Source organism: Elstera cyanobacteriorum, assembly GCF_002251735.1.
Classification (GTDB): domain Bacteria; phylum Pseudomonadota; class Alphaproteobacteria; order Elsterales; family Elsteraceae; genus Elstera; species Elstera cyanobacteriorum.
In genome coordinates, this window is record NZ_NOXS01000021.1 from 1 (window position 1) to 97,719 (window position 97,719).

Below are 97,719 nucleotides of genomic sequence, written 5' to 3' on the forward strand. Positions count from 1 at the left end.
AAACCACCGACCTGCTGATTTACGCTTATACCAACGAGACCAAAATGGACCTCGCGGAAATGAAGCGCCTTGAGCGGGAGTTCTATCGGATCTCCCGCTGGTTTTCCGCCCAAATCCCCTATGAACGTTACGAACGGCGCACGGGCAGCTTCTGCCAAGGGGCTGCGACTTTTGCCTGGGACTATTGGAAGGACACAACTGATTATAAAGAGTTCAACGGGACGGAAACACAACAAATCATTGGCATGCCCCGGAATTATCAAGAACTGAAAGACAGGCAAAAGGAATCACTTGAAGGCCATTTTATTGTTTTTAATCGGTGCGATCGGCATCTAGATCAAATTCCAACTGAGCTAGAAGACCATAGAAGCGCCAGAAATTTAACTCTATCCGATATGGATAAAATCCGACCAGAATCCACCGACCTCTTTACGAAGATAATAAAACAAAAGCAACCTTACGATGAAAACAATCTGAAATATCTTAAAAAAGCAGCAAATGATATATATAAAAATTATTATGGATTATACAATCTTATTTACGAGAAGAACTTAGGCGGACTTTCCTGTTTATTTTACGTAAATTTACCAAAATATTTTATTTCCGACTATCTTTTAACTTATGGAAACACAAAAAGCTCAAAAAGACTCCCAGATGGGCTGTTCGAGATCGGCTACAAAACACTGACGAATCTCTATCGTGAAGAGACCAAATTCTGCGATATGCAAATCGAAAAATATAGGAAAGAAAACCCCCAGTGATGCTGGGGGTTCACCCTCAACAGCAATTATAAGTTATAAACACCATAGCCGCTATAAACCTTGGTCATGAATTTCTCGCTGTCGCTCATCACGGTCGCCGACATGCCCGGCTGAAGGCCGGTTAGATGGATGGTGAGTTCGGTCTTGACCGGTGTGGGCGGCGATAGGTTTTGCTCCCGCCCATAGCGGAAACCCGCTTCTTGCAGCGTCGGCTCATTGCTGGTCGGCGCGCGAAACCGTTCAACGGGGTAGGCCATCGGGGTCATCAAATGCCAAGGAATAGTCTGCCCTTCCAATGGCATCCGCGATTTTCCTAAGGACTCGAAAAACTTATCCAGGATATCCGGTGTTTCCCGAGCTCCCTCGCCGATCGCTCCCTGCACGCTTCCCAATCCCCCCATCGCCTTTCGGCCAATGTCCATTTGACCGGCTTCGAGAGCAACTTTTCCGGCGGTATAGGTGCCGAGGGCACTGGTTTGGCGGGCTTTGAAGGCCTCGAGATAGGAGTGCGCGTCGGTTTGATTGGTTTTCTCTTGGCTATCGTCCCTAAATTTCTTCGTATCCTTCACAAGGTCCGCCAGCAGCACGGCCGACTGTTTTTCCTTCAGGACAGATTTTAACTCAAAATCCAGATCATTTTTATTGAATCGACGATTATCCTCAATCGCCTCCGCAATCACCAGTACTGGATCCTTGCCCGCCTGCGTCGCTTTCTGCCGCAGCCCGGCGATATCGATGCCCTTCGCCTGGAACCGCGCCCGCACGTCGGCATCGTTCAGTTGGGCGAACAATTCTTCCGTCGCTTTTACCGCCTGGGCGGGGTCGTTGGCGCGTTTCTTGGCGAAATCCAGCAGGGTTGCCGCGCTGCCGATGGCTTGGGCTTCCGACGCGCCGAACTCCTGCACCCGGTTGACCAGCGGGGCGAAGCTGGTCTTCATCATCGCATCGGGCAGCGGGGCATCGGCATAGACCGCGTACAATTGGGCGAGACGGCGGTTGACCGCGCGCATATTATTCTGCACCGGGGTGAGCAGCGGCGTGACCACTTCCGCCAGATCACCTGCGGGCAGATTGCGGACGGTCGCAATCTGGGCAACGGCGGTGCTGACCTTTGCCGCATTGGGGCGCTCGGACAGGGCGCCTTTCTTAACATCCTCGCCCTGCTTGTCCTTATCGAGGTCTAAGGTGCCGATCTTGCTAAACACCTCCGCATAGGCGGATGGCGTTTGTTGCAGGTCCTTGGCGTTTTTAATCGCCGCGTCGCGGAATTTCTCGATCTCCGCCCCAGAGGCCCCGAACTGATTCCGCAGCCGCTCCAGCACGGTCTCGAAATTCGCCGACGTCTGCGCAACGGAGCCGACAACCCCGACGGTCTTTTGCAGATAGCCGACGATCTGACTCAAGACCCCCAGAAACTCTAGCACCGGCAAAGCAGCGGCAATCAATGGGGCAGCCACCGGCGTCACCCCCGCCCCATAGGGCGCCGATTGGCCCGCCCGTAGCCCAGGGCCGGTGGAGCGGAAAACGGCAGGCTGAAACCCCTCCGCCCCGCTCTCCTCGGTCGACTGGCCCCAGAGGCCGCCGGTTAGAACGGCCGACCGGCTTAACGCTTCCTCGACAATCAATAGGGTGCCGGTGGTCCGGCGCAGGGCGTCGCCAAATGCCTCGAAATCCGACAGATCAATCGCCATTCTCGCCTCCGGCCTTATCAATAAAAACCCCCGGCCCGATTTGGACCGAGGGTGAATCCGATTACGCGATAATTTCTTCGCACTTGGTGGCGGTGAACTTCAGTTCGACCTGGCCGCCGTCCTTGCCGGTGATTTTCGGGCGGGAATTCTGCCGCGCTTCCGACAGAATATAGCGCTGGCCAGTATCGAATTCCGCCACCACCGTGGCCCCGCACAGACCAACGAAGCGCTGCACGCTGTCGCCCGGCTTCACCATGATTTTGCAGGTCAGTTCGGCGGCCTTGAACTCGGCGGTAAAGCCGGTTTCGTAATCACCCTCCACTTCCTTGATTTCATCCCCCGCAAGGGTAAGGGCGACGCTTTTTTCGGTGCGCAGCACCTCGCCATCGACCGTCACGCGCGCTTTGCCAAGAACGCGGTCGCCGCAAACAGTGGCCATCAATAGCCTCCTTTAGATAATGAACTGCAACTGCCCCGCGAAGACGCGGAACTGGTTGACGAGGTTGGTCGGGATCAGGGCGTTAACGCGGTTGCGGTCGGCGGCATCACGCTCCACCACCACCTCACGCTTGAAGGTGTCGATGCCCTCGATCAGCCCCAGGCCCTCCCACAGCAGGGCGCGGGCGATCAGTTCGTCCTTCAGCAGATCCGGCGTCACAATCGGCTGCCCCGCCAGAATGCGCGTGCCATTATCGGCCAGCTTATGGCGCGGGAATTTGGTTTCGATCAGGAAGCGGATGTCTTTGCGCAGGAACGACAGGGTGGCCGGGGTTTGCACATCCAGCCACGCCGCATCCGGCTGGCCCCAGGCGTTCTTCTGGTAGGTAGTGATTTCGCGCTGAATCTGCACGCGCCCATCGGCGCTGACCATGAAGGTGGCGATACCGTCATAGAGAAGAATATTCTGCTCGTCCTGCCGGAAACGGTCGCCGGAGGGTGGCGGCAGCACGCCTTTCAAGGCCAGCGTATGGATCGGGCGGGCCGGGTCGATCGGCAGATGGAAGGCCGCCACCGCGCCATAGGCCGCCGCCCATTCATAGGCCGGGGTCGGCGATTTCTGGAAGCCCATGCAGCTTACGAACTGATTATTCCGCGCACTGCCCCAGGTCGACAACTGGGCCAGCGAGCCGCGCCGGGCGGTAAAGGCGATGGCCTCGCGCATCACCGTCGGGCCAGATGCCGCCAGCAGCCAATCGTCCAGCACCGTCATATTGGCGCTATCGGTCCAAGGGGTGATCAGAAACTCGTAATGCTCGCCCCCCAGCGCCGCCAGAACATTCGACAGGTCCGGGTTGCCCGCGCCCACAACCGTCTGGGTGATCGTTACGACGACGCCGCCCGGCAGCCGTTCACCGGGATAAAAAACCGTGCGCAGGTCGATTTCGTTGCCGCCCTCCCCGGCATTGCGGGCGGTCAGGGTCAGCACCGCCCCCGAACGGGTGGCGGTCACCGGCAGATCGGCATCGAGTGCCAGCGCCGCCAGCAGGTTCGTTGCCACCGTATCTGCCGTCTCGCCCGGTTTGACGCGCGACTGAATGCGCCGCCCGCCGATGTAAAGCGCCAGCAGCCCGGTTTCGGTCGGCACCGTGCCCGTCAGATCGACCGTCCAGGTGGCCGCAACCCCCGCCGCGAGGTCATCGACGCCGATGGCATAGGTTTCGGTGTAGGCGTTATTCTCGCGCACCCGCTGGATCATATGGTGCAGTTGCGAGCCGGTGCCGAAGCCGAGGCGCGCCTGGTCGGAACTGGTAATGAGTTGCGGCACCAGCGCCGGATAGGTGCCGGTCGCCAGGCGCTGGCCGATCACCAACAGCTTGGTCGGAAACTGCGGCAGCCCGCCCCCGGCCTTGCTGGCGTCGAACTCGATATAGGTAAAAGGCGTGCGGATCGACGTCGGAATATCGTTGAAAACGATCATAGAGGCTTACTCCTGGGCCGCTTTGCGGGAACGTACCGGCAGCGGGACGATGACATCGCCATCGGCAAGACGGCGCAGCCAATAGGGGGTGGCGGGCACCTCGGCCCCGGTATCCGGCAGCGGCAGGCCGGTATCGGGATCGAGGACGCGCAAGACGGAACCGGGCAGGCCAGCGCCTGTCGGGGCGGGAAGAACGAACATCGGTTGCTCCTAGTGGTCAAAAATGGCCGGGGCCGAAGGGCGGCACCGGCGGGGTGAGCGGGGGCAGCGGAATATTGCCCGGCAGCACGGGCAGAACCGTGGTCGGCAGGGCAAGTTCCGGGGCGAACAGGGTGAAGGGCGGCAGGTCGTCGGTCGCCGACAGGGTTTCCGACAGAAGCCGTGGCGCGTCGAACTCGAACAGCACCCACAGGCGGGCCGCGTCGAGCCGCAGGACGCGCGCGCCGCGATAGGCCAGCGGTTCCGAACAGCCATCGGGCGTCCAGGCGAGCAGCGCATACCAGAGGGCCTGCCGCACGGCGGTCCAAGCCGCTTCGACCGCCGCCTGACCACGCGGGTCGGCAGAGGCATCGAGCACAACCACAACGCCGATTTTCTGATGCAAAAGCTGCAACAGATTTTCATCGGCGCGGTTCGGCTCCGCCTTGTCTTCCAACGGTACGACAAAGGCCGCCGGAAACTCGGTCAGCGTCTGGGTGACCGCCGCCTCTACCGTCGCCGCCCCGGCCACGCGCGTGTCAAAAACATCCGCCAGCACTCTTAATCGCTGGATGATTTCGGTGAGCATGAGGGGGTCCTTGGCTTAGGGCACCGAGGGCGCGACCCGTTCCAACAGGGTGCAATCGAGGGCGAGGAAGCGGCCCCGGTGCGCAAGGTCGGCAACGCGGTGGATGCGCCAGCGTTCGCGCCGTCGCCGCCAATAGAGGATCGTATCGATCCGGTCGGCTTCGGCGAGAAACAGGGAGTAGCGGGTGAGCAGCCGCAGTTGCGGGGCTTCCGCCCCGGTCGCGGCGGCGACATCGCGCCCGGCGAGGATGAGGTGACCATCGAGCGGTTCGACCGACGCCCAGATAAGGGCGAGGGTTTGATAGCTGCGGGTCAAGCCGCCGTCTGGGCCGGGATCATCCTTGGCGCGCTGAACGAAGAATTTTTCGCGCAACGCGCCGATGGGCGGGGCGGTGACGACGGCAGACGGCAGGTCGGCCCGCGTTAACCCCGGTGGGGCCATGCCGCTCATAGGCGGAACATCCGGTAGGGATGCCAGAGAGCGGCAACGCCGAAGGGTAGCGGCTGCACCGTCTCATCCGGCACGGCTTCGCGCCGCTCGTACCAATGGGCGATGAGCATCAGCATCCCCTGCTTCAGCGCCGCAGGCACATCGGCGGGCGTGTCGGCAATGCCGGTTTCATAGATAACGCGGAAGGCGCCGATGGGGATCAGCGGCGCGGGCCAACGGTTGATCGCGGCAATGCGGGTGCCGGAGACGATATAGCGGCTCGTCGGAATCAGCGTGATCCCGCCGCTGGCGTCGCGCTGCTCCACGGCCAGCACGGCGCGGATCGGGCCGCAGGGCAGCCGCTGCACGTCGAGCAATTCATCGACGGTCAGGCCGAGCGTCTGCGGCAGCAAGCGGCGGCGGATCGCCTGTTCGCAGACTTGCCGGGCGGAGGTGATGAGCGCCGCCAGCAGTGGCGCATCCTCCGGCTCCGTCGCAGGTGGTTCGGCCACTGGCAGACGCAGGAAATCGGCAACCTCGGCGACCGTCAACGGCTCCTCGGTCGGGGGGATTAGGGTTGTCAGCATAGTCCCTCCTACGGCGTCCAGGTAACGCCAGTGAGCACTGCGACCGCCGCTTCGTGGCGCAGGGCGAGGTCATGGGCGGTGACGCAGCGGATAACGGTCTGATCGAGGCCAAAGGCGGGAATAACGCTGCCGCCCGACGGATAGGCCGCCTCGCCCGAGGCGTCGATCAGCAGGCCCGTGGCCTCGCCGATCAGCACGTCGGCCATATCGACCAGCAGGATTTCCGAACTCGGCGCGACCGGCACATGCAGGGAGGTCGCGACCGGATAGCCGTTCAGCGTGCCGTTCTGCAATTCCGGGCGGAAGACGAAATGGCCGGACCCATCGCGCACCGCCATCAACGCCTGCAAGGTGCGCGGCGCCATGATCCAGGCCGGGCGCAGCATGCGGGCTTTACCTTCCTGCAAGGCGAGCACCAGCTTAGCGAGGTCGGCGACCATCGCGTCAACGGTTGCGCCGCTCGACGCGATTTCCTGGGCCGGAAGCACCCAATGGCGGATGCCCTTGGGATCGTTACCGGTGCCGGTCGGATTGCCATAGAGGAAGGCGAGGTCTTCGCGTTCGGCCAGCGCCGTCACCAGATCGTCGCGCACCACCTGATCGGCTGCCGGGGCGGAATAGCGGATGAGATCGTTGGAGATCGGCACCAGCGCCGCCAATTTCCGCGCCGTCAGGCGGATCTGCCCAAAGCTGGGCAGCGACGGGGTGATGGCGGTATTTTCCCCCAGGTAGTCGGCCTGCGCCCCACCGGTGAGCTTTGCCATGAGGAGGGTGCCGTGCGGCATCGGCACCACGGTCGGACCGAGGCGGCGGACGGCGGAGGCTTTGCGCAGCAGTTCCACCACTTCCAGCGCCTGCACCTCCGGCACCAGATACCCACCCGCCGAGCCGACCCCGGCGGCCAGCGCCTTCGCCGTATAGCCGTCGTTCCAGGTCTTCGCCGCGAAATCCGCCGCCCGCGCCGGATCGCCCCGCCCGCCCGCCAGCGCACGCAACAGGCGGCCAATGCCGTGGGCCGGGGCGTCGCCTCCCTGCGGCTGCACGGCGGCACGGCGGACGGCGGTATCGAGCGCGTCGGTGCGTTGCTTCAGCGTCGCCAAATCGGCAGTCAGTGACGCCAGCGCGGTTTCGGTCTGTTCGGTCATGATTTGTTCCTTATAAGAGGGAAGCGTTTTCACGGTCAGCACCCGGGCTTCCGGGTGGCAGGGGAAGGTAACGGGGCTGCATTCCAGCAAATCGGCTTCTAAAATCCGCCGTTGCCCCGGCCCGGCCGATTCGGCGCGGCGGATCAGGAAGCCGAGCGACAGGCCGTCGAGCGCCCCTTGCTTGAGCAGGGCGTAAGCCTCCCGCCCTGCTTGGGTCTCGAGGGCGAGCTGCCCGGTTAGCCGCAGGCCGCGCGCATCTTCGCGCACTTCCACCCAGCGCCCGATCGGCTGAGTGGGGTCGTGCTGCCATAGCAGGCGCGGCGCGGTACCCGCCTGACGGTGACGATCCAGGCTGGCGGCGAAGGCGCCGGGGGTGATGATGTCGCCTTCAAGGTCGGGAACCTCGAAAACGGTGCCATAGCCCTCGACACGCCCCTCCGCCGCCAGCGCTGCAAAGGCGGCGGGCGCTTGTTTTTGAAGCATGAGATTCCTCAGGAGTTGGGTCAGACCGGCCCGTAGCCGACCGCCGCGCGCTTTTCCGCCTCGGTCAGAAAATCGGCCCGGCTAAGTTTTTCGTAGGTGGCGAGGCGTTGCGCGGCCAGAGCAGGAATCGCGTCCTCGTCCAGCGCAAGCGATAGACCCGGTCCGAAGGCGGGCAGCAGATGCTGCGTCAGCCCGTCGGCGATCAAGCGACCGAGGGGCAGAACCGTATCTTCCCAGAAACTCAGGCGCGCTTGCTCCATATTGGCATAGGTCTGGGCATCGGGAATGCCGACCAATTGCGCCGGAACACCGAAGGCCGTGGCAATATCGAGCGCCGCCTGCCGCCGCCCGGCGAGCCAATCCATATCTTTTGGCGAGAGGGACAGTTCCTTCGCCGTCAGCCCACCGTCCAGCAGCATAATCGACCCGGCCTTCGCCGCGCCGGAATGCAGCGTGTGGAGTTCGGTCTTCAGGCGCTGAAATTGCTCTTCCGACAGGCTGGCCGGGCTGCCGTCTTTGGGTTCGTAGATCAGGGCAAGGCTGGGGCGCGCGCCGTTCTCCAGCAGGGCAGAATTCCACTGCCCGGCGAGATCGTGGGCGGCGATGGCGGCCAAAGCCGCCTCGCCCTCCCCTTGCCCGCGCCCCACCCCGCCCGCGCCGACCGCCCCAATGCCGCCGCGCCGCAGATGGATCAGCGGTAGGCGGGCATCGAGCGGATCGGGGGCTATGTCCTCAGTCTGCGCGCCACGCGACACGCGATAGAGCGGCAACCCGTGGCTTCCGGCCCGGATCGAGACGCGATCGGGGCGTAAGAGGTGCAATTCCTGCGGCGGCGCCCCCAGCGGGCCGAGCGGTTCGATGAAGCCGTTACCATCCAGCGTCAGATGGATAGCTAACGTCTCGAAAAACGCCTGCGCGCTGACCAAGGGCGAGGGCCGCGCCAGCAGGGTAAGCGCCGGATGATCGGTAATTTCCGTGCCCGACGCGCTTTGCAGATAAAGCGGCACACTCGCCACCGCCCGGGCGATCATGGTGACGCAGCGAAAGGCCACGGGATTATGGCGCAGGCAGCGTTCGGCCAGCAGCGGATAACCCGCGCCGCTACCCAGCGCGGCAGAAGCATCAAGAGGACTGGCCATCGCCGAGGCAAAGGCCAAAAGTTCCCGCCGCGGCGCAGCTTTCGCCGCCCGCCGGAAAAAGGGGATCTGCATGGGGAACTCCGTGGAGAGGGCAACAAAAAAGCCGCCCGGTTGGGGGCGGCATGCATCGTCAAAGCGTCTTACGGACGGATAACCTCGGGAGGTCCCTCCCCCTCTACCCGCCGATCATAGGGCATAGCCTAACCTCAGCGATTCGCTGCGTCAAGAACATTTAGCGAACATATGTCCCTCCCCTTGCCGCCTGCCGTTCGCCCTTCTATGCTCGCGCGCGCTTTTCGCGGATTGAGAGGGCCTAGGCTTATGTCGCAGAAAATCAACAAGATCGTTCTCGCCTATTCCGGCGGGCTGGATACGTCCGTCATCCTGCGGTGGTTGCAGGAAACTTATCAGTGCGAAGTGGTGACCTTCACCGCCGATATCGGCCAGGGCGAAGAGCTGGCTCCCGCCCGCGCCAAGGCCGAAATGCTGGGCGTGAAGCAGATTTATATGGATGATCTGCGCGAAGAATTCGTCCGCGACTTCGTCTTCCCGATGTTCCGCGCGAATGCGGTCTATGAAGGCGTCTATCTGCTTGGTACCTCCATCGCGCGCCCGCTGATCGCGAAACGCTTGATCGAAATCGCCAATGAAACCGGGGCCGATGCCGTCTCCCACGGCGCGACCGGCAAGGGTAATGATCAAGTGCGGTTCGAGCTAAGCTGCTACGCGCTGAAGCCGGAAATTAAGGTCATCGCCCCCTGGCGTACCTGGGATCTCAACAGCCGGACCAAGCTGCTGGAATATGCCGAAGCGCATCAGATTCCCATCGCCCGCGACAAGCGCGGCGAAGCGCCCTATTCGACCGACGCCAACCTGCTGCACATCTCCTACGAAGGTAAGGCGCTGGAAGATCCGTGGGTCGAAGCCGACGAAGATATGTACACCCGTTCCGTCGATCCGCGCAAAGCGCCGGACGAGCCGGAATATGTGGAAATTGAGTTTGAAAAGGGCGATCCCATCGCCGTCAACGGTGTGGCGCTGTCGCCCGCCAATCTGCTGGCCAAGCTCAACGAACTCGGCGGCAAGCATGGTATCGGCCGCCTCGATCTCGTGGAAAACCGCTTCGTCGGCATGAAGTCGCGCGGGATTTACGAAACCCCCGGCGGCACCCTGCTGCTGGCGGCCCATCGTGGCATCGAAAGCATCACGCTGGATCGCGGCGCGGCCCATCTGAAAGACGAATTGATGGCCCGCTATGCGGAACTCATCTATTTCGGCTTCTGGTACTCGCCGGAACGCGAAATGCTGCAAGCGCTGATCGACAAGAGCCAGGAATTCGTCGGCGGCACCGTGCGGCTGAAGCTGTTCAAAGGCACCGCGTCGGTCGTTGGCCGCAAGTCGCCGCGCAGCCTATACCGCCAGGATTATGTGACCTTCGAGGCCGATCAGGTCTATAATCAGCAGGATGCCGAAGGCTTCATTAAGCTCAACGCCCTGCGCCTGCGCCTCGCGGCCCTGGGCCGCAAGTAAGCGAGCCGAGGACGTAAACTATCGGGAGCGGCCATCAGGCCGCTCCTGTCTTTTGGGGGGATCGCGATGCTGCTATCGGCGGAAAATTCTCTTCTCCTGCTGATCGACTATCAGACAAAGCTGATGCCCGCCATTGCCGAGGGGGCGCGGGTTCTGAACCGCGCCCGCCTGCTGACCGACGCCGCGCAAGCCTGCGGCGTGCCGATCTGGGCCACGGAACAATATCCACACGGCTTGGGTGAAACCGTGCCCGATCTTATACCGCTGATTACCCGGCGGCTGACGAAAACTCATTTCAATGCGGCGACGGAAGCGCACGTGCAGGATGCGCTCGCCCTTTGGCAGGGCCGCCGGATCGTACTGGCGGGGTGCGAGGCGCATGTATGCCTGCTGCAAACGGCGCTTGGGCTGAAGAGCCAAGGATGGGCCGTTAGCGTGGCCCTCGACGCCTGCGGCTCCCGCCATCTCGACGATAAGGCGCTGGCGCGGGACCGGCTGATTCACGCGGGTCTACCGCTGATTTCGGTGGAAATGGCGGCCTTCGAATGGGCGGAGCATAAAGACTCCGCCGCCTTCAAAGCCGTTTTAGGCGCCGTCAAGCACGCCGATTAGTCAACCGACGCGCGGAAAGCCGCGTAGCGCCCGTTATTCTTGGCTGCGGCAAAGGCCGCTTGCAGCTTTTCCAGTGTTTCCTTCGGCAACCCCTTCGCGCCGACAATCCACTGCGGCACCGGCACTACTTTCGGGCCGATGGTCACGGCATCCTGGGCGATTTGTTCCTGCTTCAGCACATAACGGCCTTGGGTGCTGGAGGTGAACCAGGCATCGATCCGGCTCGACACTAGCTTCTTAGCATTGAGTTCGTCCGACGACACCGGATCAACATTGGTCACGCCGTTCTGCGTCAGTTGTGCCGCAAGCGCGCTGGTGGCAAGCACACCGACGGACTTCAGCGTCTTGGCCTGATCAAAACTGGTCACGGCGGGGGAGCCTGCCCGCGAGACGAAGACAAAACCATCATCCTCAATCAGCCCGGCGATCCAAGTGAACTGCTGCTCGCGCGCCGGGGTGCGGGTTAGGAAAACCGCCACGGCATTATCGCCGTTCAACTCTTCGATCACCCGGCCAAAGGGCAGGCCTTCCGCTACAAAGGCGATCCCTGCGGCCTTAAAGAGATCGGCGACGAACTCATACCCCGGCCCCGAGAGTTTCTTACCTTCGCCAACCGCCGAAAACGGCATGGACTGAAACCCGAGCAGCTTCACCGGATCGGCTGCAAACCCGGCGGGGGCCGCCAAAATCCCTGCCGCAATAAGGGCCGCCGACAGATGAGACGATAGACGCATAACCAACCTCCTGGCACGACAACGAAGCTAGTCGCCACCATACCGCTCAAAAAAAGAACAGCACTATAGGCTTTGCCCGTTTAAGAGGCATGCCTAAACCTTCGCCTCGCCCGATAGAACCGGACGCCGCCGTCAGTCGATCTGCGCCCGGAAGGCAGCATAACGGCCATTGCTTTTAGCCGTCGCGAAAGCCTGCTGAAGCTTAGCAACCACTTCCGGCGCCAGGTTTTTCGAGCCAACAATCCAAAGGGGCCACGGCATAACCTTCGGCCCCGTGGAAACGGATTTTGCTTGCTCTGGATCAGCCTTGAGGATGTGGCGGGTAATAATCGCCGACGTGAACCACGCATCGACCCGCCCGGCGGCAAGTTTTTTAAGGTTTTGGCTCTCGTTCGCGGTCTCGTCGAGTCCCGTCACGCCATTACCGCGCAGAATCTGCGCAGGCGCGCCGCCCGCCAGAACGGCCACGGTCTTCAAACCCTTCGCTTGATCGACACTGGTAATCGGTGCGTCACCGACGCGCGTCGTGAAGGCAAGGCCATCGTCCGGGACGATGTCGCCGAGCCAAACGTATTTATCCTCCCGCGCCGGGGTGCGCGCCAAAAAGACCATCACGGCATTCCCCTCGTCGAGGATGGAAACCGCCCGGATAATCGGCAGACCTTCGGACACAAACGGAACCTCCGCCGCCTTGAAGAGATCGGCAACGAAATCAAAGCCGGGGCCTGACAGTTTCTTACCGTCGGTCACGACGGACATCGGCGGTGTATCGAACCCCAGCAGCCTAACCGGCTCGGCTGCCGCCGAGGCAGCGGCAAACCCCAACAATCCGGCGAGAATATTCGAAAGAACGATAGAGGCTTTCATCGCGATCTTTGGAATAGCCATTACCCCACACCACCCTATTTCAGATTGCAGAATGTTCGGAGATAGTACCCTAAAATCGCACGACCGGCCTTATGCTTTTCCCCCGGTTCCAGGGTTTTGTCAGCCCCCTTTGCCGTAGGGGCCTCAGTTGATCTGCGCCCGGAACGCGGCATAACGGCCATCCGCCTTGGCCGCCGCCAGCGCGGTCTGCAGCTTCGTAACGGTTTCCGCCGGAAGCGATTTGGACGCCGTAATCCACCCCGCCGCCGGGACAAGGGTTTTGCCCACGGTAATCGTGTTTGCCTCGGCCCCTTCTTGCTTGATCCAATAGCGCGCGACATTGATGGTCGAAAACCAAGCGTCGAACCGCCCGGCAAGCAGTTTTTTGGCGTTCTGGACGGACGAGGGTGACGGATCGAGGGCGGTAATACCTTGGCCAATCAGTATATTTTTTACGGCATCGCTACTAATTACGCCTATGGACTTCAACGATTTTGCCTGATCGAAACTATCGATCTTCGGATTGCGCGATAGGGTGATAAAGGCAAAACCATCATCTTCGATCAGCCCGCCGATCCAGGTAAAACGGGTCTCGCGGTCGGGCGTGCGGATGAAATAAACCGCTACCGTATTCCCGGCATCGAGCGATTCGGCAATCCGCAACGGCGATTGACCTTCGGCGACAAACGGCACACCAGCAGATTTGAAGAGATCGGCGACGAATTCATACCCCGGGCCGGCGAGCTTATTCCCATCGACGATGGCCGACATCGGTAGAGAATCGAACCCAACCAGCCGAACCGGATCGGCGGCCTGGGTCGATAAGGTCCCAAGCGTGACCGCGCTAAGGGAGAGCGCGGCTAAAGCCCCTCGGATCATTTTAGACATCTGCATCATCGCCTCACTTCATACTGTCTCCGAACGGTGCCTGATATACGCTGATACCGAGACCGTAAAATTATGATTACCAATCTCAGCGATTTTTGAAATATTATTCTATTATATCGTGTCACGAGATCAGCCGGACCCGGGGGGCTGATGCCGCCTCCGGCAGGGGTGCAAACGCCAAGGCCAGAGCATCCGCCCGGTCGGGGCTGGGGACGCCGCGTTTTTTCATTTCGTCCTTACTCTCCAGCTTCAGCCGCCCCCGACTGTCGTAGCGGTAGCGCAGTTCGCCGAGTTGGCGCAGCAACAGATCATCTTGCGGCAGAACCAATCGCCCCGCCGCCGCGCGTTCCCGTAAGCCCCAATAGAGTTCGGCGCGTAGATTGAGGAAGCGTTCCCCCTCCCGTGCCGGGCGTCCAACCAGAATGGGCACAACGGGCGCCCCTTGTTCGCGCAGCCGGTCGGTCACGCCGCCGCCCACGCCGGCGTCATCGACCTGGACGGCAACAGCGCCAGTGGTGTGCCACGCTTCGATGATCCGCCCAACGGTCGCCATCGTATCTTGCTTTCGGAAGGTCGCATAAATTTCTGCCTGGTCACCGCGCCGGAGGATGAGCACGGTTTCATCGCGCCCGAAGCGGGCGATATCCACACCGAGGACCACGGGATTGTCCGCGCTGCCCGCAGCCGTCACCGCCGACTGCAAGAGAGCGGGCGACAGCAAGCGGTCGTCGGCGATATCGGGGAAGCGCCCGCGCACTTTCGCCTGCCAGAGCGGCGACTCCTCCCCCCAGCGCACGCGCATCTCTTCGACCCACAAGGGGCTGACCAGCAGCGGGCGCAAGCCCTCGGGAATGGTTTCCCCGGTAAGGTTCGGCGTTTTGAAAGCATCGATGGGCAGGGTCAAAAACCCGCCGCCGGGGGCACACGCGCGGGCGAAGGGGCCTGCGGGATCGTCCGGGTTCCCAATGGCCAAAAGGCGCGATGCTTCATTGGTGATCAGCGTCTCGGCGGCATCCCACAGCGCCTGGGGCACCCCCGACGCCTCGTCGAAAATCACCAGAACGCGCGCGGCGTGAATGCCTTGAAAGCCAGTCATGTCCCAATCGTTCGGCTTGCGGCCATAGCCGACCAACTCGCCATCGATCAGCCATTCGCTGCGGTTGACCGTTCCGGGAAGCTGGCCCAAGCGGTGCGCCCGTTTGATTTCCCGCCACAGGATCGCCTTAACCTGGGCGTTGGTCGGGGCGGAGGTGACGACAAAACTCTCCCCCGCGTCCCCGGTTGCGATCCACCACGCGGCAAGGCGGCTCGCCAGAAAGCTCTTGCCCGCATCGTGGCAGGAGGGAACGGCAACCCGGCGATGATCGCGCAGCGCCTCGGCAATTTCTCGCTGCCGGGACCAGAGGCTTTCCCCCAAGACGCCAGTGACGAAACCGACCGGATCGGCGCGAAACTCGGTCAGCGAAAGGGGCCGCTCGGCCCCCGTGGCACGGCGGCCCATCGGCGCCTCCCTATCGGCTATGAACAAGAAAACCCCCGCCGGGAGGCACCGACGGGGGGAGGGAATTCGATCATCGACTATCGAGCGGGCTGGCTCAGTGTCGGGGATCACTATCCCTTAGCAGACTTCAGAAGTCAAGAACAAATAGTGAACTTTAATTCTTTTATCCTTTGCCCTTGTCTCGCCATAGGCGGCTGGCACAGTGATGGAAACAACGCAGGGGGGAGGGCGCATGACCGGCAGTTTTCTCGGCGAGCTGATACAGACTATCGCCGACCGGGGGCGCGCTTGGATCGCCCCGGAGCGGGAAACACCCCCCTCCCCCACCCACCTACTGCGCTTATGCGAAGCTTTGCTGTCAAACCGGGGGGAAGCGTCGGGCGTTCGGTTGGCGCAGGAGATTTTAATCGGCTGGCAAGGGCTGACGGCGGGCGATCAGCGGGCCTTCCTCCACGGGTTGGCGGCCCAATTTGGCCCCGATGCCGACGCGCTGGCAAAAGCCATCGCGGCCTATCAGGCGGCGCCCACCCCCGCCGGGGCGACGCGCTTGCACATTGCGGCAGAAGCCCGGCGACAGGAACTTCTGCGCCGCCTCAACCTCGCCCCCGGCGGCACGCTGGCCCTCGTGCGACTGCGGGAAAAGCTGCTCGATCAGCCCGACGGCAGTGGCGACTACGCGGCGCTGGATGCCGATCTAACGCATTTATTCACCTCTTGGTTCAATCGGGGGTTTCTCGTGCTGCGCACCATCGACTGGAAGACCCCGGCGAATATTCTGGAGAAAATCATCCGCTATGAGGCGGTGCATCGCATCCATGATTGGAACGACCTGCGCCGCCGCCTAGAGCCGGAGGACCGGCGCTGCTTCGGCTTTTTTCACCCGCAGTTGAACGACGAGCCGCTGATCTTTGTTGAAGTCGCCCTGACCCGCGCGATCCCCGACGCCATCGCGCCACTGCTGGCCGAAGACCGGGCGCCAATCCCGGCGCGGGAGGCAACGACGGCGGTTTTCTACTCGATTTCCAACTGTCAAACGGGCTTACGCGGCATCAGCTTCGGCAACTTCCTGATCAAACACGTGGTGGAAACCCTAAGCCGGGAGTTTCCGCGCCTCAGTAACTTCGTTACCCTTTCCCCCGTCCCCGGCTTTGCCGGTTGGCTCGCCCGCGCCCGCCAGGAAAATAGCGACCTGCTGACCGCTGAGGATCACGCTGCGCTAACGCTGCTGGAAACCCCCGACTGGGAAAGCCAAGCAGAGAGCCGCAAGGCGCTTGAACCGGTCCTGTTGCGCGCCGCCGCCGCCTATTTCCTCGACGCCAAAGACAAGCGCGGCCGCCCGGTCGATCCGGTGGCGCGCTTTCACCTTGGCAATGGCGCCCGGCTGGAGCGGCTGAACCCATTCGGGGATCTGTCGGCCAAGGGCTTGAGGCAAGCGCATGGGCTGATGGTCAATTACCTCTATCGGCCCGAGGAGATCGAGCGCAATCACGAAGCCTTCGCCACGCTGGGCGAGGTTGTGGCGGCTCCGGCGGTCAGCAAATGGCGGCAAGCGCCGCGCCGCTCGCTGGGGGATCGGCTGCGCGACCTTGCCCCTTCCTAATCGTCCGGTTGAAACAATCGGCGGTGGTGGTGAAACAACGCAACAAGCCGATCGACAACCGCAGCAACACGAGGCGCCTCACGCCGATCTTCGTGAACGACGAGCCAAAGACCGCCGCCGTCCACCGCTAAACTGGGGGAGAAGCGCTGCAAAACTGGGTCGGCGTCGCCGACGAAACGCGGCAGCACTGCGATTCCTACCCCGGCGCGCACGGCATCGTGAATATTCACGCCTTGGGTGCAACGGAGGAGCGGTTGAAGATCCGGCACTTCGCGCAGCAGCCATCGCCCGGACTGAAACCCCATCTGGGCCGCATCAAAGGTAACCCAGGGCGCCCGTTGCCACGCGCCAGGGCGGGCAATATCGGCGAATTGCGGTCGCCCATAGACCGCGAACGCTAAATCTGGCAGTGCCCGGAGAACCACATATCCCCGTTCGGGTCGCCGATGCCGGATGGCGATATCCGCCTCGGCTGTGGCTAAATCGACAAAACTATAGGAATTAACGATTTCGAGCGGCGGCCCATCGTCGAGCAAAACCGCCATATTCTGCGCCAAAAACCGCGATATCCAGCCGCCCGCTGTGATACGGATCGGCGTTTGGTTGCTGGCGACCGCCTCGGCCACCTGCGCCTCGATCCGTTCGGCGCGGTCGCGAAGCGCCTCCCCCTCCGGGGTCAGCGTAAAGCCAGACCGGCTGCGCAACAGCAGATTATGCCCGAGCGACCGTTCCAGCGCCGATAGGGCACGGCTGACCGTTGGGTGGCTCAACCCGAGTTGAGGAGCGGCGCGGGCCACACTGCCGCAGCGCGCCACGGCCAGGAACAGGCGCAGATCATCCCAATTTACCGGGCGGGCAGGTGGGGGTGGCAAGGGCATTTCTTTGCGATCAGATCGAAACACTTTGGCATCGCGGCTTAGCGAAGAAGCGCGCAGCATTCTCGCATGATCCTGATCCGACACAACCTGAAACGCTTTTGCCTGAGCTGGCCCCGCTGGTTCAAGCGCCCCCCGCCCCGGCTGCGGACGGCAGACCTGCCGTCGTATCTCCGCCGGGACTTGAACCTGCCGCCGGAGACGACCGACCCGGGGTGGGTCGGCCTACCCAGGATCAGCGGCGATAGGTTTCCATGATTTTCTCGAGCGTCCCATCGGCGGCCATCGCCTTCAGGGCGCTATTCACCTTCTCCAGCACTGGGGCCGCTGCTTGGGCTTGGCTGCGGGCGACGACGATGTAATTCGGCTCTACCGCCACCCGCTTCGGCAGTACGCTGACCTTATCCAGCGGCTCCTCCAGCGCTTTCATATGGTAGGCCAGGGCGGCCTCCCCCGGATTGATCATCGCGGCATCCAGCCGCCCGGCCATCAATTTCTGCAGGCGTTGGCGCGGGTTGGAATCTGGGTCACCTTGGAAGTGCTTCTGCGCTTCGACAAAGAAGCTGCCGTAGCTGGCGCCGTCCTGATAGCCGATGCGTTTGCCTTTCAAATCCTCGGGCTTATCGAAGGCGAACTCTTTGCCACGCAGCGTAACCAGAATCACTTCGTCGGACCCAACCGGCTCGCTAAACAGAAAAACCTTTTCCCGGTCGGGGGTTTTGAAAATTCCCGTCAACCAACCTTCGCCCGCTTCGCCCTGGGCATAGGCGCGTTTGAAGGGCGCGGCTTCCAACGATAATTCCACTCCGGCGCGGCGAAAGGCTTCCCGCGTTGCATCCACCACATAGCCTTTGGTCTGCGTCCCGTCACGCCACGCTTTTGGCGGCACCGCATCATTGGCGAATAGCTTCACCGGGTCTGCCGCCTGCGCGTGAGCCGCAACCAATAGACCTGCGGCGGCCATTAAAACTGATTTCATCCTATCCCCGCTCCTCTGCCGGTCGATCCGGCCTTTTCTTTGTTATCGGTCATCGGTGGGCAATCCCCAATGGTCCGCACAAGCATCTAATGCAATTCTTAATATTTCGATACCGCTAGCCGGATGCCGTTGGCTGCGGGCTGCCCAGTCGCGGGCGCTGATCCCCTCGCAAAAGACCGCCGTAACCAGACCGCTTAGGATCGGCCCCATCCGCCGACAGAGCAGCCGCCAGACATCGCCCGCACGGTGAACCCCTTCGCCGGGACCGTCAGGAATTTTCTGGGTGCGGGAGGAGGCCGTGGCTAAGCGGTCGCCATAGGCACCGATCAAACGCGGCTCCCGCGTCAAACGCTCCAGCACGCCGCGCAGGCGCATCGCCGCCTCTGCTGTCCGTCCCGATAGGTCACCGCGCGCGAGGTAACGATCAACAACATCCTGCGTCAGCCGGACCGGGGCTGGATTCCCCGCAACAAAATCGGGTGGCAAGGGCATCGGCTCGGCCTGTCGCCGCCGCTCCGGCGTCGGGCGAAGGGCGACAGGGGTCGTTTTTTTCGGCATGGGCGGTCTCCCGGAAAGCAGCAGTCACCCTAAGGCGCGGAGTCGCAGGCCCATAAAAAAGGCCGGGGGAATCGCCCCCCCGGCCTCACCCCATAATATTCATGTTTTGTTCTAATTCTGTCAAGACCCGTCAGACCTACCGGGGGATGAATCGCGACAAGCCTGCCCATAATAGCCAGGATCAGCCAAGGGAGACCCCGATGCGCCCCCATCTTCGCCGCCTGTTGCTGTCGCTGGGGCTGCTCGCCCTCTGCCCCCCGCCCGCTGCGGCCCTGACACCGGAGGAAACCCGGCACCTGCTCGACCGTGCCGGGTTCGGGGCCGCGCCCGACGATTTCGCCGTCTATCGCCCCCTGACCCGTACAGCCGCCGTTGATCGGCTTTTGGGCGATCTCGACGCGCCGACGCTGACGCCTGACCCGGCATTCCTGGCCGAACCGCGCCCGGACGCCGTAACCTATCGCGCTATCAGCGATAAACCCCCTGAGGAACGCCGCGCCTTTACCCTCGCCCGCCGGGGGGAAGCATTGGCGATCCGGGGCTGGTGGCTGCAAGAAATGATCGGGGGCCGCGCCCCCTTGCGCGAGCGGCTGGCGCTGATCTGGCACGGCCATTTCACCTCGGCCTTCGATAAGGTGCGCGTGCCCGACCTGATGTGGCGACAAGTCGCCTTGTTCCGCACGGAGGGCACGCGCAATTTTGCCGATCTGCTGCGCAGCATCGGCAAGGATGGGGCGATGTTCCGCTATCTCGACGTTCCCGCCAGCCGCAAGGGCAAGCCGAACGAAAATTTCGCCCGCGAGCTGCTGGAACTTTATACCCTGGGTGCGGGGAATTATACGGAGCAGGATATTAAGGAAGCGGCTAAAGCGATGGTCGGCTGGCGGCTGAACGCGGGCGACTTGACGCCCGTTTTCATGCCCGCCGCCGCCGTTCCTGGGCCGAAGCAGGTACTGGGCGCGACCGTCGAGACGACGGGCGATGTCATCGACCTGCTGCTCAAACAGCGCGCCACCGCCCGCTTCATCACCGAAAAACTCTGGCTGGCTTTCATCTCGCCAGACCCGGATAAGGCCGAGGTTGATCGGCTCGCCGCGCGCTTCTTCGACAGCGGTTACCAGCTTCGCCCCCTTGTGCGCGATCTTTTGCTCAGCCCGGCCTTCTGGTCGCCGGACGCACAGGGGCGGCTGGTGAAATCCCCGGTCGATCTGGTCGTTGGGGCCGTCCGGCAGTTTGATATGCCGGTCAAAGACCCGCGCCGCCTCGCTATCGAAACCCGCCTGCTCGGGCAAGACTTGCTCGATCCCCCCAATGTGCGCGGCTGGCCGGGCGGGATGGAGTGGATCACCACCGATACGCTGCTGAAACGCCGCGCGGTGCTGACCCGCCTTGCCTATGGCGAACCGCCCGAACCCGCCCGCCGCCAACCGGATGGGATCGCCGCCGAATATGCCCGGCTCGTCGGTCTCGACCAGGCGGCCCCCACCCCCGGGATGCAGGGCCGGGCAGTGGTACTCAGCGATTTCTTCGCCAAACATCCGCTGTTCTTGGGCGATGAGGGCCTGTTACAGAAATCTGTGCTGGCCGAACCGCCGGTGCAGCCGCCCACCCGCTCCACCCCGCCCGACCGGCTGCTGGAACTGCTGCTCGACCCCGCTTACGAGGTAAAATGATGCTGAACCGTCGCCATTTCCTCCGGCTCTCGGCCTTTGCGGGCGGGGCCTTGCTCTTGCCTAGCGGGTGCGCCGTCGTACCGACCGGCCCACAGACAAAAGCTGCTGCCGGGAAGCCCGAAACACTGGTGCTCGTCGAATTCCAGGGCGGTAACGATGGGCTGAATACCGTCGCACCGATCAAAGACCCGCTCTATCGCAGCCTCCGCCCCACCCTGGCCCTTTCAGAGGCCGACGCCCTGCCGGTGGGCCGCGATTTGGCCCTGCATCCCGCGCTAAAACCGACGATGGCCCTCTGGGATGCGGGCGACCTCGCCGTTGTGCTGGGGGTCGGCTATCCCAACCCCGACCGCTCGCATTTCCGGTCGATTGATATTTGGGATACCGCGTCGGACGCCGACCGGGTGCTAAGCACCGGCTGGATCACCCGCGCCCTGCAAACCCAGCCGCGCCCGCGCGCTGCCGATGCTTTCGTTCTGGGCCGCCCGCACCTGGGGCCGGTGACGGGAAGCGGGATCAAGGCCGTCTCGCTCAGCAATCCGGGCACTTTTGCTAAAGCCGCTACCGCCGTCTCGATCCCCGAGATGCAGCGCCGCAACCCGATCCTCGACCAAATCAGCACCGTTCAAGGCACCTTGCGGGTCGCGGGGGATGATATTCAGAACCGCCTCAAGGCCGTTCCCGCCAGCCTGACCGCCGATTTCCCGAAAACCAATATTGGCGGTCAGTTTGCCGATGCGATGCGGCTACTGGCGGCGGGAGTCGAGGCGCCGGTGATCAAACTATCGCTCGGCAGTTTCGATACCCATATCGACCAAGCCCCGCAGCATGCTCGCCTGCTCGGCGATTTCGCTGCGGGCCTCGCCGCCTTCCGCAAAGCCGCCCAAGCGAGCGGCCACTGGGACCGGGTGATCCTTCTCACCTATTCCGAATTCGGACGCCGCCCTGCCGAAAACGCCAGCAAGGGCACCGACCACGGCACGGCCGCCCCGCAGTTCCTGGCCGGGGGCGCCGTGCGCGGCGGGCTGATCGGCACGCAACCCGCCCTTGATCGGCTGCAAAACGACGATCTCGTCCACACGATGGATTTTCGGCAGGTCTATGCGGGCCTGCTGCAAGGGATATGGGGGATTGCACCAGAGAAGGTGTTTGGGAAGCCGGTGGATGCCACGGCAGGGCTGATCGCCTAAGGCTTAGGCTTGCTGGTGGGCCCGGCCGGATTCGAACCGACGACAACACCGTTATGAGCGGCGCGTTCTAACCGCTGAACTACAGGCCCCCGCAGCGATCCCGGCGCAAGGCCGGGTAAGGTTTATGAAAGCAAAAGGGGCGTTCCGTCAAGAACGCCCCTTTGGTTTTGAGCCGATATTTTTACGCTTAAATGCTTAGGTATCCAGGAAGCTGCGCAATTTACGGCTGCGGCTGGGATGCTTCAGCTTGCGCAGCGCCTTGGCTTCGATCTGGCGGATACGCTCGCGGGTGACCGAAAACTGCTGGCCGACTTCTTCCAGCGTGTGGTCGGTGTTCATGCCAATGCCGAAGCGCATGCGCAGCACCCGTTCTTCACGCGGGGTGAGAGTCGCGAGAATGCGCGTGGTGGTTTCGCGCAGATTGGCCTGAATGGCGGCATCGAGCGGCAGAACGGCGTTCTTATCCTCGATGAAATCGCCAAGATGGCTATCTTCCTCGTCACCAATCGGCGTTTCGAGCGAGATTGGCTCTTTGGCGATCTTCAGAACCTTGCGCACCTTTTCCAGTGGCATCATCAGCTTTTCGGCCAATTCTTCCGGCGTCGGTTCGCGGCCGATTTCGTGCAGCATTTGGCGCGAGGTGCGCACCAGCTTATTGATCGTTTCGATCATATGCACGGGAATGCGGATGGTGCGGGCCTGATCGGCAATCGAGCGGGTGATTGCCTGCCGGATCCACCAAGTCGCATAGGTCGAGAACTTATAGCCGCGCCGATACTCGAACTTATCGACGGCCTTCATCAGACCGATATTGCCTTCCTGGATCAAATCGAGGAACTGCAAACCACGGTTCGTATACTTCTTGGCGATGGAGATGACGAGGCGCAGGTTGGCCTCCACCATTTCCTTTTTCGCCCGGCTTGCTTCGCGTTCGCCCTTCTGGATTTTCTGCACCATCGAGCGGAATTCGCCGATGGGCAGCGTCACTTCTTCAGCAAAAGCAGCGATATCATCCCGGATCTTCTGGGCTTCATCGGCATGCTTATCGTAGAAGCGCGTCCACTTCGTGCTGCGGCCTTTGACCGTTTCCAGCCAGTTCGGCACCAGCTCGTTGCCCATATAGGCTTCGAGGAAGTCCGCGCGCGGCACTTTGGTCGACTCGGCCATGCGCAGCATCTTACCGTCGAGCTGCAACAGCTTACGCGCCAGCAGATTATGCTGTTCGACCAATTGTTCGATGCGCTGCGGGTTAAGGCGGACGGTCTTGGTGATTTCCACCAGATCGCTACGCGCCTTTTCGTATTTCTTCTCGTTCGCGGGCGCCAGCGGTTCGCCCTTCAGCACCGTTGCAACACGCTTTTCCTGGAGCTTGGCGAGCTTCACCTGGGCTTCGGCGATCTCGGCGAACCGCTCCATATACTGCGGCAGCAGTTCGGCTTCCATCGCCGATAGGGACACGCCCGGCTCGTCGCTTTCGGCCTCGCCCTCAGCACCCGGGACGGCGGCTTCTTCTTCCTCGCTCTCTTCGGCTTCCTCGCTATCGGCGACGGCACCCGCCGCCAATAGTTCGGGCGGAATATCCTCGTCTTCCGCCGGGGCACCGCTGCCGTAGGAGGCTTCGAGATCGATGATGTCGCGCAGCAGCATGCCTTCGACGGCCAGCGCCTGCGCCCAGGCCACGATGGCGCGCTGGGTCAGCGGGCTTTCGCACAGGCCGGAGATCATCGCCTCGCGGCCGGCCTCGATGCGCTTGGCGATGGCAATTTCGCCTTCGCGGGACAAAAGCTCGACCGAACCCATTTCGCGCAGATACATGCGCACGGGATCGTCGGTCCGGCCGACTTCATCCTCGTCCACATTGCCGCGCGCATCGCCTTCGCCCTCGGCTTCCTCGCTCTCGGCTTCGGCCTCGTCGCCTTCGACGATGTTGATGCCCAGCTCAGACAGCATCGCCAGCGTATCTTCGATCTGCTCCGAAGAAACCTGATCCTGGGGAAGTGCCGAATTCAGCTCGTCATAGGTCACATAGCCGCGCTCTTTGCCCTTGGCCGTCAGTTTTTTGACGGCGGCAGCGACGGTATCGACCAATGGACTTTCGAGAGCTTCTTCCTGCGGGGTTTGTTCTTCTGCGGTATTCGCTGCCTTCTGCGCCATTCTTGACCCTCGCCAACCAAACCTAAGCGTCGCGACCCAACCTATGCCCCTGTCATGCCAAAAGCATGCCGGGCGCCCCTTCTACCCCAAGCGCGTTACGATGGTGCGACAGCATCCATCGGCCCACCCTCCTCCTCGTCACCGCCATGCGCGCGGGCACGGTCGGCGAAAAGCGCCTTGTAGCGCGCCCATGCCTCCGCCGTCTCTTCCGATAGCGTTACCGCCATCAGCAAGCGCCGGTCTTCAGCAACGCGCCGGTCCATCAGCCTGCCGAAAATTTCGGCGACCTTTGCACGCACATCCTGGGGAAACGCTTCACGTCGCGTGAAGGGAAACGTTCCGGCGACGTCTTTCTGCATCACATGCGACAGCATAAAGGCGTGCTCGCTCTCCGCGAGATGGGACTGCAGGGCATCGGCGTCAAGGCCGGGACGGGTAGCCGTTACGTTTACGATTTCCCGCCGAAGCGAGTCAAGCCCCGCATCGGCAAACTCGATATCCGCTAGAGCTTCGTGCCAATGATCGAACAGAAAAGGATGATTGAGAAAGGCCGCCAGCAAGGCGCGGGTATGCATCCGTTCGGCGATCAACGGGGTGGAGGCGACCGTGGCATTCGGCCTGTCCTTCAAAAACGGATCGGGTTCTTGCCACCGCCCGCGCTTTCCGCTGGGCTGCCGAGCGCGCGGCACATAGGCGGGCGCGGCGACCTCGGGCACCGGCTGCGCCGGCGCAACGCCAAACAGCGCCGTTAAGCGCTGGTCGATCTCGGTCTGATAGAGCCGCCGTACATCGGCATCGGCTATCGTGGCGACCTGAGCATGCAGATCGCGCGACAGTTCGGCCTTACGCTCCGGCGTATCCAGCGCCCGGCCCGCCTGCGCACCGGTCCACAGCGCGTCGATCAACGGGCGGGCTACCGTCAGCGCCTCCCGCAGCCGGGCGGGACCGCCGGGGCGGCCCAGAAGATCATCGGGATCAAGCCCTTCCGGCAGCGTGGCAAAGCGTAAGGAGCGGCCCGCTTTCAGCAGGGGTAGCGCCCGCAAGGCCGCACGCATCATCGCTTTCTGCCCAGCGGAATCGCCGTCGAGACAGAGGATCGGTTCCGGCGCGAGGCGCCAGAGTTCTTCCATCTGCTCCTCGGTCAAGGCGGTGCCGAGCGGGGCCACCGCCGTATCGAACCCCGCGCGGTGCAGGGCGATCACATCCATATAGCCTTCGGCCAGGATGATTTCCTGCTTCTTCGCGGCGCTGGGGCGGGCGTGATGCAGGGCATAAAGGCTGCGCCCCTTGTGGAACAAAGGCGTTTCTGGGCTGTTCAGATATTTCGGCTGCCCATCGCCCAGAATGCGCCCACCGAAGGCAATCACCCGCCCGCGCCGGTCGCAGATCGGGAACATCACCCGGCCCCGGAACCTATCATAGGGATCGGGCTTTTCTTCCACTCGGATCAGCAGCCCGGCCTCGACCAGCATGGCATCATCGAAACCTTGGATTTTGAGGGCGACCTTCAACCCGTCGCGCTGATCGGGCGCCCAGCCCAGGCGGAATTTGCCGATATCGGCCTCTGGCACACCGCGCTTTTCGAGATACTCGCGCGCCGGGGCACCAGACGGGCCGCGCAAGGCTTGTTCGAAATACAGGCAGGCCGCTTCCATCGCGGCTTCTAGCGTCTGGCGTTTTTCGACCGTTTTACGGTCCTGGGGCGTATCATTGGGAACGGGAATCCCCGCTTCTGCCGCCAAGCGCTGTACGGTTTCGGCAAAGCCCAGCCCTTCGGTCTGCATAACGAAGGACACAATGTCCCCATGCGCGCCGCAGCCGAAGCAATGGTAAAAGCCCTTATCGTCATTGACGAAAAAGCTAGGCGATTTTTCGTTATGGAAGGGACAGAGGCCCGAAAACTCCCGCCCCTTGCGGGTAAGCTTCACCTTCCGCCCGACCACCGAGGAGGTGGGGACGCGCGTGCGCAGATCGTCGAGAAACTGCGGCGGGAAAGCCATGGGCGGTCTTTCGAAACGGGGAGAGTATCCCCTCCCCCCTTTTGGGGTTAGGCGGTCAGCTTAGCCTTAACCTGGGCACTCGCGGCCTGAAAATCCATGGCCCCCGCAAAGCGCGCCTTCAACTCGTTCATCACCTTGCCCATGTCTTTGATCCCGGCGGCGCCAATATCGGCGATCACCGCGGCGATGGCGGCATCGGCTTCTGCGGGCGACATGGCTTGCGGCAAAAACCGCTCGATCACCGCGATTTCCGCCGCTTCCTTTTCGGCGAGTTCCGGACGGCCGCCCTGTTCATAGAGGGTGATCGACTCGCGGCGCTGTTTGATCATGCTTTGCAGCATCGACAGGATCGCATCGTCGGGAATGGCCTCGACACCGCTGGGGCGGGCGGCGATGTCCTTATCCTTCAGGGCGGCCTGGATCATCCGCAGCGACCCTACCGCCGCCTGATCCCGCTCGCGCATCGCGGTCTTATAGGCTTCGGTGATCTGCGTGCGCAGGCTGCTCATGATGCGTACTCCTTACGGCTTTAAAACAAGGGCGGGATCATAGCCGAAGCGGCTTGACGAGGGCCAGCCTTGTAACGCTGACCTGCGTTTTGAACAAGGATAGAGGCTTGCAGGAACTCGGTTTCCCGATAATCTGTCTGATAACCAGACAAGAATAAACCCTAGGGAAGACGCACTATGCACCTCGGCACTCAAAACGCCGCCCGCGATGATACCGATTATCGCATGTTCGCCCAGCTTGGCCTGAGACATCTCTGCGCTGATCCGCCCGGTAAGCCGACCGGCTGGACGCTGGACGATCTGCTGCGCCACCGCGAAAAGGTGGAGAGCTTCGGCATGAGTCTCGACATGGTGCAGCTTCCCATGAGTTCGCGGCCCATCGAGATGCAGGACAGCCCCGATATTCTGCTGGCGGGGCCGAACCGCGACCGGCAAATCGAGGTGATCTGCCGCCTGATCGAAAACCTTAAGAAAGCTGGGATCCCGGCAGCGAAATATAACCTGAACCTGATCGGCATTCCGCGCACCGAGATGGAAATCGGGCGCGGCGGCTCGCGTCACGAAGCCTTCCGCTGGGATAAGGCCGACCAAAGCGCTGCCCCCGGCGCGGCGGGCATGGTGTCGGAAGACGAAAATTGGGAGCGGATTGATTATTTCCTCTCCCACGTCGTGCCCGTCGCCGAGGCCAACCAAATCCGCCTGGCCTGCCACCCGCATGATCCCTATACCCCGCCGGGCTATAAGGGTGTGACGCGGGTGCTGGGGACGGTGGAGGGGTTGAAGAAATTCGTGACCCTGCACGATAGCCCCTATCACGGCCTCAACTTCTGCCAGGGCACCGTCGCAGAAATGCTGGACGATCCGCGCACCGAAATCGCCGATGTCATCCGCTGGTTCGGCAGCCGGGGGAAAATCTTCAACGTCCATTTCCGCAATATCCGGGGCTGCAAACTCTCCTTCATGGAGGTTTTCCCGGATGATGGCGATATGGATATGTTCGACAGCCTAAAGGCCTATGCCGAGACCGGCTACAAATACATGCTGATGCCGGATCACGTGCCGCATATCGACGCACGCGATCCAGACGGCACCGCATTTTCCTTCTGTTTTGGCTATATTCAGGGATTGCTGGCGGGGATCAACCAACTCTATCCCGGCGCCGTGACGGCCTAGCCCCCCTCACCCTACCCTCTCCCCCCGGGGGGGAGAGGGTTTGCGTCCCTAGACATACCCGGTCGAACCGTCTGGCTTGATTGGCACCTTGCGCTGCCAATGGACGTAATCTTCGGTCCCGAGGATGTCCTCGTTGATCTCCACCCCCCAGCCGGGTCGGTCAGGGCGAAGTTCTAGATAACCGTCCTTGGGCAGATAGGGGTCTTTGACGTAGAAGGCGCCTTCCCCGGCCACGGGCGCATTGGAAACCTTGTCGCCGCCGCCATCAAAGCGATACCCCGGCCCCTGGGGCAGCCGATATTCGAGAATGCGGAAGTTCGGCTGGGCCGCGCAGAAATGCAGGTTCACGGCGGTGGCCAGCGGCCCCATTGGGTTGTGGGGCGCGACGGTGACGTAATGGGCTTCGGCCAGCGCAGCGATCTTGCGCATCTCCAACAACCCGCCGACCACGCAGATATCCGGCTGAATAATATCCGCCCCACGCGCTTCCAAAAGCCGCAGAAATTCGAACCGGCTATAGAGCGATTCGCCCGTTGCCAGCGTGCAAGTCACGCCGCGCTTCACCTCGCCCCACGCTTCGAAATTCTCTGGCCTGATCGGCTCTTCGAAGAACAAAGGATCATAGGGGGCCAAGGCATTGCCGAGCTGGATGGCCTGCTTCGGCTCGAAAATCTTGGCGTGGGCGTCGAAGGCGATGTCGTAATGCGTGGCCACCGTCTCGCGCAGGCTGCGGAAGTATTCGGCGCTGGTGCGCACCACTTCGCCCCAGCGGTTCTGGTGGATATTGAGGCGATAGGGGCTGAGCTTGAAGGCCGATAGGCCCCATTGCTCATACAGCGCATCCATCTCGTCCTTGGCTTCCAGCGGGTCGGGCGCGGTATAGATACCTGCATAGACCTTCACCCGGTCGCGGGCATTGCCGCCCAACAGCTTATAGACCGGCACGCCCAGCGCCTTGGCGGAAAGATCCCACAGGCAATGGTCGATGGCCGAAATCGCCGCCAGCCCCAGCGCCCCTGGGGGGAAACGCGCCTGCTGCATCAGCATCATGATGAGGTATTCGATGCGGCTGGGGTCGTGCCCCTTGATCATCGGGAATAGATAGTCCAGCAGCGGGAACAGCGCCTTGTCCGGCCCGTGGTTGTAGCATTCGCCCCAGCCGGTCAAACCATCGTCGGTATCGATGGCGATCAGGACGCGCGGACGGTCCTTATCGCGCGACATGAAGGCGCGCAAACGCTCGATTTTCATTCGTTCTCGTCCTTACCCAGTATAGCGCATGCGCTGATGAATGCTGCGGTTGCGCGGATCGGGGCGCGGAATCGCCGATAGCAGCGCTTTCGTGTAGGGATGCTCCGGCGCGGTGCAGACCTGCTCCGCCTCGCCCAGTTCGACCAGCTTGCCGCGATACATCACCGCCACCCGGTCGCACATGTAGCGAATGACGCCAAGATCGTGGCTGATGAAGATATAGGACAGGCCCAGCCGGTCCTGGAGTTCCATCAAGAGATCGAGCACTTGGGCGCGGATCGACACATCAAGCGCTGAGGTGGCTTCGTCGGCGACGACAATGCGCGGGTTCAGCGAAATGGCGCGGGCGATGCCGATGCGCTGGCGCTGCCCGCCGGAGAAAGCGTGTGGATAGCGTTCGCGCCAATCGGGGTTGAGGCCGACCTGCTGCATCAGTTCCGCGACGCGATCATCCAACTCCTTGCCCTTGGCGATGCCATTCACCAGCATCGGTTCGCCGATCACCTGGGCCACCGTCATGCGCGGGTTGAGGGAGCTGATAGGGTCTTGGAAAATCATGCGGATTTCGCGGCGGCAGTCTTTTAACTGCTGCGGTGTCGCCGTCACTAGATCAACAGTGCTGCCGTCCGCCCGGTGATAGATTGCCGAACCGGAGTTGGGGTTATAGACGCGCAGCAGGCAGCGCCCGACCGTCGTCTTGCCCGACCCGGATTCGCCGACAACGCCCAAGGTTTCCCCGGGCCGCAGGGTGAGCGAGACATTATCCACCGCCTTCACCGACCCGCCGAAGGTCATGCAGAGGTTCCTGACCTCCAGCACCGGCGGCAGCGCGTCGGACAGCGGTACACGCTTGGCACGCGCTTCGGCCTTTTGCTCCAGCTTCACGACCGAGCCGATGAGCATCTTGGTATACTCATCCTGCGGGGCGTGGAAAATCGTATCGACGCTGCCTTGCTCCATCACCTTGCCGTGGTACATCACCAACACGTCATCGGCGATTTCGGCAACCACACCCATATCGTGGGTGATGAACATCACCGCCATGCCATGTTCCTGCTGAAGACGGCGGATCAGGTCGATAATTTCAGCCTGAGTCGTGACATCGAGCGCGGTCGTCGGCTCGTCAGCAATGAGAAGTTCCGGGTTGCAGGCCAGCGACATGGCGATCATCACGCGCTGACGCATGCCGCCCGAAAACTCGAAGGTATAGCGGTCGATAGCCTGTTCCGGGCGGGGGATTTCCACTTGGCGCAGCAATTCGATGCAGCGCTCCCGCGCCTCCGCCTTCTTCAGCCCCAGGTGCAGTTGCAGCACTTCGATGATCTGATTGCCGACCGTATGGATCGGCGAGAGCGAAGACATCGGCTCCTGAAAGATCATCGCAATATCGCGGCCGCGAATCGCCCGGATGTCCTTGGAGCGCGGGTGCAGCTTTGCGAGATCGACGTTGGACCCATCGTTGCGGTGCCAAATCATCTCCCCGCCGACGATCTTGCCCGGCGCATCGACGATTTGCAGGATCGAGCGCGCCGTAACGCTTTTGCCCGACCCAGATTCGCCGACGATGCAGAGCGTCTTGCCGCGCTCCAGGGTGAAGGAGACGCCGTCCACCGCCTTCACCAGCCCGCCGCGGGTGGGGAAGACGGTCTGGAGGTTGCGCACCTCCAGCAGCGGGCCGGTCGTCGGTTTGGCGTGAACGAGGCGCAAGTGACGATCCTGTCTCATTTGTTGTACGGGTCGGCGGCGTCGCGCATCCCGTCTCCCAGGAAGTTGAGGGCAACCACGGCCAGAACCACGGCGACGCCGGGGGCAAACAGCCAAGGGGCGGTGGCGATGGAGCGGATGTTCTGAGCCTCGCGCAGCAACACCCCCCAGGAAATCGTCGGCGGCTGCAACCCGAGACCGAGGAAGCTGAGCGAGGTTTCGGCCAGGATCATCGCCGGGATAGCCAGGGTCATGGAGGCGATGATATGGCTCGCAAAACTCGGCAGCATATGGCGGAAGATGATGCGCGGCTCGTTCACGCCATCGAGCCGGGCCGCCGTCACGAATTCTTCCGTGCGCAAGCTAAGGAACCGACCGCGCACGACGCGGGCCAACTGCGCCCAGCCGGTCAGCGACAGAATGACCGTGATCATGAAGTAATTCAGCGTCGCCGGCCAATCCTGCGGCAGCGCGGCGGACAGCGCGAGCCAGATGGGGATGCTGGGCAGCGCCAGCACAAATTCGATGACCCGCTGGATGACGAAATCGGTTTTGCCGCCGTAATAGCCGGAAATCCCGCCAAGCAGCACGCCGAGGGTCAGCGACAGAAACACCCCGATCAGCCCGACCGAGAGGGAAATCTGCGTGCCTTCAATCATGCGGGAGAAGACACAGCGGCCCAACCGGTCGGCCCCGAGCAGATAGACCGGGCGGCGCGGATCTTCCGGCGCCAGGATATGGGTGGTGCTGCTGATCAGCCCGAGGATCTTATACTCATACCCCTGGCCGAAGAATTTCAGATAGACCTTGCGGGTCGGGTCTTCGACATAGATCGGCGCGAGCGACACCGGATCACGCTTCATCACCAATTGGTTCACATGCGGACGGAAAGACCAGCTTCCATCCGCCGCCGTATCGATGAAGTGCAACATCTGCGGCGGCTGGAACGCGGCGCGCGCGTCCTGTTTTTCCGGCTCATTGATGGCAAAAAAACCCGGCGCCACCGCGATGAGATAGAGAAAACTGGTGATTACCAGCCCCACCATCGCCATGCGGTGACGGCGGAAGGCCCACCACATCAGGCTCCATTGCGAGGCAACGACGAATTTAGAACGGTCAACCGCAAGGGCGACATCGGTCATGGCGGCTACTCCAGCCGAATGCGCGGGTCAGCCAGCGCCAGCAGAATATCGCTGAGCAGCGAGCCGATCAGCGTCAAGGCGCAGATCAGAAGAACGAAGGCCCCGGCCAGATACATGTCCTGCGCCATCAGCGATTGCAGCAGCAGCGGCCCCGCCGTCGGCAAGTTCAGAACGATGGCCACGATGATCGAGCCCGAAATCAGGTTCGGCAGCAGCCACGCCAGGGTGGAAATGAAGGGATTGAGGGCGACGCGCACGGGATATTTCAGCAGCAGCCGGAATTCCGATAGGCCCTTGGCCCGCGCGGTCGTTACATAGGGCTTGCTGAGTTCGTCCAGCATATTGGCGCGCATCACGCGGATCAGGCTGGCGGTGCCGGAAACGGCCAGGATGATGACCGGGATCCAGAGATGGTGCATCAAATCGACGACGCGGCCCCAACTCCAGGGCGCTTGCACATATTCTTCCGAAAACAGCCCGCCGACTTCCTGACCAAACTCGACCACCGCCACATACATCAGCACCAGCGCCAGCAGGAAGCTGGGCACGGCCAGCCCGACGAAGCTGAAGAAGGTCGCGATATAATCGCCGATGGAATATTTCTTCACGGCGGAGAAGACGCCGATCGGCAAGGCGATGCCCCAGGTAACGATGAGCGTGGAGAAGGTCAGGATCAGGGTCAGCGCCATGCGCTCCCAAATCAGGCCCTGCACCGGCTGTTGCCATTCGAAGCTCATGCCGAAATCGCCCGCCGTGACGATGTTCCACACCCATTTAAGGTATTGCACCAGCATGGGCTGATCGAGGCCAAAGCGCTCGCGCAAGGCCGCCGCCGCCGCTTGATCGACGACTTCGTTAGAGGACGCGAGCGTGGCGATATAGGTCGTCACAAAGTCGCCGGGGGGAAGCTGGATGAGAACGAACGCCAGAAAGCTGATGACCAGCAACGACGGGATCATCCACAGCAGCCGCGTTACGATAAAGCGCGCCATGATTTATGTCCCATAAGGGGAAAGAGGGGGCCGGTTCACCGCGAACCGGCCCGAAGGGGGAGAGGTTTTAGGCTTTGAAGAAATATTGCGCCGGCAGGGTCGGCGACGGATTGGGATAGGACCAGCTATCCGGCATCTTATCCGGCACGTTCTGCAGATTATTGCGGCAGACGCCGAAGGTATTGACGCCCAGGCAGATGCCGACCGTTTCGAACGCCTCATAGGTCAGATCGAGCATTTGCTTCACATACTCGGCCCGCTTTTGCAGATCGGTCGTGCCGCGCGCCTGATCGTACAGCGCAAAGCGCTTCTTCTGGCTTTCCGGCGGCTCCTCGCCCGATTTGCCGCCCGAGGTGAACCACAGCGCCCAAGGAATAGCGTAGCGCGACCCCTGCGGGTGATAGGCGAAATAATCGCGCGGATCGAACATCAGATCGAGACCGCCCGAGCCGGACCAAGACGCGGCGTCATGATCGTTATTATCGCCGCGCGTATAATACAGGGCGCGTTCGATGGTATTGACCTTAATTTCGATGCCGATATCGGCCCAATAGCGCTTCACCAGTTCCAGCACGTCCACCTGATCGGGGTAGAGCGTCGGGATGACGTCGATGGCAAAAAAGACCTTCGAGCCATCGGGATGCGTGCGGAAATTGCCAGCTTTCTTGTAACCGAGCTTATCGAGGATGGCATTGGCCTGGGCCGGGTCAAACTCGGTGAACTGATTGGCCAGCTTTTCATGATACCAGGGATGACCAGGGCGTGGGCTGGTCTGATACGGGACCGACTGCCCCAGATAGACCAGTTCGATGATTTCCTTGCGGTCGATCCCGAGCGACAGCGCCTTACGAAACTCCTTATTGCCGAACATCGCCCGCATTTTCGGGTCTTTGTGCAGAATATTTAGATGGATCTGCACCTGCTGCGCGTTGGCGGCAATCAGCTCGACCAAGCGATAATCGCCGCGCTTGGTGTTCTGCGACAGGGTGGGCTTATTCGACAGCGTGTTGATATGGCGATCCTGATAGTCGATCTTGCCACCAACGACATCAAGCATCAGCGACTCGACGTCCTGGGAGATCGAATAGGTCACCTGGTCGATATAGGGTAACTGATTCCCCTGCTGATCGACCTGCCAGAAGAAGGGGTTGCGCACCGCAACCACGCGGGTGGCCCCGCCGGTATAGGGTTCCTTGATGATCCAGGGGTCCATCGTCGGGCGGTCTGGGTTACCCCAGCGCGACGGAATTTCGATATCGCCGCATTTGGAGCGGAAATAGGCCGGCCAATCGGACTGCCCCGCCGCTTTCGCCTGCTCATCGACCTTCGGGTTATATTTCGGGTGGAACTGGCTGCAATAATGCTTAGCGAACAGCGTGGTGTGCTGGCCCAGCGGCGTCGCCAGATTTTCGAGGAACAGAGCATAAGGCGCCGCGAAAGTAAATTTCACCGTCGTTTCATCGACCTTTTCGCAGACCACCGGCTTGCCGCCGATCACGATCTGCGACGGGGTGGCCTTATAAAGATCGGCGTTCTTGGCGCAATCTTCGATCGAAAAGACAATATCGTCGGCGGTGAAGGGTTTACCGTCCGACCATTTCAGCCCCTTGCGCAGGTAGAAGGTGAACTGCGTTGCGTCGGCGCTCACCTCCCATTTATGGGCAAGGTTCGGCACGACGCCGGTGAATTCGACATTCCAACGCACCAGATTCTGCGGGCCGATGACCTTCAGAATGCCGTTATGATCGGCGGAGCCGCGCAAGCCGCGCCGCAGGGCGCCGCCATAGCGACCGACCTGCTTCACTTGCACGACATCGGGGCTTTCCGGCAGGCGCTGCGCCAGCGGTGGCAATTTGCCCTCGGCGACCAGTTTGGCGAGATCGGGCGCTTCCTTCGCGGCACTCTGCGCGAAGGTAAACGAGGAGGGCAGCGCCGACAGGGCGGCCACACCGGCAGCCCCCTGAATGAAGCGGCGGCGATTCAGGCTCCAGGCGGCGGGTAGATTAGGGGTACGCTTATCAGTCGGGGCCATTGCTTTCCTCCCACGGAATAAAGGCGTTCGGGCAGCGAAAGGCCGACCGGGAACGATCCCGTCGATGGAAGGTCATGCTTCCAGTTTCCTCCGCTGTGCTGTTGGCAGCATCCCGGCGGGTTTTCCCCGCTTCTCCTCGAAACTCTGTGGAAGCGAAGGTCACTTGTCAATTCACAAGTCATACTTGACTGACAAATTTTTAAACAGATTGAATAAATAATGCCGAGCACAGCCTTTTAGAGCATAGGCGAAAAAAAAGGGCTGCGATAAACGCAGCCCGAGTTTAGGGAGGAAACGTCCGCAGAGCGGACAAATCATCGATAACGATGACGCAATGCAACATAGGGGAAGTTGACCAATACGACAAGCCCAAATGCCCCCACGGATCGGCATGGGACCCATGCAAGAAATCCAGAGACGCCCTATCAGCCTTTTTGGTCACTCCGAAGGCACCGTAATATACTGAAATATATGGTAAAACTTAACAGTTTGTTAGGACTGCGCCCCTACGAAAGTGCTGTTGCTCTGATTTTGGCTAACAGCGGCGTCACGAGTTTTCTCGTCTTAAACTGCACCAGAAGATATGACCTTTTTATCGCAGCGCATCATGATTAAGCCGTCAGATGTCGGTCAGGCAGTAAGCGGCGCAGTAGCCCCTGACGCGGGCCAACCAGCAGCGACACCGCGTAGAGGGCGCCCGCCATGAGAATAATCGCCGGGCCAGACGGCAAATCGAGGTGATAGGACAGGATCAGGCCACCGAAACCGGCGATCATGCCGATCCCGGACGCCACCGCCGCAAGGCTCCAGAGTTGCTGCGCCCAAAACCGCGCCGCCGCAGCCGGCAACATCATCATCCCCACGGCCATCAATGTCCCCAGCGCCTGGAACCCAGCGACGAGGTTCAGCACGACCAGCACGATGAAACTGACGTGGTACAGCGCCCCCGGCGCCCCCAGCGCCCGAAAAAACCCAGGGTCGAGGCATTCGATCACCAGCGGTCGGTAAATCACCGCCAGGGTTAGCAGCGTGAGGCTGCTAATCCCCGCCACCAGCAGCAGCGACGCGCTATCGACGGCCAGGATCGTGCCGAACAGCACGTGGATCAGATCGACATTACTGCCGCGCGTCGAGACGATCATCACCCCCGCCGCCAGCGAGATCAGATAAAAGGCGGCGAAACTGGCATCTTCGCGCAAACTGGTCACGCGGGAAATCAGCCCGGCCAGCAGAGCCACCGTTAGCCCGGCAATAAAGCCGCCCAGCCCCATCGCCCAGAGCGACAGGCCTGCGAGCAGAAAGCCGATGGCCGCGCCCGGTAGCACCGCATGGCTCATCGCGTCGCCGACCAAGGCCATGCGGCGCAGGATCAGCAGGGTTCCCATCGGCCCGCACCCTAAAGCCAGGGCAATGCAGGCGACCAGCGCCCGACGCATAAAGGCAAAATCGGCGAAGGGGGCGATAACCGCCGCCCACAAGGTTTCAAGCATGAAGAGCCCCGAAAAAAGGGTCAGGCGACCGCCTGATGACAGTGCGGGGCGGTTTCGTCCCAGGCTTCCGACCGGCTGCGGGCTTTCGCGAGATTGGCCGCCGTCAGCACCGCCTCGGTCGCCCCCCATCCCAGACACTCCCGCGCCATCAGCAGGGTCTGCGGGAAGCATTGGCGCACTTGGTCAAAGTCATGCAGCACGGCAATCACCGTGCGCGCTTCGCCATGCCAGCGGGTCACGAGATCCAGCAGGTCCGCCGTCGTGCGGGCGTCGATGGCATTAAACGGCTCGTCGAGCAGAATAACGCGGGCATCCTGCACCATTAGCCGGGCGAACAGCACGCGCTGCATCTGTCCGGCGGAAAGTTGGTCGATCATCCGCCGCTCGAACCCCGCGAGACCAACGGCCTCAAGCGCGTGCAGCGCCGCGTGCCGATCCGCCTGCCCTGCCCCGCCGAATACGCCCAGGCGCTTCCAGCGGCCCATCAGCACCATATCGAAGACCGAGAGCGGGAAACTGCGGTCGATCTCTGCCTGCTGCGGCAGATAGGCAATATCGCCCTTCCGCAAGCCGCGGCGGTCCACTTTCCCAGAAGACGGCGGCAGCAACCCGGCAATCGCCTTCAGCAGCGTCGATTTCCCCGCGCCGTTCGGACCAACAATAGCGGTTAGGCTGCCGTCGCGAAACTCGCCTGTCAAATGATGCACCGCCGGGTGCCGGTCGTAGGTTAGGGTCAGATTATCGAGCCGGATCATGCCACGACCTCCACCAGCGCCCAGGCGACGGCACCCCACAACAGCAGCAGAACACCGGCAACGCAGGCGATCCGGGGCAGAAGACCCCAGCCAAATGGGCTGAGCGGGGGGGCGGAATGAGACATAGCGATGTTATAGTGTAACGCCAGCACTCCGGCAAGCTGGGAGCCGTGCAGGAAGCGGGCGGCAGGGTTTCAAGACAAATTGATCTTGACCTTGCCCCCGTGGGAAGCCTGCATACTGGTGCAGTCCGTGTAACCGCCTTACGAAGGAAAATCATAGTGCTGCGTCTCACCCGCCGTCAGTTTATCGCCGGAAGCGCCCTCCTCGGGGCGGCCCTTGCCACGCCCGGTGCGCAGGCGCAAACCCGGCCGCGCTTTCTGAAGATCGACACGCGGACGCTCGTGGTGAACGGCAAGGCGGCGCGCGTCTTTAGCCTGACGGAGAGCGGCCGCCACAGCGGACTAAAGTTCGATCCCGGCGAACGGTTTACCGTGGCGCTGGAAAACCGGCTGACCGAGCCCAGCATCATCCATTGGCACGGGATGACGCCCCGCCCGGAAGACGATGGCGTTTATGACACGGGCTATGGTGCCCCCCTCGCCCCGGGTGAAACGCGCAAATATGACTTTCCGGCCCGGCCTGGCACCCATTGGATGCACTCCCACCACGGGCTGCAGGAACAGGCCCTGCTGGCCGCGCCGCTGATCGTGCGCACGGCAGAGGATTTGGCCGAGGACGCACAGGAAGTTGTCGTCCTGCTGCATGATTTTACCTTCCGCGACCCAGCCGAAATTCTGGCCGGTCTAACCGGCACCCCGGCCTCCGGCGGTGGCATGAACCACGGCGCGATGAACCACGGGGCTATGTCCCACGGAACCAGCGGCGGGATGGACCTCAACGATGTCGAGTTCGACGCCTATCTTGCCAACGACCGCACGCTCGATGACCCGGAAGTTGTGCCCGTGGAGCGCAATGGGCGGGTGCGGCTGCGCATCATCAATGGTGCATCGGCGACAGCCTTCTGGATCGACCTTGGCGGCACGCTCGCCTCGGCCATCGCCGTCGATGGCAACCCGGTGACGCCGCTTGTCGGCAGCCGCTTTCCCTTAGCGCAGGGCCAACGGATTGATCTGATGTTAACGGTTCCGGCGGGCGGCATCGTGCCGGTCTTCGCCCGGCGGGAGGGCGATACCATCCGCACCGGCCTCGTGCTTGCCGCCCCCGGCGCTCTGGTTCCGAAACTGCCTGAACGGACGCCGGCGCAAGAAGCTCCGGTCGATCTATCGCTGGAAACCCAATTACGCGCGCCGACGCCCCTCCCCGCCCGCGCCGCCGATATGGTGCAGGAAGTGATGCTGATGGGGTCGATGGCCCCCTATGCCTGGACGATGGATGGCCAAACCTGGGACACCCGCAACCGCCTGACCGTCAAAGCTGGGCAGCGGGTGGAACTGACCTTCTGGAACCATTCGATGATGGCCCATCCGATGCACCTACACGGCCATCATTTCCAAGTCGTCGGCATCGGCGATGCGCGTTTTTCCGGCGCGATCCGCGATACGGTTCTGGTGCCGCCAATGGCGCGGGTAACGATTGCCTTCGATGCCGATAATCCCGGACGGTGGCTCTACCATTGCCACAATCTCTACCACATGGCCGCCGGGATGATGTCGGAGATTGTCTACGCCTAGCGCGTCCAGGCAGCGTTCTGAAGCACGATGCGATAGCCGTCGGGGTCTTCGAAGGTCACGCCCGCAGCGTCCCAGAACGGATTATAGGATTGCACCGGCGCCGCCCCGAAAGCGATCAAACGATCGCGGGCGGCGCTCCAGATCACTTGGTCGGGCAGGTAGAACACCAGCAAATTATCTTGCGTCGGCGCCCGCCCGACGCGATGGCCGGGTTGATGGGTGAATTCCAAATGCCAGGGGGCTGCGGGATGCCCGAGGATCACCCCATCGAAGCCATTATGGGCGGTAAAGCATGAAAGTTCCGAAAAGCCCAGACCGTCGCGGTAAAACGCCACGACAGTCTGAAGCTGATCGGTTGGCCGGGCGACCCGCAGCGTAATCCCGGCGGGGATCACTTCGCGAAGTAATCCTGCAAGGGCCGCACGCCCATCGTTTCCCCGCGCAGGGCTTCAATGGCGCGGACCGCCGCGCGGGCGCCCGCCACCGTGGTCATATAGGCGATCCCCGCCGTCAGCGCGGCGCGGCGGAGGGAGAAGCTATCGGCAATCGCCACCTTGCCCTCGGCGGTATTGAAGACAAGCTGGATTTCGCCGGAGCGCATCAGGTCGGTCACGTCCGGGCGGCCTTCCGTCACCTTATTGACGAACTGCACCTCGATCCCGTGGTCCTTCAAATAGGCCCCCGTGCCGCGCGTTGCGACGATACGGAAACCGAGACCGGCCAGTGAGCGGGCCAGCGGCACCATTGCGGGCTTGTCGCTTTCCTTCACCGAGATGAAGCAGGTTCCGGCGATCGGCAGATGGCTGCCTGCCGCGCTTTGAGCCTTGGCGAAGGCCCGCCCGAAATCGACATCAAGGCCCATGACCTCGCCAGTCGATTTCATTTCCGGCCCCAGGATCGTATCGACGCCGGGGAAACGGTTGAATGGGAAAACGGCTTCCTTCACGGCCACATGGGGCGCGCTGGCGGGCGGCGGCGGGAAGGCGGCAAGCGCTTCCCCGGCCATGATACGCGCCGCCATCTTGGCAATCGGGCGGCCCGTGGCCTTGGCGACGAAGGGCACCGTGCGGCTGGCGCGCGGGTTCACTTCAAGGATATAGACCGTCTGGTCCTTCACTGCGAACTGCACGTTCATCAGGCCGATTACCTTCAGCGCGCGGGCAAGCTGCACGGTTTGGGCGCGGATTTCGTCGATGATGGCGGGCGGCAGGGAGTACGGCGGCAGGGCGCAGGCGCTATCGCCGGAATGGATGCCCGCTTCCTCGATATGCTCCATGATCCCGGCGACCAAGACGTCCTTGCCGTCCGACACGGCATCGACGTCCACTTCGATGGCGTCGCGCAGGTAGCTGTCGATCAGCACCGGCGTGGTGCCCGAAACCTGCACAGCGGTAGAGACGTAACGGCGCAGACCTTCGACGTCATGGACGATTTCCATCGCCCGCCCGCCGAGCACATAGGACGGACGGATGACGACCGGATAGCCGACCTGTTCAGCGACCTTCTCCGCTTCTTCCGCCGACCGGGCCGTGCCGTTCTTCGGCTGGCGAAGCCCGAGCTGCTGCAACAGCACCTGGAAGCGTTCGCGGTCTTCAGCGAGATCGATGGCGTCCGGCGAGGTGCCGAGGATGGGAATCCCGGCGGCTTCGAGCGCAGCGGCGAGCTTTAGCGGCGTCTGCCCGCCGAACTGCACGATGGCACCCAGCAGCGTGCCCTTGCTCTGTTCGCGCCGGGCGATGGCGATCACGTCTTCGCCGGTCAGCGGTTCGAAATAGAGCCGGTCGGAGGTGTCGTAATCGGTCGAGACGGTTTCCGGGTTGCAGTTGACCATGATCGTCTCATAGCCCGCATCCTTCAGCGCATAGGCGGCATGGACGCAGCAATAGTCGAACTCGATGCCCTGGCCGATGCGGTTTGGCCCGCCGCCGAGGATCATCACCTTCTTGCGGTCGGTCGGGTCGGCTTCGCATTCGGCGGGTTCGACGCCATTGCCTTCATAGGTCGAATACATATAGGGCGTGTCGGAGGCGAATTCCGCCGCGCAGGTATCGATGCGCTTGAACACCGGCAGAATACCCAAGGCGGCGCGATGGGCGGCTACTCCCGCTTCGGTCTGCCCCGTCAGCTTGGCGAGGCGCGCGTCGGAGAAACCCAGCGCCTTCAAGCGATGCAGCCCGGAACGGTCGCGCGGCAGCCCCTTCGCCTTGATCGCGGCTTCTTCGGCAACGATGGCGTGAAGCTGGCGCAGGAACCAGGGATCGACCTTGGTGGCGGTATAGACTTCCTCGACGCTCATGCCCTCGCGGAAGGCTTGGCCGATGATGCGGATACGGTCCGGCGTTGGGGTGGACAACGCGGCGCGCAGCCCATCGACGGCGATGTCGTCGAGACCCGCCAGGCCAGTTTCGAGACCGCGCAGCGCCTTCTGGAAGCTCTCGGCGAAGGTGCGGCCGATGGCCATGACTTCCCCGACCGACTTCATCGAGGTGGTCAGCGTCGGGCTGGCGCCGGGGAATTTTTCGAAGGTAAAGCGCGGAATTTTGGTGACGATATAGTCAATCGTCGGCTCGAAGCTGGCTGGGGTGACCTTGGTAATGTCGTTCTGTAGCTCGTCCAGCGTATAGCCCACCGCCAGTTTGGCCGCGACCTTGGCAATCGGGAAGCCCGTGGCTTTTGACGCCAGCGCCGAGGAGCGGCTGACGCGCGGGTTCATTTCGATCACCACCATGCGCCCGTTTTCCGGGTTCACGGCGAACTGCACGTTCGACCCACCGGTATCGACGCCAATCTCGCGCAGCACGGCGATCGAGGCGTCACGCATGATCTGATATTCTTTATCGGTCAGCGTCAGCGCCGGGGCGACGGTAATGCTGTCGCCGGTATGCACACCCATCGGATCGATGTTTTCGATGGAGCAGATGATGATGCAATTGTCGGCGCGGTCGCGCACAACTTCCATCTCATACTCTTTCCAGCCCAGCACCGATTCTTCGACGAGGACGGAGCCGACCGGCGAGAGCTTAATCCCGCCCGCGACGATGGCCTCGAACTCTTCAACATTATAAGCAATGCCGCCGCCCTGGCCGCCCAAGGTGAACGACGGACGGATGATGGCCGGCAGCCCGACCTGGGCCAGCGCCGCGCGCCCTTCCTCCAGCGAGGTCACGAGGTGGCTTTTCGGGCTTTCAAGGCCGATCTTTTCCATCGCCTCGCGGAACAACTGCCGATCTTCCGCCTTTTCAATCGCGTCGCGCTTGGCGCCGATCAGCTCCACGCCGAATTTTTCCAGCGTGCCATTGGCATCGAGCGCCAGGGCACAGTTCAGCGCCGTTTGGCCGCCCATCGTCGGCAGCAGCGCATCGGGCCGTTCGGCTTCGATGACGCGGGCGACGAATTCCGGGGTGATCGGTTCAATATAGGTCGCATCCGCCAATTCCGGGTCGGTCATGATCGTCGCCGGGTTGGAGTTGACGAGGATGACGCGATAGCCTTCCGCCCGCAGCGCCTTGACCGCTTGGGCACCGGAGTAATCGAACTCACAGGCCTGACCAATAACAATCGGCCCCGCGCCGATGATGAGGATGGAGGAAATATCGGTACGTTTCGGCATGGGGCGGCACTCTCGTCAGTCGGCGGGCGGCGGGGCGTTTAGGCGGAAGGTCGACGGGCAGAACGTCTAGCGTTTATGCGCTTCGATCAGCTTCGCGAACCGGTCGAACAGATAATGGCTGTCCGAGGGGCCGGGGCTGGCTTCCGGGTGATATTGAACGGAGAAGACCGGGCGGCTGTTCAGGCGGAAGCCTTCGTTGCTGCCGTCGAACAGCGACACATGAGTCACGGTCGCATCGGCCGGTAGGGTTTCTTCGCGCACGACGAACCCGTGGTTCTGGCTGGTGATTTCGACCTTGCCGGTTTCGAGATCCTTAACCGGATGGTTCGCGCCGCGATGGCCGCGATCCATTTTCTTCGTCTTGGCCCCCAGCGATAGGGCGAGCAATTGATGGCCGAGGCAGATGCCGAAGATCGGCAGATCCTTCGCCAGTAGCCCTTGGATGGTCGGCACGGCATAAGCCCCGGTCGCCGCCGGGTCCCCTGGGCCATTGGACAGAAAAACGCCATCGGGCTTCAGCGCCAGGATGTCATCGGCCGTGGCGGTGGCCGGAACCACCGTCACCCGCGCGCCCGTTGCGGCTAGGCAGCGCAGAATATTCTGCTTCGCGCCATAATCGATGGCGACGACGTGATGGTCCGGGCTGTCTTGCTCCGCATAACCGGCGCCGAGGCTCCAGGTCGATTGCGTCCAGGCATAGCTCTGACGGGTTGAAACCTCGATCGCGAGGTCCATGCCTTCGAGGCCGGGCCAGGCCTTCGCTTCGGCCTTAGCGGCCTCAATATCGGCATCGGTAATGCCCGCCGGATTATGGACGATCACACCGGTCGGCGCGCCCTGGTCGCGGATCAAGCGGGTCAGGCGGCGGGTATCGATCCCAGCAAGCCCAACGAGGTTCCAAGCCTTCAGCCACGCATCGAACTTCTGCACCGATCGCCAGTTGGACGGCTCGGTCACATCGGTCTTGACGATCAGGCCGCGAGCGGCGGGCGTCTTGGTTTCGATATCTTCCGGGTTCGTGCCGGTGTTTCCGATATGCGGGAAGGTGAAGGTAATGATCTGTCCGGCATAAGACGGGTCGGTCATGATTTCCTGATAGCCGGTCAGCGACGTATTGAAGCAGACTTCCCCAACCGATCGCCCCGACGCTCCGAACCCACGCCCCCACAGTACAGTGCCATCTTGAAGAATAAGAGCGCCGGTCGGGGTGGGGGCGGCATCGGTCATGGCATTCCTCATAAAAGGCTGGCGGGCGGGCAAATTGCGGAGCCTATACGGGAGCCGCCCCCCAGGGTCAACCCCACGGGGCCTATTTTCCAAGCATAGCCGCCCCCCGCTGGCCGGATTGCGGTTTAAGGCGCGCGGGCAACCGTTGCCCCCAAAACAATCTTATGGTATTTCAGCCCTATAGCGACAGAAAAACCACTGTGTTCCTGCCGCTCCCGATTCAGCTAATTTTGGATAAAACCGGATGATTACCGAAGATACTAAAAAAAATTGGGAAGAATTCGGAAAAAATAATCCTTACTACGGCGTTAATACTGCCGAGGTCTATCGGGGCTCAGAATTAGACGAGGAACGTAAACGCCGCTTCTTCGCGCAAGGCCGCGCGCACATTGATTGCCTGATGCGCGGCCCCATCGCCGCGCGCCACAGCGGCCCGTTCGGCACCGCCGTCGATTTTGGCGTCGGCGTCGGGCGGTTGGCGATTCCACTTACGCAGTATGCCGATCAAGTTTGGGGGGTTGATATCGCCCAATCGATGCTGGATCGCGCCGCCCGCCACGCGCAGGAAGCTGGGGTTGGGCCGCTCAACCTATGCCGGTCGGTCGCCGATCTGCCCCAGGACGTCGATTTCGTCCATTCCTATATCGTTATCCAGCATATTCCCGTCCCAGTCGGCGAAGAGATTATCTTGGGGCTTTACGATAAACTGCGCCCCGGCGGCATCGGCGCGCTGCATGTGCCGATTTCGGACGCGCGGGCGCCGTTAAAGCGCTATGCCGCCCTCGCCCAGAAATACATCACGCCGCTGCGCTATCTCTTCAATCTGCTGCGCGGCGCACCACTGTCCGATCCGGTGATGCAGATGAATATCTATGACATTAACCGGATCGCGGGCCTGCTGCTGAAGCGCGGCGCGGTCAATCTCCAGCTCGCGCGCACCCCCTCGGCCTGGGAAGGCGTCTATATCATCTTCACCAAAGGCGATAGCGCGAGCGCTGGAACCTGGTGGACGCCAGAAGCCGAAGGGAAACTCTAAGCCTTCGGTTTCTTATCAGGGTCGGGCAGCGGCGAATCATCATCGAACAAAATACGGTTCGCCGCCCCGTCCATATCCTCATACTGCCCGGATTTGAGCGACCAGAGGAAAGCGGCCAGCGCCCCGCCGCCCAGCAACAGGCTGACCGGGATTAGATAGATCAGGATATCCACGGCACCCTCCGACGCGCCAAACGGAAACTATTGGCGATAACCAGCAGCGAAGACGACGACATGGCCGCTGCTGCGATCAGCGGCGTGACCAGCCCGGCAATCGCCAGCGGCACCGCCAGAAGATTATACACCAGCGCAATCAGCAGATTTTCCCGCGCCAACCGCTGCGCCGCCCGCCCGGTATCGAGCGCGAGAAGCACGGGGGCGAGTTTTTCGCCCTGGAAGACCAGATCCGCCGTCGTCTGCGCCACATCGGCGGCACTGGTGGGAGAGAGGGAAACGGTCGCCGCCGCCAGCGCCGGGGCGTCGTTCAAACCATCGCCGACCATCAATACGTTCCGCCCTTCGGCGCGCAGATTTTCCAGAAAAGCGACCTTATCCGCCGGGGTTGCCCCCCCGCGCCAGTCGGTCATCCCCAGCGTCTCGGCCACGGCTTGGGCTGCGACGGGCCGGTCGCCAGAGAGGAGCGCCAACCGATAGCCCTGCTGGCGTAGGGCATCCATCACCGCCCGTGCATCGGGGCGCAGCGGATCGGTAAAGATAAAGCGCACCGGCGCCTGACCGGGTTCGGTAAACCAAAGCTCCGGCGCGCTATCGTCCGCTGCCCCCGCCCCGCCGCAGAAACTGCGGCTGCCAAGGCGCACCTCGCCGGTCGGGGACGTCCAACGCAGCCCGAGACCTGGGATTTCCTCGACACCGTCGCGGGCGGTGCCGGGACCGGCGGCCTCCACCAGCGCCCGCGATAACGGGTGGCGGCTGGCGCGCGCCAAGGTCGCCGCGCGGTTGAGGAGATCGGCGGAATAGCCCTCCCGCGCTTGAAGAACGGGCCGACCGAGCGTTAGTGTCCCTGTCTTGTCGAAAACAATGTCGGTCACGCCGTCGAGCCGTTCCAGCGCGGTGGCGGATTTCAGCAGCACGCCGCGCTTCATCAGGCGGGCGCTCGCCAACACCTGCACCACGGGCACCGCGAGGGCCAGCGCGCAGGGGCAGGTGATGATCAGCACGGCCACCGCCGCATAGAGCGCATCCTGCCAGGGCGCCCCCATTCCGAATACCCAGCCGAGGAAGGTCGCCAGCGCCGTTACATGCACGACCGGCGCGTAGCGTTTCGCCACCCGGTCGGCCAGCGCGATGAAGCGCGAGCGGCGCGACTCCGCCGCTTCCATCAGGCGGACGATTTCGGCCAGCAACGTGCCGTCGCCGGTAGCAGTCGCTTCGCAGGTCAAGGGGGCGCCGAGGTTCAGCATGCCCGCGTGGACCGTATCGCCGGGCTTTACCGAGCGCGGCAGGCTTTCCCCCGTGACAAGACTGGTATCGAGCGCCGACGTGCCCTCAACAACGCAGCCATCGACGCCAATGCGCTCGCCTGCCGCGACCAGAATGCGGTCGCCGACGGCCACGCGGTCGGCGGGCAGCGTCGTAACCGTGCCGCCTTTGCCCAGCACCCGCACCGCCGTTGTCCGCAAGGTGAGCAATTGTTCGGCGACAGCCCGCGCCGCACCGCGCGCATAGTGATCGAACACCCGGCCAACCAGCAGGAAGAACAGCAGCATGGTCACGCCGTCAAAAAAGGCGTGCTCCGCCCCCTGCGAGGTTTGATAGAGGCTCATCAGCGTCGTCAGCGTCACGCCGATGGAAACGGGCACATCCATATTGGTGTGCCCCTGGCGCAACGCCGCCCAGGCTGATTTGAAGAAGGGCTGCCCGGCATAAAGCACGGCGGGCAAGGCAATCAGCGCCGAAACCCAATGCAGCAAGTCGCGCGTCGCCTGCCCCATGCCCTGCACATGTCCGGCCCAAATGCCGACCGACAGCAGCATGATATTCATCGCGGCAAACCCAGCGACGGCGAGCGCCCGCAACAGTTCCTTACTCGTGCGATCACGGGCGGTTTTCAGGCTTTGCGGATCGAAGGGAATCAGCCGATACCCGAGCTTTTCGATAGCTTCCACCGGGCGGCGCCAATCGTCCGGCGTGCCGTGCCAGGTGAGGCGCAGGCGGCTGGTGGTCATATTGACCCGGCCTTCCAGCATGCCCGGCAGTTTCGCCAAAACCGCTTCGATCAGCCAAACGCAGGCCGCGCATTGCAGACCATCGACCATAACGGTCAGGCTGGCCGTCCCCGTGTCCTTTCCCGGGCGAACGAAGGCGGCCATGTCGGCCCCCTCCTCCTCCGGGCGGGGGGCGCGGGCGTCGGGATCGAGGCACCGGCGCGCGTAATATTGATCGAGACCGAGGTCATGGATCAGCGCATAAGCGCCCGCGCAACCGTGGCAGCAGAACCGTTCCCCCGGCTCGATACTAGCCGCGAGAGGCTCCCCGCAATGGGCGCAAGCGGTTAGCGCCGGACTCTCGGGAACCGCCTCGGCCCGCAGCGCTGTCATCGCACGATCAACCGCTGATCGAGCACGGCATGGTCCGTGCCCCGGCGCACCACCATACGCGCCTCCCACTGGCCCGGGCGCAGACCGGTCACGGTCGCCTGCGCCGTCCCGCCTTCGACCGGCAGGGTCAGAACCGGCAGGCTATCGCCCTCCAACGGGCGCGACAGGGTGAGTTGCACGACGGCGTCAGCGAGCGGCCCGGTGGCATCCGTCACAGCGATCACCACCCGGCCCGTGCCCTTGGCGGCATCGAACCCGCTAACGGTCGTCTGCGCCTGCCACCCGAGTTTCGCTTGCTCCCGCGCTGCCGCCAGCAACTTATTATAGGCGATACCGCGCTCGTAAGGTTTTTCGACAACCAGCCCTACGGGCTGCCGGGTCGAGTAATAAAGCAGAAAACCATTGGGGATCAGCACGGTCAGAAACCCAACGACGAAGACCCATGGAATCCAGCGGGACCGGCGAGAAAGATCGGCAGCGGGTAGCGTCGTCATAATCGGCTCCTCAATCATAGAATACACATTCCCAAGGGCGCGGGCGCTCACCCGCGCAGGGGATGCGCTAGGGAACGGGCGGGCCGATGAACAAGGTCTCGGCGGCGGCACGTTCACCGGTTTTGCTGTTCTTAACCGCCACGGTGACGGATAGGCGTTCCTGCTGCAACTGGGCCTTCGGCGCCTTGACGAACAGCCGAATGGTGCTGACCGTATCGGCGGGCAGGACGAGTTTTTCCGCGCTTAGCTCGCTATCATCCTGACCGCGCACCGCAAGGTCCGCCCCCGGCAGACCGGTAACGCTTAGCGTGAAATCCTGGGCGTCACGCTGCTTGTTGATGATCTTCAGCGTATAGGCATTGCGGATGCTGCCATCGGATAGGCCGACGAACAGCGGCGCCCGGTCGCGCAACACCGTGATTTCCGTCGTCGCGCGCGACAATAGCCCCCACAGCATGACGGCGGACAGGATCACCAGCGCCGCCACATAGATAAACGTACGGGCGCGGAAGAATTTATACTTGGCCTCCTTGCCCGCCGCTTTCGCCTGCTGATGCGCCAGCGTATCCCAGGTAATCAGGCCTTTCGGCCGGTCCACCTTGCTCATGACCTCGTCGCAGGCATCGGCACAGAGACCGCAGTTGATACATTCAAGCTGCACGCCGTCGCGGATATCGATGCCGGTCGGGCAGACCGCCACACACTGCTTGCAGTCGATGCAGTCGCCGCGCCCGTCCCACGGGTCGCCCGCCTTATGCTTACCGCGCGGCTCGCCCCGCCATTTCTGATAGGTGACGATGAGCGTTTGTTCATCAAGCATCGCCGCCTGAAAGCGCGGCCAAGGGCACATATAGGTGCACACCTGCTCCCGCGCCCAGCCTGCCAGCACATAGGTCGTCGCCGTAAACAGGCCGACGAAGAAATAGGTCGTGCCGCCCGCCTCGCCGGTAAAAAACTGCCGCGTGACGGTTGGAGCATCCTGATAATACATGATCCAGGCGCCGCCAGTGGCCAGGGCAATGACCAGCCAGATCGCGTGTTTCAGCAGCTTCTTGCCCCATTTCGAGGCCGACCAGGGCGCTTGATCAAGGCGCATCCGGGCGTTGCGGTCGCCTTCGATCCGCCGTTCGACCCAAAGGTAAAGATCGGTCCAAACCGTCTGCGGGCAGGAATAGCCGCACCACAGCCGCCCAAACAGGCTCGTGACCAAGAAGAGCGCGACGGCGGCCAGAATCAACAGGCCCGTGAGGTAATAAATTTCCTGCGGCCAGATTTCGAGACCGAAAAAATACCCACGCCGCCCATCGAGATCGAGCAAGATTGCCTGGTTCGGCAAGCCCGGTCCCCGGTCCCAACGCAGCCAGGGGACGAGGTAATAGACCGCAAGGCAGAAAATCAGAATGGCCCATTTGACCTGACGAGCCGGACCGCTGACCGCCTTGGGGTAAACTTTCACCCGATTGGCATAGAGCGAGTCGCCCGCCGACTTCAGCGTCTCGCGCTGCTGTTTGGCGGAGAGAACGGGATCGCTCCCGTCAGGATGAAGGGAAGCGGGCTTTGCCGCGGTCCGGGCTACCGGCTGGTCGGCCATTCTCTAAAACTCCACCCCGCCCCGCGCACTGCAGACGCGCGGGGCGGGGTTCTATCGTCAAGTCACAGGATACATGGGTGGGGACTCGCAGCCGCCTTACTGGCCGCCCCCCAACGAATGCACATAGAGGGTTACCATTTTGATCTGCGCCTCGGTCAGACGGCCCGACCACGCCGGCATCACGCCTTGACGCGGGGCGCTGATCTGCTTAACCAACGACGCTTTGTCGCCGCCATAGAGCCAAATGGCATCGGAAAGACGCGGCCCGCCGAGGTCTTTCAACCCTTCGCCTTTGGCACCGTGGCAGGCGACGCATTGTTCGCCGAAGACCACCGCACCGCGCTTAGCCGCATCGGACAGGGCCGTGCCCGCCGGGGTGCCGAGCGCCAGAACATAGTCGGCCACATCGCTGATCTGGGCCGGGGTCAGCAGACCATCGGCGCCGAAGCGCGGCATCGCCGAGTCGCGGGCATCCGCCCCGCCGTTGCGGATCCCGTGGGTAACCGTCTGCTGGATCGCGGCGCGCGTGCCGCCCCACAGCCAATCATCGTCCGCCAGCACGGGGAAGCCGCCGGGGCGGCCCGACCCGCCGACGCCGTGACAGGGGGCGCAATTATCGTTGAAAACAGCGCGCCCGCCGGTCAGGGCGAAAGTCGCCAGTTCCGGGTTCTTCTGCACATCGTCAATCGGCGTTTCTGCCAGCTTGGCCATCATCGGTGCGCGCTGGTCCGCCGCCTGCTTCAGCGCGGTTTCGATATTCTGCCGCTCGGAATAGCCGAGAAGCCCCTTGAAATAGGTCCCCCCCAGCGGCACCGAGGGATAGAGTATCATCCAGATGACACCCCACACGATGGTGGCATACAGCGTGTAGAGCCACCACTTCGGCAGGGGCGTATTGAGTTCCTTAATCCCGTCCCACTCGTGGCCGGTCGTATCGGTGCCGGTAACGGCATCCTTTTCGATTTTCGTCGGCATGGCCGTAATCCTTCATGCAAATCCCGAGCAGGCGGCAAAGCCTGCGACGACGCATTTGCGGCAAATCTCAGCGGTCGTCTTCGAGCGGAATGCGGGCGTGGGCATCCATCGCCTTACGGCGCTTGGGCCAATACACCCAGACAATCATCCCGATGAACAGCATCAAGACCCAAGCGATCCAGTAGGACCGAACTGTCATGTAGAGATCGACGAGATCCATGACGCGCTCCTTACTGCTGGAGATCCTTGAGGGTCAGCGCGTTGAAATCGACCAGCGTGCCGAGCATCTGGAGGTAGGCGACGAGCGCGTCCATCTCCGTCAGCTTCGCGGGGTCGCCGTCGAAATCGCCCGTCACCGCTTTCGGGTAGCGCTTCAGCAGCGCCGCCGTATCGGCGTCGGGGTTGGCCTGATCCCTCAGATCCTTCTCCGCTTGGGCGATTTGCTCCTCGGTATACGGCACGCCGACGCGCTTGTTCGCGGTCAGATGGCCCGCCGGATCGACGAACTTCAACTCGCGCTGTGCCAAGAAAGCATAGGCGGGCATCACGGAGCCGGGAACGATGGCCTGCGGATTTTCCAAATGGGCGACGTGCCAGGCGTTCGAATATTTGCCGCCGACGCGCGCCAAATCCGGCCCAGTGCGCTTCGATCCCCACTGGAACGGCTTGTCGTACTTGCTTTCCGCGGCAATCGAGTAGGGACCGTACCGCTCCACCTCGTCCCGGAAGGGGCGAATCTGCTGGCTATGGCAGAGGTAGCAGCCTTCACGGACGTAGACATTGCGGCCCGCCAGCTCAAGCGGTGTATAGGGGCGCACCCCTTCCACCTTCTCGATGGTGGTTTCGACCGTGAACAGCGGCACGATTTCGACCAGACCGCCGATGGCGACCGTCGGCAAGATCAGAACGCTCAGAAGCAGCGCGTTCTTTTCGATGACTTCGTGTTTGAAACCCATGATTACGCCTCCGCCTTCACGGTCGCGGCCTTCGCCACGGGTTCCGCTGCTTCACCACGCCGCACGGTCATGATGAGGTTGTAGACCATGATCAACGCGCCAACGACGAACAGAACGCCGCCCATAGCCCGGATCACATAGAAGGGGTGCATCGCCTGAACGGTTTCGATGAAGGAATATTGCAGGAAGCCGAACTGGTCATAGGCGCGCCACATCAGGCCCTGCATGATCCCGGAAACCCACATCGAGGTAATGTAGAGAACGATCCCCAGGGTCGCGGTCCAGAAGTGCCAAGCGGCCAGCTTCTTCGAGTAGATGTCCTTCTTCCCCCACAGGTTCGGCACCATGTAATAGAGCGCGCCGAAGCAGATGAAGGCGACCCAGCCCAAGGCCCCGGAATGCACATGGCCGATGGTCCAATCGGTGTAATGGCTGAGCGCATTCACCTGACGAACCGACATCAGCGGGCCTTCAAAGGTGCTCATCCCATAGAAACCGACGGCGGAAACCGAGAAGCGCAGGCCCGGATCGGTCCGTAGCTTGTCCCAGGCGCCCGAGAGGGTCATGAGGCCGTTGATCATGCCGCCCCAGGAAGGCATCCACAGGATGATCGAGAAGACCATGCCCAGCGTCTGCGCCCAATCCGGCAAGGCAGTGTAGTGCAGATGGTGCGGACCCGCCCAGATATAGAGGAAAATCAACGCCCAGAAGTGGATGATCGACAGGCGATAGGAATAGATCGGACGTTCGGCGCGTTTCGGGATGTAGTAGTACATCATCGCGAGGAAGCCGGCGGTCAGGAAGAAGCCCACGGCATTATGGCCGTACCACCATTGCACCAGCGCATCCTGCACCCCGGAGTAAACCGAGTAGCTCTTAGCGCTGAACAGGCTGACCGGCATCGACAGGTTATTACCGATGTGCAGCATAGCGATGGTGATGATGAAGGCTAGGTAGAACCAGTTGGCCACATAGATATGCGGCTCTTTGCGCTTCATCAGCGTGCCGAGGAAGACGATCAGATAGGCAACCCAAACGATGGTTAGCCACAGATCGATGAACCATTCCGGTTCGGCATATTCCTTACCCTGGGAATAGCCCAGCACATAGCTAAGCGCCGCCATCACGATGAAGAACTGATAGCCCCAGAACACGAATTCGGCCAGGGCGCGCCCGCCGAACAGCGGCGTGCGGCAAGTGCGCTGTACGACCTGGAACGAGGTTCCGATCAGCATCGACCCACCGAAAGCAAAAATCGCCGCCGAGGTGTGGACCGGGCGCAGACGGCCGAAGGTCGTATATTCCAAACCCAGGTTTAGGGCCGGAAACGCCAATTGAAAGGCGATATAGGTGCCCGCCGCAAACGCCACCACGGCCCAAAACACAGCCATGATCACAAATTTGCGGACGACATCCTCATTATAGGCCTCAACAGCGCGCGCGGGCGCGGCCGTCGATCCCAGGGCCAAGGTTGCGTCCATGATGGCAATTCCCAATTACGTCAGAAACCCGGCGTGAGTGCCGCCGCCTTGGCCACACTCTTGCCGGAATTATCTTTTTGATTATGCGGCGGCTGCCGCACAAAGACCTTGATCCAAATCAAGCCCCCGGCGCACGCCTAGGCGTGGCGTTCTTGATCAGCCCGATCAAAATGGCCCTTGATCAGTTGGAAATTGAACAGGACGGCAAAAACGAACAGCGATAAGCCGAACAGGTGAACTTCCGAATCGTGGGCCCCCGAGGCCATGAACAAGCCGCCGATCCCCAGCACGGCCACGAAAAGGCCGATGATGCTATCGATAAGGCCGGTCTTCATACTGCAGCTCCTTATGCAAAGGGCGAGAGGAGAACGGGGGCCACACTATCCGGGTTGCGTGTCAATTAGGCGGCGTCACAAGGTCACGGTAAGCATGCCAAGTGGCGTGGCCGATCAACGGCATCAGAAGAATGAACCCCAGGTAAAAGGTTGCGATACTTACCGCAGTTGCGAAAGCGATCAAGCCCGCCCAAAGGGCCATGGCCGGCCAGTTGAGACGCACCGCAAGAACACTCGTCGCCACCGCTTCGACGACGTTCACGTCGCGGTCCAACAGCATCGGGATCGACACGCAGGACACCGCAAACGCAATCGCCGCCAAGGCCGCCCCCAGAATGGTCCCGACCACTAGGAAGGTCAGGCTCATCGATGGGGTCAGCAGAAAATCCAAAAGGCTGGCGACCGATACATCCCGCACGCCGTAAAACAGCGCGAAAAGCAAGGTCGCCGTTCTGATCCAGGCCAGATGGATCATCAGCAAGAACATGCCCATCAAGCCCAACTGCGTGGGATTGCGGGCGATGCCGTCGAACCCGACGCCCAAGCTGATGGGCTGCCCGGTTTCAAGCCGCCGACTAATCTCATACAAGCCCGCCGCCATCATCGGCGCTACCAACGCAAAGCCTGCGAGCATCGGCAGCAGCAGAAACGGCAGATCCGCCCCGAACAAAACCAGCGTCAGCGCCAAGCTGACGGCAAAAACGGCGCACCCGTAGGAAAGGCTTAAGAACTTTTCCCGTTGCAGATCGCGCCAGCCTGCCGCCAGCCACTGCCAGGGCTGATCGACGGGCACCGACTTGATCTGCGGTGCGATTGGTGAATAAACGGGTAAGGTATGGGCCATGGTCATGCTTCCCCCCCGGGGTCATTTGTGAATGACCCGTGCTTTTGATACGCCGGGCCTTGCTGGAATGCCTTGATGCAGATCAAGGCCCGTAAACTCTGCCCGACCTATAGCCAGAGTAGAATAGAGAAATAAGGATTCCCGCGCAATGTCGTCGCTGCACGCCGATTTTTTGGCCCTCGCCAGCCTCTGTAGCCCTGATTGGGCGGGCGGTTTCGGCACAGCGGGGCTCTACTCTGGACTCCTTCTCGCAGGCGCAACCGGAAGTTTATTGCACTGCGGCCCCATGTGCGGCGGCTTCGTCATGGCCCAGGTCGGAAAACGCATGGAACTCGCCGCATCCGGCCCTTTGTGCGAGCGCGCCCGCCTGGGACATGCCAGCCTGCCGCTTTATCACCTGGGGCGGCTGACGACCTATGCGCTGCTCGGCCTTATCGCCGGGGGGATCGGCTCGGCGTTTGCCGCCACCCCGCTTTTTCGCTGGGGCGTCGCGGCGCTGCTACTACTGGCCGCCGGGATGTTGGGGCTGGTGGCCTTGCGCGGTTTCGGCGGCGCGCTCTTCGTGAGTTCCGGCACCGGGGCAACGGGAACCGGCAGCCTCGGGCGTGCGATGGGGCAACTCCGTCGCTTCTTCGACCGCCCGCTGGGCTGGCGCGGCTATGGCCTGGGGGTGATCCTGGGGTTCCTGCCGTGCGGTCTCGTCTATGCCGCCCTCACGGTCGCCGCTGCCACGGGTAAACCGCTGGCGGGGGCGCTGGCAATGGCGACCTTCGGTCTTGGCACCGTGCCGACCCTCGTGGCCCTCGGGTTACTCGGACATCTCGCCGGGCGGCGCTGGCAATCGGCTGGACGCAAAGCCGCCCCCGTGCTGCTGGGCCTCAACGCCCTGCTGTTATCGGCTTTGGCGTGGAAGGCGATTCTTTAAACCGCCTGCGAATAGCGCCCCGCCCCCACCCCCAGATACGCATCGAACACGGCAGCGACCGAGCGGACGAGCGGGCGCGCCGCCTCGCGCACCGTAACGACCGAGCCGTTGACGGACACAAGCCCATCATGGCTTAGGTCGGCCAGCGCCAACCGTTCGGCGAAGAAGGTTTCGTCGGAACCGAAACGCCGGGCTTCTGCGGCAAGATCGACCGTTAGGTCGCACATGATCCGTTCGATCACCGCGCGCCGCAGCCTATCGTCCGCCGACAGGCCGATACCGCGCGCCACGGGCAGGCGCCCCTCGCCGATGGCCGCGCGATAGTCCGGCGCCGTCAGAACATTCTGAATATAACCGTCCGGCAGCGCGCCGATGGAGGAAGTCCCGAACCCCAGCAAGGTTTCCGCTGTATCGGTCGTATAGCCCTGGAAGTTCCGGCGCAGAACGCCCTGGCGCAACTGGCGGGCCATTTCGTCGCCCGGCTTTGCGTAGTGATCGAGGCCGACGCGCTCGTATCCCGCGCGGGCAATCCGGTCGGCGGCGGCCTGATAGAGCGCATAACGCTCCATCGGCGGCGGCAGCCGGTCTGCCGGGATCAGCGCCTGATGCTTCTTCATCCACGGCACATGGGCATAACCGAATAGCGCCAACCGATCCGGCGCCAACGACAGGCTGAGATCGACCGTCCGCGCCAGGGTTTCATGGGTCTGCGCGGGCAGGCCGTAGATGAGATCGAGATTGATCGAGCCAATCCCCGCCGCCCGCAGCGCGCCCGCCACCTCGGCGGTTTCCTCGAAACTCTGCACCCGGTTGATGATCTGCTGCACCTCAGGATCGAAATCCTGCACGCCGATACTGGCGCGGGTTAGACCGATGGCCGCGAACTCCCGCACGCGCGCCGCATCGACGCCGCGCGGGTCGATCTCCATCGCTACTTCTGTGACCGACGACAGATCGAAACGCCGGTGCAAATGCTCCATCAGGGTCATCAGCCGGTCATAGGGCACCAGCGACGGGCTGCCGCCGCCGAAATGCACGGCTTCCACCGGCAAACGCATGCCGATCCGCTCCGCCACCAGATCGATTTCGGCCAGCAGCAGATCGATATAGGCGCGGATGGGCGCATCATTGCTGACCACCGTGGTATGGCAGCCGCAGTACCAGCAGAGTTGCTGGCAAAAGGGGACATGCAGATAGAGCGAAATCGCTTGCCCCGCAGGAAGCCGGGCCAGCCAATCGGCATAGGTTTCTGCCGTGACGGCCGGGGAGAAATGCGGCGCGGTCGGGTAACTCGTATAGCGCGGCACCCGGCCTTCAAAGCGGGCAATTTGATCGGCGGTCAGCGGCGCTGCGGCGGGATGCGGGATCACACGGGCAAAAGCGGTTTGCACAGCAGCACTCCTTCCAGCGCGTGGCCCGCGCCGCGAAACTGATCAATCAGTCGCGTATCCTGGCGGGCCAGCGTAATTTCGATGGCAGAACAACCCGCCGCCGAGGCGGTTTCTTCCAGATGATGCAGCAGCAAATCGGCGGCACCTTGGGTATTGAGAAAATCGAGCGCAACGAAGCAATCGACTGCCAGCACGTCCCCATGCCGCAATGAGCGCGCCTTGCGATAGGAACAAAGGCCCGAGAGATACCCGCGCGCGTCCTTCACGGCAGCGAGGCTGGGCGCGCGGCGACGATTGGCCTGCGCGGGGGCGGCCTGACCGGCGGAGCGCGCAAAACTGCGCCAGCCCGCCAGGGTCATTTCTGGCGCTTCAATCTGGATCAAGGCGAAGGCTTGATCGACCTCTCTCGGGGTCAAACGGGTGGTGATCTGGAACCGCATCTCTCTTTCCGCCTTTGGGCAGGATCAAGGCTAACCCTCTTCCCCCCGCAAGCGTCATTGATCTGCGTCAATCAAGTGGGTGACATTGAGCGGGCAGCGGCGCATACTTACACAATCGCTCATGATACCTGCCTGGATCGGACCTGTGACGACGTCTTTCTCGCCTTCCTTGGGGTCTTCTCTTCCTGCGGCGCGCGTGTGCCCGGAAGATGAAAGCCGTCTTTGTGCCGATTGCAGCGCACGACCCTGGAGCATGTGTGCGGGCGTGCCGGATTCCGAACTCATGGTGCTGGAACGCGCCGTGACCGACCTGCATATCGACCCGCGCGGCACCATCGTCGATGAAGGTGAACCGGCGCAGCATATGTTCAATGTCACCGCCGGAACGGTTAAGGTCTATAAGCTGCTGCCCGATGGACGCCGCCAGATTATCGGCTTTCTGATGGCCGGGGATTTCATCGGTCTCGCCGTCCGTCAATCCTATGCCTATAGCGCCGAAGCCGTCACACCCGTGCGCCTCTGCCGCTTTCCGCGCAAAAAGCTGGAAGAATTGTTCGAACGCTACCCATCGATGGAAAAGCGTCTACTAGGCCTCGCGGCGAACGAACTCGCGGTGGCGCAGGATTTGATGCTGCTGTTGGGCCGGAAGACCGCGAAGGAGCGGCTGGCCACCTTCCTGATCATGCTGTCCGACCGCGCCCGGCGCTTGGGGATGCCGTCCAATCCCGTCTCGCTGCCGATGAGCCGCACTGATATTGCCGATTACCTGGGCCTGACGACGGAAACGGTGAGCCGCGCCTTCACCCAGCTTAAGAACCTCAAGCTGATCCGGCTGGATACCACTAGCCAAGCCCAGATTCTGGATGTGGAAGCCTTGCGCGATCTGACCGAAGGCGGTAGCTAGGAGCGACGCCGCCGATAGGCGATTGTATCGCACTCTCGGCATCTTGACCGGCGCTCGCTTGACGAAGGGAGTCCCGCCCTGTGATTACGCTTGCCACTGTCGTTCGGCGTAAACCCGATGTCATGACCGCCGAGTTTGATGGCGAGATCGTGCTGATGGACCTCAGCGCAGGGGCTTATTTCGGCCTGAACGTGACCAGCAGCGATATTTGGCGTCATTTGGCGGAGCCTATCCGGGTCGAAGCCCTCTGCCGGACCCTCGCGGGTGAGTATCAGGACGATCCTGCCATCATCGAAAACGATATTCTCGTCCTGCTTCAGACCCTCGAAACCCGGGCGCTGCTGGATATTGTGCCGTGAAACGCCTGCGCCATCGCGTGCGGGTTTTGGAGGCGATGGCCTATCTGCTGATCCTGGGGCCTTTGGTGCGGCTGTTCCCGATCGCGGTTCTGATGCGCTGGATTGGGGTTGGCCTTGATCCACACCCCCCGATAACAGGGTTAAGCCCGCTGCCCCTCGCCCGTGCCACCGATGCCGCCGTAACCGCCGCCGCTCGCTGGCTTCCCTGGCACCCGGTCTGCCTACCACAAGCCCTCGCCGCTGGCATGATGATGCGGCGACGCGGCTTTTCGCCCCTGCTCGGCTTCGGCGTTCAGCGGCAGCCGGAAGGGCTGGTCGCCCATGCCTGGCTCACCCTGAAAGGGCCAATGGGGGGGATCATTTGCGGGGGGCGGATGGACCCGGCCCTAACGCCATTCCGCCCAGCACCGACCCCAGAGAAACAGTCTTAACGGCGCCGAGACCGGCCCGCGCGCCACTCCATGCGCCACGAGGCGCCCGTATCGCCGACTTTCTTGAACCCCAGGCGACGATAAAGGGTAAAGGCCCGGTTGAATTTATCGACGTGCAGGCTAACGCTGCGCCCTTGCGCTGCGGCGGCCTGTTGCACCGCGACCAAAAGCGCAGCGCCCAGCCCCTGCCCGCGCCAAGCAGGAAGCAGACTAAGATCGACCAAGCGTAAATCGGGCCGCCCCGCAGTCTCGGTCTGCCAGAGATCGAGCCGACCGATGGGCTGATCCTGCGCCACAACAATCAGTCGCTGCCCGCCGAGCGTGTAATGCGCATCGAAATGACGGCACTGAAGATCGAACTGACTGTTGAGAAAGAGCGCGCCCGCGATAGGATCGAAGCCCGCCGCCGCCACCTCCTCCGCCCGGGTACTGCGGTAGAGGTCGCGCAGGAACGCCATATCCCCCGGCTGCCGCACCCGAAGCGCCAGCCCGCGCCCCGGCCAATCGGCGGGCAGGGCCACCCAAAGCCCCGCCCGCCCCAACGTGTCCGGCATTAGTTCGGGTTCACCGGATATTCGCCGTCATTACAGATGTAATAGCCCATCACCAAATAGGGTTGAAGGTTTGGGTGTGGATCGGTTTGCAACTGAGCATTGCCATAGGCAGGGGATACTTTCACCCCTAATTGGGTTTCATTGCTTGACGGCGGAACGTCATACGCATTGATCGGCTTTGCGACGCTACTATTAATACCCCGGCTAAGCAACGAGGTTCCAACCAAATTGGGGGCCGTTCCCGTCGCCTGCGCCGCACCAGTTACGCCAGCGGTTGCCGAATTGGAAATCTTAGTCGTGAATGTATGCGTATGGGTTGGCGCCTGATTATAGGTGAGCGTCACCGTCTCCTGCCCGGTGGCTTGGGCGAACACCCAGTTGGTGCCCGTGGTCGGTGAAACCCCGGAGTCAACGGGAATGTGCCCATTCAAATTGGGAAGGTTGAAATAGGTCTGATTATCGCCTCCAAAGCGGCTGCCAAGCAGGCTGAACAATGCCTGATACTGCTGCAAAACCATCCGCTGCCCATTGCAGGCAAACCACCCGATCGGCGCATAGCCATACGGGAACATGCGAATTTCGCCAATAAAAGCGTCTGCCATAACTGCCTCCCGAAGGTCCGATTAATTGCTGAAGTCTGGATAGAGGCCGTTAACGGCAATTGCGTAGGATAGCGCTAGACTGGGCTGAATATTCAAATGCGCCTGGTTTCCACCACCGTCCACGGTAACCGTCTGGGGCGCTATTTGAAGCAGGGTTCCCGCCTGGGCCTCGTTGCAATAGTAGAAATTGCTGCCAACATTGCCGGGAGCATTGGTCGAGGCCGGAATCATAGCCGTGGCAGTGGCTTTGGTAACGGAGATGATGTGATTATGGGGCGGGACTGTCGCCGAGGTTAGCTGAACCTGCTCCGCCCCCGCCTTTTGGGCCAGCACATAGTTTGTTCCCCCCGTTAGTTGGCCATAATGCACCGGGCTGCGTCCGCGCAAATCGGGAAGGTTAAAATTTGTCGTGCCGTTGCCACCATATGCTGTGCCAATCACAGAAAAAAGCGCTTGGTATTCAGAAATGCTCAAGGACCGACCGTCACAGGGCAAAAAATTGGCTGGGGCGTATTGATTGAAGGCGAAAAGCCGAATTTCGCCGACATAAAACTCTGCCATAGGTTCCTCCTGTCGATAAAGGTGCCGAAACTAATTGCGCGCGGGCCATAGACCCTGGGTTGCAATGCAGATTTGCACGGCAAGGATCGGCTGCCGGTTTTCGTGCGGACCACCCCCACCCGAGGCGGAGATTGTCGAGGTATGGAGGGGAACCCAGTTCGGATCGGAGGGCGAAGTTGGACTAGGGGCGTAGAGATTGAAAGGTTGAGTTCCTGCCGGACTTGCCGTCGCGACCCCAATATAGTTGTCCAACGGAGCTTGCGCTGTGGTCGTGGTCGATTGCGAGGCGATAATGTTGTGATCATGCGGCGGCGTTTGCGCGGCGGTCAGCGTCACCGTCTCCGTCCCGCCGGTTTTCCCGAGCTGGAAGGCCGTCCCGCTTACCGGGGATTGGCCGCTACCGACGGCAACCCGACCGCGCAAGTCAGGAAGATTGAAATTTGTCGTGCCGTTGCCACCAAACTTATTGCCGAGCAAGGCAAAGAGCGCCTGATACTGCCTAACCTCCAAAAGCTGGCCATTACAGGGCAGCCAGTTTCGTGGTACCCGCCCAAACGCAAACAGCCTGAGTTCACCGAGAAAATTATCTGTCATTGTATTCTCCTCCGCCCGGCGCGCTTTTAAGGTGATTCGGGTCGTGCCGTGCCCTTAAAACATCATAGGACCAATCGGTTGTCACACGGGAAGTATTTCAATTTAAAAATAAAATGCATTGAAAAAAATATAAGGATATGCTATGAAGGTGCGAATGATAATTATTATTAATATCAAACTTCGTTCTGCTATTTTGGGGTTAGCACTAAAAGCGGCGTGCAAGCTTGCCATCAGAGAGAACTTGGCATAATAATTTGGGTTAATGGTATAGTCGGGTTGGCTGAGCCAATTTACTGCTTTGGACAATATCGGTTTGACGCCGAACGGGTCGGGGGTGATGTCTATGGAAATGCAACAACGCAATCTTGATAACCCGTCCAAGGCGCTATCGGTCGACGCATCGCCGATGCGTTGGATTGCTCCCTTGCAATCGATTGAGATCTTTTCGATTGCCGAATTCACACAAAGCAGTCTCAGCCCCGGCAATGATGGTTCAGGAATCAATACAGCATCGTGAAGCTCCCGAACCTCGATTAATATAAACCGGATGAGTGATTTTCGCGGTTCTATTGCGTTTGAGACGGAAGCACTAACCCAGGAAGATCGTGCGCGAATAGGCGCCAGTTTTATGAGCGTCGGGCTTGAACCCCCTCGGGTTTGGCGCGATGAGTGTGCTGCGCTGGCGCATGCCCAACGGATCATAACGGCAGAAGATCGGGCCGAACGGCAGCCCCTCGCAGACCCAGCCGGGCGCGTTATTCTTTTCGATGGGTATCTCTTTGAGCCCTCATCACTTATCGAACATTTGGGCTTTCCGCCCTATACCCCGGACTCGCAAATCGCAGCAGCGTGGCTCGACCGTTATGGGTTTGACGCGCTCCCTAAATTAAAAGGCGATTATTGCCTTGCACTGTGGGACACACGGGCGCGACGGCTGCATATCCTCGTGGCGCCAATGGCCCAGCGCCTTGTTTATTGGCACGCCCGTCCGAAAGGCTTTTGGTTCGCAACAACGCTGAGCGCGCTCCATCAGTTCCCCAGCGTTCCCAAAACCCTCGATCCGCTGCAACTCGCCCTGCACTTCACCGCCACGGTCGCTGATCCAGCGGACACGCTCTACAAAAATATCCGCCTCGTTCCACCAGGAACCCATCTCACCGCCGATACGCACGGCGTGCAGGAGCGGACCTTTTGGCGGCTCGATACCCGCCGCCGCTTGACCTTGCCAACGCCCGAAGCCTATGCCGAAACAGCGCGCGATCTATTGGACCAAGCCGTCCAGCGGAGCTTGCGCAGTGCCTCCCCGCCCGGGGTTTTAATGTCAGGGGGCCTCGATAGCGCAGGGGTGGCCGCGACCGCCGCGCGCCTGCTCGACCCGGCCCCCCTTTCGACCTATACGGTGGAGCCGCCGCCAGGACGAACGATTGGCAGCCGACCGGGGTGGTATGATCGGGAACGGCCCCATGTGGAGGCCATTACCGCCCGCTACCCCAATCTGCACCCGCATTTTTGTTATGCCGCCGACCCTTCGTCACTTGAGATGGACCCAACCCCCTTTTTTGTGGCTGGGGGGCGGATGCAAATGAACGCCCATCACTTAGGGTGGTTCGATGCCGCCTATCGCGCCGTTCAAAAAAATGGGCATCGGGTGCTGCTCACAGGCCAATCCGGCAATTTGACCCTTAGCTTCAATGGCGTAAGGGGGTTGGGCGATTTTGCGCGGACAGGGCGCCTGGATAAACTGATCCAATTGCTTCCAGGGGCGGCCCGGTTTCGGCAGATAAGCGTCTGGCGGATGCTTGAAGCCGAAGTCTTACTTCCCGCGTTACCGCCGACCCTCCGGGCAGCATTGTGGCGCTGGCGGCACCCAGGGCGAGAAACGCCCACAAAATATGCCGCGATCCGCTCGGACTTCGCTCGACGGATTGGCGTAAGCGCGACTCTCAAGGCCCTGGGCGATGACGGCCTATCGCTCTACACCACCGACAGCCGAAAGCTTATCGCCCACCATATGGAAGCACAACGCACGCGCCTGCTCGAAACCCAGCGCACCCTGAAGGCCTATTACGGCTTTGACCTGCGCGACCCGCTGGCCGACCCCGATCTGACCGAATTTTGTCTTGCGATCCCGCGCGAGCAATATCTGCTGGGCGGCGAACACCGCAGCCTTGCCCGCCGGGTGCTCGCGGACCGGCTGCCGCCAGCCCTGATCACCGAGCGCAAGTATGGTCAGCAAAACCCAGAATGGTTTGCCCGCCTCTCCGCTCAACGGGAGAGTTTTGCAGCGGATATCGAGCGCTTGGCCACACACCCCCTCGCCGCCGACATGCTCGACCTGCCGCGCTTGAAACAGTTGATCGACACTTGGCCTGCGGATGCCGAGGCGGCGCAGGCCCGGCGGTTCGACTATGAAGTCGTGCTGGCGCGCGCCGTTCAAACCGGGCGCTTTATTCGCTGGGCGACCGGCAGCAATCAGTGATCGGCGGGAAGATAGCCTAAGCGGCGCATCATTGGCCCGTGATCCGCCTCGATCTGGGCCACCTGGGCAGGGGTCAACCGGTCGCGCCAGCCCTGCACGCGCCCCTCGCCGAAAAACCTGTTCGGCCCCACGGCCTCGACAAAGCCTTTCTCGGCCTCCTGAGCCCGCAACGTCTCCAGCGTCGTCGCGGAAACGGCGACATTTACCGCCGCCGGATCGACCGGAAACCCTAAGACCGGTAGAAGTCCCGACAGGACCGCAGCAGGATCGGCGCGCATCGACTCGTAAGAAACAACATGGACGGGAAAAGGCATCGGGGCGAGCCAGCTTTCGACGTTTTGGCTCCAACTCCCCCAAGACTCTAACAAACGCGGCTGAAGCCGATAGCGCGAGCGGCTCATAAGCTTATTCCGCGTTCCCATCATCTCAATGGCCGCATCGATACTCCGGTCGATATGCCGCGCGAGCGAGAGGGCGACATCGCGCGGGTCGCGCACCAGATAGACCGCCCCCAGTGTAAATTCCCACGGTCCGCACATCGCATGGGTTTTAAGATAGGCAGGCTCGGCGTGGTCCTGCGCCCATTTCTTTAGGGCTGAAGGCCACCATGCCAAAATTTCGGCATCCGTTAAGTCAGAAGCAGCAAGGCCGATCTGCTCATCGAACTGGGTTCGGCTGTTAATCGACCAGCCATCTTCTGCCATGTCGTTAATATCAACAACCGCTTTGCCCCGACGATAGGATTGCAGCAACAAGCGCAGCCACGTATTGCCAGATTTTGGGTAAGAGGCGAGCCAATAAATCCCGCTCATCCGCGCGGCATCTCCGCAAGCGCGCGAACCCGGTCGACCAATTCGGGAAGATCGGCAAAATTATCGCTGCGCGCCACCTCGGCCACGGGGGCCCGTTCCACCAGTCGTGCCAAGCCTTGTAGTATCAGCGCCTGCTGCCCCATCGCCAACCCTAGCCGCCAACGGTGGATAATATCGAAGCGCCGCAGGGCCGCGAGCCCGCGCAAGACCCGCGTTTCCCGCTGATCGGGGGAAAGCTCGGTCCGCAGCAAAACAATCTGTGCGGGCGGCAAAGGGGCGGTCTGGAACAAGGGGGCGGGGATCGGCAGATGAACCTTTTCGAGTTCCATCCGGCTGCGCTCCAGCCCATTGGTCGGGATTTGGAGTTGGCTGGCCGTATCCTTCCAAAGCTTGACGCGCGGAAAAGCGGGATAGACCAGCACCCCTTGCGGCTCGGTAACGGTCACCGCACAAAGATCATCACTAAGCAACCGATAGCCGCGCGCCGAAAACGCCGCCGCCAAGGTCGATTTCCCGGCCCCTGAAATACCGGAGATTAATAAGGCCTGCCCGCCGATATCGATCGCGCTGGCATGAAGGGGCAGCACCCCGCGCTGAAAACAGAGCGCCGCAAACACGGTTCCCAACAAAAACACGCGAATGTCGGGCGCATCGAGCGGTAAGGACGGATCGACGATAATGCGCTGCCCCGCCTCCACCCAATAATCGGCAACGGCGGGGATCGAAACCCGCACGCCCGATGGGCCAATCTGGACCGCCGGGCTGAAGCTGGTTAGGTCGGGGGTCACGGGCGGAACAGGCCCGATCTCAATCGTCACATCGGCATCCCGCCCGTCGCCCTGCCACGGCAAAAGATCGGGAATCGGCAACTCACTGCGAATACGCCACCCAAAAATAGAATAATCGTTCATACGTCCCGACCGGCCCTGATCTTGATCCTGATTGGATGAGAGGAAAATTCTGGGATTGACCCTATCACGCTATTCGCTCTTAAACACGCTATGATCGGGGTAATAATACGGGAAACGAAAGGCAGGGCTGGGAATTATGGTCGCAAAAAATACGGTGATAGTGCGGAATGACGCGATCCTAAGTGCTGCCGTCGGAGGAGAAACCGTGCTGATGAGCGCCGAACAGGGGCAGTATTACGCCCTGACGGCAACGAGCCACGATATTTGGGATCGGCTGAAAACGCCCGTCCGCGTCGCCGACCTTTGCGCAGCCTTGGCCGAAGCCTATGGCGTACCGCTCGAGACGGTGGAAACCGATACGCTGGCGTTCCTCGAGTATCTCGAATCCCAAGCCATGATTAAGACGGTCCAGGCCTAGGGGCCGCCCTATGACCTCGGTTCTTCACTCCGTCACCCCTGCCGATATTCGGCTAACCCCCTTTCCCCATATCGTTATCGATAACGCGCTGCCGCCCGACCTCTACACCCAGATCGCCGCCGCTTACCCAACCCTCGACCAGATCATGCCGCCCCGCAGCGGCGATCAGCCGTATCTCAGCAATAGCCGCTATACGCTATCGGCCTGGATAACCGCCCTTCTGGATGATCTCGCCCCCGCCTGGAAGGCGTTCATCGCGCGGCACAGTAGCCCGGCGTTTTTTGAGGAGGTGGTGAGCCTGTTCGACGGGCATTGGCCGCAGGCTCTGCTCCATCACCTCGGCGGCAGTTTGCGCGGCCATCGGATGGGCCTGCTACAGCCGTCCAGCGACGACCCGCCCCGCCTGTCCCTCGATGCCCGGGCGGAGATCAACACGCCGGTCTATGGCGCGGCATCGGTGTCGCGCGGCCCGCACCTCGATACGCCGAACCGGCTGTTCACCGGCCTGCTGTATTTCCGCGCCGAGGAGGATGATTCCACTGGCGGCGAGTTGCACCTGTATCGTTGGAAAAACGGCCCCATCGCCGGGTTCGACACGTTTCAACTGCCGGAGGATAGCGTGGAGGTTGCGGTTACCCTGCCCTATCGCGCCAACCGCCTCGTGCTTTTCCCTCAGCAAATCGGCGCGCTGCATGGCGTCGGCCTGCGTCCCCCCACCCCTCACGTCCGCCGCTATGTGTTTCTGACGGCGGAACTGGCGGAACCCTGGCTGACGCTCCCGACGGACGAGGACAGGGCGCGATGAAACTGCTGGTTCACGGCATGCAGTCGAGCGGCGCCACCGCCTTTACCCTCTTTCTCGCCCAGCGACCCGATTGCGTCGCCCTTGTCGATATCGCCAACCGCTTCCCGGCCCCCGCTGTCTCGCCAAGTCTCGACATGGTGGCGAAAACCGTCATCACCACGGCCTTCCCATTGGCGGTTCACCAGCAGCGCTTTCAGCCGGATAAAACCATCCTGCTGCTGCGCGACCCGCGCGATAATTACGTTAGCCTCGCAACAAAGCATTACCGCGACGATTCCGGCACGATGGCAGAAAAATTCGTCCTGCTCGATCAGGCATTTCTGGCGCGGTCGGCGGTCGATGCGGTGATCTATTACGAGGATTTCGTTGCGCGGTCGCCCGATGTTCTGCGCACGGTCGCTGGTCTCGGCTGGCCGGTGAGCGAGGATTATTATACCTATCACCGCCGCCACGAGGCGATCTTGGCAGATCTTTGGACGCATCTGCCCCAGCTTTTTACCGAGATGGACCTTGTGTTCGGCAATGTGCAGGGCCGGGAGGTGACGGATCGCAAACAGCGCAAAGCCTGGGATGCGGCGGTCGAAGCCCAGCTCGAACGTCTCTGCCCGCACCTGCTGGCCCATTACCGCGCCCGATCGTGACCCACCGTCTGCGCGCGTGGCTGAAACGCACCCCGCTCTTTCCCGTCTTGCGCCTGCTCAACGATCTCCGGGTCGGTGGGGATGCCCGGCAGATCGCGCTCTTAACCCTGCTGCGCCCACGCGGACTATTCCAGCCCTCCGGTACCACTCAGGCCAATCGCTACCCTGATATTTTTGCACAGGTCAAAGCCCAGTTGGGCGATCAGCCCGGCCTGCGCCTTCTGTCCTTCGGCTGTTCGACCGGCGAGGAGGTTTTTACCCTCGCCGATCTGTTCCCCACGGCCAGTATTCGGGGCATCGATATTGCCGCCGCCCGCATCCGGGCCTGCCGGGTGCGCTGGCGACGGGCAGGAAGCCCCTCGCGCCTTGAGTTTATCCGCGCGGGATCGACCGAGCAGGAGGCCAGTGGATGCTATGATGCGGTGTTCGCGATGGCGGTCTTCCGTCACGGGTCGCTCGGCAGCGCCCCGCCCGTCTGCCAGCCTTTGTTCGATCCTGTCGCCGCCGAGCGGGCCTTGATAGACCTCGCCCGCCTGCTGAAGCCGGGCGGTCTTCTCGCCCTCCGCCACGCCAATCTCCGCTTCAGCGATCTTAGCATCGCGGCGGCGTTTGAACCGGTCTATCTCTGCCCGCCGCTGCCCAAAATCGTAACGCCGATCTATGGGGTGGATGGACGGCTGCGGCCCGGCCTGACGGGGGACGATGGGCTCTATCGCAAGAAGCGGGTTTAAAGAGGCCCGACTCGGGCCGGTTCCTCGCTGGGGATCGTCAAATCGATCCGATGCTCCGCCAAGGCGATGCTGGCGGAGCGATGGGCGATGACCAACACCGTCATCTGACCGCTTAGGGCCTGAAGGGCTTCTAAAATCTGAGCTTCGGCGGCATTGTCGAGGGCGCTGGTAGCCTCGTCGAGGACCAGCAAGTCCGGGTCTTGCAGAAGCGCCCGCGCCAGAACGATGCGCTGCCGTTCGCCGCCGGATAGCCGCGCCCCGCGCTCGCCAACCAGCGTCTCCAACCCATTCGGCAGACGGCGGATAAAACCCGCCGCCGCACGGTCCAACGCCGCCCACAAAGCCGCCTCGTCGGCGTCGGGCCGCGCTAACAATAAATTGGCGCGGATCGTGTCGTGGAACAGAAAAGGGTCTTGCGGCACATAGGCCACCCGCCGCCGCCAGGCAATGCGCGCCCCGCCACTGAGCGGCCTCCCATCGATGAAAACCGCCCCCTCCGTTGCTTCAGTCAACCCCATCACAATATCAGCCAGCGTGGACTTACCGGCGCCGGACGGGCCCGTCAGGGCGGTGATCCGCCGGGCGGGAATCTCCGCCGTCAGACCCCGGATCGCCCACGGGGCCGAGGGGCTATACTGGTATCCGACCCCGACCAGCCGAAGGGCCGTGCGTAGAACCGGTGCGGTCTCAATCGGCGGCTCCGCCTCGGCCCTATAGGTGCGGATCTGATCGCGAACGGCTTCATAGAACGGCAGAACGCGCACAATCTGCCGCCAATGGTCTTGCAAACGCAGCGCCATTTGGGCCAGCCGCCCAAAAATCAGCAGCAGCGTGAGTACATCGGCAACGGCCAACCCCATCGCCTCCACCCCCGCCCACACGGCCCCGGCGGCAATCGCCGTGGCGAGCAAGGTTTGCACGCGCCCAGCCCGGGCAAAGGCCCGCGCTTGGTCAATCTGCGCCCGGCGCAGCGTTTCAACCTGGGCAAAAAAAGCGACGGCGCGCAACCGCTCCGCGCCCAAAACTTTCAAAATCCGCAACCCGGCTAACTCGTCGGCCACCTCGGCACTTAGGGCGCGGTTGCTGGCGGCGAACCGGGTGGAGAGCGCATAGGCGCGGCGGTTCAGTGGCATCAGCACGGCAACCCCGCCCAGGCCAACGGCCAGCGCAAGGGCGGTAAACAGCGGGGAAAACATTACCGCGACCGCCAGCAGCACCGGAACCTGGACCGCCGACGCAAAGGCCCGCAACAGTTGATCGACGGCCCAGCCCGCTTGCGACACTTCCGCTGTCAGACTATGGGCTACCGCCGCCGGACGCAGACCGCGCGCCGCCGCCCAGCCCATCGCCATCACAGCGTCATAGAGGCGGCGCCGCAACGAGTCGCCATAGTCGATCACGAGGCGCAACACCGCGAGGCTATGGGCATAGACCAAGCCTGCTAGGACGAGGGCTACGGCAAGATAGATCGCCAGCGCCCCCGATAGGCCAAGCGCCTGCCCCGCCGCTGCCAGGAAAGGGAGTTTGGGCGGCGCGCCGGTAAGGCCGAGCAGCGTTAAGATCGGGTGCAGCAGCAGCAGGCTACCGCCCTGCACTAGCGCAAGCAGGCTGGCCAGCACGGCAATCCCCCAAAAACGCGGGCCGCTGACCACCAAAACATCGCGGATAAGATCGCCAACAACCCGCAGCCCCGCCGATGGGCTGGCCGGGCGAGAAGTCTCGGTCATTCTGCATCCCTTTCGGGCGCTATCTTTCGGGATTGCAGAACGGCTGGCAACGACAAACCCACCTGCCCGCGCGGTGGGCGCGCGGTAGATGTCGGGGCGACCCTCATCGAGGTCTAGGTCATCCCCGCAGGTGCGGGGAACACGCCTCCTGCCACGGCCCGTCCAGCCCCGCCCGCGGTTCATCCCCGCAGGTGCGGGGAACGCTTGACCATGATATTGAAGTCGAGTTCGGCAGCCGGTTCATCCCCGCAGGTGCGGGGAACACTCAACCTTCGTCACCTCCGGCGGCGGTTCGACCGGTTCATCCCCGCAGGTGCGGGGAACACGCCCTGGGGCAGCGCGGCGGGAATTTCATCAGCGGTTCATCCCCGCAGGTGCGGGGAACACTCGCCTTGTAACCGCGCAATCGTAACCCCAAACGGTTCATCCCCGCAGGTGCGGGGAACACGTGGTCGGGAAAACAATCGGCACATCGCCGTCCGGTTCATCCCCGCACGTGCGGGGAACACTCGCTTTCAATCCGAACCGATAAGCAAGTCTTCGGTTCATCCCCGCAGGTGCGGGGAACACCGCCTTGCTGTAAGTCGAGCCGATCTGTTCTTCGGTTCATCCCCGCAGGTGCGGGGAACACCCGGATTCGCGTAGGTCCGAAAGCTGCGGGCGCGGTTCATCCCCGCAGGTGCGGGGAACACCTTTTTATCGCGCCGGGCACGAGCTAATTTTGCGGTTCATCCCCGCAGGTGCGGGGAACACTCTTCGTAGAAGCAATTGTAATTGCTTATGTTTTACATTGTCAAAGAATTTACCGAGGTTAACGCCCGTCCGAGGGCGACGCTTCGGCTAGAAAAGATACAAGCGTAAAGCCATCGAAATCGACAGGAATTCGTCGGTTCGACCCGCAAGTATCGAAGGCGAAGCCGGCATCCGTGGGGGCGTCCCAGGCGATGACGGCATTGCCGTCGCCGATCATACTGGTCACGTCGGCCCAAAGGCGTTCGCGGGTGCGAGCGGAGTAGCTACCGATATAGACGCCTGCCCGCACTTCCAGCAACCAAACCGCCAAGCGACCGCGGAGACGGGGCGGCGCGTTTTCGACGATGATCACCACCATCGCGCTAACCCCGATGCCCAAGATCGCCCGACGCCGGCGGATCGTCGAAGGCGGCAGGCTGTGCCGCTTCGGGCGGGGTGGGCGGGGCAATCTCACCGGCGGTCAGCACGGTTTCGATCAGGGGAATCAGCCGCTCCAACAGCCGGGTTCGGCGAAAAAGGTCGCGGCAGGCGCGCCGGACTTGGGACTCAAGCGACGCCCCCGGGCTCCCCCCGCCCAGCCAGCAGTTTTGCCGCTGTCTGGAAAGCCGCCGGGACCACGGTTTCGAATTTCACGAGATCGGCAATATCGTAAACGAAAGAAAGCGGCTTACCGATGTGCAGAAAGCCGATGGCAGGGGCATAGCCCGCCGCCAGCACCGCCGCTTCGGTTAAGCCATACAGGCAGGCATTCGCCGCCGACAGGCAGCGGTTGACCGGGTCGCCCGCCTCCCAATCCATACGGTCATAGGATCGACGGGACCAAGGAACCCCATATTGTTGGGCCAGGAGATCATAAAGGCGACGAACGCGAACCCCCTCAAGCCCCCGGAGTTGATCGACAGACCGGCGGTCGGGCGCGGGTTCCTGAAAGCGAAGCTCGAACATATGCCGCACGATCTTCAGGCGGGCGGTTTCATCCAGCGCCAACCGCGCCTGCCACAGCAGCCGGTCCGCCCGCGCCCCGCCGGGCTGGCCGGAGGCATAGAGGCGAACACCTGCCTCGCCGATCCACACCAACAGGGTTCCGGCGCGGGCCGCAAGGGCGACGGCGGCGTGGCTAATCCGCGTCCCTGGCTCCAGCATCAGACACGCAAAACCACCGAGAGGGATATGGGTGCGCACGCCGCCGTCATCCACCACCACAAAGGCGCCATCGAGAACATCGATCCGGCCCTTTTCGATGAAGATCAGGCTGGCGCGGTCCTTCATCGGGATTGGGCGCGGTGGCGGCGCGCCTGGAAGGTTTGGCGGGCTCATCCCCGCCGAATCAGCATCAATCCGCAGCCGAAGGCGCGCGAGCGCCCGAAGCCCTGGAGAAGTTTGCCGACAAAGGCAGCGGGATCGGTGACCGTTAGGCTACCGTCCACATCGACGGCCAGGAAATCCATTGGGGCCGCCCCGTCGCGCGGCAGACGCACCCAATCGTCCGCCAACACGGTCAGTAGCGGGTCGCGCTGCAGAGTAAAGCCGCTTTTCGCGCCTTGCTTTGCCAGCCAGTCCCCCAGGACCGTCGGGATCACCGTGGCGCGCCGATAGCGGCGTTCTTCTGGCGTAAGGGCGGCAAGGGCCGTTTGAACAGGATTATAGCGCACCCCGCGCGCCGACCCCGCCGCTCCCGGTCGGCTAGCGGCTGGCACGACGCGCAAGCGAAAGCGCAAACGGTCCCCCACCGCCAGGGTGGGTTCGAAAGGTTTGCTGTCGATCTCGAACAGCCCGAACGGGTCAAGCGGCGGGCGGGCTGAGAGTGTAAAAATACATTCCCCCTGCCGGGGGTCGGTATCCCGTCGCCACAAAAAATCCCGCGCCCGGTCCGGGCCATCGGCGAACAGCGACCAGACCCAGTGATGGCCCGACCGGGCCCGATCCTCGGCCGATTTTGGCATGATCACGGGCAGAAGGGCCGCGACCGCCGGGGCTTGGCGCAGGCGAATGCGTGAGAAGATCCATCCCGTCACGCTGCCCGTCCTTCCGGTTTACGCCGCGACAGCACGAGTTCGTCGCGTAGGTCGAACTGCCAACCGCGCCCGCCCCGGGCGGCGTCGCGCCGTTGTTCGGTCCGCTCGCAGGTGAACTCCGGCCCCAATAGATCGTCACGCTGCCAGCCGGTATCGGCGACATAGCGCAGCGCCTCGCCCAAGCGCAGCACGGCCCGCACGCGCTGCTCGGGGATCGGGCGGGTTGCATCATACTGATCGATGCCGTGGCCCAGCGTCTCCGCCGTCACCAGCGCGGGACGCAAGGGCAGCCCCAGCGGGCAGGCTTTCCGGCCCATATAAAGCGTGAAGACGGGCCGCGCGAGCGCGGTTGCCACGCGGGGCAAAAGACCAGGGTCTGTCCCGGGGCGGGCATGCAGGGCTACGGTAACGAACAGATCGCTGCGATAGTCGCGCTGCGAAACCAAAGTGGAAACATTGCCCGCCGCCAGCGCCGCAGCGCGCGTTGGCCAAGGCTGCTTGGCGCGTTTCGGGGCTTCGACGGATTGTACCGTGTGATAGTCCTGCACCACCCGCCCGTCGGCATCAAGCCGCAGCGCCAGATCAAGGCCTGCCGAGAGGGCCGTAAGCGCCGCCGTCGCGTCCCGCTCAAGACCAAGCGCCGCCGCGCAAAGACCGAGAATGCCAGAGCGGTTCGGTCGGTCAGCCCCAATACGCCGCTCGCCGACCGCAAGGTCACCAAACCCGGCGAGCGGCGCATAGAGCGTGAAAAACAGCAGGGACGCCATGCCGGACTACCAGCCCGTCGCGAAGTCGATCACCCTCGCCAAGCTGCCCCCCGCCTCGCCGACCGCCATTTCCGCAAAATCAGGGGCATCACCATAGGCCTCGGCAAAGGCCGCCCGTTGATCCCGCAGGGCTTTAATCGACGCGGCCAGGGGATCGCCCGCCCCCACGGGCTTTAGGAAAGCGACCGATAGGCTGCGCGGGGCCGCCATGCCGCGTTCGGCCAACAGATAGCTCGCGTGGGTGCGGCTGGCAAAACTGGCCTGTTTTCCCTTAGGGGCGACGGTCGCCGCCGCGCGGATCAAGGCCGCAACCCCGGCCCGGGCCAGGGCCGTATTCCCGCCGAGATTGCGGGTTAGCAGATCCAAATCGATGCAGGCGTAAAGGTAGAACAGCCCCGCCGCAAAACCCGCTTCGCCAACGAAACCCGCCCCCGCGTCTTCAGCCGGGCGCTTCAGGTCATCAACGGCGGTATAGAAATCATCCTCCACCGTCACGGCGTGGGTGGTGATGGCATGGGCCACCTGCACGGCGGCTTCGCGGTTGAAATCCGGCGCATCGGCCAGCATCCGCCCGAACATGGCGATATCCACCGCCGTATCGACGCTTTGCAGAATCGCGTCGCGTTTTGGCTCGGCGCCGGTCGCCCGCATTGCCTCGGCCGCCGCAAAAGCCGCCGCCCGCTCCTCCGGCGAAATGAAGGCGAGCTGCGCGATATCGGCTTGCTTTTCCGGCGCCTTCTTATCGTCGGTATTCTTGCCGAAAATACCGGCGACGGCCCGCGCGATGGTCAGGGCTTGCGCGGCTTCCACCCCCTGTTCCGTCAGGTGATCGCGAATATCCCGGCCCAGGCGCTGAGTGCGCTTCCCGAGATGCCCGTCGAGCGTCTGCTGGAAAACCGCATCGGTCCGCCACGCCCGCTTCAGCGCTTGGGAGGAGATGCGCAAGCGCGCCCGCCCGCCAAAATCGGCCGTTTTGGGCTGGCCCATATCATCCCGGTTTAGATTGGCGGGCGGATAGGCGGTGAGCAAATGCAGTTGCAGAAACGCGGTCATGGCCGTTCCATCTCATGCGGTTCCGGTGAGGCCGAAAACTCCCCACCCCGGTAATAATCGAAAGCCCAGCGGGTGCGAATTTTCGGCCCCCAGGCCAGGAGGGACGCCCCCAACGTGCCGACATCCAGCCCCGCCCCCGGCTTCAGCAGCCGCACCGCCCGGCGCAGATCGCGCGCCAGGATCATCGGATCGCTGTCATCGGCTTGCAGCAGGCGGCGGAACCGGAGGGGTTTTAGCAGGGCGTGCGTGCTATCGCTCTCCCCCGGCGGGGGGCCGAGCAGTTCGGCCAGCGGACGCCCAGGGACCGGGGCATCGTCAGCCGGCGGGTCCGCAGCAACCGCCACTGTCACCGTCGCAACAACGGTCGCGGTGGCGGCAACCTGGGCAAAGCTACTTTCTAGGCTGCCAGTGGGCAGACCACCCCGCAGGTCAAGCTCGCGGTATAAACGCTGAACCTGGGGGACGAGCAGCAAATCTTCGGCACTCACGGCCCGGCGGATTTGCGCCCGTCCGCCCCGATTGTGGTTTTCCTGAAGGTCAGCCCACCAGCGCCACACCACGCGCTGGACGGTTTCGAATCGCGTCATCGGTTATGCCGCCTTTTGTTTTTTCGGGGCTGGAAGGCCGAGGGCGGTGTAGAAATCCTGCCCCGGCTTACCGTAGCCCGCCAGCGCCGCCCGCAAACTGCGGCGCTGGGCCGCCCGCCTTTGCATATCGGACAGCAGCAGCACCCCCGCGTCGTCGGGCACGACCAGATCATCGAACAGGCGGGCTATCTGCCGTGTGAGCGCCGCCAGCCAATCGCGGCGAACGGTTTGGCGCAGCGCGTCGCGCGCGTCATCGTCAAACTCCCCATCGTCGGCCAAGGTCGCGGCGATCCGATCCATCAGCCCGTCGATCCGCGTCAGGAAATCCTGCTCCGTCGCCGTCCAATAGGTTTCCTTCAGCCGCTCCAGCAGGCTGCCGTCGCTCGGACCACTGGGGCCGAACAGCGCCTCCCGCACGCGGCTGACCAGCAGAAACCGCCCGACATCGGCCCCGCGCACCATTTCGCGAATCAGGGCATCGGCCTCCGCCATCACGTTCGGCGCGCCGACCAGCAGCGGCATCGCGCTTTCGGTGAAATCGCGCGCTTTCATATTGTCCATATCATAGCCAAAGGCGCTTAGGCGGGCTGTCGCGCCCCGCGACGACTTCAGGCGCAACCGGGCGAGACGAATACTCTCCGACGGCACCCGGGCCCCATCATCGCTGGCGGTGACCAGCCCGACCCAATGGCGATAACCGATGCGCCCCGGCTGGCCGTGGACCGGTAGAAACTCCCCGCTTGCTTTGGCGAAACTATAGGGCGACAGCGGATGCTGGAACCCGACGTAGCTGATGCCATAATTGCGTGTTTCATACGTGCGGACGCACAGCGCCTCGACCCGCCCCGTCAAGGCGCAGGGCGTGCCGTCCTGATTGTCGGCGAGATGCAGCCGAATACGACGCGGCATCCCCCAATAGGCTTGCAGCGGATCGGCCTGCTGGGGCGTAACCGTTTGACCTTTTTCAGACGTTGGAGTTTCGCGCAGCCACGGAAAAATCCCGTCCAAGGGCCGATCATCCGACCCAGTGGCCCCTGGCACGACACAATTGGGGGCAAGCTGGTCCCAGAGGCTGACGGCCCGGCTGGCGGCGGCGATCACCGTCAGCGGCCCACCACCGCGGAGGGAGGTGCGATGCCCCTGCCCGCCGGACGGCGCGTAGGTTTGTAGCGTAAACAGCGCCATCGCCGCCGCCGACGCCCCCAAACAGGCCGCGCGCCCGCGCTTAACGAAATGATCCTGGTTCTTTTTCAACGTATTCGCGCCCGGCGAATCGATCAAAAGCTGGGCAATCGGTACCGGATCGCCGCCCAAGGGGGTAAAATCCTGCCCAAACCGCGCCCCGGCCCCGCCCAGGAAAAAGGCAGGCTCCAGCACAGCAAACCGCGCGTCCAACTCGGCCAGGGCCGGGGCGTTTTGCAGATGCCGCCGCCAAGCGCCCACCTCATCGCCGCAATCCGTTAACACATCGCGATAGGCGACCGCGAGCAGCCCGATCAGAAATTCCCGCACCGCCCCATCAAAATCCGCCCGCCCCCAGGCCACGGCAACCACCGGATCCTCCGACGCCGCCAAAACCTCCGCGGGCCGCGCCCACCCCCTTTCCCCCGACAGGCGGCGATAGGGCAGCCAAGCCTCTGAAATAAGGGAGAAATTATGGGGTTGAGCAACCATAAGAGAAAGCGTAGCGAGGCAAAACTCGCTAAGCAAGAGGTTAATTTTGATTTTATCGTAAAACGGGAGGCAGGTGCGGTCAACGCCCCTTAGATCTGTCTCGATACCCGATGATAAGGGCGCGCGCCCGCCCTCTCTGCGCCACCGTCCTTGGAGGCCGACGCGGGCACAGCGATGGATCACCCCAAAAGGTTAGCAGCTCCCCCCGGCCTCCCAAGCCCGTAAGGAGGCGAAATTTGTTTTGGGGGGATCATAGGGAAGTCATGCAGAGGCACCCTGCACGACTGCCTGTTCGGGGACTCGGCGGGCGCTCGCCACCCCTGCATTCCAGTAATGGAAGCAGGGGTAGAAGCGAGCGTCAAGGGGAACATCCCCGCAGGTGCGGGGGGCACTCGGTCGGCTCCCGCCCAATGACCGGCATAATCGGTTCATCCCCGCGTCTGCGGGGAACACAGGGCCACGGCGGGCAGATTGGCGACGGGCAGCGGTTCATCCCCGCGTCTGCGGGGAACACTTGCGGATGGTCTCGCCGGTGGCGGATTTCAGCGGTTCATCCCCGCGTCTGCGGGGAACACTTGAGGGCAGCAATGTCGAATGGACGGTTCTGCGGTTCATCCCCGCGTCTGCGGGGAACACGTTTCGCCGGTGGCGGGATCGACCTGTTGCTTCGGTTCATCCCCGCGTCTGCGGGGAACACCTGCCGCCCGCCTCAGCGCAAACCACCCTGCGCGGTTCATCCCCGCGTCTGCGGGGAACACAGGGGCTGGCCTGGAAGGCTTGGCTAAAGGCGCGGTTCATCCCCGCGTCTGCGGGGAACACTGCCTCGATAATCAACGCGCTCATCGTCGTGCCGGTTCATCCCCGCGTCTGCGGGGAACACGCAAGCCGGGGGTGCAGGTGGTTAGGCTTTGGCCGGTTCATCCCCGCGTCTGCGGGGAACACCCGTAGACCAGCAGTTGCGCCGCCACCTGCTCCGGTTCATCCCCGCGTCTGCGGGGAACACTCCTTGCGGCGCGATCTCAGACGCCAATGCAGCGGTTCATCCCCGCGTCTGCGGGGAACACGTCCTCATCCGGGTCTACCATGAGGACAACTTCGGTTCATCCCCGCGTCTGCGGGGAACATGTGTGGACGGCCCCTGCGATGCAAGAGCTTTTGTGGAGCGATAGGCACCGGTCGGGTGCATCCATGTGTTCGGCCTGTTCGCGCAGCACCGCATGGCTGCTGGCCCTGATGAAGTCCGCGGATCGGATCCCTAATCACGTCATCGCGCTCGAAGCGCCGTGCTCCCCTGGGCTTGTCCGATCCCCGGTCTGACCGGTTTGTCATCACTACTCAGCTGCCCTTACACCGTCCTGCCGCCGCTTCAGTAAACGGCAAGGACATCGGTCACGCGGCGGCTGCCGCGTAGACTTCGTTGCGCGTCATTACCGCCCAGGCAATGCGCGCGGTCTTATTAGCGAGTCCGACGGTCGCGATTTTCACTGGCTTGCGCTCAAGGAGTTGTGCGACCCAAGGCTGGCGCGTTGCATCCCTGCGTGCCATGCGGATCACTGCGGTAGCACCGACGACCAACAGCTTGCGGAGATATCCGTCCCCCTGTTTGCTGATACCGCCGAGCCGTTCTTTACCGCCAGAACTATGGGCGCGCGGCGTAAGACCCAACCAGGCCGCGAACTGCCGACCTGAGCGGAACAGCGCTGCATCGGGCACCGCTGCAGCGATTGCCGAAGCAGTGATTGGGCCGATGCCGGGGATGGTCGCGAGCCGACGGCTGGTATCATCCGCACGATGCCAAGCCTGTATCTGCGACTCGAGCCGATCTATCTCGCTTGCTAATGATCGAAGCTGAGCCGCGATCGTGTGGAGCGCCGACCGCGCGTGCGCCGGAAGCTTCTCCTGTCCCTCATGGAGAAGCTTGACCAGCGCAGTTACTCCGCCAGGCCCCTTACTGGTAACGATGCCATACTCAGACAGATGCGCCCGTAAGGCATTGATCAGCGCAGTCCGTTGTCGCACGAGCAGATCGCGCGTTTTGTGCAGCATCAGCACCGCCTGTTGCTCAACACTCTTTATTGCCACAAAGCGCATCGTGGGCCGAGTTACCGCTTCGCAAATCGCCTCCGCGTCAGCGGCATCTGTCTTTCCACGCTTCACATATGGTTTCACATAAGCGGGCGGCATCAACCGCACTTCGTGGCCGAGGGCGCGTATTTCCCGGCCCCAATGATGGGCCGATGCACAGGCTTCCATCCCGACTAAGCAAGGAGGCAAAGCGGCGAAAAACTTCAGAACCTCGGCCCGCCGCAGTTGCCGACGGACCAAAACCTTCCCTTCAGCGCTGATCGCATGGATCTGAAACACAGTCTTCGCCAGATCGACACCGACGGTCACGATATCCTGCTGCATGGATCGACTCCTAGACGTGGCTCAACGACCACATCATTGCATAGCTACGCTGCTGCAGGGGTCGTCCACGACATCACGTCTCGAGCTGGATGTCGACCTCGCTCCGTCGCGGTTCATCCCCGCGTCTGCGGGGAACACGTGCGCGTGCCGGTACGCGAGGATAACCGATCCGGTTCATCCCCGCGTCTGCGGGGAACACTTCTTCCGCCGCCATATCGCAAAGCCGTTCGCCGGTTCATCCCCGCGTCTGCGGGGAACACCATGACGTGGAATCGCTCCGGGCGCATCTGAGCGGTTCATCCCCGCGTCTGCGGGGAACACCTAATCGCGGCGCTTATCGGGGGCGGTTTAGGCGGTTCATCCCCGCGTCTGCGGGGAACACTCTTCCTAGAACTCTCTGTAATTCCTTTGGTTTTACGATGTCAAAGAATTTACCGAGGTTAACACCCTTTCTGCGCGAGTCAAGCGCGGGGGAGGATCAACCCGAGGGTGGGGGTGTAGGAGGCGGTGCCGAGGCGGCCGCGTGCGTCGGCGACGGTAGCGGTGAACAAGCCTGCTTCGGGGCTGGGGGAGAGGAGGAGCGGCAGGCAGTCGGCATCATAGCGGCCCCAGCGGGCGCGCAGGTCGGCCAGGGCCGCCGCGGGCACCTCCGGCGGCGGCGGGGCGGCGGCGAGGCGGGTGCGGGAAACGCGCAGTTCCGACAGCGCCCAGGCGTGGGCGGGGTCTGCCGCCGCAGCCCAGGGCTGCAAGGCCCCCGCCTGCCAGCGCATAAGGCGGACGCGGCTGGTTTCCTGGGTTAAGCGGGTGGAGATATCCGCTTCCTTCGACCAGGGCTTATTGCCGAGACTATAGCCCGCCAGCGGATCGAGCAGATTGCCGTTGGCAAAAGCGCGGTCAGCCCAATCCTGCGCCTGCGCCCGCCCGGCCGGATCGACCAGCGGCGGTGGATCGTCGGGCGCATCGTCCGGGGCGTAGACGCGGTTGATCAACCCGCGCACATCCTGCGGGGTGGCCAGGCGGCCTGACGCAAACAGCGCTGCCGCCGTGCGCCACAGCACCCGCGGATTATCGTAAACATGAAAACCGCCGGGCAAAAGGTCGCGCCCCCAATGGGCCGACGCAACCTGCGCCGGATCGGGGCTGAGGATCAGCATTTCGGGCTGCGGCAAAGGCCGGGCTTCGGGCGGGCGCAGGTGCCGCCACAGCCGCCCGGCGCGCTGGATCAGAAGGTCGGCGGGCGCAAGGTCGGAAATCAGCAGGTCGAAATCCACATCCAGGCTTTGTTCGATGACCTGGGTCGCGACCAGCACCCGCCCCCGCCGGGACGCCGCCGGGGCCGCCGGGCCAAAGCGGGCGACAACATCGGTTTCCACAGTGTGGCGGTCGGCTTGGGCGAAGCGCGCGTGGAAGACTTGTGCCGCCACCCCCTCGGCCGCGAGGGCGGTCTGGGCCGCCAGCACATCGTCCACGGTATTGCGCACCCAGGCCACCGCCGCGCCCCGGGCCTGGACCGCGCGGATCTCTGCACAGACCGCCGCGACCGAGGCCAGCCGCCGCACTGCAATACTCCGCACTCTGTCCGGGCGCGGCGCGCAGGGAATTTCCGTTGCTGTCTCGGCCAGATGGGTGACCAGCGGATAGTCGGGCGGCGGGCGGCTCGGCAGCGGCGTTCCCCACGCGCGGGCAAGCCGCTGTTTTTGCAAATCGGTCAATGTGGCCGACAGCACGATCATCGATCCACCGAGCAGCGCCTGAAACGCCGTCAACCGTTCCAGGGCGGCAAAGGTATAGGCATCATACGCATGGGCTTCATCGACGATCAGGATGCGGTCGGCCAGCGCGTGCAGACGCAGGGCCTGATGTTTGACCGGCAAGACGGCCAGGAGGGCTTGATCGAGCGTGCCGACGCCCAGATCGGAGAATAGCCGGTGCCGGTTGCTCTGGCCCAGCCACGCGGCGCTTTCTGCCGCCGAATCCCCCTCGTGCGGCGAGGTTGGGCGCGCAAGCCAGGCGGCGCCGTGGATCAGGCTAACGCTCGGCGGCTCCGGCCCCTCAAACAGTTTCCCGGCTAGGCCGCGCAGGCGCTGGTGCAGGGCATTGGCCGTCGCCTGGGTGGGCAGGCCGAGGTAAATTCCCCGGGCTCGCCCTGCCGCCAGCAGCCGTTGCGCCAAGATCACCGCCGCCTCCGTCTTCCCCGCGCCGGTAATATCCTCGATGATCGTTAGGCTGGGGCCGGGCGGCAGCGGGGTTTCTTCCGCCCAGCGCTGGACCGCCGAGGGGGCAAAGCGCCCGCCGGTCAGCGCGGTAAACCGCAGCGGCGGGGCGGGCGGCGTCGGGCTCAACCGGGCCTCGGTGACCGCCAGAAGGGCGTGCCGTCGGGCCTTCGACCAATAGGCCGCCACGGCTTCTTCGGCTGGATCGTAAGGGAAATACGCCTGATTGGAGCCGAGCCAATCGGCGAGAACTGCAAACCCCGCCAGCAGCAGGGAGGCCTTGGCCCGCGCCTGCGGTTCCGGCACATCGGGCGGGGCAAAGAGCGCCCGCATGGTTTCGATGTAGGCGCGGGCCTGGCGCTTATCTTCCCGGCGGAAGGCGCGCTCCTCCACATCCCAGGCAACCGGACGGCCATGATGGCCAAAAACCGCGCCAAAGACGGCCTGATACCCATCCTGATCCCACCCCGGACAGGCCTGCGGTAGAAAAAGCTCGAGCAGGCCCGCCCCCAGGGCAGGATGGCCGGGATCGGCCCCGGCAGCTTCGGGAAACGGCCCGAGCAGGTCTTCCGCCCAGAGGGCCGGAACCTTCGCCTGAAACCCGCGTGCGGCCTTGCCCAGATCGTGCAGAGCCAGAAGATACGGCAGCCAGCGTCGAGCTGTTTCGGCATCCTGCCCCAATGCGGTCGCCAACCGGTCGCGGAAAGCGGGCCGGGCATCGAGCAGCGCCTGACCCACAGCGGCGACATCCAGCGCATGCTTCCACAAGGGGTGCCACGCCCCAGTGCTTCCCTCAATTGGCCGGGCCTTGCCCCAGAGGCGATGCCATGATGGCGGACGGGAAAGATCGCAGGATTGCATGGGCTGCGCGGTCACAGAGAAGACTGACTATACAGCACAACCTTACGGCGTCGGCGTCACAATCGACAAGGTGACAAAGACCTTGCCCGCCGAAGGCCTTTCGATATGGGGGGTACGCTACGCGCGACAACGTTCAAACGGGCCACAACGGGCTTCCTTTGCCGATGGCTTTCGCCTCAACCGTCCCCTATCGCGTCCCTTTTTTAGACTTTCTTGACCATTTTCTCAGACCCGCACACGGGATCTCAAAGGTCAAAAATCAAGGATTTCTGCGGTATCGAATTTTAAGGAGAGGTGGTGCCCAGAGCCGGAATCGAACCAGCGACACTGCGATTTTCAGTCGCATGCTCTACCAACTGAGCTATCTGGGCGCCCGTCGGAACGAGGGATCGTATAGCCGACCCCCTCGGGGGCTGTCTAGGGGTTTTCTCTCGGCACTCCTGCCCCCGAATGGCGGTTTAGTCGCTATCGCGGGCGGGGCCGTTCTGGCTGAACGCCTCGGCCTCATCATCTTCCAGCACCGGGCCGGGCACGCGGTAGCTTTCGTTCAGCCAGCGTCCGAGATCGAGTTGCTGGCAACGGGTGGAGCAAAAGGGGCGAAAGCGGGCCTCGGTCGGGCGGCCACAGGTCGGGCATTTTCCGCCGATGCGGATGGAAACGGGGTCCGGGCTGCTCATGCTCTAATCTTCCTTCACCTGAAACTGCGGGGCTTGGCCAAGGCGCTGCGCCGCCTCCCGCCGAGCGGCCTGACCGCGCGGACCATCGAGCCACGCCATCTGTGCCGCCGTCATTGCCACCGGCCCGCGCGGCGGCGGACCGTAAACTAAGGCGCGCAGGATGGCCAGGGCCTGCCCCTCCGGCCCGAACAGCCGTTCCCTCAGCACGGCGCCCCGGTGCGGGCGGGTGACTTCGATCAGCCCGCCGCGCGTTATTCCCAAAAGATCGCTGGCAACGCTATCCGCCGCCAATGCTTGTTTGAAGACGGCCATGAGCCGGGCTTGCACGGCGCTACCGAGGCGCGGCGGGTCGATCACAATTGTCCCGCCGAGGCCGCGCAGCCGCAGCAAACGGGCGACCTGACGCAGGGCATCCGTCACGAACCCCTCCGGCGGGCGCGGGTCGCTGCCGCTATCGAGGTCGATGGCCGTCAAAGCGCGCGTCGGCTCGATCCATAGCCGCCCGCCACCCGGTAGCGGGATTTCCGCGGCGCAGACCTCCGCCAGTTCAGCGTCGATGTCGAGGGCGGTGAAGGGATCGACGGCAGGCGGCGCGAGGTCGAACGCCAGCCCCTCCGCCCGTAGGCGCGGCGCCAAGGTGAGCGGCGCCAGGATCGGCAAGGCCGCACTGTCGGCGCCCAGATCAGCAATCAATCGGCGCAGGCTGGTAGCGTCTGCGACCGGTCCGGGAGGGCCGTCCTGCGCCACCCCATCGGCATCGACCAGCAAAGCCCGCAGATCGGCAGCGAGGGCCGCTTGTTTGCGCTCCAGGGCCGGGCCGCGCGCGGTAACGGAAAATCCCGCCGCCCGGCGCTCTGGCGGTAAATGGTCGCTCAGAAAAGCTTTCAGCCGTGCCCGTTCTGCCTCTGGGAGACTGCGGGCCGCAGAAATATCGCCGGGGACGCCGGGACGGTAGGTTAGAACCAGCGCCGGGGTTTCCCAAGTCAAACTTCGGGTGACGCCGAGCGGCTTATCGCCCGACGCTGCGCGATTGACCTGCACGAGCAACCGGGCGCCGAGCGGTAATCCTTCCGCTACCGGGCCGCTTAAAAAAGCCTCGGCCCCAATATCAAGAAAAGCACCGACGCCGGGCATGTGAGCGCGCACAAGGGCGCGGCAGATCGTACCGAGCGGCACCTCCCCCACCCGATGCGCGGCGAAGGCAATGCAGACGCTTTCCGCCAGCCGCACGGCCCGTACCTCCCCCGGCCCTTCGGAGAGGATGATCCCCGTTTCGGGCCGGTCGAGCGGTCGCATGGTTAGGCCTGAGCGCCCAAACCGTCGAGCATCGCGCCGATGTCCGACAGGGAAAGCCCGACGATATTGGAATAAGACCCACTAATCGCCGTAACGTAGCGGGCAAAGAAACCCTGCACGGCATAGCCGCCGGCCTTACCGTGCCATTCGCCGCCCGCGATATAGCCGTCGATTTCGGCCCGGGTCAGGCGCTTCACGGTCACGCGCGTCGTTATCAGGCGGGCGCGGCGCAGCCCTTCCGGCCCGGCAAGCGCGATACCGCCGTGAACCCGGTGGCTGCGGCCCGATAGCAGCGTAAGGCACGCGCGCGCCGTCGCTTCATCCTCGGCTTTGGGCAAGATCCGGCGCCCGACGGCCACCACCGTATCGGCGGCCAGCACCAGCGCGGCTGGATGACGCGGCGCGACCGCCGCCGCCTTTTCCTCTGCCAAGCGCAGGGCGTGCCGGGGCGGCAATTCGCGCGGCAGGGGTGTTTCGTCGATGTCGGCGGGATCAACGGCAGCGGGGGTAATCCCAATCTGCCGGAGTAAATCGAGGCGTCGCGGCGAGGCGGACGCCAGGACCAAATCCATCACTTATTTAAAGCGGAAGGTGATGCGGCCCTTGGTCAGATCGTAGGGCGTCATTTCCACATTCACCCGGTCGCCTGCCAGCACGCGGATGCGGTTCTTGCGCATCTTGCCCGAGGTATGGGCCAGCACTTCGTGGTTATTGTCCAACTTCACCCGGAACATCGCATTCGGCAGCAGTTCCGACACGGTGCCGGAGAACTCGATCACATCTTCCTTCGCCATAGTCTTCCTTAAAGTAGGTTTCTGCGGGCGCAAACCATAAGGACGCCCTGGCGCGGTTGCCCGCGCGAGCGCAAGAGTCGGCTCCTAAGTGATGCTTTGTATGCGTCCGGTCAAGCGAAACCTGCACATGGGAAGCATACGGACGGCCCCGTTATGGGAAGCGGTCGGCGATCCGATCGGCCAGCCGATCCCGCACCATTCGATAGGCCGCCAGCCGTTCTTCGCGGCTGCCTTCGGCGACGGACGGGTCTTCGGTCGGCCAATATTCAACCTCGACCGATTGGGTCCGCGTCAGTTCCAGCGCCCGGTGATGGGCTTCCGGTGACAGGGTAATGATCAGATCGAAGTTGGTATCCTCAAGGTCTTCCAGCAGCGTCGGGTAATGACGGCGCAGATCAGCCCCGAGTTCCTGCATGACGGCGATGACGAACCCATCCGTCTCCCCCTCCCGCACACCCGCGGAGGCGACATAAACCTTGCGCCCGTGGCTTTGGCGCATCAACCCCATTGCCATGGGGGAGCGCACGGCATTGTGGGTGCACATGAACAGGACGGAGCTGGGCAGTCGGGGCCGATCAAGCAAACCGGGCGGCATTTGATGGACTATGCCCGACGCGCCGCCGCCCCACAAGATGCCGGTCTGCAAGGATCGGATGGCTGATGTGTTCTGACGGAATTGATCTCCGTCATTTGCGTTTGTGAGCGACCGCGCTATGGTCACCCCATGCAGTACGAAGACTTCTTTGCGGCCCAGGTCGCAACCTTGAAACGGGAAGGGCGCTATCGCGTCTTCGCCGATCTGGAACGGATGGCCGGGCGCTTTCCGTTGGCTTTGTACCACGGACCGGCAGGCCCGCGCGAAGTCACGGTCTGGTGTTCCAACGATTACCTCGGCATGGGGCAGCACGAAACCGTGCGCGCGGCCATGCATGGGGCGATTGATCGGCTGGGCACCGGGGCGGGCGGCACGCGCAATATCGCCGGGACCACTCACGAACACGTGCTGCTAGAACAAACCTTGGCCGAATTACACGGCAAGCAGGCGGCGCTGGTCTTCACCTCCGGCTATGTCGCCAATGAAACCAGCCTCGCCACCCTGGGGCGGATGCTGCCGAATGCAGTGATTTTCTCCGACGCGCTGAACCATAATTCGATGATTGCGGGGATTAAGAATTCGGGGGCAGAAAAGCATGTGTTCCGCCACAATGACCCCGCCGATCTCGAGGCCAAGTTGAAGCAGGTCGATCCCAGCCGCCCGAAGATTATCGCGTTTGAAAGCGTCTATTCGATGGATGGCGACATCTCGCCCATCGAAACCTTCTGCGATATTGCCGACGCCCATGGCGCCTTCACCTATCTCGACGAAGTACACGCTGTTGGCATGTATGGCAATCGGGGCGGCGGGGTGGCGCAGGAACGCGGGCTTGAGCATCGGCTGCACCTGATCCAAGGCACGCTTGGCAAGGCCTTCGGCATGGTCGGGGGCTATGTCGCCGGGTCGGCGGCGATGGTGGATTTCATCCGCTCCAACGCGCCGGGCTTTATTTTCACCACCGCCCTGCCGCCGGTGATCGCTGCCGGGGCGCGCGCGTCGATCCGCCATCTGATGACCAGTGACGCCGAGCGCCTCGCCCAGCGCGACCGGGTGGCCCTGGTCAAGCGCCGTCTGGCGGCGGTCGGCCTGCCGGTGATGGACAGTGAAAGCCATATCGTTCCGGTGATGATCGGCGATGCCAGCCTTGCCAAGCAAGTGACCGATCTCTTGCTGGAACGGCATGATATTTACGTTCAGCCGATCAATTACCCCACCGTCCCGCGCGGCACCGAACGCATCCGCATCACCCCGGGCCCGCTCCATACGGATGCGATGGTGGACCGGCTGATTAGCGCCTTGCTGGACGTTTGGCAGGTGCTCGAGTTGAAAAAACAGGCGGCGTAGGCCATGCGTCGGGCCAGGGCCATCCGGGTAGCCTTGCTGCTTGTGGCCTTGGCGGGGGCCGGATGTGCTGCCGCCCCACCGTCCACGCCCTCCCTCTCGCCCTTGCGCGCAGCCGAGCCGACGCGCGCGGTTGGGGGTGCGACGACGCAAAAACCGATTCTGGCCTGCACGCAGCCACCCGCGCCTGTGCGGGATATTATTGCCCGAAAATTCTACACCGACGCCGCCAATAGCCTCCCCGATCCGGCGATCATCGCGGCGAACCGCGACAGTCTCAAGCCGTTGAACGATTTTTCTGCTCAAGTCCAAAAACTGGCCGAGAACGCACTGCTGTCGGGGAACCCTACCCCGGCCCGCTGCGCGGTAACCTGGCTCGCCGCTTGGGCTAAGGGCGACGCGATGCTGGGGCGGATGGAAGAGGCGGTACAGGCGGGCTATGAGCGTAAATGGCAGTTGGTCGCCCTCGCCCTACCCTATCTGATGATCCGGGACATCCCGACCGTTTGCCCGAGCGATAACGCCGATTGCATGGCAATCAACCGCTGGTTCGTCACCCTCGCCGCCGCCGTTCAACCGCCTTACGAAGACGCGCGCCGCAGCCGCCCGAGCAATACGTCTGCCCGCAATAATCATCAGAACTGGGCGGGCGCCGCCGTGATGCTGGCCGCCATCGCCGCGAATGATCGAGCGCTGTTCGACTGGGCGGCCCAGCGCTTCCGCTACGGGCTAGCCGAAATTCAGGATGATGGCACGCTGCCGCTGGAAGTCGCCCGGGGCCGACGCGCCGCCCATTATCACAGTTTCGCGCTGGCCCCGCTGCTGATCATGGCGGAGGAGTTGCGGGCAAACGGCATTGCCCTGACCCCGGCGGACCAGGACCGGCTGAAGCGCCTGGCCGACCGCGTGCGGCTCGATTTAGCCGATCCGGGGTTCATGGCGGCAAAAGCTGGGGTTGCACAAGAAAGCAGCCTGCTTGCCAATGGGAAAATCGGGTCGGACCGGCTGATCTGGGCGGAGGCTTGGTACGACCTCAGCCGCGATCCAGCGGTCGTCCCGCTGCTCGCCCCGAACCGCCCGCTGTCGGTGCGCAGCTTCGGCGGCACCTGGACGCTGTTTTTCGGGGCGGCCCTGCCCTAAGCCTTTTGGGCTGCCGCGCGCCGCACGGCGATGAAGGCCAGCGCGCCGCTTATCATCGCAGCGATGGAAATCGCTAAGATCAGGCTGCGCGCTTCCGCCGGCCCTTGCGTAAAGCCCACCAGGGCGCCCGCCAAGGGCTGCGAGAGGTTGTTCAGCATCACCATCACCCCGGTGGTCTTACCGAAATCCTGCGTCGGGATCAGCCGCTGGCGCAGGCTGCGCATATAAACGGCGAACATTTTATCGAAGCCGACGACCAGCAGATACCCAAGGGCATACAGGGCCGGATGCGGTGCCAGCGCCGTCAGCACGCCCCCCACGGCGATCAACCCATAACCGAGGGCGCCCATCCGCTCCACCGCCAGCGTACTGCGGGCGATCCACGCAAGGATCGCCACCGTCGCCACCGCCCCCGCCGCTTGCAGCAGGCCAAAAACTGTTTCGGACTGAGCAAAGGCGCCGGTCACCAGCGCCGCCGTGGTGGCCAAGGTCACCCCCAGCACCAGATTGACGCCGACCGCGAGAAAGATCGTCAGCTTCAGCCCCGGCACGGTCCAAATATGGCCGAAGGCGGTTTGCAGCGGGCGGAACCAGGCTTCTGCCGCCGGTTTCGGGTCTTCTAGCACTGGCTTGACCCGTCGCCACCACATAAGCATCGCTTGATCGGCCAATAGGAACAGCGCCGCCGTCGCCGCAACCGCCGCTTCCCAGGGAATGACCATCAGCATTCCCGCCGCGACCATCGGCCCCAAAACGATCCCGAGTTGGTCGGCAATCTGGGTGGAGGACAGGATCGTCTCCAGCCGCTTGCCCGGGAACAGCTTCGGCAAAATCGCTTCCCGGGCGATCCAGGCCTGCATGGTCAGCACCCCACAGATGGCGGAGAGCAGCAACAGCCAGACGATCCCGCCGACCGCCACTGCCCCCAGACTGCCGAGCAGACAGGCAAGCGCGCGCAGCCCCTGGCTCCAGCGGATCAAGGGATAGGCGGGCAGCCGATCGGTCAGGATACCGACGATGGGGAAAGCGATATAGCGCGGCAGGGTTTCAATGAAAAACGCCACCCCGGACCAGCCGATGCTGCCAGTCATCTGGAAAACGATCAGCGGGACGAGGAACAGCAGAATCTGATCGGCCAACCGGGCGAGAAACTGCGCGCCGTAAAATAAACCGTCCCGCCCCATCCGCGCCTCCCGCTTTTATCGTTACCCTTATTTGTAGGACAAATAGGGGCGGAAGGCCAGGGGTCAGGCGACGGAGTTGCGCAGATCGGGCCGAACGACGCTGATCGGGTCTTGGTGAATAATAATCTGGGCGCGCGGAAACTCCGCCAGCAGCCGGGCTTCGATGTCGTGGCTGATCTGATGGGCATCGACCAGGGGCAGCGTATCGGGCAGTTCGAGATGAAACTGGATAAATAAATCTGGCCCGGATTCGCGGGTGCGCAGATCATGCGCCCCAGCAAACCCCGGTGCCGCCCGAACGATGGCGATAATTTTCTGGCGCACCGCGTCCGACACTTCGCGGTCCATCAGTCCCTGATAGGCGCGTAAGCCGATATCGATGGCGCTGCGCACGACAATCGCCCCAATCACCAGCCCGAGCAGCGGATCGAGCCAGGGCAGCGCAAAGAAATCGCTGGCCCAAAGACCGAACAGCACGATGGCGTTGGTTAGTAGATCGGACAGGTAATGCAGCCGGTCGCCCTCTACCGCCAGCGACGGGGCGCGGGTCAGCACCCAGCGCTGAAACGACACCAGCGCGAGGGTGATGACCATCGCCGCGACCGACACGCCGATACCGATGGCGGGCACCTGCACCGGCTGCGGCGTGATGAAGCGCTGCACCGCTTCCATCAGCAGCAGGCTAGCCGACCCCATGATGAAGGCTGATTGCGCCAGCCCAGCCAGCGGCTCCAGCTTGCCATGCCCGAAGCGATGCTCCTTATCCGCCGGGCGGTGCGCCCCGCGCACCGCCAGCAGCGTGACCAGGGAGGCGACGCAGTCCAGCGATGAATCCATCAAGCTCGACAGCATCGTAACCGCGCCGGTGGCGAAATAGGCCCAGGTTTTAAGACCGATGAGCACTAAGGCGGTCAGCACGGCTGCTTCGGTCGCCCGTTGCGCCCAGCGATACTGGTTACGGTCGGCGGGACTGGTCATCGCTGAACCCTTTGCAGACTTATGGATAGAGCCGATGGGTGCTCCATCCTGCCCCGTCCCGCTCATACACCATCCGGTCGTGCAGGCGATAGGGCATGCCTTGCCAGAATTCTACCCGGTCGGGCACCACCCGGAAGCCGGTCCAATGGGGCGGGCGCGGCACGGCGCCTTCAGGGTAGCGCTGCTCCATCTCGGCAACCCGCGCTTCCAAGGTGGCGCGATCCGGCAGCGGGCGGGATTGTTCCGACGCCCAGGCGCCAATCTGGCTACCATGCGGGCGGGAATGGTAGTAGCTATCGGCTTCGGCATCCGAGACCAGGGCGGCCTTCCCTTCAATCCGCACCTGCCGTTCCAGTGTTTTCCAATGAAAGGTCAAGGCACAGAAAGGGTTCGCGAGCAGTTCCCCGCCTTTGCGCGACTGGGTATTGGTGTAAAACACGAACCCATCGGCATCGAACCCCTTCAGCAGCACGATACGGACCGACGGGCGCCCATCCGCCCCCACCGTCGCCAACGACATGGCATTCGGATCATTGACCTCGCGGCCCGCCGCCGCGTCGAACCATTGCGCGAACTGGAGGAAGGGATCCGTCTGCGCCGTTAAGGCGACGGCGGAAATCGGGCGGTCGATCAGCATGCCTATGTCCTTTCACTGCGCGCCCCGCGCCGGGGGCGGTCGGCCAAGAGTATGGGACACTCGGCTCCCTTGAACCAGAGGCGTCGGCGTTATATGTGAGGTGTGTGGGATGGGGGTTGGCGCCGACCGTTGCAACCGGGCTTACCCTTTGTCGCCGAAGGAAAAGAAAGACAGGTACAGATAAGCCATGCGCGATCCTTACGAGGTTTTAGGCGTCCCGCGATCGGCGGATGCGGACGCGATCAAAAGCGCCTATCGCAAACTGGCTAAGCAATATCACCCGGACCTCAATCCGGGCGATAAGGCGATTGAAAGCAAGTTTAAGGAAATTTCCGCCGCGCACGATCTTCTGTCCGACCCCGATAAGCGCGCGCGCTATGACCGGGGCGAAATCGATGCGGACGGGAACGATAAGCCGCGTGCGCGCCGCCCCGGTGGGGCGGGGTTTGGTGGCTTCGGTGGTTTTGGCGGCTTTAACCAACGCTCCGGCCCGTTCGATTTCGATGCCGATGATATTTTCGACGGATTTCGGGGACGCGGGTCGGCGGGCGGTGCGGGTAAGCGCCGGGGCGCCGATGTGTCCTATGGGCTAACGGTCGATTTCGTCACCGCCGCGAATGGCGGGAAGCGCCGCGTGACCACTGCGGACGGGCGAACGCTAGACGTGAATATTCCCCCCGGCACCGAAGATGGTACCAAGCTGCGCCTGCGCGGCCAGGGCCAGCCGGGGTTCGGCGGCGGGCCGGAGGGCGACGCTTTTATCGAAATCCATGTGGACGCTCATCCGCATTTCGTCGCGAAGGGTAAAGATATTCACCTAGAGGTGCCGATTACCTTGCAGGAAGCCATCCTGGGCGCCTCCGTCACCGTGCCGACCGTTGACGGGCGCGTGGCGGTAAAAGTGCCGCGCGGCTCCAACTCTGGCAGCACCTTGCGCCTGCGCGGCAAAGGGATTCCGGGTAAGGACGGTGGGCGCGGCGATCAATACGTCAAGCTCGTGGTGATGCTGCCGGAAAAGCTTGATCCCGAACTCGCCAGCTTCCTCGAAAAATGGGGGCCGAAAAACCCCTATGAAGTGCGCAGCAAGCTGAATGGCCTCGGCTGAATACAGTCGCAGGAAGTTAACAGTTAGTTACCACAGTAGCTTGGTACCGTAATTCATGCTACTTCCCCAGCGCCATGCGCTGATAGGGAAAGAGGATGCTATGAAACTGGGTCGTGCTATCATTCTATCGTGTTCCATTCTGCTTTCGCCCCTAGCCCAAGCCCAGACGTGGGGGGACGCTAAACAGATCTCGGCAGAGGAATCCCCCATCGACATTAAGCTTACCGGCTGGGGCAAAGCGTCGATCAAGCGAGCGACGACGAACGAGGGTAAGGCCGATAACGTCCGCATTGGCGGACTTAATCATGCCGTCACCGTTGAAAAGGATGGCTACCGCGCCTTCGTGATCATTCACGAAGGGGTGCCGGGATCATTCTGGCATCAAGATACGATTCAGAATATGGCCACAAAGGCCTTCTCTCGGGTCACATTAGAAATGGGCGACTATTTCGATCTGGATTATGGCGCAGCAGATTTTCGGCTACTACCAATTAGTTTTACCGAAAACGACAAGAAGATGAACTGCGCCTATTATCGGGCCTATTGGCGTAATTACTTTGCACGCGGCCATATTTGCGCCCCCGCAGGGCAGGCGCTTTCGCAAGAAGCCGCAAAAATCTTCGTTGCACATATCGCCTACAAAAGCGCCCTCGTCCCGGCAGATGAAGGGAAACTTCCGTAAAAAGCACGAAACCCCGCCACAATCGGCGGGGTTTTTCCTTCGGCCCGATGATAGCAGGATCAGCCCTGCAACAGTTCCATCTCGCCGATGATCGTGCCACCAAGGTCGATTTCGATCTTGCGATAGCGAATGCGGCCTTTGATCTGGCCGGTCGCCCGGATCGTCAGCTTTTCCCGGACGGTCAGATCACCCTCATAAGTTCCGGCGATTTCGGCCACGTCGATTTCGGCATTCCCTTTGAAGAAGCCGCCGTCCGCCACCTCGATCACCCGCCCCCCAATCAGGGAGGCATCGACCCGGCCCTCGACGGTCAGAATATCGCAGGAATTAATCTCGCCCGATAGGCTGATGTCCTTGCCAACGGTCAGGCGCTTGCCTTCCTGCTCCGGGCGGCCGCCGGGCGACGGAACGGCAGGAACAGCGGCGCGGCGCGGGGCTTGACCCGGCGCGCTGAGCGACGGGCCGAGCGGCGGAACGCTGGCGGACGGGGTAGGATAGTCTGGCATTTTCCGAGTACCTTCGAATTTCGGGGAGAGCGCCGGGGCGGGCGGCGCAACGGGGGCCGGGGTGCTTACTGCCTCGGCCTCCCCCTGCCCATCCCCTTCCGGGGCGACGCTTTGCAGATCGGGGCTCGCGGGACCGGTCGAAGCCTCTTCTTCCGGGACATTAGCCTTCTTGGGACGGCGAAAAATCACGACCGACGATCCTTTTCCCCACAATGAAACAGCCGGGCGTTAAAAAGCGCCCCGCTGCCGCAGATGTTCAAACAGGTGGATCATAAAGGCGGTTGCCAGAATTGGCACCAAAAGATTGACGAAAGGTAACGATCCCAGCAGCGCCAGCACTGCCCCCGCCGCCCAGATGCGCCCCTGCTGGCGCTTAGCGATGGCCTGCGCTTCCGGCAAAGACAGGCGACGCAAGGCGATGGACTGGAAATAGTCCCGCCCCAGCAGCAAGCCATTCGCCGCATAAAAAATGAACGGCGCCACCGGCCCCGCCAGCAGGTAGAGCGGCAGAATAACAATATTCAGCAGCACGCCTTTGGCGAGCAGGCTTAGGGCGCCGCGAATTTCCTCGGCGAGCGGAATATCCCGCGCCCGGGGCAGGTGCGGATAATGCTTGGCCTCCACCGCCGCCGCCACCCGGTCGGTGAACAGCGACGTCAGCGCGACGACCACGACCGGAAACAAAAGCCAGGCGCCGGTGGCACTGACCAAACCGCCCAAAACCCCCAAAAGCCAATCGAGCCACACAATCCCGGTCGCCCCCAGCGCCCCCACGCCGATAATCACCACGACGGTCAGCACAATCAGCACAGTGAGTGCCACCAGCACCGATTGGATCAAAACGCCCCGGATTTTCGGGTCGGGAAGCTGGCGGAAGGCCAGCAGAAGGGCTGAAATCACAGGTTTTATCCCGCACTGCACAAGGCGCGAAGGGCGCCCACCTTGGTTCTGGCCAAGAGAATGGCGATCCTTGGCTTTCAATAAAAGGGGCAACGCGCCCCCGCCCTGCGTGAGAAGCGGTTGCCAGCCCCGGTTTCGCCGCTATACTCCGCGCCGCAACAACCCGGCTCTGCCGGGCTTTTTGATTTGTGAAGATTATTTTCGAAACCGGGCCGGGGTCGGAGGGGTTGATGAGCGGTGCGCCGTTGGAAGTGGTTGGGATCGGCAATGCCATTGTCGACGTTCTTGCCCGGGTAGAAGATGAGTTTCTGGAACAGGTCGGCCTCGTTAAAGGCTCGATGACCCTGGTCGATGCCGGTCAGGCCGCCAAAATCTATTCTCTGCTGCCGCCTGCCGTAGAAATTTCCGGCGGGTCGGCGGGCAATACGATTGCCGGGGTCGCCTCGCTGGGCGGGCGCGCCGCTTACATCGGCAAAGTAAAGGCCGACCAGCTTGGTGCCGTGTTCCGCCACGATATGCTGGCCACCGGCGCCCGCTTCGTCACCCCCGCCGCGTCGGAGGGCGCCGCAACGGCGCGCAGCATGATCCTGGTGACACCGGACGCCCAGCGCACGATGGTCACCTTCCTGGGTGCCTGCGTGACCCTGGGGCCGGACGATCTCGACCGCGATGCGATTGCCGAAGCCGAAATCACCTATATGGAAGGCTATCTGTTCGACCCGCCGCAAGCGCAGAAGGCCTTTTACGAGGCCGCCGCCCTGGCCCATGCCCACGGCCGCCGCGTGGCGCTAACCCTGTCGGATAGTTTTTGCGTCCATCGCCACGGCACCGCTTTCCGTGACCTGATCGAAAACCACATCGACATTCTGTTCGCCAACGAAGCCGAACTGCTGGCCCTGACGCTGGAAACCGATTTCGACCGCGCGGTCGCCGCCCTGAAGGGCAAGGTGAGCATCGCCGCCTGCACCCGGTCGGAAAAAGGCTCGGTGATCCTGAGCGGCGAGGAGACGGTTTCGGTCGCGATCCACCCGGTCGGCAAAGTCGTCGATACCACCGGCGCCGGCGATCTCTATGCCGCCGGCTTCCTGCTGGGCGTTGCCCGCACGATGGCGCCCGCCGATTGCGCCCGCTTGGGCAGCCTGTGTGCTGGGGAAGTGATTTCCCACATCGGCGCCCGCCCGCAAGTGAACCTGAAGAAACTGGCCCTGACGGAACTGCCCGATCTGGCCCCCGCCCTTAACCTTCCTGCGTGAGTCTCCCCCTTATGGAACGCCGTAACCTCGCTATTATCGCCCACGTCGACCATGGGAAGACCACCCTTGTCGATAAGCTGCTCGCCCAATCCGGTACCTTCCGCGCCAACCAGCAGGTTGCCGAGCGCGCGATGGACAGCAACGATCTGGAACGCGAACGCGGGATCACCATTCTCGCCAAATGTACGTCGGTCGAATGGAAGGGCGTCCGCCTGAACATCGTCGATACGCCGGGCCACGCCGATTTCGGCGGCGAAGTCGAACGCATCCTCTCGATGGTGGATGGCGTCGTCGTGCTGGTCGATGCCGCCGAAGGCCCGATGCCGCAGACCAAATTCGTGACCAGCAAGGCGCTGCGTCTTGGCCTGCGCCCCATCGTCGTCATCAACAAGGTCGACCGGCCCGATGCCCGCGTGCATGAAGTGCACGATATGGTGTTCGACCTGTTTGCCTCGCTGGATGCGACCGACGAGCAGCTCGACTTCCCCACCCTCTTCGCTTCGGGCCGCAACGGCTGGGCCGTCGATGATCTGGAAAAGGCCCCGGGCGATAGCCTGGAGCCGCTGTTCGACCTGATCGTGAAGCATATCCCGGCGCCGACGGTGAATAAGGATGCGCCGTTTGCCATGCTGGCCACGCTGATCCACGCCGATCCGTACCTCGGGCGCGTGCTGACCGGGCGCGTTGCCTCGGGCATCGGTAAGCTGAACATGGCCGTGAAGGCGCTGAACCGCGCGGGCGAAACCCTGGAACAGGGCCGCCTGTCGAAGCTGATGGCCTTCCGCGGGCTGGAGCGGGTGCCGGTCGAAGAAGTGGAAGCCGGGGATATTATCTCCATCGCCGGTCTCACCGCCGCCACCGTCGCCGATACCATCTGCGCGCTTGAGTGCACCGAAGCGCTGGAAGCCCAGCCGATCGACCCGCCGACCCTCGCCATGACCTTCTCGGTCAACGATTCGCCGCTGGCGGGCCGCGAAGGCGATAAGGTGACGAGCCGCATGATCCGCGACCGTCTGATGCAGGAAGCCGAAGGCAATGTCGCCATCCGCATCACCGAATCGGACAGCAAGGACTCGTTCGAAGTCGCGGGCCGTGGCGAACTGCAACTCGGCGTGCTGATCGAAACCATGCGCCGCGAAGGCTTCGAACTCTCGATCTCGCGCCCGCGCGTGCTGTTCAAGACCGACGAAGCCACCGGCGAACGGCTGGAGCCGCAAGAAGAAGTCGTCATCGACGTTGACGAAGAATATGCGGGCGTCGTCGTCGAAAAGCTCGGCACCCGGCGCGGCGAAATGACCGAAATGCGCCCCAGCGGCGGCGGCAAGACCCGTATGGTCTTCCTGGTCCCGTCGCGCGGCCTGATCGGCTATCAGGGCGAATTCCTGACCGATACGCGCGGCACCGGCATTATGGCCAAGCTGTTCCATTCCTATGTGCCGCACAAAGGCCCGATGCCGGAACGCCGCAACGGCGTGCTGATCTCCAACGGCCAAGGGTCGGCCGTCGCTTACGCGCTGTGGAACCTCGAAGATCGCGGCCCGATGTTCATTGATCCGGGCGTCGATATCTACGAAGGCATGATCATCGGCGAACACACCCGCGATAACGATCTGGAAGTGAACGCCCTGCGCGCCAAGCAGCTCACCAACGTGCGCGCCTCGGGCAAGGACGAAGCCGTCCGCCTCACCCCGCCGCGTCTGATGAGCCTGGAACAGGCGATCAGCTATATTTCGTCGGACGAACTGGTGGAAGTGACCCCGAAAGCCATCCGCCTGCGCAAGAAGCTGCTGGACCCCAACGACCGCAAGCGCGCGGCCAAGCAAAAGGAAGACGCATAGGTCTTCCAGGAACGGCGCCCCTCGGGGCGCCGTTTTCGTTTGGGGGAAGATGCGGGGCACCGCCTCGCCCCCGCTCGGGGGCACCGGCCCCCGAGGCCCCGGTTCTTTGACGGCCCTTGGCTCTGTGATAGGATCGGCGGGAAGGAAAGCCCATGCCCACGCCCCAGAAAACGCCTCGGAGCAAGACCGTCACGGCCTCCGGCCATCTCAGCCTCGGTAACCGCTTTGCCGGGGTGAATGTGGTGATTGACGAGTCCGAACCCGATGTTCTGACCATCCGCATTCCCCGCCCGGAAGCCTGGTTACACACACCGAAAGCGGCAGCGGACCTTAAAGACGCCTTGGCATGGGCCGCCAAAAACCCACCGAGCGATACTAAGGGACCGGACGTGCTGACCCGCTTGGCCGATCATGCCGTCGAAGAGTGAGCACCCTTACTGAATACAGCGATTGATATTTGCCTACTTCCAGGTGAGCTCGCGATCTGTAAATAATCTAAATTTAGAATAGAATGCTTTTTCGAAATATTAGGTCTCGATATTTTTATCCTCATGACGCAAAAATATAGATTTTAGTTGTTTTAAGCCAGAATCGAGAACATGCCTTCTTATATATTTACAATCTTTGCTATAAGATTCCACATTACGAATGAATTTTTTTAAAAATAATACTTCATCATTAATAAAAAAAGAATCACTATTATATCTTTTAATTAAAGAACCAATAAATTTTTCAAAGAAAATCGTGTCCCATTTTGTAATCATGAGGTGAATATGCTCAGCCTTCTCCTCATTAAGAGGAATATAAAAGCCTATACCGGAGTCTAATGAAATTATAAATCCGAGCATTTTAATATATTTCAAATCCTGACTCTCTAATCCTTTAAGAAAGGCCCTGCTATTTTTATCCATTAAGAGCTTCCGATGCTCATATATTTTCTCATGAAAAAAATCAAAGAATAAAGTCATACTTTTATGATTGCTATTAAATATTCCAAATTTAATATCTTCATCGTAAAATGATGGCTCCAAATTAAAATTTGTGTCTAGATCTTCAAAATAGGAGCAACCAACCATTTTATTGATTTTTTCCTTTATCGCAATTTGCATTTCACTAGAAAACTCCACGGCTCCAAACTCTTCTAAAGTTATAGAAACATCATACAATTGAAACAGATCAAATGGACACCTCGAAAAACCCCTCGCGTCGGGGTTGGTGACGTGATTC

General features: G+C 62.4%; 93 protein-coding genes, 2 tRNA genes, 1 pseudogene and 3 CRISPR repeat arrays. Of the genes and pseudogenes, 26 read left to right on the forward strand and 70 right to left on the reverse strand.

The features are described 5' to 3' along the window. Window positions 1–761, forward strand: a 761-nt coding sequence (locus CHR90_RS01385; RefSeq protein ID WP_212668584.1) for a hypothetical protein, incomplete at its 5' end; no start/stop codon positions are given. Between the two features lie 26 nt (window positions 762–787). Here CHR90_RS01385 and CHR90_RS01390 read toward each other — a convergent pair. From CHR90_RS01390 to CHR90_RS01430, 9 genes are all read right to left on the reverse strand, one after another. Next, window positions 788–2,452 carry a hypothetical protein gene (locus CHR90_RS01390; RefSeq protein ID WP_094406980.1) on the reverse strand — a complete coding sequence of 555 codons (1,665 nt, stop codon included), beginning with the start codon at window positions 2,450–2,452 and terminating at the stop codon, window positions 788–790. A 61-nt stretch (window positions 2,453–2,513) separates the two neighbouring features. Then, window positions 2,514–2,891, reverse strand: coding sequence for a phage tail tube protein (locus CHR90_RS01395; RefSeq protein WP_094406982.1), 378 nt, complete (start codon window positions 2,889–2,891; stop codon window positions 2,514–2,516). 12 nt (window positions 2,892–2,903) lie between these two features. Next, a complete protein-coding gene (locus CHR90_RS01400) occupies window positions 2,904–4,370 on the reverse strand; it encodes a phage tail sheath subtilisin-like domain-containing protein (RefSeq protein WP_094406984.1) in 1,467 nt (488 codons plus the stop codon). A gap of 6 nt (window positions 4,371–4,376) precedes the next feature. After that, window positions 4,377–4,571 carry a DUF2635 domain-containing protein gene (locus tag CHR90_RS01405; RefSeq protein ID WP_094406986.1) on the reverse strand — a complete coding sequence of 65 codons (195 nt, stop codon included), beginning with the start codon at window positions 4,569–4,571 and terminating at the stop codon, window positions 4,377–4,379. Window positions 4,572–4,587: 16 nt separating this feature from the next. Then, window positions 4,588–5,157 carry a phage tail terminator protein gene (locus CHR90_RS01410; protein WP_141210841.1) on the reverse strand — a complete coding sequence of 190 codons (570 nt, stop codon included), beginning with the start codon at window positions 5,155–5,157 and terminating at the stop codon, window positions 4,588–4,590. Between the two features lie 15 nt (window positions 5,158–5,172). Beyond that, entirely contained in the window at window positions 5,173–5,607 is a 435-nt protein-coding gene (locus CHR90_RS01415; RefSeq protein ID WP_094406990.1) for a phage head completion protein, read from the reverse strand. Further along, window positions 5,604–6,173, reverse strand: a complete 570-nt coding sequence (locus CHR90_RS01420) for a head-tail connector protein (protein WP_094406992.1) — start codon at window positions 6,171–6,173, stop codon at window positions 5,604–5,606. The genes CHR90_RS01415 and CHR90_RS01420 overlap by 4 nt, the downstream gene beginning before the upstream one ends. A gap of 8 nt (window positions 6,174–6,181) precedes the next feature. Continuing rightward, on the reverse strand, window positions 6,182–7,801 hold the full coding sequence (locus CHR90_RS01425; protein ID WP_094406995.1) for a phage major capsid protein: 1,620 nt from the start codon (window positions 7,799–7,801) through the stop codon (window positions 6,182–6,184). Window positions 7,802–7,821: 20 nt separating this feature from the next. Next, window positions 7,822–9,012 (reverse strand): phage portal protein, encoded by a 1,191-nt coding sequence (locus CHR90_RS01430; protein ID WP_094406998.1) that lies wholly within the window; start codon window positions 9,010–9,012, stop codon window positions 7,822–7,824. A gap of 249 nt (window positions 9,013–9,261) precedes the next feature. Between CHR90_RS01430 and CHR90_RS01435 the strand changes: the two genes are divergently transcribed. Beyond that, window positions 9,262–10,470 (forward strand): argininosuccinate synthase, encoded by a 1,209-nt coding sequence (locus CHR90_RS01435; RefSeq protein WP_094407000.1) that lies wholly within the window; start codon window positions 9,262–9,264, stop codon window positions 10,468–10,470. Between the two features lie 66 nt (window positions 10,471–10,536). Then, window positions 10,537–11,082, forward strand: coding sequence for an isochorismatase family protein (locus tag CHR90_RS01440; protein ID WP_094407002.1), 546 nt, complete (start codon window positions 10,537–10,539; stop codon window positions 11,080–11,082). Here CHR90_RS01440 and CHR90_RS01445 read toward each other — a convergent pair. The 4 genes from CHR90_RS01445 to CHR90_RS01460 form a co-directional block, all read right to left on the reverse strand. Then, window positions 11,079–11,816, reverse strand: a complete 738-nt coding sequence (locus CHR90_RS01445) for a substrate-binding periplasmic protein (protein WP_094407004.1) — start codon at window positions 11,814–11,816, stop codon at window positions 11,079–11,081. The two genes, CHR90_RS01440 and CHR90_RS01445, sit on opposite strands and share 4 nt — an antisense overlap. 132 nt (window positions 11,817–11,948) lie before the next feature. Then, complete coding sequence (locus CHR90_RS01450) at window positions 11,949–12,704, reverse strand: substrate-binding periplasmic protein (protein WP_094407006.1); 756 nt, start codon at window positions 12,702–12,704, stop codon at window positions 11,949–11,951. Window positions 12,705–12,827: 123 nt separating this feature from the next. Then, on the reverse strand, window positions 12,828–13,580 hold the full coding sequence (locus CHR90_RS01455) for a substrate-binding periplasmic protein (RefSeq protein WP_094407008.1): 753 nt from the start codon (window positions 13,578–13,580) through the stop codon (window positions 12,828–12,830). Between the two features lie 112 nt (window positions 13,581–13,692). Beyond that, window positions 13,693–15,072: a hypothetical protein gene (locus CHR90_RS01460; protein WP_094407010.1), complete on the reverse strand. Its 1,380-nt coding sequence runs from the start codon at window positions 15,070–15,072 to the stop codon at window positions 13,693–13,695. 232 nt (window positions 15,073–15,304) lie between these two features. Here CHR90_RS01460 and CHR90_RS01465 point away from each other — a divergent pair, with 232 nt between their 5' ends. Further along, window positions 15,305–16,672, forward strand: a complete 1,368-nt coding sequence (locus CHR90_RS01465; RefSeq protein ID WP_094407152.1) for a malonyl-CoA decarboxylase — start codon at window positions 15,305–15,307, stop codon at window positions 16,670–16,672. Here CHR90_RS01465 and CHR90_RS01470 read toward each other — a convergent pair. The 3 genes from CHR90_RS01470 to CHR90_RS01480 form a co-directional block, all read right to left on the reverse strand. Beyond that, entirely contained in the window at window positions 16,669–17,610 is a 942-nt protein-coding gene (locus CHR90_RS01470; protein WP_094407012.1) for a LysR family transcriptional regulator, read from the reverse strand. The genes CHR90_RS01465 and CHR90_RS01470 overlap by 4 nt on opposite strands. Window positions 17,611–17,782: 172 nt before the next feature. Next, the gene (locus tag CHR90_RS01475; RefSeq protein ID WP_094407014.1) at window positions 17,783–18,526 is read right to left on the reverse strand and encodes a substrate-binding periplasmic protein; all 744 of its coding nucleotides are present in this window, start codon (window positions 18,524–18,526) and stop codon (window positions 17,783–17,785) included. Between the two features lie 42 nt (window positions 18,527–18,568). Beyond that, window positions 18,569–19,084, reverse strand: a complete 516-nt coding sequence (locus CHR90_RS01480) for a hypothetical protein (RefSeq protein ID WP_094407016.1) — start codon at window positions 19,082–19,084, stop codon at window positions 18,569–18,571. A gap of 200 nt (window positions 19,085–19,284) precedes the next feature. Here CHR90_RS01480 and CHR90_RS01485 point away from each other — a divergent pair, with 200 nt between their 5' ends. Both CHR90_RS01485 and CHR90_RS01490 read left to right on the forward strand, forming a co-directional pair. Beyond that, window positions 19,285–20,757: a DUF1800 domain-containing protein gene (locus tag CHR90_RS01485; RefSeq protein ID WP_170941249.1), complete on the forward strand. Its 1,473-nt coding sequence runs from the start codon at window positions 19,285–19,287 to the stop codon at window positions 20,755–20,757. After that, window positions 20,754–21,947 (forward strand): DUF1501 domain-containing protein, encoded by a 1,194-nt coding sequence (locus CHR90_RS01490; protein WP_094407020.1) that lies wholly within the window; start codon window positions 20,754–20,756, stop codon window positions 21,945–21,947. Before CHR90_RS01485 ends, CHR90_RS01490 begins: the two co-directional genes overlap by 4 nt. Before the next feature lie 13 nt (window positions 21,948–21,960). On the opposite strand, the gene CHR90_RS01495 is transcribed toward CHR90_RS01490, so the two are convergent. The 4 genes from CHR90_RS01495 to CHR90_RS01510 form a co-directional block, all read right to left on the reverse strand. Further along, a tRNA-Ile gene (locus tag CHR90_RS01495) sits at window positions 21,961–22,036 on the reverse strand. A 106-nt stretch (window positions 22,037–22,142) separates the two neighbouring features. Next, window positions 22,143–24,101: an RNA polymerase sigma factor RpoD gene (gene rpoD / locus CHR90_RS01500; protein ID WP_094407022.1), complete on the reverse strand. Its 1,959-nt coding sequence runs from the start codon at window positions 24,099–24,101 to the stop codon at window positions 22,143–22,145. 95 nt (window positions 24,102–24,196) lie between these two features. Then, window positions 24,197–26,101: a DNA primase gene (gene dnaG, locus CHR90_RS01505; RefSeq protein WP_094407024.1), complete on the reverse strand. Its 1,905-nt coding sequence runs from the start codon at window positions 26,099–26,101 to the stop codon at window positions 24,197–24,199. A 47-nt stretch (window positions 26,102–26,148) separates the two neighbouring features. Beyond that, window positions 26,149–26,610, reverse strand: a complete 462-nt coding sequence (locus CHR90_RS01510; protein ID WP_094407026.1) for a GatB/YqeY domain-containing protein — start codon at window positions 26,608–26,610, stop codon at window positions 26,149–26,151. A gap of 177 nt (window positions 26,611–26,787) precedes the next feature. Here CHR90_RS01510 and CHR90_RS01515 point away from each other — a divergent pair, with 177 nt between their 5' ends. After that, the gene (locus CHR90_RS01515; protein WP_094407028.1) at window positions 26,788–27,783 is read left to right on the forward strand and encodes a mannonate dehydratase; all 996 of its coding nucleotides are present in this window, start codon (window positions 26,788–26,790) and stop codon (window positions 27,781–27,783) included. 48 nt (window positions 27,784–27,831) lie between these two features. On the opposite strand, the gene CHR90_RS01520 is transcribed toward CHR90_RS01515, so the two are convergent. The 7 genes from CHR90_RS01520 to aztA all read right to left on the reverse strand — a co-directional run bounded on the left by CHR90_RS01520 (window position 27,832) and on the right by aztA (window position 37,149). Next, entirely contained in the window at window positions 27,832–29,034 is a 1,203-nt protein-coding gene (locus CHR90_RS01520) for a mandelate racemase/muconate lactonizing enzyme family protein (RefSeq protein ID WP_094407030.1), read from the reverse strand. A 12-nt stretch (window positions 29,035–29,046) separates the two neighbouring features. Then, window positions 29,047–30,741, reverse strand: a complete 1,695-nt coding sequence (locus tag CHR90_RS01525) for an ABC transporter ATP-binding protein (RefSeq protein WP_229671602.1) — start codon at window positions 30,739–30,741, stop codon at window positions 29,047–29,049. A gap of 14 nt (window positions 30,742–30,755) precedes the next feature. Continuing rightward, the gene (locus CHR90_RS01530; protein WP_094407035.1) at window positions 30,756–31,880 is read right to left on the reverse strand and encodes an ABC transporter permease; all 1,125 of its coding nucleotides are present in this window, start codon (window positions 31,878–31,880) and stop codon (window positions 30,756–30,758) included. 5 nt (window positions 31,881–31,885) lie between these two features. Next, entirely contained in the window at window positions 31,886–32,872 is a 987-nt protein-coding gene (locus CHR90_RS01535) for an ABC transporter permease (protein ID WP_094407037.1), read from the reverse strand. Window positions 32,873–32,939: 67 nt separating this feature from the next. Beyond that, complete coding sequence (locus CHR90_RS01540; RefSeq protein WP_094407039.1) at window positions 32,940–34,904, reverse strand: ABC transporter substrate-binding protein; 1,965 nt, start codon at window positions 34,902–34,904, stop codon at window positions 32,940–32,942. 611 nt (window positions 34,905–35,515) lie between these two features. Further along, on the reverse strand, window positions 35,516–36,394 hold the full coding sequence (locus CHR90_RS01545; protein ID WP_094407041.1) for a metal ABC transporter permease: 879 nt from the start codon (window positions 36,392–36,394) through the stop codon (window positions 35,516–35,518). A 20-nt stretch (window positions 36,395–36,414) separates the two neighbouring features. After that, window positions 36,415–37,149 (reverse strand): zinc ABC transporter ATP-binding protein AztA, encoded by a 735-nt coding sequence (gene aztA / locus CHR90_RS01550; protein WP_094407043.1) that lies wholly within the window; start codon window positions 37,147–37,149, stop codon window positions 36,415–36,417. A 281-nt stretch (window positions 37,150–37,430) separates the two neighbouring features. On the opposite strand from aztA, the gene CHR90_RS01555 reads away from it, so the two are divergent. Further along, window positions 37,431–38,843, forward strand: coding sequence for a multicopper oxidase family protein (locus CHR90_RS01555; RefSeq protein ID WP_229671603.1), 1,413 nt, complete (start codon window positions 37,431–37,433; stop codon window positions 38,841–38,843). Here the strand turns inward: CHR90_RS01555 and CHR90_RS01560 are convergent. The 3 genes from CHR90_RS01560 to carA form a co-directional block, all read right to left on the reverse strand. Then, window positions 38,840–39,238 carry a VOC family protein gene (locus tag CHR90_RS01560; RefSeq protein ID WP_229671604.1) on the reverse strand — a complete coding sequence of 133 codons (399 nt, stop codon included), beginning with the start codon at window positions 39,236–39,238 and terminating at the stop codon, window positions 38,840–38,842. The genes CHR90_RS01555 and CHR90_RS01560 overlap by 4 nt on opposite strands. Next, entirely contained in the window at window positions 39,235–42,453 is a 3,219-nt protein-coding gene (carB, locus tag CHR90_RS01565; protein WP_094407045.1) for a carbamoyl-phosphate synthase large subunit, read from the reverse strand. Before carB ends, CHR90_RS01560 begins: the two co-directional genes overlap by 4 nt. A 66-nt stretch (window positions 42,454–42,519) precedes the next feature. Further along, complete coding sequence (gene carA / locus CHR90_RS01570; protein ID WP_229671605.1) at window positions 42,520–43,680, reverse strand: glutamine-hydrolyzing carbamoyl-phosphate synthase small subunit; 1,161 nt, start codon at window positions 43,678–43,680, stop codon at window positions 42,520–42,522. 400 nt (window positions 43,681–44,080) lie between these two features. On the opposite strand from carA, the gene CHR90_RS01575 reads away from it, so the two are divergent. Further along, window positions 44,081–44,716: a class I SAM-dependent methyltransferase gene (locus CHR90_RS01575; protein ID WP_170941250.1), complete on the forward strand. Its 636-nt coding sequence runs from the start codon at window positions 44,081–44,083 to the stop codon at window positions 44,714–44,716. Here the strand turns inward: CHR90_RS01575 and ccoS are convergent. The 10 genes from ccoS to CHR90_RS01625 form a co-directional block, all read right to left on the reverse strand. Further along, the gene (ccoS, locus tag CHR90_RS01580; protein WP_094407051.1) at window positions 44,713–44,889 is read right to left on the reverse strand and encodes a cbb3-type cytochrome oxidase assembly protein CcoS; all 177 of its coding nucleotides are present in this window, start codon (window positions 44,887–44,889) and stop codon (window positions 44,713–44,715) included. The two genes, CHR90_RS01575 and ccoS, sit on opposite strands and share 4 nt — an antisense overlap. Then, window positions 44,877–47,273 carry a heavy metal translocating P-type ATPase metal-binding domain-containing protein gene (locus tag CHR90_RS01585; protein ID WP_094407053.1) on the reverse strand — a complete coding sequence of 799 codons (2,397 nt, stop codon included), beginning with the start codon at window positions 47,271–47,273 and terminating at the stop codon, window positions 44,877–44,879. Before CHR90_RS01585 ends, ccoS begins: the two co-directional genes overlap by 13 nt. Further along, complete coding sequence (locus CHR90_RS01590) at window positions 47,270–47,767, reverse strand: FixH family protein (protein WP_170941251.1); 498 nt, start codon at window positions 47,765–47,767, stop codon at window positions 47,270–47,272. The genes CHR90_RS01585 and CHR90_RS01590 overlap by 4 nt, the downstream gene beginning before the upstream one ends. A gap of 67 nt (window positions 47,768–47,834) precedes the next feature. Further along, on the reverse strand, window positions 47,835–49,358 hold the full coding sequence (ccoG, locus tag CHR90_RS01595; RefSeq protein ID WP_094407057.1) for a cytochrome c oxidase accessory protein CcoG: 1,524 nt from the start codon (window positions 49,356–49,358) through the stop codon (window positions 47,835–47,837). Window positions 49,359–49,454: 96 nt separating this feature from the next. Further along, complete coding sequence (ccoP, locus tag CHR90_RS01600; RefSeq protein ID WP_094407059.1) at window positions 49,455–50,333, reverse strand: cytochrome-c oxidase, cbb3-type subunit III; 879 nt, start codon at window positions 50,331–50,333, stop codon at window positions 49,455–49,457. A 67-nt stretch (window positions 50,334–50,400) separates the two neighbouring features. Beyond that, the gene (locus CHR90_RS01605) at window positions 50,401–50,553 is read right to left on the reverse strand and encodes a cbb3-type cytochrome oxidase subunit 3 (RefSeq protein WP_094407061.1); all 153 of its coding nucleotides are present in this window, start codon (window positions 50,551–50,553) and stop codon (window positions 50,401–50,403) included. A 10-nt stretch (window positions 50,554–50,563) separates the two neighbouring features. Then, the gene (gene ccoO, locus CHR90_RS01610) at window positions 50,564–51,289 is read right to left on the reverse strand and encodes a cytochrome-c oxidase, cbb3-type subunit II (protein ID WP_094407063.1); all 726 of its coding nucleotides are present in this window, start codon (window positions 51,287–51,289) and stop codon (window positions 50,564–50,566) included. A gap of 2 nt (window positions 51,290–51,291) precedes the next feature. Then, window positions 51,292–52,770 (reverse strand): cytochrome-c oxidase, cbb3-type subunit I, encoded by a 1,479-nt coding sequence (ccoN, locus tag CHR90_RS01615; RefSeq protein ID WP_094407065.1) that lies wholly within the window; start codon window positions 52,768–52,770, stop codon window positions 51,292–51,294. Window positions 52,771–52,907: 137 nt separating this feature from the next. After that, on the reverse strand, window positions 52,908–53,105 hold the full coding sequence (locus CHR90_RS01620) for a hypothetical protein (RefSeq protein WP_094407067.1): 198 nt from the start codon (window positions 53,103–53,105) through the stop codon (window positions 52,908–52,910). Between the two features lie 61 nt (window positions 53,106–53,166). After that, entirely contained in the window at window positions 53,167–53,955 is a 789-nt protein-coding gene (locus CHR90_RS01625; RefSeq protein ID WP_094407070.1) for a DUF2189 domain-containing protein, read from the reverse strand. A gap of 142 nt (window positions 53,956–54,097) precedes the next feature. Here CHR90_RS01625 and CHR90_RS01630 point away from each other — a divergent pair, with 142 nt between their 5' ends. Beyond that, on the forward strand, window positions 54,098–54,874 hold the full coding sequence (locus CHR90_RS01630; protein ID WP_094407072.1) for a sulfite exporter TauE/SafE family protein: 777 nt from the start codon (window positions 54,098–54,100) through the stop codon (window positions 54,872–54,874). Here CHR90_RS01630 and hemN read toward each other — a convergent pair. Both hemN and CHR90_RS01640 read right to left on the reverse strand, forming a co-directional pair. Further along, the gene (gene hemN, locus CHR90_RS01635; RefSeq protein ID WP_229671606.1) at window positions 54,871–56,265 is read right to left on the reverse strand and encodes an oxygen-independent coproporphyrinogen III oxidase; all 1,395 of its coding nucleotides are present in this window, start codon (window positions 56,263–56,265) and stop codon (window positions 54,871–54,873) included. The genes CHR90_RS01630 and hemN overlap by 4 nt on opposite strands. Beyond that, the gene (locus CHR90_RS01640) at window positions 56,241–56,705 is read right to left on the reverse strand and encodes a hypothetical protein (RefSeq protein ID WP_094407075.1); all 465 of its coding nucleotides are present in this window, start codon (window positions 56,703–56,705) and stop codon (window positions 56,241–56,243) included. The genes hemN and CHR90_RS01640 overlap by 25 nt, the downstream gene beginning before the upstream one ends. A 265-nt stretch (window positions 56,706–56,970) precedes the next feature. Between CHR90_RS01640 and CHR90_RS01645 the strand changes: the two genes are divergently transcribed. The 3 genes from CHR90_RS01645 (at window position 56,971) to CHR90_RS01655 (ending at window position 58,399) form a co-directional block, all read left to right on the forward strand. Next, window positions 56,971–57,609, forward strand: a complete 639-nt coding sequence (locus CHR90_RS01645) for a cyclic nucleotide-binding domain-containing protein (RefSeq protein ID WP_229671607.1) — start codon at window positions 56,971–56,973, stop codon at window positions 57,607–57,609. Window positions 57,610–57,689: 80 nt separating this feature from the next. After that, window positions 57,690–57,968 carry a PqqD family protein gene (locus CHR90_RS01650; RefSeq protein ID WP_141210842.1) on the forward strand — a complete coding sequence of 93 codons (279 nt, stop codon included), beginning with the start codon at window positions 57,690–57,692 and terminating at the stop codon, window positions 57,966–57,968. Beyond that, window positions 57,965–58,399, forward strand: a complete 435-nt coding sequence (locus tag CHR90_RS01655) for a lasso peptide biosynthesis B2 protein (protein WP_212668585.1) — start codon at window positions 57,965–57,967, stop codon at window positions 58,397–58,399. The genes CHR90_RS01650 and CHR90_RS01655 overlap by 4 nt, the downstream gene beginning before the upstream one ends. Here CHR90_RS01655 and CHR90_RS01660 read toward each other — a convergent pair. The 4 genes from CHR90_RS01660 to CHR90_RS01675 are packed head-to-tail and all read right to left on the reverse strand — an operon-like array spanning window position 58,396 to window position 60,710. Further along, window positions 58,396–58,953 carry a GNAT family N-acetyltransferase gene (locus CHR90_RS01660; protein WP_094407081.1) on the reverse strand — a complete coding sequence of 186 codons (558 nt, stop codon included), beginning with the start codon at window positions 58,951–58,953 and terminating at the stop codon, window positions 58,396–58,398. The two genes, CHR90_RS01655 and CHR90_RS01660, sit on opposite strands and share 4 nt — an antisense overlap. Then, window positions 58,953–59,555, reverse strand: a complete 603-nt coding sequence (locus tag CHR90_RS01665; protein WP_094407083.1) for a phage tail protein — start codon at window positions 59,553–59,555, stop codon at window positions 58,953–58,955. The genes CHR90_RS01660 and CHR90_RS01665 overlap by 1 nt, the downstream gene beginning before the upstream one ends. A 21-nt stretch (window positions 59,556–59,576) precedes the next feature. Further along, window positions 59,577–60,116: a phage tail protein gene (locus tag CHR90_RS01670; RefSeq protein WP_094407085.1), complete on the reverse strand. Its 540-nt coding sequence runs from the start codon at window positions 60,114–60,116 to the stop codon at window positions 59,577–59,579. 30 nt (window positions 60,117–60,146) lie between these two features. Beyond that, a complete protein-coding gene (locus CHR90_RS01675) occupies window positions 60,147–60,710 on the reverse strand; it encodes a phage tail protein (protein ID WP_094407087.1) in 564 nt (187 codons plus the stop codon). Window positions 60,711–61,053: 343 nt separating this feature from the next. On the opposite strand from CHR90_RS01675, the gene CHR90_RS19375 reads away from it, so the two are divergent. Both CHR90_RS19375 and CHR90_RS01680 read left to right on the forward strand, forming a co-directional pair. Beyond that, window positions 61,054–61,227 (forward strand): hypothetical protein, encoded by a 174-nt coding sequence (locus tag CHR90_RS19375; RefSeq protein WP_170941252.1) that lies wholly within the window; start codon window positions 61,054–61,056, stop codon window positions 61,225–61,227. A 111-nt stretch (window positions 61,228–61,338) separates the two neighbouring features. After that, window positions 61,339–63,189, forward strand: a complete 1,851-nt coding sequence (locus CHR90_RS01680; protein ID WP_170941253.1) for an asparagine synthetase B family protein — start codon at window positions 61,339–61,341, stop codon at window positions 63,187–63,189. Here CHR90_RS01680 and CHR90_RS01685 read toward each other — a convergent pair. Both CHR90_RS01685 and CHR90_RS01690 read right to left on the reverse strand, forming a co-directional pair. After that, window positions 63,183–64,001: a sulfotransferase domain-containing protein gene (locus tag CHR90_RS01685; RefSeq protein WP_094407091.1), complete on the reverse strand. Its 819-nt coding sequence runs from the start codon at window positions 63,999–64,001 to the stop codon at window positions 63,183–63,185. The genes CHR90_RS01680 and CHR90_RS01685 overlap by 7 nt on opposite strands. Continuing rightward, a complete protein-coding gene (locus CHR90_RS01690) occupies window positions 63,998–64,912 on the reverse strand; it encodes an HPr kinase/phosphorylase (RefSeq protein WP_094407093.1) in 915 nt (304 codons plus the stop codon). The genes CHR90_RS01685 and CHR90_RS01690 overlap by 4 nt, the downstream gene beginning before the upstream one ends. Before the next feature lie 211 nt (window positions 64,913–65,123). Between CHR90_RS01690 and CHR90_RS01695 the strand changes: the two genes are divergently transcribed. From CHR90_RS01695 to CHR90_RS01705, 4 genes are read left to right on the forward strand one after another with little or no spacing between them, the layout of a single operon-like run. Continuing rightward, entirely contained in the window at window positions 65,124–65,330 is a 207-nt protein-coding gene (locus CHR90_RS01695) for a PqqD family protein (protein WP_229671608.1), read from the forward strand. 10 nt (window positions 65,331–65,340) lie between these two features. Further along, a complete protein-coding gene (locus CHR90_RS01700) occupies window positions 65,341–66,135 on the forward strand; it encodes a 2OG-Fe(II) oxygenase (protein WP_094407096.1) in 795 nt (264 codons plus the stop codon). Beyond that, window positions 66,132–66,776, forward strand: coding sequence for a hypothetical protein (locus CHR90_RS19380; RefSeq protein WP_170941254.1), 645 nt, complete (start codon window positions 66,132–66,134; stop codon window positions 66,774–66,776). Before CHR90_RS01700 ends, CHR90_RS19380 begins: the two co-directional genes overlap by 4 nt. After that, window positions 66,773–67,507 carry a class I SAM-dependent methyltransferase gene (locus CHR90_RS01705; protein WP_170941255.1) on the forward strand — a complete coding sequence of 245 codons (735 nt, stop codon included), beginning with the start codon at window positions 66,773–66,775 and terminating at the stop codon, window positions 67,505–67,507. The genes CHR90_RS19380 and CHR90_RS01705 overlap by 4 nt, the downstream gene beginning before the upstream one ends. Here CHR90_RS01705 and CHR90_RS01710 read toward each other — a convergent pair. The 16 genes and pseudogenes from CHR90_RS01710 to CHR90_RS01785 form a co-directional block, all read right to left on the reverse strand. Next, a complete protein-coding gene (locus CHR90_RS01710; RefSeq protein WP_094407100.1) occupies window positions 67,504–69,234 on the reverse strand; it encodes an ABC transporter ATP-binding protein in 1,731 nt (576 codons plus the stop codon). The two genes, CHR90_RS01705 and CHR90_RS01710, sit on opposite strands and share 4 nt — an antisense overlap. A gap of 114 nt (window positions 69,235–69,348) precedes the next feature. After that, window positions 69,349–69,987: a CRISPR direct-repeat array (repeat unit 29 nt; unit sequence CGGTTCATCCCCGCAGGTGCGGGGAACAC). Between the two features lie 58 nt (window positions 69,988–70,045). Continuing rightward, window positions 70,046–70,345 carry a type I-E CRISPR-associated endoribonuclease Cas2e gene (gene cas2e, locus CHR90_RS01715; RefSeq protein ID WP_094407102.1) on the reverse strand — a complete coding sequence of 100 codons (300 nt, stop codon included), beginning with the start codon at window positions 70,343–70,345 and terminating at the stop codon, window positions 70,046–70,048. Window positions 70,346–70,349: 4 nt separating this feature from the next. Continuing rightward, window positions 70,350–71,304 (reverse strand): annotated as a pseudogene (gene cas1e, locus CHR90_RS01720) (type I-E CRISPR-associated endonuclease Cas1e). After that, window positions 71,301–72,002 carry a type I-E CRISPR-associated protein Cas6/Cse3/CasE gene (cas6e, locus tag CHR90_RS01725; protein ID WP_094407104.1) on the reverse strand — a complete coding sequence of 234 codons (702 nt, stop codon included), beginning with the start codon at window positions 72,000–72,002 and terminating at the stop codon, window positions 71,301–71,303. The pseudogene cas1e and the gene cas6e overlap by 4 nt, the downstream one beginning before the upstream one ends. Continuing rightward, window positions 71,999–72,769 (reverse strand): type I-E CRISPR-associated protein Cas5/CasD, encoded by a 771-nt coding sequence (cas5e, locus tag CHR90_RS01730; protein WP_094407106.1) that lies wholly within the window; start codon window positions 72,767–72,769, stop codon window positions 71,999–72,001. The genes cas6e and cas5e overlap by 4 nt, the downstream gene beginning before the upstream one ends. A gap of 6 nt (window positions 72,770–72,775) precedes the next feature. Beyond that, on the reverse strand, window positions 72,776–73,822 hold the full coding sequence (gene cas7e / locus CHR90_RS01735; protein WP_094407108.1) for a type I-E CRISPR-associated protein Cas7/Cse4/CasC: 1,047 nt from the start codon (window positions 73,820–73,822) through the stop codon (window positions 72,776–72,778). Continuing rightward, complete coding sequence (casB, locus tag CHR90_RS01740; protein ID WP_094407110.1) at window positions 73,819–74,409, reverse strand: type I-E CRISPR-associated protein Cse2/CasB; 591 nt, start codon at window positions 74,407–74,409, stop codon at window positions 73,819–73,821. The genes cas7e and casB overlap by 4 nt, the downstream gene beginning before the upstream one ends. Before the next feature lie 3 nt (window positions 74,410–74,412). Continuing rightward, the gene (gene casA, locus CHR90_RS01745; RefSeq protein WP_094407112.1) at window positions 74,413–76,083 is read right to left on the reverse strand and encodes a type I-E CRISPR-associated protein Cse1/CasA; all 1,671 of its coding nucleotides are present in this window, start codon (window positions 76,081–76,083) and stop codon (window positions 74,413–74,415) included. A gap of 424 nt (window positions 76,084–76,507) precedes the next feature. After that, a CRISPR array of direct repeats spans window positions 76,508–77,209; the repeat unit is 29 nt; unit sequence CGGTTCATCCCCGCGTCTGCGGGGAACAC. Between the two features lie 263 nt (window positions 77,210–77,472). Further along, window positions 77,473–78,492, reverse strand: a complete 1,020-nt coding sequence (locus tag CHR90_RS01750; protein WP_094407114.1) for an IS110 family RNA-guided transposase — start codon at window positions 78,490–78,492, stop codon at window positions 77,473–77,475. A gap of 109 nt (window positions 78,493–78,601) precedes the next feature. Beyond that, a CRISPR array of direct repeats spans window positions 78,602–78,874; the repeat unit is 29 nt; unit sequence CGGTTCATCCCCGCGTCTGCGGGGAACAC. Window positions 78,875–78,953: 79 nt separating this feature from the next. Continuing rightward, window positions 78,954–81,566 (reverse strand): CRISPR-associated helicase/endonuclease Cas3, encoded by a 2,613-nt coding sequence (locus CHR90_RS01755; RefSeq protein ID WP_094407116.1) that lies wholly within the window; start codon window positions 81,564–81,566, stop codon window positions 78,954–78,956. A gap of 295 nt (window positions 81,567–81,861) precedes the next feature. Then, window positions 81,862–81,937: transfer RNA gene (locus CHR90_RS01760), tRNA-Phe, on the reverse strand. Between the two features lie 87 nt (window positions 81,938–82,024). After that, window positions 82,025–82,243 carry a DNA gyrase inhibitor YacG gene (locus tag CHR90_RS01765; protein WP_094407118.1) on the reverse strand — a complete coding sequence of 73 codons (219 nt, stop codon included), beginning with the start codon at window positions 82,241–82,243 and terminating at the stop codon, window positions 82,025–82,027. 3 nt (window positions 82,244–82,246) lie between these two features. Beyond that, entirely contained in the window at window positions 82,247–83,539 is a 1,293-nt protein-coding gene (locus tag CHR90_RS01770; protein ID WP_094407120.1) for a ribonuclease E/G, read from the reverse strand. Window positions 83,540–83,541: 2 nt separating this feature from the next. Continuing rightward, window positions 83,542–84,111 (reverse strand): Maf family protein, encoded by a 570-nt coding sequence (locus CHR90_RS01775; RefSeq protein WP_170941256.1) that lies wholly within the window; start codon window positions 84,109–84,111, stop codon window positions 83,542–83,544. Window positions 84,112–84,114: 3 nt separating this feature from the next. Next, complete coding sequence (gene infA, locus CHR90_RS01780; RefSeq protein ID WP_094407124.1) at window positions 84,115–84,333, reverse strand: translation initiation factor IF-1; 219 nt, start codon at window positions 84,331–84,333, stop codon at window positions 84,115–84,117. Window positions 84,334–84,484: 151 nt separating this feature from the next. Continuing rightward, complete coding sequence (locus CHR90_RS01785; protein WP_094407126.1) at window positions 84,485–84,928, reverse strand: arsenate reductase ArsC; 444 nt, start codon at window positions 84,926–84,928, stop codon at window positions 84,485–84,487. Between the two features lie 129 nt (window positions 84,929–85,057). Between CHR90_RS01785 and hemA the strand changes: the two genes are divergently transcribed. Together hemA and CHR90_RS01795 are read left to right on the forward strand one after the other, a co-directional pair. Next, entirely contained in the window at window positions 85,058–86,272 is a 1,215-nt protein-coding gene (gene hemA, locus CHR90_RS01790) for a 5-aminolevulinate synthase (protein ID WP_094407128.1), read from the forward strand. 3 nt (window positions 86,273–86,275) lie between these two features. Further along, window positions 86,276–87,409, forward strand: a complete 1,134-nt coding sequence (locus tag CHR90_RS01795; RefSeq protein WP_094407130.1) for an alginate lyase family protein — start codon at window positions 86,276–86,278, stop codon at window positions 87,407–87,409. Here CHR90_RS01795 and CHR90_RS01800 read toward each other — a convergent pair. The 3 genes from CHR90_RS01800 to pdxH form a co-directional block, all read right to left on the reverse strand. Next, complete coding sequence (locus CHR90_RS01800; protein ID WP_094407132.1) at window positions 87,406–88,593, reverse strand: MFS transporter; 1,188 nt, start codon at window positions 88,591–88,593, stop codon at window positions 87,406–87,408. The genes CHR90_RS01795 and CHR90_RS01800 overlap by 4 nt on opposite strands. Window positions 88,594–88,656: 63 nt before the next feature. Further along, entirely contained in the window at window positions 88,657–89,571 is a 915-nt protein-coding gene (locus CHR90_RS01805; RefSeq protein ID WP_094407134.1) for a cation diffusion facilitator family transporter, read from the reverse strand. 19 nt (window positions 89,572–89,590) lie between these two features. Then, window positions 89,591–90,208 carry a pyridoxamine 5'-phosphate oxidase gene (gene pdxH / locus CHR90_RS01810; protein ID WP_094407136.1) on the reverse strand — a complete coding sequence of 206 codons (618 nt, stop codon included), beginning with the start codon at window positions 90,206–90,208 and terminating at the stop codon, window positions 89,591–89,593. 187 nt (window positions 90,209–90,395) lie between these two features. Here pdxH and CHR90_RS01815 point away from each other — a divergent pair, with 187 nt between their 5' ends. Continuing rightward, window positions 90,396–91,313 carry a DnaJ C-terminal domain-containing protein gene (locus CHR90_RS01815; RefSeq protein WP_094407138.1) on the forward strand — a complete coding sequence of 306 codons (918 nt, stop codon included), beginning with the start codon at window positions 90,396–90,398 and terminating at the stop codon, window positions 91,311–91,313. Between the two features lie 100 nt (window positions 91,314–91,413). Then, window positions 91,414–91,995 carry a hypothetical protein gene (locus tag CHR90_RS01820; RefSeq protein WP_094407140.1) on the forward strand — a complete coding sequence of 194 codons (582 nt, stop codon included), beginning with the start codon at window positions 91,414–91,416 and terminating at the stop codon, window positions 91,993–91,995. 59 nt (window positions 91,996–92,054) lie between these two features. On the opposite strand, the gene CHR90_RS01825 is transcribed toward CHR90_RS01820, so the two are convergent. Both CHR90_RS01825 and CHR90_RS01830 read right to left on the reverse strand, forming a co-directional pair. Next, the gene (locus CHR90_RS01825) at window positions 92,055–92,690 is read right to left on the reverse strand and encodes a bactofilin family protein (protein WP_094407142.1); all 636 of its coding nucleotides are present in this window, start codon (window positions 92,688–92,690) and stop codon (window positions 92,055–92,057) included. 39 nt (window positions 92,691–92,729) lie between these two features. Continuing rightward, window positions 92,730–93,401, reverse strand: coding sequence for an EI24 domain-containing protein (locus CHR90_RS01830; protein ID WP_170941257.1), 672 nt, complete (start codon window positions 93,399–93,401; stop codon window positions 92,730–92,732). A 230-nt stretch (window positions 93,402–93,631) separates the two neighbouring features. Between CHR90_RS01830 and CHR90_RS01835 the strand changes: the two genes are divergently transcribed. The 3 genes from CHR90_RS01835 to CHR90_RS01845 all read left to right on the forward strand — a co-directional run bounded on the left by CHR90_RS01835 (window position 93,632) and on the right by CHR90_RS01845 (window position 96,920). After that, a complete protein-coding gene (locus tag CHR90_RS01835; RefSeq protein WP_094407161.1) occupies window positions 93,632–94,654 on the forward strand; it encodes an adenosine kinase in 1,023 nt (340 codons plus the stop codon). 11 nt (window positions 94,655–94,665) lie between these two features. After that, complete coding sequence (gene typA, locus CHR90_RS01840; protein WP_094407146.1) at window positions 94,666–96,492, forward strand: translational GTPase TypA; 1,827 nt, start codon at window positions 94,666–94,668, stop codon at window positions 96,490–96,492. Between the two features lie 152 nt (window positions 96,493–96,644). Continuing rightward, complete coding sequence (locus CHR90_RS01845; RefSeq protein ID WP_094407148.1) at window positions 96,645–96,920, forward strand: hypothetical protein; 276 nt, start codon at window positions 96,645–96,647, stop codon at window positions 96,918–96,920. A gap of 99 nt (window positions 96,921–97,019) precedes the next feature. Here CHR90_RS01845 and CHR90_RS01850 read toward each other — a convergent pair. After that, window positions 97,020–97,719, reverse strand: a 700-nt coding sequence (locus CHR90_RS01850) for a hypothetical protein (RefSeq protein ID WP_212668586.1), incomplete at its 5' end; no start/stop codon positions are given.

Bases quoted from the DNA above. Each gene is read 5' to 3' on its own strand.
- CHR90_RS01545 (WP_094407041.1), bottom strand. From the start codon at position 36,394: ATGCTTGAAACCTTGTGGGCGGCGGTTATCGCCCCCTTCGCCGATTTT.
- CHR90_RS01700 (WP_094407096.1), top strand. From the start codon at position 65,341: ATGACCTCGGTTCTTCACTCCGTCACCCCTGCCGATATTCGGCTAACC.
- casA (WP_094407112.1), bottom strand. From the start codon at position 76,083: ATGGTTGCTCAACCCCATAATTTCTCCCTTATTTCAGAGGCTTGGCTG.
- CHR90_RS01510 (WP_094407026.1), bottom strand. From the start codon at position 26,610: ATGAGCAGCCTGCGCACGCAGATCACCGAAGCCTATAAGACCGCGATG.
- CHR90_RS01430 (WP_094406998.1), bottom strand. From the start codon at position 9,012: ATGCAGATCCCCTTTTTCCGGCGGGCGGCGAAAGCTGCGCCGCGGCGG.
- CHR90_RS01455 (WP_094407008.1), bottom strand. From the start codon at position 13,580: ATGATGCAGATGTCTAAAATGATCCGAGGGGCTTTAGCCGCGCTCTCC.
- CHR90_RS19375 (WP_170941252.1), top strand. From the start codon at position 61,054: ATGGAAATGCAACAACGCAATCTTGATAACCCGTCCAAGGCGCTATCG.
- CHR90_RS01535 (WP_094407037.1), bottom strand. From the start codon at position 32,872: ATGGCGCGCTTTATCGTAACGCGGCTGCTGTGGATGATCCCGTCGTTG.
- CHR90_RS01665 (WP_094407083.1), bottom strand. From the start codon at position 59,555: ATGGCAGACGCTTTTATTGGCGAAATTCGCATGTTCCCGTATGGCTAT.
- CHR90_RS01475 (WP_094407014.1), bottom strand. From the start codon at position 18,526: ATGAAATCAGTTTTAATGGCCGCCGCAGGTCTATTGGTTGCGGCTCAC.
- CHR90_RS01490 (WP_094407020.1), top strand. From the start codon at position 20,754: ATGATGCTGAACCGTCGCCATTTCCTCCGGCTCTCGGCCTTTGCGGGC.
- ccoG (WP_094407057.1), bottom strand. From the start codon at position 49,358: ATGGCCGACCAGCCGGTAGCCCGGACCGCGGCAAAGCCCGCTTCCCTT.
- CHR90_RS01620 (WP_094407067.1), bottom strand. From the start codon at position 53,105: ATGAAGACCGGCCTTATCGATAGCATCATCGGCCTTTTCGTGGCCGTG.
- CHR90_RS01710 (WP_094407100.1), bottom strand. From the start codon at position 69,234: ATGACCGAGACTTCTCGCCCGGCCAGCCCATCGGCGGGGCTGCGGGTT.
- CHR90_RS01785 (WP_094407126.1), bottom strand. From the start codon at position 84,928: ATGCCGCCCGGTTTGCTTGATCGGCCCCGACTGCCCAGCTCCGTCCTG.
- dnaG (WP_094407024.1), bottom strand. From the start codon at position 26,101: ATGGCTTTCCCGCCGCAGTTTCTCGACGATCTGCGCACGCGCGTCCCC.
- CHR90_RS01405 (WP_094406986.1), bottom strand. From the start codon at position 4,571: ATGTTCGTTCTTCCCGCCCCGACAGGCGCTGGCCTGCCCGGTTCCGTC.
- CHR90_RS01590 (WP_170941251.1), bottom strand. From the start codon at position 47,767: ATGACGACGCTACCCGCTGCCGATCTTTCTCGCCGGTCCCGCTGGATT.
- CHR90_RS01420 (WP_094406992.1), bottom strand. From the start codon at position 6,173: ATGCTGACAACCCTAATCCCCCCGACCGAGGAGCCGTTGACGGTCGCC.
- CHR90_RS01795 (WP_094407130.1), top strand. From the start codon at position 86,276: ATGCGTCGGGCCAGGGCCATCCGGGTAGCCTTGCTGCTTGTGGCCTTG.
- CHR90_RS01625 (WP_094407070.1), bottom strand. From the start codon at position 53,955: ATGACCATGGCCCATACCTTACCCGTTTATTCACCAATCGCACCGCAG.
- CHR90_RS01445 (WP_094407004.1), bottom strand. From the start codon at position 11,816: ATGCGTCTATCGTCTCATCTGTCGGCGGCCCTTATTGCGGCAGGGATT.
- CHR90_RS01465 (WP_094407152.1), top strand. From the start codon at position 15,305: ATGACCGGCAGTTTTCTCGGCGAGCTGATACAGACTATCGCCGACCGG.
- CHR90_RS01815 (WP_094407138.1), top strand. From the start codon at position 90,396: ATGCGCGATCCTTACGAGGTTTTAGGCGTCCCGCGATCGGCGGATGCG.
- CHR90_RS01750 (WP_094407114.1), bottom strand. From the start codon at position 78,492: ATGCAGCAGGATATCGTGACCGTCGGTGTCGATCTGGCGAAGACTGTG.
- CHR90_RS01765 (WP_094407118.1), bottom strand. From the start codon at position 82,243: ATGAGCAGCCCGGACCCCGTTTCCATCCGCATCGGCGGAAAATGCCCG.
- CHR90_RS01515 (WP_094407028.1), top strand. From the start codon at position 26,788: ATGCACCTCGGCACTCAAAACGCCGCCCGCGATGATACCGATTATCGC.
- CHR90_RS01845 (WP_094407148.1), top strand. From the start codon at position 96,645: ATGCCCACGCCCCAGAAAACGCCTCGGAGCAAGACCGTCACGGCCTCC.
- CHR90_RS01395 (WP_094406982.1), bottom strand. From the start codon at position 2,891: ATGGCCACTGTTTGCGGCGACCGCGTTCTTGGCAAAGCGCGCGTGACG.
- CHR90_RS01805 (WP_094407134.1), bottom strand. From the start codon at position 89,571: ATGACCAGTCCCGCCGACCGTAACCAGTATCGCTGGGCGCAACGGGCG.
- ccoP (WP_094407059.1), bottom strand. From the start codon at position 50,333: ATGCCGACGAAAATCGAAAAGGATGCCGTTACCGGCACCGATACGACC.
- CHR90_RS01425 (WP_094406995.1), bottom strand. From the start codon at position 7,801: ATGCTTCAAAAACAAGCGCCCGCCGCCTTTGCAGCGCTGGCGGCGGAG.
- CHR90_RS01390 (WP_094406980.1), bottom strand. From the start codon at position 2,452: ATGGCGATTGATCTGTCGGATTTCGAGGCATTTGGCGACGCCCTGCGC.
- CHR90_RS01540 (WP_094407039.1), bottom strand. From the start codon at position 34,904: ATGGCCCCGACTGATAAGCGTACCCCTAATCTACCCGCCGCCTGGAGC.
- CHR90_RS01530 (WP_094407035.1), bottom strand. From the start codon at position 31,880: ATGACCGATGTCGCCCTTGCGGTTGACCGTTCTAAATTCGTCGTTGCC.
- CHR90_RS01450 (WP_094407006.1), bottom strand. From the start codon at position 12,704: ATGGCTATTCCAAAGATCGCGATGAAAGCCTCTATCGTTCTTTCGAAT.
- aztA (WP_094407043.1), bottom strand. From the start codon at position 37,149: ATGATCCGGCTCGATAATCTGACCCTAACCTACGACCGGCACCCGGCG.
- CHR90_RS01480 (WP_094407016.1), bottom strand. From the start codon at position 19,084: ATGCCGAAAAAAACGACCCCTGTCGCCCTTCGCCCGACGCCGGAGCGG.
- CHR90_RS01520 (WP_094407030.1), bottom strand. From the start codon at position 29,034: ATGAAAATCGAGCGTTTGCGCGCCTTCATGTCGCGCGATAAGGACCGT.
- ccoO (WP_094407063.1), bottom strand. From the start codon at position 51,289: ATGGGTTTCAAACACGAAGTCATCGAAAAGAACGCGCTGCTTCTGAGC.
- cas5e (WP_094407106.1), bottom strand. From the start codon at position 72,769: ATGGCGTCCCTGCTGTTTTTCACGCTCTATGCGCCGCTCGCCGGGTTT.
- infA (WP_094407124.1), bottom strand. From the start codon at position 84,333: ATGGCGAAGGAAGATGTGATCGAGTTCTCCGGCACCGTGTCGGAACTG.
- CHR90_RS01640 (WP_094407075.1), bottom strand. From the start codon at position 56,705: ATGCGGTTCCAGATCACCACCCGTTTGACCCCGAGAGAGGTCGATCAA.
- hemA (WP_094407128.1), top strand. From the start codon at position 85,058: ATGCAGTACGAAGACTTCTTTGCGGCCCAGGTCGCAACCTTGAAACGG.
- CHR90_RS19380 (WP_170941254.1), top strand. From the start codon at position 66,132: ATGAAACTGCTGGTTCACGGCATGCAGTCGAGCGGCGCCACCGCCTTT.
- CHR90_RS01630 (WP_094407072.1), top strand. From the start codon at position 54,098: ATGTCGTCGCTGCACGCCGATTTTTTGGCCCTCGCCAGCCTCTGTAGC.
- CHR90_RS01660 (WP_094407081.1), bottom strand. From the start codon at position 58,953: ATGCCGGACACGTTGGGGCGGGCGGGGCTTTGGGTGGCCCTGCCCGCC.
- CHR90_RS01460 (WP_094407010.1), bottom strand. From the start codon at position 15,072: ATGGGCCGCCGTGCCACGGGGGCCGAGCGGCCCCTTTCGCTGACCGAG.
- CHR90_RS01415 (WP_094406990.1), bottom strand. From the start codon at position 5,607: ATGAGCGGCATGGCCCCACCGGGGTTAACGCGGGCCGACCTGCCGTCT.
- CHR90_RS01400 (WP_094406984.1), bottom strand. From the start codon at position 4,370: ATGATCGTTTTCAACGATATTCCGACGTCGATCCGCACGCCTTTTACC.
- rpoD (WP_094407022.1), bottom strand. From the start codon at position 24,101: ATGGCGCAGAAGGCAGCGAATACCGCAGAAGAACAAACCCCGCAGGAA.
- CHR90_RS01770 (WP_094407120.1), bottom strand. From the start codon at position 83,539: ATGCGACCGCTCGACCGGCCCGAAACGGGGATCATCCTCTCCGAAGGG.
- typA (WP_094407146.1), top strand. From the start codon at position 94,666: ATGGAACGCCGTAACCTCGCTATTATCGCCCACGTCGACCATGGGAAG.
- CHR90_RS01470 (WP_094407012.1), bottom strand. From the start codon at position 17,610: ATGCTGCGCGCTTCTTCGCTAAGCCGCGATGCCAAAGTGTTTCGATCT.
- ccoN (WP_094407065.1), bottom strand. From the start codon at position 52,770: ATGGACGCAACCTTGGCCCTGGGATCGACGGCCGCGCCCGCGCGCGCT.
- CHR90_RS01775 (WP_170941256.1), bottom strand. From the start codon at position 84,111: ATGGATTTGGTCCTGGCGTCCGCCTCGCCGCGACGCCTCGATTTACTC.
- CHR90_RS01800 (WP_094407132.1), bottom strand. From the start codon at position 88,593: ATGGGGCGGGACGGTTTATTTTACGGCGCGCAGTTTCTCGCCCGGTTG.
- CHR90_RS01585 (WP_094407053.1), bottom strand. From the start codon at position 47,273: ATGACAGCGCTGCGGGCCGAGGCGGTTCCCGAGAGTCCGGCGCTAACC.
- CHR90_RS01410 (WP_141210841.1), bottom strand. From the start codon at position 5,157: ATGCTCACCGAAATCATCCAGCGATTAAGAGTGCTGGCGGATGTTTTT.
- CHR90_RS01820 (WP_094407140.1), top strand. From the start codon at position 91,414: ATGAAACTGGGTCGTGCTATCATTCTATCGTGTTCCATTCTGCTTTCG.
- CHR90_RS01690 (WP_094407093.1), bottom strand. From the start codon at position 64,912: ATGAACGATTATTCTATTTTTGGGTGGCGTATTCGCAGTGAGTTGCCG.
- CHR90_RS01755 (WP_094407116.1), bottom strand. From the start codon at position 81,566: ATGCAATCCTGCGATCTTTCCCGTCCGCCATCATGGCATCGCCTCTGG.
- CHR90_RS01835 (WP_094407161.1), top strand. From the start codon at position 93,632: ATGAGCGGTGCGCCGTTGGAAGTGGTTGGGATCGGCAATGCCATTGTC.
- pdxH (WP_094407136.1), bottom strand. From the start codon at position 90,208: ATGCTGATCGACCGCCCGATTTCCGCCGTCGCCTTAACGGCGCAGACG.
- CHR90_RS01440 (WP_094407002.1), top strand. From the start codon at position 10,537: ATGCTGCTATCGGCGGAAAATTCTCTTCTCCTGCTGATCGACTATCAG.
- cas7e (WP_094407108.1), bottom strand. From the start codon at position 73,822: ATGACCGCGTTTCTGCAACTGCATTTGCTCACCGCCTATCCGCCCGCC.
- CHR90_RS01695 (WP_229671608.1), top strand. From the start codon at position 65,124: ATGAGCGCCGAACAGGGGCAGTATTACGCCCTGACGGCAACGAGCCAC.
- cas2e (WP_094407102.1), bottom strand. From the start codon at position 70,345: ATGGTGGTGATCATCGTCGAAAACGCGCCGCCCCGTCTCCGCGGTCGC.
- carA (WP_229671605.1), bottom strand. From the start codon at position 43,680: ATGACCGATGCCGCCCCCACCCCGACCGGCGCTCTTATTCTTCAAGAT.
- CHR90_RS01670 (WP_094407085.1), bottom strand. From the start codon at position 60,116: ATGGCAGAGTTTTATGTCGGCGAAATTCGGCTTTTCGCCTTCAATCAA.
- CHR90_RS01485 (WP_170941249.1), top strand. From the start codon at position 19,285: ATGCGCCCCCATCTTCGCCGCCTGTTGCTGTCGCTGGGGCTGCTCGCC.
- CHR90_RS01605 (WP_094407061.1), bottom strand. From the start codon at position 50,553: ATGGATCTCGTCGATCTCTACATGACAGTTCGGTCCTACTGGATCGCT.
- carB (WP_094407045.1), bottom strand. From the start codon at position 42,453: ATGCCGAAACGTACCGATATTTCCTCCATCCTCATCATCGGCGCGGGG.
- casB (WP_094407110.1), bottom strand. From the start codon at position 74,409: ATGACGCGATTCGAAACCGTCCAGCGCGTGGTGTGGCGCTGGTGGGCT.
- CHR90_RS01575 (WP_170941250.1), top strand. From the start codon at position 44,081: ATGCGCGGCCCCATCGCCGCGCGCCACAGCGGCCCGTTCGGCACCGCC.
- CHR90_RS01435 (WP_094407000.1), top strand. From the start codon at position 9,262: ATGTCGCAGAAAATCAACAAGATCGTTCTCGCCTATTCCGGCGGGCTG.
- CHR90_RS01675 (WP_094407087.1), bottom strand. From the start codon at position 60,710: ATGACAGATAATTTTCTCGGTGAACTCAGGCTGTTTGCGTTTGGGCGG.
- CHR90_RS01680 (WP_170941253.1), top strand. From the start codon at position 61,339: ATGAGCGTCGGGCTTGAACCCCCTCGGGTTTGGCGCGATGAGTGTGCT.
- CHR90_RS01685 (WP_094407091.1), bottom strand. From the start codon at position 64,001: ATGAGCGGGATTTATTGGCTCGCCTCTTACCCAAAATCTGGCAATACG.